The following is a 113,144-nucleotide window of genomic DNA, read 5'->3' on the forward strand; positions in this document are numbered from 1 at the left end:
CTCGGCGGCTACGGCCTGTTCGGCGTCGAATTCTTCGTCGCTGGCGACGAGGTGATCTTTTCCGAACTTTCGCCGCGCCCGCACGACACCGGCATGGTGACGTTGATATCCCAGCATCTTTCCGAGTTCGATCTGCATGCTCGCGCCATCCTTGGCCTGCCGATCCCCGACATCGCGCTGAGCGCCCCGGCGGCGGCCTCTGCCGTGGTACTGGCGGATCGCGATGCGCAGGATTTCTCCATCGGTGGCATCGCGGAAGCGCTGGCGCTGGGCGATGCCGACAATCGGGTCGATGTACGGGTGTTCGGCAAGCCGGTGACGCGGCCCTATCGGCGCATGGCGGTCGCGCTCGCCACGGGGGTGACGGCAGACGAGGCGCGCGCCCGCGCGCGCGCCGCTGCTGGAGCGGTCACAATCGACTATCGCTGAAGACGCGTCCCCGCCAGGGGATGCGGTGACCCGTTACCCGCCGGTGTTGCCAGCGACCGCCTGCGCGAACTGACCAGCGCCACTGGGCGCCGCCAGAATGTCGCGCGTCACCGTGCCCTTGTCGACGACTGCTGTCAGCGGATCGCCCACCGACGAGCGGATGCCATATTCGCCGCGCGCATTGCCGGCGCGGTTGAGCAGCGAGATTTCGGTCTGGCTGCGCGGCGCCGGGCCACCGAACAAGGCCCGCAGCGTCTGCTCCGCCGCCGTTTCCGCCGTCGGTGCAGGCGCACCAGGGGCCGGCGGGGTCAGGCCGAAGTCGGGCGGAATGACCAGCGCCGGCGCACGGCTAACGGCAAATTCGTCCGGCCGGTTGCGGTCGAACAGACCGGTCGATCCGCAGGCCGACAGGGTCAGCGCCGAAGCGGCGGCAGCGATGATGAGGCTCTTGCGCATATCTCTAGTCACTTCCCTTGGGGCCGCGGCCCAAAATTCCTGATCGCCCTTAGCTTTTCTTTTCGCGCACCAGCAGCGCGCGTGCAACCAAAAGCAGCACGCCGATGGTGATACAGGCGTCGGCGATGTTGAACACCAGAAACGGGCGGAATTCGCCGAAGTGAAGATCGGCATAGTCGATGACATAGCCGACCCGCACCCGGTCGATGATATTGCCCAGCGCGCCGCCCAGCACCATCGCCAGCGCGATCACGTCGGTTCGCGCCTTTTCCCGCCACATCCACACCGCGACTCCGCACGCGACGATGGCGGTGAAGGCCACCAGCAGCCAGCGCTGTGCCTCGCTGTCCGCCGTGAACATGCCGAAGCTGACGCCCCTGTTTTCCACCCAGGTGAACTGGAAAAAGGGCACGATCGGAAAGCTGCGCAACGTCTGCAGGCTCATCGGCACCGAGACGATCCATTTGACCAGCTGGTCGGCAACGAGGATCAGCGCGGCGACAATGATGCCGAGGCGGCGGTAGGGATTCTGACTATCGGTCACGCTCATGCTTCGCCCAATACCGTCTCGCACCGCCCGCACAAGCCGCCGTCTTCGGCGACCTCGGGCAGGTGGCGCCAGCAGCGGCCGCATTTGTGGTGGGTGGTGGGGGAGACTGACACGCTTGCACCACCGTAATCAACCGATGCAACGATAGCGATTTCAGTAAGCTCGTCGGCGGTCACACCCGGCACCGCCGCCATGCTGACGGCGGCGGCAAGGCTTGAGCCTACGATCTTGTCGCGACGCAGCGGTTCGATGGCCTCGGTAATTGCGGCTCGCGCAGCACGGATATCGTCGAACCTGTTGTCCTCCTGCCCACGGCCCCAGTCGTCTTTGACGGTTGGCCATTCGAGCAAATGCACGCTCCCGCCCTCGGGATAGCGAGTCCCCCACACTTCCTCTGCCGTAAACACCAGCACCGGCGCGGCATAGCGGATCAATGATTGGAATAGCGTGTCGAGCACGGTGCGATAGGCTCGGCGCTTGGCCGTCCCCAGCGGCTCTGCGGGGCCAATGTCGCAGTACAGACAATCCTTACGGATATCGAAGTAAAAGGCACTCAAGTCTTCGTTGCAGAAGTCAGTCAGCGCCCGGACGTAAGTGTTGAAATCGAAATCATCGACGGCGGCCGTCATGGTCACGTCCAACCGGTGAAGCTGGCTGAGCATGTACTGCTCCAGCTCCGGCATCGCCTCGACGTCGGTGATGCGCTCCTCCTCGCTGAATCCCTCGAGCGCGCCCAGCAGATAGCGGAACGTATTGCGCAGTTTGCGATACTGGTCGGCGACGCCGGCGAGGATTTCCTTGCCGATGCGATGGTCCTCTGTGAAATCGACCGACAGCGCCCATAGTCGCAGGATATCCGCGCCATACTCCTTCATCAGGTCGATGGGGCTGATGGTGTTGCCCAGCGACTTGGACATTTTCATGCCCTTGGCGTCCATGGTGAAGCCGTGGGTCAGCACCGCCTTGTACGGTGCCTGTCCGCGCGTGCCGCAGCTTTCCAGCAACGACGACTGGAACCAGCCGCGATGCTGATCCGTGCCCTCCAGATAGAGGTCGGCGACGTGGCTGGAGCCATCGCGGCGCAGCAGTTGCGGCCATTTGCCGCTTTCCAGCACGAAGGCGTGGGTCGAGCCTGAATCGAACCAAACGTCGAGAATGTCGACGATGCGCTCAAAATCGGCGGCGTCATAACCGTCGCCCAGATACTCCTGCGCCCGCGCGTCATTCCACGCATCGACCCCGCCTTCGCGGATGGCGGCGACGATGCGGGCGTTGACCGCCGGGTCATTGAGATACTGGCCGGTCTTGCGATCGACGAACAGCGTGATCGGCACGCCCCATGCGCGCTGGCGGCTGAGCACCCAGTCGGGGCGGCCCTCCACCATCGAACGGATGCGGTTGCGGCCCTTTTCGGGCACGAAGCGGGTTTCGGCGATGGCGTTCAACGCCGTCTCGCGCAGCGTATGCTCCCTGCAAGGAAGGGGCTTGTCCATCGGCACGAACCACTGCGGGGTGCAGCGATAGATCACCTTGGCCTTCGAGCGCCACGAATGCGGATAGCTGTGCTTGTAATCCGCGCTCGCCGCCAGCAGCGCGCCGGCCTCCCGCAGGTCCGAACAGATCGGACCGTCGGGCGCGTTGAACTTGGGGTTGATCACCGACATCCGCCGCTCGTCCGCCGCACCCAGCCAAGCCCAGTCGTCGCGGTAGCGGCCGTCGGCCATCACCGCGAACTGCGGCTCCAGCCCATTGGCCTTGCACAGGTCGAAGTCATCCTCGCCATGATCGGGCGCCATATGGACAAGGCCGGTGCCGCTGTCGGTGGTAACGAAATCGCCGGGGAGGAAGGGGCGCGGGCGGAGGAAGAATTCGGCCAGCGGGGAGGAAGTGTCGATACCGACACCAACACCGTCACCCCGGACTTGACCCGGGGTCCCGCTTACGCGGTCCGCCTTCAAGCGGGACCCCGGGTCAAGCCCGGGGTGACGGAAAAGGTTTGCCATCGGGTGGCGGGCGATGGTTCCGGCGAGATCGGAGCCTTTGATGATCTCCGAGCCATCGGAGAACTTCATCGTGTCACTCACTCGGACAAGATCGACGGTTTCGAATCGACCCGCGAGGACTGCCTTGGCAGCCTGAAGCACACGCTGCTCGAATTCACCGCGCAGACTGTCCGCGACAAGGAACCACTTCTCGTCCCAGTTGAAGAATTTCTCACGCAGGAATGCCCTGATCTCGTCGCTTTCGACGAAATCGAATTGCAACAGCGAATACTCAACATCCGGCCCATAAGCGATCGCCTGATTGACCGGGATCGTCCACGGCGTCGTCGTCCAGATCACCGCATGGGCACCGACCAGCTCAGGGATAGGCGATTCCACAATCTCGAACGCCACATCGATCTGCGTCGAGACGATATCCTCATATTCGATCTCGGCCTCGGCCAGCGCGGTTTTCTCGACCGGGGACCACATCACCGGCTTGGCTCCGCGATAGAGCTGGCCGCTCTCGGCGAACTTCAGCAGCTCGGAAACGATGGTCGCCTCCGCGGCGAAATCCATGGTCAGATAGGGGTGGTCCCAATCGCCGCCGATGCCCAGCCGCTTCAACTGCTCGCGCTGCACATTGACCCAATTCTGCGCGTAAGCGCGGCATTCGGCGCGGAACTCCTCGACCGGCACCTCGTCCTTGTTCAGCTTTTTCTTGCGATACTGCTCCTCGACCTTCCACTCGATCGGCAGGCCGTGGCAATCCCAGCCAGGCACATAGGGCGCGTCCTTGCCCTTCAGCGTCTGGGTGCGGACGACCATGTCTTTGAGGATATGGTTGAGCGCATGACCGATGTGCATGTCGCCATTGGCGTAGGGCGGGCCGTCATGCAGGATGAACTGTTCCCGCCCGGCGCGGCTTTCGCGGATCTGCTTTTCCAGATCGCCCTCGATCCACTTCGCCAGAATCGCCGGTTCCTTCTGCGGCAGGCCGGCCTTCATCGGAAAGTCGGTGTTGGGCAGGAACACGGTATCGCGATAGTCGCGGGCTTCGGCGGGCGGTGTGTCGGTCATGGTGCGCTGCGGTTAGAGGATGTGGGCGGTTATCGCAATTGCGGCGCGCCCATGCATTTTCTCGCAGAGACGCAGAGGAAGCAGAGCCCGCAGAGATAATCCGCGAAGCGGCGCAACATTTCGGCGTCGTCTGTGACGAAGGCAGATTTCTTGAAGCGGCTGCGCCGCAGGCGCAAATTCCTCTGCGGTCTCTGCTTCCTCTGCGTCTCTGCGAGAAACGCTATAGCAAAGCCGCCCTTGCCGCCTCGCAATCCCGCTCAATTTGCACGATCAGCGCGTCGAGGCTTTCGAACTTCGCCTCCCCGCGCAAAAACGCGTGGAACGCCACCTCGACCGTCTGGCCGTACAGGTCTCCGGAAAAATCGAAGAAATGCGGCTCGAGCAACTCCTTGGGCGGATCGAACTGCGGGCGGATGCCGATGTTGGCGGCACCCTTCAGCACGCGGCCGTCGGCAAGCCGGCCCGTCACCGCATAGACGCCGTAACGCGGGCGCAGATAGGGGCCGAGGTCGATGTTGGCGGTCGGATAGCCCAGCGTCCGCCCGACCTTGTCGCCATGTTGCACCTGTCCTTCGACCGCGAACGGCCGTGTCAGCAGGCGAGTGGCAGTGGCTGTATCCCCTGCCCTCAGCGCCTCGCGGATGCGGCTGGAGGATACCGGCGCGCCATCGTCCATCACGGCGGGCACGCGGGCATAGCTGAAGCCATGGGCGTCCGCCTCGGCGGCTAGCACATCGCCGTTGCCGCCGCGCCCCTTGCCGAAGACGAAATCTTCGCCGGTGACGATCCCGCCGACGCCGAGTTGCGTCACCAGCAGATCGGTTATGAACTGCTCCGCGGTCATTCCCGCCATCGCGGAACCGAATTCCAGCACCAGCATCGCATCCGCCCCCGCCGCGCCGAACAGGCGCTGGCGCTGGTCGAGCGTGGTCAGGCGGAAAGGGTCGGCGTCGGGCTTGAAATGGCGCACCGGATGCGGATCGAATGTGGCGACGATGGCGGGAACGCCACGCACCCTCGCCGCGTCCACCGCCGCGCCGACCACCGCCTGATGGCCAAGGTGGAAGCCATCGAAATTGCCCAGCGCGACAATCGCGCCGCGCAGGGCATCGGGGGTCGGCTGGCTGGAGAGGAGGCGCTGCATGCTGAGGGGCTGTTACCGGTCAGCCCTGCCATCGGCAACACTAAAGCCCTTCCCTCCCAGGGAAGGGGTTGGGGTGGGTGCTGTCCTCCTCCCGCTTGCGGGAGGGGTTAGGGGTTGGAGCGGAATCGAACCTAATCTTTGCTGGACAGGCCCACCCCCAGCCCCTCCCGCAAGCGGGAGGGGAGCTATTCCGGCAGCACCTCACCCAGCACTCGCAGCACATTGCCGCCCATCGCCTTGGCAATCTCCTCGTCGGTAAAGCCCTCGTCGATCAGCGCCTGCGTGATCAGGGCGATGCGGGAGACATCGTAGCCTGTCGTCACCGCGCCATCGAAATCGGTGCCAAGCCCGACATGGTCGATGCCGACCAGATCGCGGACATGCCGCATCGCCCGCGCCGTGTCGCGCGGTTCGGTGCCGCACACCGCTGCATCCCACACGCCGATGCCGATTACCCCGCCGGTACGCGCGACGCCGCGAATTTCCTCGTCGGAGAGGTTGCGGTTTTCGCCGCAGGTCGCCTGCACCCCGCCGTGACTCGAGATTACCGGGCGGGTCGCCATCGCCAGCACATCGGCAACGCAGGCGTGGCTGCAATGGGCGATGTCGACCACCATCCCGCGCCGCTCCATCTCCCGCACCACGCGTCGCCCGAGCGGGGTCAGCCCGCCCTTGCGCACGCCGTGCATCGATCCGGCGATGGCATTGTCGAAGAAATGGGTGAGGCCCGCCATGCGCACCCCGGCGCGATACAGCCGGTCCAGGTTGGCGAAATCGCCCTCCAGATTCTGCAAGCCCTCGACCGAAAAGAGCGCGCCGGTGGGAGCAATCTGGCGCGGGGTGTAGCCACCGCGATCCACTCGCCAGCTCGACCGGTCGGCGCGGCGCGCGAGCAGGCGGGCAAGATCGGCGCGGGTGCGGATCGGGATCAGATCGCCTTGGCTCGCGGCGACCGCCCGGTCGAGCTTGACGCCATGATAGAGCGTGCGCCCCAGCGGCGAGAACCAGCTCGACGGCGGTTGCTGCTGGCCGATGGTCAGCTGCCACAGGATGTCCGTATCGTCGTTGCGATCGTAATTCTGCCCGGCCGGCGTCTGGCTGACCGAAGAGAAGACCTGCAGCGCGACATTGCCATCCTGCAGCCGCGGCAGATCAATATGCCCGCGGCTCCCGCGCTCCAGCAGGTCGCGCTGCCACAACAGCGTGTCGCCATGCAGATCGGCGATGGTGAGCGTGCGGTGCAGCGCCTGGGCGCGCGCGCTGACAGTCGCTTCGGTGCCGACCACCTTGTTCATCGAGCGCTCGGCGATCCCAGGCGCAAACAGGAGGAAGGCGGCGATGGCGATGGCAACCAGCGCGATGGCGATGCCGGCGATGCGTTTCATAGATGCGGTCCTGACAAAAGCTGGCAATCCCTAAGCCGCAGCCCTGAGCTTGTCGAAGGGCGCTTTGCAATGCCGGCAAACGCCCTTCGACAAGCTCAGGGCTGCGGGCCATATGCCAAGATCAGACCCGCCGCTTCAACGTCACGAAATCGAACGCCGGTCGCCCCTCGGCCGCCGGCCGCGCCTCGCGGGCGACCTCTTCCCATTCCTCAGCCGCCGGTGCCTCGATCACCGCGTCGCCATCCGGCGACGCGTGCACCTCGGTCAGCTCGATCCGGTCCGCCAGCGGCAGCACTTGCCGCCATATTTCGGCGCCGCCGATCACGCAGACATGCGGCGCATTGGCCATCGCCAGCGCCTCGCCAATGCTGCCCGCGCGCTCGGCCCCGTCTGCGGTCCATTCGGGATCGCGGGTTATGACGATGTGCCGCCGCCCGTCGAGCAGGCCGGGCAGCGAATCGAAGGTCTTGCGCCCCATGATCATCGGGCGGCCGGTAGTCAGCTGCTTGAAGTGACGCAGGTCATCGGGCAGCCGCCACGGCAGTTTTCCGTTGACCCCGATCACGCCATTGTCGGCCCGGGCGATGACGAGGATGATTTCCGGATGGTTCATTGGTGGCGCACCCAGGTGGCATGGCCCATCTTGCGCCCCGCCCTGCCATGGCCCTTGCCATAGAGGTGCAGACGGCACAGCGGATCGGCCAGATAATCGGCCCATGCATCGACCTCGGGGCCGATCAGATTGCGCATTTCGACCGCACTGCCGGTCATCGCCGTCGCGCCGAGCGGCAGCCCGCAGACCGCGCGGATGTGGTTCTCGAACTGGCTGGTGACCGCACCTTCGATCGTCCAGTGGCCGCTGTTGTGGACGCGCGGGGCCATTTCATTGAACAGCGGACCATCGGCGGTGGCGAAAAATTCGCAGGCCAGCACCCCGACATGATCGAGCGCTTCGGCGAGCGCGCGCGCTTTGCCAACCGCCACATTGCAATTGTCCGCAAGCGCAGCCCCTGCGGCGGGGACAAGGCTGCGGCTCAGGATGCCATCCTCGTGAATATTCTGCGGGCATGTCCAAACATCGGCGGTGCCATCCAGCCCGCGCACCAGCAGCACCGAAAATTCCTCGGTGAAATCGACCATTGCCTCATAGATGGCGCGGCGGTTGCCGATGCTGTCCCACGCAGCGGAGGCATCAGCGGGCGCCAACACCCGCGCCTGCCCCTTGCCGTCATAGCCCTCGGTCGCGGTCTTGAGGATCGCCGGCGTGCCGATACGCGCCACGGCTGCCGCAAGATCGTCTGCGCTTCTGACCTCGGCGAAGGGCGCCAGCGGCACGCCACGCGATTGCGCAAACGCCTTTTCTTTCAACCGATCCTGAGACAATTCGAGCGACATGGCGCCCGGGCGGACCGGCACATGCTCGGCAAGATGCCTGAGCGTTGCGACCGGTACATTCTCGAACTCGAAGGTAACGACGTCGACAGCGTTGGCGAAGGCGTTAAGCGCCATCTCGTCATCATAGGCAGCGACCGTCCAGGCGCTCGCCACTTCGCGCGCGACGCCATCCGCCTCGGGTGCGAAAATATGGGTTTTGTAGCCGATTTGCGCCGCCGCAAGACCGAGCATCCGCCCAAGCTGCCCGCCGCCCAATATGCCGATGGTCGATCCGGGAGGCAGCGGCGTCATGCGCTGCCTTCGGGTGTTTCGGCCACTGCCGCAGTGCGGTCGGCGCGCCACGCATCCAGTCGCGCGGCCAAGGCCGGATCGTCATTGGCCAGGATCGCTGCGGCCAGCAGCCCGGCATTGGTCGCCCCCGCCTTGCCTATGGCCAGCGTGCCGACCGGAATGCCGGCGGGCATCTGCACGATCGACAGCAGCGAATCCATGCCGTTCAGAGCGGCAGACTGCACCGGCACGCCCAGCACCGGTATTCTCGTCATCGCCGCGATCATGCCGGGAAGATGCGCCGCACCGCCTGCGCCGGCGACGATGACACGATAGCCCTCAGCCACCGCCCCCTGGGCAAAGGAAACCAGACGGTCCGGCGTGCGATGGGCGGAAACAATCCGTACCTGATGCCCCACCCCCAGTTCCGTCAACACGTCGGCAGCGTGCCGCATCGTCTCCCAATCGGATTGGCTCCCCATGACCACGGCGACAACAGCAGGCAGGCTCATCGTGGGTTCCGTTGCTTAAGTCACTGAATGGGTGGCTGTGGCTTTGGATAGCGACATGGCGGCAGCGGAGCAATCATGCGTGATTGCGATATCGACAAGAGGTTGGTCCAGTCCTGAAACGCTGGATACGGGTTGTTAAGCATGGCCGGGCTAGTCGCGTAAATTGTTGTGACGCCCACAGGAACGACGATGCAGCAATCCGCCGCGCCCGCCCCCCATGATGCCGCCGTCGTCGCACTCAACGACGGCGAAATGGCGGGTTTACGTCAGGAGATCGCGCGGCTGACGCGTGAGAACCGGGCGCTGTCCATCGCCCTTGCCGAGATGGAACGGGTCGCCGAGCGGGACATGCTGACCTCGCTGTTCAACCGGCGCTATTTCCTGTCCTCGCTGCATCAGCGCATTGCCCGGGTCGAGCGCTTCAACGAGCGGGTGGTGCTGGTCTATGTCGATGTTGACGGGCTGAAGATGATCAATGACCGGTTCGGCCACGCCGCCGGCGATTATGCCTTGATCGAAATCGCCAACCGGCTGTCAGGTGTAATGCGGGCCAACGATGTGCTGGCGCGAATCGGCGGCGACGAATTCGGGATATTGCTCGATCAGGTCGGCGGCAGCGAGGCGCGCAGCAAGGTCAGGCGCCTCGCGGAGACGGTCGGCGACGAGCCCGTGGTCTATGATGGCAATGCCATCACGCTCAGCGCCACCTTCGGAATGACCGCGATTACGCCGGGCGCTTCGGCGGAAGAGCTGATGGGCCGCGCCGACACCGAAATGTATCGCGCCAAACGCTGTGGCTGAGGTAGCGGCGGGCCGCCCGGCGACCCGCCATCCGCCTGTCAGCGCACGGTAACGGTCACCGCGCGACGGTTCTGTGCCCAGCTCGCTTCGTCAGAGCCCAGCGCCACCGGCCGGTCCTTGCCATAGCTGATCACGCTGATCCGCGCCGGGTTGATGCCCAGGCTGGCCAGGAAGTTGCGCGCTGCGTTGGCACGGCGCTCACCCAGCGCGATATTATATTCGCGGGTGCCCCGCTCGTCGGCATGGCCTTCGATGGTGATGCGGACATCGGGATAACGCGCCAGCCACTGCGCCTGGCTTTGCAGCACGGCGCGATCATTCTCGTCGATGTTGAAGGCATCGGTATCGAAATAGATTTTGTCATTGACGACACTGGCCACGAAATCGGCCTGGCTGCCGGGGACAACCGCGTTGCCCACGCCGCCGCCGCTCGATCCGCCGCTGTTGGGATCGGTATAGCCGCCGGGATCCGGCACATCGACGGGTGGCCGGTTCTTGGCGCAGCCGGCGAGCGCGATCATCATGGCGCTACCGATCACCAGCATGGTCCGGGTCTGCATCGTCATTTCTCCTTATCGTGGTTCAGTTTCAGAGGATGATCGTTACGTAACTGGTTGTCGGTGCAACGCGCCAACGCGTCAATCTTTCCGTATCATGGCAGGACAGGTCCCCAGCTCGGGTCGGAGCCATCCACCGGGGTCGGCACCCGCCGCAAATTAACACCGGTCAGATCGACCTGATACAGTTGGCTGGTGCCGTTGCGTCCCTGGCTGGTGCGGAAGAACTGGATGACCCGGCCGTTGGGCGCCCAGGTCGGCGCTTCGTCCTGCCAGCTGTCGGTCAGCAATCGCACCCCGGTGCCCGACGGGGTCATCACACCGATGCGGAAATTGCCGGCGATCTGGGTAAAGGCGATCAGGTCGCCGCGCGGGCTCCACTCCGGCGTGGCATAGCGCCCGCCGCCGAAGCTGATGCGCCGCTGGTCGGACCCGTCGGCATTCATCACATAGATTTGCTGCGCCCCCGAACGATCGCTTTCGAAGACGATGCGGGTACCGTCAGGGGAGAAGCTGCCGCCGACATCGATGCCGGGATTGTCGGTCAGCCGGCGCGGCGTACCGCCTTCCACCGGAATGCGGTAGATGTCGGTGTTGCCGCCGACCGCCATCGAGAACAGCAGGTGGCGCCCGTCAGGCGACCAGCGCGGCGCGAAGGTGGTGTTCGCGCTTTCATAGACCACGCGCTGCGATCCGGCTCCGACATCGTAGATGTACACACGCACGCGGTTACCGAGATAGCTGACATAGGCGATCTGGCGATAGTCCGGCGAATAGCGCGGCGTCACCGCGATCGACTGGCCATTGGTGATGAACCGGTGGTTGGCGCCATCCGAATCCATGATCGCCAGCCGCTTGACCCGGTTATCCTTGGGGCCGGTCTCGGCGATGTAGGCTATGCGGCTGTCGAAGAAGGGCGATTCACCCGACAGGCGCGAGTAGATGGCATCGGCGCATTTGTGGGCGGCGCGCCGCCAGTCGCGTGGCTGGACGACAAAGCCCTGCCGCGCCAGCTCGGTGCCGAGCGCCATGTCATAGAGATAGCAACCCACGGTCAGATTGCCCGCGCTGTCCGCACGGACGAAGCCATGCACCAGATTTTCGGCACCGGTTCCCCGCCAGCCGTCAAATTGCGGCGCGGTCACTTCGCTCATGGCAATGGCGCGCAGGCCCGCCGGACCGCGCGGCGCATAAAGGCCGGACCGTTCGAGATCGGCGGCGATCACGGCGGCAATCTGGGTGCCCAACGATGCGGTGGTTCCGGCCGGGGTCGAGACGCTTTCCGGCGTGGCCAGCGCGGTAACAAGAACGCTGGTGCGCTCTCCGCTGACAATGGCCACCACCTCGGGGGATTCCTGCGGCTGCCAGACCGGCGCCGTATTGTCGGTGGCGGTGGACGGCGGGGCAGTTCCTCCGGTCTGGGCCATGGCGGTTCCCGCCAGCAGCGCGGCCAGGGTGATGCCGGTCAGCAGAAATCGTCTCACGTTCAATTCCCCAATCTTGCACGGAATGGCTGTCTGACGACACGCCACTGATCATAATATTCCGCAGGCAGGTCGAAAGGAGCCGCCTGCCGCACGGAACGGATCGCCTGCTCTACAAACCGCGCCTGCTGCGGCTGGTTGCTGGGCGTGCGCCCGGACATTTCGCCAAGCTGGCGGACATTCTGCACCGTTCCATCGCGGTTCAGTGTGATTTCCAGCACCAGTCGCAATTCGTCAACGTCGATGCCCGATGGCGCGTTACGCTGCCAGAAGGGGGCGATCTCCCGGTCGACCGCGACGGTAATGCTTTGCCGGACCTCAGCCGCCGTCTGCGCCGCAGGCGGATTGGGTCCGCGCGCATTGGGTGTGCTGTTGCGGGCAACCGAATTGGCAATGTCGCCCAGCGGATCGCCTGCCTGCCGCGTGTCGCGCTGCGGCTGTCGTTGGGGTTGCCGCTGCGCTTGCGCGGGCGGAGTCCGGCTGGGGCTGGTCTGCCGGTCGGGACGCTGGCGCGGCGTGGCTTCACGCGGCGGGGTCGGCGGCGGACGGCGTTCGGCGCGGGCGTTGGGCCGCGGCGTCGGTGCCGGTTCGACGCGCTTGGGCGTCGGTGGCGGCGGGGTCGGTCGCGGTGCAACGCGCGGTTCCGGCGGCGGCGGTTCGGGCTCGCGCACGCTGCTGTCCACGTCCCCGCGCCGTGCAGCCGGCGGCTCGACCGCCGGTTCAGGTGCGGTGCTGACCGGCGCGATCTCGGCGACCAGATCGACCGCCATCGGCGGATTCTCGAAACTATGGTCCGGTCCGCGGCTCCAGCTCAGCGACAGCAGCGCGAACAGGGCAAGATGCGCGGCGATAGCCGCGCCCAATCCCGTTCGTTCTGCCTCCGTCATCGCCATGTATCGGGCCTATGGCTCGCCATCTGAACCTGTGGTGACCAGCGACACGCGGTTGAGCCCAGCCCGGTTGAGTTCGCCCATCACGCGCGTCACCGCGCCATAGTCGAGGGTGCGATCGGCGCGCAGATAAATGGTTTGCGGATTGTCCCCCTGCCCCTCGGCAATCGCTTCCAGCCGCGCCGGCAGGTCGCCTTCGGCCACCAGATCCTCATCGACGAACAATTCGCCCGCCGCCGTCAGGCTGATCTGCACCGGCGGGCGCTGCTCCTGGTCGAGCGGCTTGGCCCGGCTATCGGGCAGATCGACGGGCACGCCGGTTGCCAGGAGCGGCGCGGTTACCATGAAGATGATCAGCAAAACCAGCATCACGTCGACGAACGGCGTGACGTTGATCTCGGCCATCGGGGCGCGACGCGCGGTTGCGCCCCGCCGGCTGCGCCCCGCGCCGGGGGTGTGCAGACCCATCGCCATCAGCCGTCCTTCTCCAGCTCACGGCTGAGCATCGCGTGAAAGGCATCGGTGAACCGCCCGAGCCGCGATTCGATGCGCCCCAGCGTGTGCAGCATGCGGTTATAGGCGATCACCGCCGGGATGGCGGCGAAGAGGCCGATCGCGGTGGCGAACAGCGCCTCGGCGATGCCCGGTGCCACGACGGCGAGGCTGCTGTTCTGCTCGGCAGCGATGTTCGAAAAGCTGCGCATGATGCCCCAGACCGTGCCGAACAGGCCGACGAAGGGCGCGACCGACCCCACGGTCGCCAAAAGGTTGAGCCGTTCCCCCAGCTTGTCGATCTCGCTGGCGGCAGAACTGTCCAGCGCCATCGCCAGCCGCTCGCGAACGCCGGCACGATCGACGACCGGGCGCGAGGTGGAGCGGCGCCATTCGGCGAGCCCGGCCGCCAGCACGCGCCCTGCCGGCAGATCGCGGGTCACCGCATCCTGGCTGAAGCTGTCGACGTCCCCGGCCTTCCAGAAATCCCGCTCGAACTGCTCGGTCTCGCGGCGTACCCGCGCGAGCTGGCGGCCGGTACCGATGATGATCGCCCACACCCAGATCGAAGCCAGCAGCAGCCCGATCATCACCGATTTGACGATCCAGTCGGCCTGGATGAACAGAGCCAGCGGCGAAAAACTACCGGCGTTGAGGGAGAAATCGGGGATCATGCAGCAGTTTCCGTTTGTGAATGACCGGCGGTCATGATGGCGCGGAAGCGATCCGCCCAGCCGGCCGGCTGGCGGCGCGCGCGCCCTTCTGGCGAGACGAAGGCCGCGGTCACGCGCCCTTCGGTGAGGATGGCATCGCCGCAGCGGATGGTCTGGGCGATGTCGACACTGGCCCCGCGCACAGCAGTTACCACGCTTTCGACCAGCAGCTCGTCGTCGAGCCGCGCCGGCAGGCGATAGCGGATGGCCAGATCGGTCACCGCCCAGGCGCCCTCCCCGGCTTCATTGGCCGCGCGCTGATCGATGCCGGCCAGCCGCAGCATGTCCGACCGGGCGCGCTCCATGTAGCGCAGATAGTTGGCGTGATAAACGACGCCCGAGAGGTCGGTGTCCTCGAAATAAATGCGCACAGGAAAAAGATGGCGCGGGCCATCGAACACACCCGACGGCGGCGCTGGGGGAGGCGGCGGTGACGTCACGACTACGTCCCTAGACGAGCGACGAGTCGAGTGCAAAGGCCGGATGCGGGAATTGCGCGATGAAGTGATGCATATCCGGGGGCAAGCGGAACCTGGAGCAGTGCTTCCCTGAGAAGGCAGGGGAACACGACTACGGACGGAAGGATCACTTGCCTTCGAACAGCCCCTCCTGTGTGCCGACGGGCGGCGTTAGCCCCAGATGCTTCCAGCCAGGCCCGTTGAGCAGTCGACCGCGCGCGGTGCGCGCAATCAGCCCCAGTTGCAGCAGATAGGGTTCGACCACATCTTCCAGTGTGTCGCGCGGTTCGGAGAGGCCCGCGGCGAGTGCCTCGACCCCCACCGGGCCGCCGCGATAGATGTCGGCGATCATCGTCAGATAGCGCCGGTCCATCGCGTCGAGACCGAGGGCATCCACCTCCAGCCGGTTGAGCGCGCGATCGGCGGCAGCGGCATCGACCACCTCCGCCCCCGCCGCATGCGCAAAGTCCCGCACCCGCCGCAGCAACCGCCCGGCGATACGCGGGGTGCCCCGCGCGCGGCGGGCGATTTCGCGCGCGCCATCGTCGGCAATGGCGAGACCGAGCAGCCCGGCGGCGCGCCGGATGACCTGCTCAAGCTCGGCATGCGTATAGTAGTTGAGCCGCACCGGGATGCCGAAGCGGTCGCGTAGCGGCGTGGTCAGCAGCCCCTGCCGCGTCGTTGCACCGACCAGCGTGAAGGCGGGCAGATCGATCCGCACCGAGCGCGCCGACGGCCCCTCGCCGATCATGATGTCGAGCGCGCGGTCCTCCATCGCCGGGTACAGGATTTCCTCGACCGCCGGATTGAGCCGGTGGATCTCGTCGATGAACAGCACATCGCCATCTTCGAGATTGGTCAGCAGCGCTGCCAGATCGCCGGATTTGGCGATGACCGGGCCGGATGTCGCGCGAAACCCGACACCCATCTCCCGCGCCATGATCTGCGCCAGCGTGGTCTTGCCGAGACCGGGCGGGCCGAAGAACAGCACATGGTCCAGCGCCTCCCCCCGCGCCTTGGCGGCAGAGATGAACACGCGCAGATTGTCCCGCGCCGCAGCCTGCCCGACGAACTCGTCGAGCGTCTTCGGGCGCAGCGCGGCATCGACATCCTCGGGGGTGCGCGTGGGGGTGAGGTGGGGGTTGGTGGTCACTTCGCCGCCTTCCGCAACGCCAGACGCACCAGCGCATCCAGCGTCGCGCCCGGCCCCAGCTCAGCGTCTGCCGCGCCGACAGCGGCGCTCGCCTCGCCCGGCTTGAAGCCGAGCGACGCCAGCGCTGCCAGTGCGTCGGCCACCGTGCCGCCGGCAGGTTCGGCCATGTTCACGCCGCCAATGCCCAGCGCGCCGGTGGCGACGCTGCCCACCTTGTCCTTCAGTTCGTTACAGATGCGCTGCGCCAATTTCGGGCCGACGCCATTGGCCCGTGCGATCATCGCATGGTCGCCGCCTGCAATCGCGCGTTGCACTTCAGCCGGCTCCAGCGCGCTCAGGATCGCCAGTGCCACCTTGCTGCCGACCCCTTGCACGCCGGTGAGCAGCCGGAACCAGTCGCGCTCCTCGGCGCTGGCAAAGCCGATCAGCCGGAGGAAATCCTCCCCCACCAGCAGCTCGGTATGCACCGTCACATGGTCCCCGACGATGCCGATGGCGGACAGGGTCCGCGCCGACGCCTCGACCAGATAGCCGACGCCCGCCACATCGATAACGGCATGGCCCGCGCCCCAGCTGTCGAGCTTCCCGGTGAGTTTGGCGATCATGCCCGCAGGTGTAGCGGCTGCGGAATGAAAAGGGAACAGCTACCCGTGATGCGCATGCGTGACCGCCACTGCCAGCGCGTCCGCGGCATCCGGGCCGGACAGTTTCAGGCCCGGCATAAGCGTGCGCAGCATCGCCTGCACCTGCTCCTTGGCTGCGCCGCCGGTGCCGACCACGCTCTTCTTGACCAGCCGCGCGGCATATTCGGTGATCGGCACGCCCGCCGCAGCCGCCGCGACCAGCGCCGCCCCGCGCGCCTGGCCGAGCTTCAATGTCGACTGGGCGTTCTTGTTGACGAACACTTCTTCGATCGCAACGGCCTGCGGCTTCACCTCTTCCAGCACACGGCGCAGCGAGTCCGCGATGATCAGCAGGCGATTGGCCAACGGCTCGGCCGGATCGGTGTCGATCTCGCCATTGTCGATATGACTGAGCCGGTTGCCTTCGCGCACGATGACGCCCCAGCCAGTGGTGCCAAGGCCGGGATCGAGGCCAAGAATGACCAGCGGCGCGCGGCGCGCCAGCATTGCCGCCTCGCGCTCGGCGCGCGATGGGCCACCGGCGCCGAACAGTTTGGCGAGTTTCACCCCAGCTTTTCCATCACCGCGTCGGGGATCTCGTAATTGCCCCACACGGTCTGGACATCGTCGTCATCGTCCAGGGCATCGATCAGCTTGAACAGGGTCTGCGCCGTCGCCTCGTCGGTCACTTCGCTCTTGAGCGTCGGCCGCCAGGCGAGCTTGACGCCTTCCGCATCGCCGAGCTTGGCTTCGAGCGCCTTGGCGACGGGGTGCAGATTTTCGACGCTGGTCCAGATTTCGTGGCCGTCCTCGCTCGATTCGACATCGTCAGCACCGGCATCGAGCGCGGCTTCGAACACTGCATCGGCATCGCCCGCCTTGGCGGCATAGCTGATCAGCCCCAGGCGGTCGAAACCATGGGCGACGCTGCCGGATGTGCCGAGGTTGCCGCCATTCTTGGCGAATGCGGTGCGGACATTGGTGGCGGTGCGGTTGCGATTGTCGGTCAGTGCCTCGACGATGATCGAGACGCCGCCGGGGCCATAGCCCTCATAGCGGATTTCCTCGTAATTCTCGCCATCGGTGCCAGACGCCTTCTCGATCGCGCGCTGGATATTGTCCTTGGGCATCGATGCCGCGCGCGCGGCGAGCACTGCGGCGCGCAGGCGGGCGTTGGCGTCCGGATCGGGCAGGCCCATCTTTGCCGCAACGGTGATTTCGCGGCTGAGCTTGGAGAAGGCCGCCGAACGCTTTTTGTCCTGCGCACCCTTGCGATGCATGATGTTCTTGAATTTGGAATGGCCTGCCATGGGTCCGCCGTGTTCTCGAAAAGAAAGCGCCGCCTTTAGCGGAGGCGCGCAAATGGGTCAAAAAATTGGGCGCCTCACCCCAGCCCCAGCGCCGCCTTGTAGGTATCGAGCAGCGCTTCCATTTCCGCCCGGTCATGCGGCGGCAGCTTCCTCAGGCGGACGATCTGGCGCATGATCTTGGCGTCATAACCCTGCGCCTTGGCCTCGGCATAGGTGTCGCGGATGTCGTCGGCGATGCCCTTTTTCTCTTCTTCCAGCCGCTCGATGCGCTCGATGAACAGCTTGAGCTGGTTGTCGGTCGCTTCGGCATCAATGTTGGTGGCGACGCTTGCCATCGAATCATTCCTTCGGGTCAATGTGGAGGCGGCTCCCTAGCCGCGACCTGCGTTCTTCGCCAAGCTCTGTTCCATCCGCGCCAGCTGCTCCTGTGTCGCGGGCGGCTGGCTGGCCTTCCACGCAGCGGCGCTCATGCCGTGCACCGCCTCGCGCGCAACATCCTTGGTGAGCGCCGGGTCCGCCTCCATCAGCCAGTCGGCGAGGCAATTGCGGCAAAATCCGGCGAGGCCCATCAGGTCGATATTGGCCGCATCGCTGCGATGCTGCAGGTGCCGCACCAACGTGCGGAAAGCGGCGGCGGCGGTGCGGTCGTCGATATCGTCGATGGTCATGGTGTTGCCCCGATAAACTGCATTCCTATGCAGCCTTGCCATGATTCGCTGCATTCGTCATGCGGTTGACACGGTCGGCTGCGACCAGCGGCGCAACTAGCAGAGAGGATCCATCTTGGTTCAGCCCGTCCAGCACCGGCATCGCGGCGTTGCCCCACGGCTGCGCAAGGTCCGCATTCTCGCCACGCTCGGCCCGGCATCGAGCGGGGTGGAGATGATCCGCAAGCTGTTCATTGCCGGTGCCGATGCCTTCCGCATCAACATGAGCCATGGCGATCACGCCATGCATGCCGCCAACATCGCGGCCATCCGCAGCCTGGAAAAGGAACTGGGCCGCCCGACCACCATTCTCGCCGATCTGCAAGGACCCAAGCTGCGCGTCGGCACGTTTGCCGCACCCGCGATGCTGGAGCCTGGTGCACACTTCCTGCTCGACAGCTCGCCCGAGCCGGGCGATGCGCGCCGCGTGCAGCTGCCCCACCCCGAGATCCTCGCCGCGCTAGAGCCCGGCGCCCGGCTGCTGATCGATGACGGCAAGCTGGTGCTGCGCGCCACCGCCTGCCACGGCGATCGTGTCGAGACGATCGTCGAAGTCGGAGGCAAGATTTCCGACCGCAAGGGGCTCAACCTGCCCGATATCGTCGTGCCGCTGGCCGCGCTGACCGACAAGGACCGTCGCGACCTCACCTTCGCGCTCGAGAGCCACGTCGACTGGATCGCCCTGTCGTTCGTGCAGCGGCCCGAGGATGTTGCCGAGGCGCGCTCGCTGATCAAGGGCAAGGCCGGCGTCCTCGTCAAGTTCGAGAAGCCGCAAGCCTTGGCGCGGCTGGAGGAAATACTCGAGCTCGCCGACGCCTGCATGGTCGCCCGCGGCGACCTGGGCGTCGAGCTGCCGCCCGAGGCGGTACCTCCCGCACAGAAGCGGATCGTCGCCACTGCGCGTGCGATGGGCAAGCCGGTGGTGGTGGCCACCCAGATGCTCGAATCGATGATCACCGCGCCGACGCCGACCCGCGCCGAAGTCTCCGACGTCGCGACCGCAGTCTATGACGGCGCGGACGCGGTGATGCTCTCGGCCGAAACCGCCGCCGGTGCCTGGCCGGTCGAAGCGGTGACGATGATGGATCGTATTGCCCAGTCGGTCGAAGCCGATCCGGGGTATCGCGATCGCGTGCAGTTCACCGAGACCAAGGCCGACCCGACCACCGCCGATGCGCTGTCCGAAGCCGCTGGCAATGTCGCGCAGATCATCGGCGCGGACGCGATCCTGTGTTTCACTTTCTCCGGATCGACCGCGCGGCGCATCTGCCGGGAACGTCCTGCCGCACCGGTGCTAGTGCTGACCCCCAAGGCAGAAGCGGCAAGGCGCATGGGCCTGTTGTGGGGCAGCCACGCGGTGCACACCCGCGACATCGGCAGTTTCGAAGAGATGATCGCCAAGGGCAAGCGCATGGCGCTGCGCCACGGCGTGGGCAAGGCGGGCTCCAAGCTGGTGATGATGGCTGGCGTTCCCTTCGGCACCCCCGGCTCGACCAACGTGCTGCACGTGGCGACGCTGACCGGTGACGAACTGAAGAGCTATCGCGGCAAGGTCAGCTGAGCGAGCCACCATGGCAGAGCCGCGCCCCTTCACCCTGCCCTTCGTCGCCCGGCCCGAGCATATCGACGAGCTTGGGCACGTGAACAATGCCGTCTGGGTGCAGTGGATCCAGCATCTTTCGACCAGCCACTGGGCGGCGCGCGCAAGCGCCGAGGAGCAGGCCGTCTATATCTGGGTGATCGTGCGGCACGAGATCGACTATCACCGGCCCTTGCTTGAAGGCGAGCAGGTCACCGGCGAGACATGGGTGGCGGAAAAGCCGTCCGGCGCGAAGTTCGATCGGCACATCCGCTTCGTCGGCGTTGATGGCCGCAAGCATGTATCTGCAGTGACGACGTGGGCGCTGCTCGACCGGGCCAGCGGCCGCCCGCTCAGGGTACCGCAATCGCTGGTCGATCGCTTCGCTCAGCCGGCGGAGTGACGCTCCGCATCGAGGACGCAGTCGATCACCGCGTCAACGGCTTCTGCACAATAGGCAAAGCCCAGATGCCCGCAACCCAGTTCGACCGCGCGGTCGCGTTCATAGCCGGTTCCGCGGGCACATTGCGGCGCGATGACGCCGTCAGAGGCCGACCATAAGGCGTAGGTCGGCACGGCCGGCTTTGGATCGGGGTGAAAGGGAATCGGCGGCGCTTCGACGCTGTGCTTGGCGACCAGTTCATACAGGCGCCAGGCGTGGTTGGCGCGGCGTGACCCGGAAAAGGGCGACCCCATGGTGATGACACTGGCGACAAGGTCCGGATGGCGCTTGGCATATTCGCGGGCATACAGGCCGCCCAAGCTCCAGCCGAGCAGATGTACCTTGCGCCCCTCGCGGTCGGCCGTGTGCTGCACGCGCGCGTGCAGGCGCTCGATCAGATCGGCCCGCGCACCCATGTTGGCGCCCTGCTTCCAGCGTTTGGCCTTGAACCCCGCCCGGTTGAGGTTGTGCCGCATCTGCGCCATCGACATGTCGCCGGCCAGAAAGCCCGGCAAGGTAAGGATCGGCTGACCCTCACCGAGCGGCTCACGCTCGTCGATGCGCGGGCGCAGCCGGGCAGTCGCCCAGTCGCGCGCGATGCGCAGTTCACCCAGCAGCAAACCCAGCGACGGCGGGGCATCCTGTGACGGGCCGGCAGGTTGGAAACGAGGGAAAGCGAACATTGCAGGTATATGACACATCCGTCATGGATTTGTCATTAACGAACGCCGACACGCCTGCCGCGGTTCCCTAGCCGATGCTGCTCTAGAGCTGGTGCCCGGTCCGGTCGCGCTTTGTCGCCAGATAGCGCTCGTTATGGACGTTGGTGGGCAATGCCAGCGGCAGCCGCTCGACGACGCGTATGCCCTCCCGCTCGAGCCGCGCAACCTTCTCGGGATTGTTGGTCATCAGCCGCACGGCATCGACCCCGAGCAGCGACAGCATCCGCGCCGCGATGCCGAAATCGCGCGCTTCCACTGGGAAGCCGAGCCGGGTGTTGGCGTCGACAGTGTCGAAGCCCTGGTCCTGCAGCTGGTAGGCCCGCAGCTTGTTGACGAGGCCGATCCCGCGACCTTCCTGCCTGAGATAGAGCAAAATGCCCCAGGGCGCGCCGGCGATGGCATGCAAGGCTGCGTGCAGCTGTGGTCCGCAGTCGCATTTCAGACTGCCGAGCACGTCACCGGTCAGGCACTCGCTGTGGAGGCGCACCACCGGCACACTGTCATCGGGCTGTCCCAGGATCAGCGCGACATGCTCCTGCGGGTCTTCCGGACTGCGATACGCGACCAGCTCCCCCGCCTCGCTTTCCGCCACCGGCAGGCGCGCGCGGGCGGCGATGGCCAGGCGCTGCGGATCGGCGAAGGCCGTGACGGCCGCCGCGCTGGTTTCGGCGAGGACAGGCCCGCTGGCGGCAACATACCAGGCCGGCAGGATACCCGCATGGCGTGCGAGATCGACGGCCGCGCGCGCCGCGTCGTCCGCTTGGAGCGGCAGCGTCCGGAACGGGCCCTTCATCGGATAGGCAAGGTCCAGCGACGGGTCCGCGACGGTGAGCCCGCGTGCGGGCGTTGCTCCTGGCTCCAGCGCCATCTGGACCGGCCCCGGCGATGCTGCCGCCAACTGATTGGTCAGCTTCAGCGTCGCGGCGCGCTCTCCCGAGATCAGCAGCGCGGTAGCGCCAAACGCGGCCAGCGCTTCCTCTGTCGCGCTTTCGACCGCCAGCAAGGTCAGACCTGCGTCACGACCGGCCACATGGATCGGCCAGCCCCGGCGTGCGGCATCGATGGCGCGGGCAGCGCTGACCGGCTCGTCGCGCATCAGAACCGGAAATCCGTCACAATCGGCACATGGTCCGACGGCTTGTCCCAACTGCGGCAGGGTTCGTGCACCTGATGCGCGACTGCGGCGGTCGCGACGTCCGGCGTCGCCCACATATGATCGAGCCGCCGCCCGCGATCCGACGCGGCCCAGTCCTTGGCGCGATAGCTCCACCAGGTGTAGAGCCGTTCCGGTGCCTTGATGAAATGTCGCCCGAGGTCGACCCACTGGCCGGCAGCCTGCAACCGGCCAAGCGTCTCACGCTCGATCGGCGTGTGGCTGACGACGTCACGCAGCGCCTTGCTGCTCCAGACGTCGCATTCGAGCGGAGCGACATTGAAATCCCCGGTGACGATGCTGGGCACCTCCAGCGCAGCCGACCAGTCGATCATCCTGCCCAGAAAATCGAGTTTCTGGCCGAATTTGGGATTCTGCTCGCGGTCCGGAATATCGCCGCCTGCGGGCACATAGACATTTTCCAGCCGTACCCCGTTGGGCAGTGCCACGCCCAGATGCCGCGCCTCGCCATTCGCCTGCCAGTCGAAGCGATTGTCGGCGACGATGGGCACACGGCTGACGATCGCCACGCCATGGTGCATGCGCTGGCCGTTGATGATGACATGGTCGTAGCCACGGGCCGTGAACAGCTCGCGCGGGAAGATGCTGTCTTCGACCTTGGTCTCCTGAAGGCAGAGGATGTCGGGCGACTGTTCCTCCAGAAAGCGCGCGACGATGTCTGCCCGGGCGCGCACGCTGTTGATGTTCCATGATGCGATGCGGATGGGGGAGGTCATGGCGAGGCTGTTAGCGCGCCGCGCCCGATGTGCAAACCGCCGCGTTCGCTTGCGAGCGGGAAAGGCAATCCGCCGCAAGCAGAAAAAGCACACAAAAAACCCCTGCTCCAGGGGCGGCGGAGCAGGGGTTCAAAATTGCGTTCGTCACGCGTTTTGAAGCGAGACAGACAACCCGGACCGATCAACAGGGGGGAACATCGACCCGGGCAGGTTTTGCTGCCTCGCCATCCGCTCTAACGACCAATCCTGTCGCGCAGATGAACAAAGCGGGCATCAAAGCGACGAAGCGTTTACATCTGTCGTTGATGCGATGCCGCAATCAACGGTTGCGCGGCCCCTGCACTCTGGGATCGCGCCAGCGGAACATCGAATCGGCGACCGGCACATTGTAACGCTGGCCTGTCAGGCGAATCGACGTGCGGTTGCGCTGGGCGTCGAGCGCTACCCAGCCATAGAGGCTGAGCCCGCCGGGTGCGCGCGCATCGCGAGTGAACACCATGGTGATCATGCCATATTCGGGGCGATTGGGGTCCCGCACCTCGACGCTCACCGTTTCGCGGCTGCCGGTCTCGACCAGCCGGCCGTAGCGCACCAGATTGGCGCCCGGATCGATCAGCACTGCCAAAGGCGAATTGCGCACCGGCCAGCGCTGCACCTGGCGCACTTCATAGTCGATCAGCGTCAGCGATCGGCCATCGGCCACGATCAGCAGCGGGATACCGGGCGAATATTGGAAACGGATGCGCCCTGGCTGTTTCAGCGTCAGTCGCCCGGTTTGCACCTGCCCCTGTCGATCGGTCTGCGCGAAATCCGCCGTCAGCGTCGTCATTGCCTGCAGATGCTGCTGCACCCGCAACAGATCGCCGGTCAGCGCAGGTGCAGGTGTAGCCCGTCCGCGCTGCTGTGCGGCCGCGGGAATGGGCGTCAGGCTGGTCGCAGCACCGGCGGCAAGGGCAATCACGGCACAGGCAGCTGCGGCCGATTTGAAAAATTTGGTCATCATGACGTCCGTCGAATGGCGGGCGGCGCAGGTCTGAGCGCCTCACTATGCCGGGATATGGCGGTGGAGCTTTGAACCCGCGCTGAACCTCCCAGCTTTGCCCGAGGTTCCCTCGCAACAGGCGGGACGGGGTGCTGAAGGTTCACGCCGGATGGCGCTGGCATGCCCGCGCCGATGCATGACGGGACGCCTCACAGATCGTCATCGTCGCTCTGGCCATTGCGCTTCTTGGGCTTTCCGTTGCGATCGCGCAGCACATCACGACGGCCCAAGTGGTTTGGGGGCGAGATGATCCCATCCTGCTCCATCCGGTCGATATGGCGCGCCGCCGTGTTGTAGCCGATGCGCAGCGCCCGCTGGACGGAGGAGATCGACGCCCGCTGGCTGTCGATGACCACCTGGCAGGCCTGCGCATATTGCCGGTCCTCGGCGGTATCGGCGATGCTCTCGCCTTCGAACACATAATCGCCGCCGACTTCCGGTTCTTCGGTGACAGCCTCGACATAGCTCGGCTGGCCCTGCGCGCGCCAATGATCGGCGACAGCGCGCACCTCGTCGTCCGAGACAAACGGCCCGTGGACGCGGATCGGGGCCTTGCCGCCGGCCATCCACAGCATGTCGCCTTTGCCCAGCAACTGCTCGGCCCCCATTTCACCCAGGATCGTGCGGCTGTCGATCTTGCTGGTGACGTGGAAGCTGATGCGCGTCGGCAGATTGGCCTTGATCACGCCGGTGATGACATCGACCGAGGGACGCTGCGTGGCGAGGATGAGGTGGATGCCGGCCGCACGCGCCTTTTGCGCGAGCCGCTGGATCAGCACTTCCACTTCCTTGCCGGCGGTGATCATCAGATCGGCCAGTTCGTCGACAACCACGACGATCTGCGGCATCGGCTCGCAGTCGAGCTGCTCCTCCTCATAGATCGGGCGGCCGGTATCGGGGTCGAACCCGGTCTGCACCTGCCGTCGCAGCGCCTTGCCCGCAGCCTTGGCGGCGCGGACCTTGTCGTTGAAGCTGGCAAGGTTGCGGACGGACAGATCGGCCATCTTGCGATAGCGGTCTTCCATCTGCTCCACCGCCCATTTCAGTGCGCGGATCGCCTTTGCCGGCTCGGTCACCACCGGCGAGAGCAAATGCGGAATGCCGTCATAGACGCTGAGCTCCAGCATCTTGGGATCGATCAGGATCAGGCGGCACTGATCCGGGGTCAACCGGTAGAGCAACGACACGATCATCGCGTTGAGCCCGACCGACTTGCCCGAACCGGTGGTGCCGGCGATCAGCAGGTGCGGCATCGGCGCAAGATCGGCGATGATCGGATCGCCTGCGATATTCTTGCCCAGCACGATCGGCAATTGCCCGGTCTGCGACTGGAACACATCGCTGGCGATGAGCTGGTGCAGCACGACCGGCTCGGTGCGCGTGTTGGGCAGTTCGATGCCGATCACGGTACGACCGGGGATGGGCGCGATGCGCGCCGAGAGCGCCGACATGTTGCGCGCAATATCGTCGGCGAGATTGGAGACACGGCTGGCCTTGGTGCCGGGTGCCGGCTCCAGCTCGTACATGGTCACCACCGGCCCCTGACGAACCGCCTTGACCACGCCCTTGACTGAGAAATCTTCGAGCACCGATTCCAGCAGCCGTGCATTCTTCTCCAGCGCGGCCTTGTCGACCGTCAGCCCGCCCTTGTCGCTGGCCGGGGTCAGCAGCGTCAGCGGCGGCAGGCTGGAATCGGCGAACATGTCCGCCTGTTGCGGGGCGGGGCGCTTTGCCCCGGCTTGCGGCGCAGGCGCCGGGTCGCTGATCTCCGGCGCGTCGCGCGCCTCGATCGGCCGCACCGGCCGCCGCGGCTCGACCGACACCAGGTCCTTGGGCCGCTTGGTGCCGGTTTCGATGGAGGCGCCATCATCGCTGCGGCGGCGCAGCAGGCCCGACAGCGCCGACCAGTCGATTCCGCTCAGCGTCAGCGAGCGCAGCCGCAGTTGCAGGCTGCGCCACCACAGCAGGCCGCCGCCAGCGCAGAGCAGCAAAGTCGCCGCGCCACGCACCGCCAGCGCGCCATTGGCATCGAGCCCCGCCAGCAGCGGATCGAGCCCGCGTTCGACCAGCATGCCGACCAGCCCGCCCATCCCCGCGGTCAGATCGCGCGAGGGCACATTTTCCCAGATGGCAAAGCCGATCGCGACCAGCACGATGCCGATCAGACCGACGCTCAGCCGCCGTTGCGGCCCGGCCCGCTCCGCACCGACCAGCAGCCGCCAGGCCATCCGTCCGCAGGTCGGCACCAGCATCAGCGCCGGCCAGCCGACCAGAAGCAGCAGCACGCTCGCCATCCACGCGCCGGGCAGGCCTACCCAGTTGCCCGGCGGCCCTTCGGCTGCGGTGGTGAGGCTGGGGTCGGTGGATGTATAAGTCGCCAGTGCGAGCAGCAGCAGCAGGGTCAGCAGTGCCAGCACGCCTCCGGCCACCATGCCTGTCGATCTCTGGAAACTGGACAGGAACAGGCCGTCCCAGTCGTGCGGGGGAAGCGTGGGGCTGCGGCTGGCCATGGTGCGACTTTCGGTCAGGTCAGGCGGGCATGGCACGGCGCCATCCCCTCTCGATTAACCACTATGCCGCTGCCCGCGACTCGCCGTCAAGCGCGGGTGTCGCACCGGTCTCAGGGACGAGGCACGGGCTTTGGCCGGTAGGGTCTTTTACCCGTCCGGAGAGCGTCCTAAGGTGCTGTCCATGGCAGACTCACTCCCCCGCAACGCGACCGCCGACATCCTCATTTCCGGTGGTGGCCTGATCGGCCAGACGCTCGCCGTGGCGCTGGCGGCACATGGCCTGACCAGCATCATCGTCGATCCTGCCGATCCGGTTACGGTGCTCGCGCCCGATTTCGACGGGCGCGCCTCGGCCATCGCTTCGGCAAGCTGGCAGATGATGCAGGCGATCGGACTCGCCGAGCGGCTGGAGGGCCATGGCTGCCCGATCCATCGCATCTGGGTGTCAGACGGTCTCAAGCCGGGGGAACTCGATTTCACCCCGCCGCCCGAAGACGGCTTCCTCGGCCTGATGTTCGAGAACCGCCGGCTGCGGTTGGCGCTGGCCGAAGCCGTCGCCGCCTCCCCGCTGATCGACGTCCGCGCGCCCGCGACGACCGCGCACATCGAGCGCGGCGAGCACCGCGCCACCATCACGCTGGCCGACGGCAGCCTCCTCTCCGCGCCGCTGCTGGCGGTGTGCGAAGGGCGGCGCTCCGCCACGCGCGACGCGGCGGGGATCAAGCTGGCGCAGTGGGACTATCATCATGGCGCGATGATCGGCGCTTTCAGCCATGAGGCGAGCCACGAGAATGTCGCCTACGAAATTTTCTATCCCGACGGCCCATTCGCCATCCTGCCATTGAACGACCTGGAGGACGCTGATGATGATCGGCTGCGCAGCAGCCGTTGGCGCCACCGCAGCGCCTTCGTCTGGTCGACCCATGCCAAGGATGCGCCGGCGCTGCTCAAGCTGGGCAAGCGCGGCTACAAGGCGGAGCTGCTCAGGAAGATGGGCGGCATCCTCGGCGATATCGAGGAGATCGCCCCGCGCGGCCTCTATCCGCTCGGCTTCCAGCACACCGCCAAGCTGGTCGACACGCGCATGGCGCTGGTGGGCGATGCGGCGCACGGCATCCACCCGATCGCCGGACAGGGCTTCAACCTGGGCCTGCGCGACGTGGCGACGCTGGTCGAGGTGCTGGTCGACGGCGCGCGGCTGGGGCTGGACCTGGGCGACGCGCAGAACCTCGAACGCTACGAGCGCTGGCGCGGCCTCGACAATCTGTCGGTCGCGATGGCCACCGACACCCTGACCCGCCTGTTCGGCATCCCCGGCAAGACCGCCAGCGCTGTGCGGCGACTGGGCCTGGGCGCAGTGCAGCGGGCGGGGCTGCTCAAGAGCTTCTTCATGAACGAGGCGCGGGGCGAGAGCGGGGACCGGCCGAAGTTGCTGACGGGGGTTACCGTCTGAAGGTTCTGCCCGACGCGCCTTCTTTGGGTGAGCAAACTGAAGGGGTGTACGTACAGACGTTTGTGCGCGGCCGTTTCTGCGTTCGTTTGCTCAGCGGGCGGCACGGCTGGGAGTCTGCTCGGTTCAACTTGAACAGGGCAGCCTGTGGTGGGGCCGGATTGACGTTGGCAAAGAGCGAAAAATTAAGAACATAACAGGATCAACGGCTGCAAAAAAGCGGATTTAGTGCGGGCGCAGGGGGGCTGCTCACGCGGCGGCGCAGGGACGATGGGGGTGGCTCGGAAGGGTTCGCGCCAACAGCCAAGGGGCCAAGGGGGCGGGGTTTTGGGCGAGGTCGAGGTTATCAGCGACAGCCTGTAGAGTTTCGTATAATGTCCCCGGAATTTCGTTGCCGGAGTTATCGAGGTGCTAGCGTCGTTCGAGCGGCGCCTGGACAGGTCATAGGAGCGGCGGTTGACGAAGCCCGCGAGAGGTGAGTGACTAATGTCATCGAATGATTGCCATCATCCTTCGTCAACCGCGATTCATCTTAAAGGAAGAATACCAGCTCCATTTTTGATCTTTTCAGTCGTCGGCCTGTCGCCCTTACCTTATACCTTAATTGGTGGTCTTTATGTCGGTCGTTACGACCTCGTATTAGGGATGTCTTTTTTCTTGGCGTATGGATAATTTTGTATACGATGAACAGTGGATCGAGTATTGCATGGGATAATCAAAGAATATATGAGCGCCCGTCGGGTTTTTATTTTTCAAGACAGTTCCCTTGGGTTCGAAGGGCGCGATGGCGGAGCTTGCGTTTCGATGAAGTTGCCCGCATAGATAAAGTTACTGTTAATGACCCAGCGGCTCGATCAAAATTGTTACCATTTCAGCTTCTTCAGTTTAGTCCAGTGTCTGGCAATAAAGATGATTGCATTTGGATTTATTCTCTCGCAATTAGAGACGAGGAGCTGGCCCCGTTGCTTCACCACATAAAGAGCATGTATCCTGGTAAATTGCCAAAGATAGTTGAACGACAACTTGATAGATGGTATCCCGAGACTATTTAACATATTCTAAACGACAATTAATATTTTGAAGCGCATAGTGTATAATCTGCGTCGCTGAAGGTAAGACATATATCACGCGCTTGATGTCTATATACATTCCGCATCAGGGACTGTCCCCAATTAGCGGCGGACGCCTTGCAATTTGGTAGCCGCGCGCTGGCTAATTGGGGACAGTCCCTGATTACCCCTTCCCCTCATGCTTCCTGTCCACCACCCCCGTCACCATCCCTGGTGAGACGAAGCCGATCGGGTGCATCGACGCGGCGTTCTGCTTTATCTCTCCCGCGATCTTCTCATACTCGCGTTCCATCTCCGGTGTCACCGTGGCGCGGGTGTCCTTCAGTGCGGCTTCGAAGTCGGCCATCGTCACCTCGCCCGCATCCAGGCTGCGGCGCAGTGCGGTCATGCCGGCGCGGCGGGTGAGGTCTTCGAGGTCGGCGCCGGTGAAGCGTTCCGCGCGGCGTGCGATGGCGTCGAGATCGACGTCGCTGGCGAGCGGCATCTTGGCCGTGTGGATGTCGAGGATGCGGCGGCGGCCCGCGGCGTCGGGCACGGTGACATAGACCAGCTCGTCGAGGCGGCCGGGGCGCAACAGCGCGGGGTCGATCAGATTGGGGCGGTTGGTCGCGCCGATGACGACCACCGACTGCATCTCCTCTATCCCGTCCATTTCCGCGAGCAGCGTGTTGACGACGCGTTCCGTCGCCTGCGGCTCACCCACGCCGCCGCCGCGCGCCGGAACCAGCGCGTCGAGTTCGTCGATGAAGATGATGCAGGGCGCGACCTGGCGGGCGCGGGCGAACAGGCGGGCGATCTGCTGCTCGCTCTCCCCATACCATTTGGAGAGAAGGTCGGCGGATTTGGTGGCGATGAAATTGGCCTCCGCCTCGCGCGCGACCGCTTTCGCCAGCAGCGTCTTGCCGGTGCCGGGCGGGCCATAGAGCAGGAAGCCCTTGGCCGGGCGGATGCCCATCCGGCGGAAGGCGTCCGGGTCCTTCATGGGGAGTTCGACGCCCTCCTTGAGCCGCGTTGCGGCCGCATCGAGCCCGCCGATGTCGCTCCAGCGGACATTGGGCGCCTGCACCATCACCTCGCGCATTGCGCTGGGGTGGACGCGCTTCAGCGCGCCGACGAAATCCTCGCGCGTGACGCGCAGATCGTCGAGCACATCGGGCGGGATGGTGGAGGTGGAGAGATCGAGCCGCGGCATGATGCGGCGCACCGCCTCGATCGCTGCCTCACGCGCCAGCGCGGCGATGTCGGCGCCGACGAAGCCATAGGTGGTGCGGGCGAGTTCCGCCACGTCGACGCCCTCGTCGAGCGGCATGCCGCGGGTGTGGATGGCAAGGATCTCGCGCCGGCCGCGCTCGTCGGGCACGCCGACCACGATCTCGCGGTCGAAGCGGCCGGGGCGGCGCAGCGCCTCATCGATCGCATCGGGTCGGTTGGTGGCGGCGATGACGACGAGGTTGGCGCGCGGCTCCAGCCCGTCCATCAGCGTCAGCAATTGCGCGACGAGGCGCTTTTCCGCCTCGCCGGAGACTTGCCCGCGCTTGGGCGCGATGCTGTCGATCTCGTCGATGAAAATGATCGCAGGCGCGGCCTTAGCGGCCGCCTCGAACACGTCGCGCAGCCGCTTTTCGGACTCGCCATAGGCGCTGCCCATGATCTCCGGACCGTTGATCAGGAAGAATTCGGCCTCGCTTTCATTGGCCACCGCACGGGCCAGCCGGGTCTTGCCGGTGCCCGGCGGGCCGTAGAGCAGCACGCCCTTGGGCGGATCGACGCCGAGCCGCTGGAACAGCTCGGGGTAGCGCAGCGGCAGCTCGACCATCTCGCGCAGCTGGTCGATGGTCTCCCCCATGCCGCCGATATCGTCATAGGTCACGTCGGCGCGTCGCGCCTCCTTGGGCTCGGCATATTCGGGCAGCAGCTCGATTTCCGTGCTCTCGTCGATATGGACGATGCCCTTGGGGCTGGTGCTGACCACGGTCAGGCGGATTTCCTGCAGCGCATAGGCGGGCGCCGCCAGCATCTGGCGCAACTGCGGCGGCATGTTGTCCGGCGCGACGCGCTGCTGCCCGGCGGTGGCGACGACATCGCCGGCGACCATCGGGCGACGGAAGAAGTTGCGCTTGAGCGCCTGACCCGAGCCCTGCAAGCGTAGATTCTGCTGCGCCGGGGCGAGCGTGACCTTCTGCGCGGGCTTCGATTCCGCCTTGCGCAGCGTCACCATGTCACCGGTGCCGACCCCGGCATTGGCGCGCTGGAACCCGTCGAGACGGACCACCTCGATACCCTCATCCTCGGCATAAGGGCCGACGGCGATGCTGGCGGTGCTGCGCTTGCCGACGATCTCGACGATATCGCCCTCGGCCAGACCGAGCTGGGCGAGCAGCGCACGCGGCATGCGGGCGATGCCGCGGCCGGCTTCTTCGGGACGGATGTTGGCGACCTGGACTTTGATCGGCTGGGCTTCGCTGTCGGCCAAGATGGGACTCCCCCTCGCGCATTGGTGGAGCGCAGACATAGGAAGGCCGGCAGCGGGTTGCGAGGGCTAATCGGCAGGCGGGTCCGCGACAGCGGCGCGCCATGCCTGCAATCGCACAAAAAATGGGCCGCCTCCACGACAGGAGGCGGCCCGGAAAGTTGGTTTGGGAGAGAGTGCCTGAAAGGCACCGGCGATGTGGGCGGTCACCCGTCATTGTGCAAGTGCGAACAGTGCGCGCGAGGTTGCGAAATCTGCATCTTTTGATCTGGCCATGATGCCGCTTTTGCGTCATGTTGCGGCGCAACTATCCTGTTCAGGCCAGCGCGCCATCCCTGTGCGCTGCACCATGATCGGGCAAGGACCGGGAGAATGAGATGCGCAGGCTGCCCTCGCTGAGCGGGCTGGAAGCCTTTATCGCTGTGGCGAGGCTCGGCTCGGTCAAGGGCGCCGCTGCCGAGCTGGCGCTATCGACGCCCGCGCTTTCCCGCCGCATCCAGACGCTGGAGCGTCACATCGGCGAGCCCTTGTTCGACCGTGACCATCACATGATGCGATTGAACGCGACCGGGGAGCGGCTGCTGAGCGCGCTGGGCCCGGCCATGGATGCGGTGCGCGACGCGGTAGCAGGCGCAGTGAGCAGCGAGAGCGAACTGAGGCTGAAGCTCAACGTGCTGCCGCTGTTCGCGCAGCAGCGCCTGTTCCCGCGCCTGCCCGAGCTGCGCGCGCGCCACCCGCACCTGCATATCGACATCGAAACCAGCGGCCATGGCGAGACGCGGGTCGGCGACGGGGTGGACGCTGCCATTGCGCTCGCGCGCGAGATCGACCCGTCGCTGCACGCGGTGCGGCTGGATCGGGACAAGGTGTTCCCCATCGCTGCAAAACGCTTCGGCGAAGGTCCGGAGCGGATCAGCGTGCCCGAGCATCTGCAGCGGATGACGGTGCTGATCCACCGGGAGATGCCCGAGACGTTCAGCGAATGGCGTATCGCCATCGGCATGCCCTGGCTCGAACCGGCAGGCATCGACATGTTCGATTCCGGGCCGCTGATGCTGGAGGCGGCCGCGCAGGGCGTCGGCGTCGCCTTCATGCATGGCCACCATTTCGAGGACGCGCACGACCCGCGGCTGGTGCGGCTGTTCGATTTCGATATCGACAGCCCCTACAGCTACTGGTTCGTCTGCCGTCCCCGCGCGCTGCAGCGCACCGCGGTCAAGCAATTCCACGACTGGATCGTTGCCGCGGGGATTTGACTCCCCGGTCCCCGACGGGTCGATCCGACGCCGGAGCGTGCGCCCATGGTGGGGCAAGCAGTTCGGCTATTGCGGCTGCTCGTCCTCCCTGTCGACCTGATTGGCGCGGGCGCGTTCGGCGGCGCGGGCCTGGGCGGCCTCGGCAGCGGCCTGGGCAGCGGCTTCAGCCTCTGCCTGCGCACGCGCCTGCGCTTCGGCCTGGGCGCGGGCTCGCGCTTCGGCGCGGGCCTCGGCTTCTTCCTGCGCGCGGGCCTGCGCCTCGGCGCGGGCCTGGGCTTCTTCCTGCGCGCGGGCCTGCGCCTCGGCGCGGGCCTGGGCTTCTTCCTGTGCACGCGCTTGGGCGTCGGCCTCGGCGCGCCGCTGCGCCTCGGCTTGCGCCCGCGCTTCGGCCTCGGCCCGGGCTTGGGCGCGGGCCTCGGCTTCGGCTTGAGCACGGGCGGCAGCGTCGGCCTCGGCACGCGCTTGCGCCTCGGCTTGGGCGCGCGCCTGCGCTTCGGCCTGGGCCTGAGCGCGCGCTTCGGCCTCAGCTCGGGCGGACGCCGCTGCCTGCGCGGCGGATTCGGCCTGGGCTCGTGCCGCAGCCTCGGCGTCGGCGCGGGCGCGAGCGGCGGCGGCATTGTCGCGCTGCCGCTGGGCATCGGCCGCGGCTTCGGCGGCTTCTGCGGCGCCATTGTCCGGCACGGTCAATGGCTCGCCCGGCTCGCTGGGTGCGCCAGCCGGCGCATCGATGCGATCGGGGCGCCGGACCGGTGGGATGCGGGTGCGCGGACGCGTACCGGGCGGCGACGTGCCGGTGCCTGGCGCTGACGGATCGACGGTGACCGGCGGCGGGACCGGCGGATCGACCGTGACCGGCGGCGGGGCGGGCTGGCCCGGTCCGCCGGTGCGGGGTTCTCCGGGGCGCGGATCCCGGGGGCGCGGTTCATCCGGGCGCGGCCTGTCGGGACGCGGTTCACCGGTGCCGCGCGGCGGGCGCGGCGCGGGGTCCGGGGTCGGCTGCGGCACCGGGGTGGAGACACCGCCGGGCAGGTCCGCACCCGGCAGATCGGGGGTGACGCGGGGCGGGGCGCCACGCCGGCCGCCGCGCCGCCAGCCGTCGAAGCGCTGCGCCGCATCGGCGCGGCGACGGCGCTCCTCTTCGAGCCGGCGGTCTTCGTCGCGGCGCCCGGCACGCTCGGCCCGGCGGCGGCGCACCTCGCGCCATTCCTCGCGGTCGCGCCACGTGGGGCGCCAGCCGCCGCTCCAGCCGCTGCCGAACGAATCAAAGCTGAAGCCGAAAAAGCTCTGGCTGGAATAGCTGCTTGCTACCTCGCCATCCCAGCGGCGCTGCAAAGAGGCGGAGAGGATGGAGCGGCCGCGCGCCTGCAGCCGGTCCGCTGCCTCCTGCACGCGCCACGATGGCGTGTCGCTGAGCAGCCGCCCTTCCTGGTCGTAATAGGCCACGAAATCGGGACCGTCATAGGCATAGCTGCGGTAAACATCGCGCACCAGATAGGGCGCGGCCGCGCGCGGGGCATAGAAATACTGGATGACGCCGTCGACGCCCGGTTCGACGATCATCGCCTCGCCAGCGCTCGACACCCAGGCATAGGCATCGCGCCCGTCGAAGCGGAAGGCATAGTCGGGCGGCGCGCTGCCGATGGCGCGGGCGAGACCATCGGCGGTGTCGATCCAGTAATAGGCCTCGATCGGGGCGGGCGCCGGCGGCAGGATGACCGGTGGCGGCGCGGGCGGACGCGCGACCTTGGGGTCGACGGGGCGCGGCGGCAGTGGCGGGCGCTCGACCGGTTCGGGGCGATAGCTCTCCGGCGCCGGCAAGGGCGCATCGGGCGGGGGCACCATGCAGCCCGCCAGCAAAGCCGCCGGCGCAGCGGCGGCTGCCCATCTTAGAGGATTGAATTGCCGAGCCATTATGCCCCTCCCCGCTGCGGTTCAGGCAGGAAAGGTGCCACGGTTATTGTGGCTGGGCAATGAATGACCCTGCCGCGCGACGTTCAGTCGCGGCGCGTGCGGGCGGCAGAATCAGACTGCCACCCGCCCATCATCGTCAAAGCAGGAAATCGGCGCCGGTCAGCGTGTGCAGGCCGTCGATGCGGATGATGAAGTCGGCAACGCCATTGCCGTCGGTATCGCCCTGCACATAGGTGACGCCGCTGATCTGCTCGTAGCGCAACTGGCCCGCGACATTGCCGAAAGCGGCATTGCCGATGAAGCTGAAGCTATTGTCCGCACCACCCGCGATGGCGTCGATCGCGCTGAGGTCGATCTGGTCGCCCTGCGCTTGCGCAAAATCGCCGATGCGGTCGGCAGTCGCGATGGTCGCCCCGCTGTCGCCGCCTGCGAAGACAAAGCGGTCCGCACCGGTACCCCCGTTGAGGAAATCGACGCCGGCGCCGCCGTTGACCACGTCGGTGCCTTCGTGCCCGTAGAGCGTGTCGTTACCGGCACCACCCAGCAGCGTGTCATTATCCAGACCGCCTTCGAGATGGTCGAAGCCATCGCCGCCATCGAGCGTATCGTTGCCGATGTCGCCGAACAGATAGTCATTGCCTTCCTGTCCGTTGAGCTGGTCGTTGCCGGCGCGGCCGTAGAGCGAATCCTGCCCTGCCCCGGCGTTGACGATGTCGATGCCGACGCTGCCGCTGTAATTGTTCCCCAGCGCGTTGAGGGTGATGGTGAGATCGCCGCCCGACTGGTTGCCGATGAACTCGATATCGCCGGCGATGACATAGGTGAGGCCAGCAGTGACCACTTCGACCGTGTCGATCCCGTCGCCGCCATTGGCGATATCGCCGACATTGTCGACCTCCAGCCGGTCATTGCCGCCATCGCCATTCATGGTGTCGGCACCAACATTGCCGAACAGCCGGTCGGAGCCATCGCCGCCGTTCAATATGTCATTGCCGGCACCGCCATTGAGCGTGTCATCTCCCGCACGGCCATCGAGCGTGTCGTCACCCAACTTGCCCGCCAGATTGTTGACGGCGCTGTTGCCGATAACGACGTCGTTGCCCGATCCGGCAACGGCATTCTCGATCACCGAGCCGCGCGCGATGGTGACATTGCCGACCCGGCCGCCGACGTTCGAGAAGGCTTCCTGATTGAGATCGATGCGCTGGTTTTGCGTGAAACGCGAATAGTTCAGCGTATCGGTGCCGCCGTGATCGACCACGGTGTAGGTCACCGAGGGGAATTGCGTGGCGTCATAGATGGCGCGACCCGAGGTATTGCCGAAGCCATAGGTGGTGTTGCCGGTGCGGGTCGTCGTCGGCGTGCCGTAGGCCAGATTGACGGCCAGCACATCGGCGATGATCGGCGACACCACGAACTGGCGGCTGAAGCCCTGCGCAGCGAAATAGGTGTTCTCGGTCTGGTCGAAATAGGACATCACCGTCGTCGCCCAGGCGTCGTTCTGGTAGCTGTTGTCCTGCCCGTAGGTGGCGTTGCCATTATAGGGGCCACCGTGGCCGAGGCCGATGGCATGGCCGATTTCGTGGATATAGGTCTGGAAGGAATAGGTGTTGAGGCCGGTGCCATAGGTCGCCAGCCACTGGGTGCTGACGTTGACTGTGGAGCTGGTGATGATGTTGCCAACCCGCGTCGAGTTGGCAAAGGCACCCGACTGATTGTCGTCCAGCGTGATGTTGGCGGCGCCTGCGATTTCCTGGAAGGTGATGCCGGTCGCGTCCGACCACAGGTTGAACGCCTCCCGCGCCAGATTCTGCCCTTCGGGCGTCAGCGCGGTGACGTTGAAGGTGATGGTGCCGCCGGGCGCAACGTTGAAGTGGCGGGCATTCTGCGTGCCGCCCCAATAGCCATTGAGCAGCTGGTCGGCGATCTGGTCATTGGTGAAAACCGGCAGCGGCGGGGCGACGGTCGCAGCAACACGATAATTGCCGGATTCGCCATCGTTGAACCCGCCGACATCGAGATAGTAGGTGCCGGTTGTGGTCGCGGTGAAACGGATCTGCGAATAAGTGCCACCGCCGCCATCGTCGTTTTCGGCAAGCTGGGTGGAACCGTTGGTACCGAACAGGCGGATGAAAGTATCGGGATCATTGGCACCGCCAGTGGCGCTGGTGCGGAACAGATAGCTCTGCCCGGCGACGAGATCGACACGGTACCAGTCATGGTCCCCCGCTGCATCGAGCACGCCGGCGACGACCGGGCCGTCGACTGTCAGGCTGGCGGTCGTCGCAGAACTGCCGGGGATGGCATCGGCGAGGTCCGACGCCGCGGTCAGGCGGAAATTGCCGGTCTCGAGATCGTTGTAGGCAGCGACATTGACGAAATAGGTGCCGCTGGTGGTCGCCGTGAAGACGATGCGCGAATAGGTGTTGCCGGGGAATGCGATGTCGTCATTCTCGGCAAGCAGCGTGCCGGCGCTGTTGTGCAGGCGCAGATAGCTGTCCTGGATATCGCCCGCGCCGGTCGCACCGACCGTGAAGGTGTAGGTCTGCCCGGCGGTGAGCGTAACGCGGTACCAGTCGCGGTCCCCCAGCGTGTCGATGACACCGTTCACAGACGAACCGATCGCCAGCGTGACGGTGCTGCTGGTGTCGCCGGGCACGGTATCGACGAAGACGAGGTCGGTCGGCGGTGCGCCATCGATGGTGTCGAGGCCCAGCGAGACGACGGTCGCGCGCGATCCGCCCACGCTGGTGAGCGTTACGGTCGATTCCCGGACGTCGAAGCTGCCGGTCAGGCCGGCCGTGCCGGTGGCCACTCCGCCGGAGAGGAGCCCGCTGCTGCCGCGGCCATCGCTGTCGACGGGCGAGCGCTTGCTGTCATAGGCGCAACAGTCCGCGCAAGAGCAGCCTTCCTGATGTGCGATCAGACCGTCCGCCAGTGCAAAGTCGTCGTTCGGGATGAACAGCTTCATGAAAAGTCCCCTCGCTCATGGTCCCGTCGGTTTTAGCGGTGCTGCGCCAGTTCCTGCGTGACTTGTCTCACAATTTCTTCGCCCAGTCGCGTCAAATCCGCCCGCTCCAATTGCCTGTCGACCACGTCTACCGCAATTTCGAGAAAGTCGTGGGCGGCACTGCCCTGCCGGTAGCTGACCCGCGCCAGCGCCGTCCCCGGGCGGGACAGATCGAGCGCGATCGCGACATCGAGCCCTTCTGCTGCACGGTCGGCCGCGCCGAGCCCGGCTGCGACCTGCCGGCGCAGCAGGGTGCAGGCATTCTCGGCGGGTACAGCCGGATTGGCCTTGTCGGCAAATCGCCGGGCGGAATCGCCGGACAGAACGCATTGCACGGCCGGCGCGCGCGAAGGAGGCTGGTTGGACATGGCGCAGGCCGTCTCCATCAGGGCAAGACATACCACCAAAAGGCGCATCGGCAGCGGCATAGCGATGGTTTAGGGAAGTCATCTGCGCAAGTCGACCGCGATTCGCTGTCATCGCCCGACGGCGCTGTCGCCGCTTGCCTCTCCCGAACAAATATGGAACAGCGCCACGCATGTCTTTGACTCATATTTCCGTCCGCGGCGCGCGCGAGCATAATCTCAAAGGGATCGACGTCGATCTGCCGCGCGACAAGTTGATCGTCATCACCGGCCTTTCCGGCTCGGGCAAATCCTCGCTCGCCTTCGACACTATCTATGCCGAAGGGCAGCGGCGCTATGTCGAGTCGCTGTCGGCCTATGCCCGGCAGTTTCTGGAGATGATGCAGAAGCCCGATGTCGAGCATATCGACGGGCTGTCTCCAGCGATCAGCATCGAGCAGAAGACGACCAGCCGCAATCCGCGCTCGACCGTCGCCACCGTCACCGAAATCTACGATTATATGCGCCTGCTGTGGGCGCGGGTCGGCATTCCCTATTCGCCTGCGACCGGTCTGCCCATCGCCGCGCAGACCGTCAGCCAGATGGTCGACCGGGTGATGGCGCTGCCCGAGGGCACGCGCGCCTATCTGCTCGCGCCGGTCGTGCGCGGCCGCAAAGGCGAGTATCGCAAGGAACTGGCGCAGTGGCAGAAGGACGGCTTCACCCGCGTACGCATCGACGGCGCTTTCTACGAGATCGACGAGGCTCCGGCGCTCGACAAGAAATACAAGCATGACATCGAGGTGGTGGTCGACCGCATCGCCGTGCGCGAGGGCATCGAGGGCCGGCTGGCCGACAGTTTCGAGACCGCGCTGAAACTGGCCGAGGGGCTGGTGTATCTCGATCTGGCCGATGGGACGGTGGACTCCCTCTCCCCTTCAGGGGAGAGGGCCGGGGAGAGGGGGAGTCAAACCAGCCTTGGCGCGACTGCCCCTCTCCCAACCCTCTCCCCTAAAGGGGAGAGGACTTCAGGCATGAAAAACACCGGACTGCCCGCCAACCGCATCGTCTTCTCCGAAAAATTCGCCTGCCCCGTCTCCGGCTTCACCATCGCAGAAATCGAACCACGCCTGTTCAGCTTCAACGCGCCGCAAGGGGCCTGCCCGGCCTGCGATGGCCTGGGCGAAAAGCTGCTGTTCGACGAGGACCTGGTCGTCCCCAATCATGCGCTGTCGATCAAGCAGGGCGCAGTGGTGCCATGGGCCAAGTCCAACCCGCCCTCCCCCTATTACATGCAGGTACTGGCCAGCCTCGCCAAGGCCTATGGCTTCTCGCTCGACACGCCGTGGCGCGACCTGCCGGGCGAGGTGCAACTGATCATCCTGCACGGCACCGGCGGCAAGCCCGTCACCCTCACCTTCATGGACGGGCGCAAGAGCTACAGCGTCAACAAGCCGTTCGAGGGTGTGATCGGCAACCTCAACCGGCGGATGCTGCAGACCGAGAGCGCATGGATGCGGGAGGAGCTGTCCAAGTTCCAGCAACCGCACCCGTGCGAGACCTGCGGCGGCGCGCGGCTGAAGCCCGAGGCGCTGGCGGTGAAGATCGCGGGCGAAGACATCAGCCTCTCCGCCCGGCGCAGCGTGCATGATGCGCTCGACTGGTTCTCTACCCTCGCGCCGAAGCTGACCGCGCAGCAGCAGCAGATCGCGACGCCGATCCTCAAGGAAATTGTCGAGCGGCTGGGCTTCCTCGACAATGTCGGGCTCGACTATCTCAATCTCGACCGCACCAGCGGCACCCTTTCCGGCGGGGAGAGCCAGCGCATCCGGCTGGCCTCGCAGATCGGCTCGGGCCTGTCCGGCGTGCTCTATGTCCTCGACGAGCCGAGCATCGGCCTGCACCAGCGCGACAATGACCGGCTGCTGGTGACGCTGCGGCGGCTGCGCGACCTCGGCAACACCGTCATCGTCGTCGAGCATGACGAGGATGCGATCCGCGCTGCCGACTGGATCGTCGATATGGGCCCGGGCGCGGGCGTGCATGGCGGAGAGATTGTCGCGCAGGGCACACTCAAGGAAGTGCTCAAAGCGAAGAACAGCCTGACCGCCGACTATCTGACCGGACGGCGCGAAATTGCCGTGCCCAAGGAGCGCCGCATCGCTGCCAAGGGCGATGGCACGCAGATCCGCACCCGCGCCAAGCCAGAGGCCAAGCCGACCAAGAAGCAGCTCAAGCTCCTCGAAACACAGGGCAAGTTCATCGAACTGGTCAATGCCCGTGCCAACAATCTGCTCGGGGTTACCGCGCGCATCCCGGTCGGCACCTTCACCTGCGTCACCGGCGTGTCGGGATCGGGCAAATCCTCGCTGATCATCGACACGCTGCAGGCGGCGGCCAGCCGGGCGCTGAACGGCGCGCGGGTGATCGCCGGGCCACACGACGCGCTGACAGGGCTCGAATTTTTCGACAAGGTGATCGACATCGACCAGTCGCCGATCGGTCGCACCCCGCGCTCCAATCCGGCGACCTACACCGGTGCCTTCACCACCATCCGCGACTGGTTCGCCGGGCTGCCCGAAAGCCTCGCGCGCGGTTACAAGCCCGGGCGCTTCAGTTTCAACGTCAAGGGCGGGCGCTGCGAGGCGTGCCAGGGCGACGGCCTGATCAAGATCGAGATGCACTTCCTGCCCGACGTCTATGTGACCTGCGAGGTGTGCCACGGCCAGCGCTACAACCGCGAGACGCTGGAGGTGAAGTTCAAGGGCAAGAGCATCGCCGACGTGCTCGACATGACGGTCGAGGATGCGACCGACTTCTTCAAGGCGGTGCCGGCAATCCGCGACAAGATGGCGATGCTGGAGGAGGTCGGCCTCGGCTATCTCAAGGTCGGGCAGCAGGCGACGACGCTGTCGGGCGGAGAAGCGCAGCGGGTGAAACTGTCCAAGGAACTCAGTCGCCGCGCTACCGGCAACACGCTCTACATCCTCGACGAACCGACCACCGGCCTCCATTTCGAGGATGTCCGCAAACTCCTGGAAGTGCTGCACGCGCTGGTCGAACAGGGCAACACCGTGGTGGTGATCGAGCACAACCTCGACGTCATCAAGACCGCCGACTGGATATTGGACCTGGGGCCCGATGGCGGCGTGAAGGGCGGCGAGATCGTCGCCGAAGGGACACCGGAAGATGTCGCGGCCAACCCGCGCAGTTACACGGGGCAGTATCTGAAGCCATTGCTGGGCGGCTAGGGCAGCCGTTCGCGGCCAACGCAGACCAAGCGCGATGGGCTGTATGAAGAACATGTACTCCGCACACCCTCCGTCGCCCCGTGCTCGACACGGGGTTTGGCTGTCCTTCTCGCCTGCCGGAGCGAAGTGAAGCCGAGCCCCGGATCAAGTCCGGGGCGACGCTGGTGTGCGCCGTCCGGCGTCGGGCCGTGAGCACACGGACGACCAGCGCCGCGCCATAGCGTGTCTCAAGCTGTTGTTATAACTGATTAAAAACTGTTGCCTCCGCATTAAGCATGGCCATTTACCATTCTTGAAATGCCCTTCCCCTATCTTCTGGCCCCGTCTGGCGTCTTGCCACGCATCAGACAGACGTTTCGGGTAAAAGGGACCAGCTTTCATGCGCACATTCCATCATCGCGTCGCAGCCGGCGTGGTGCTGGCGACCGCCGCCTTCTCCGCAGCGACGGTGCACGCCGCGCCGGTTACCACGCAAGCCACCGTCAAGGTCCGTGTTCTCAAGCAGATCACCGTCACCAAGACCGCAGATCTCGACTTCGGCACCATCGTTGCCGGCGCCGCGGCATCGACCGTCGGCGTTTCGACGGCATCGAGCCGTACCTGCGGTGCGGGCCTGACCTGCACGGGCACCGCGAGTGCTGCCAACTTCAACATATCGGGCACCAACAACGCGGTCGTCACCGTTACCGGAGACAATAGCGTGACGCTCGCCAACGGTACTGGCGGCACGATGACCGCCGCGCTGACGCGCAGCGCGTCGACGATCACGCTCGCCAACTCGAGCGCGGTCGGTGGCTCGTTCCAGGTCGGCGGCACCCTCAACATCGCCGCAAACCAGGCCGACGGAAACTATACCGGTACGTTCAACGTCACCGTCGACTATCAATAAGAAGCCCCTCCCGCCGGCATAGTGCCGGCGGGAGCAGTATCCGGCTGCCGGAGCCGACGGGCCAACCCGATGAAAGGGTGCGCCGTCGCTTGCCGCCACGCCCGACTTGCGGCGCACGCCCATCGCGGGCACAGCAGGGCCATGCCTGCCACACCCGCCTGGCCGCCGCGTTCTGCGCCACGCCTGTTCATCGACGGCGAATTGGCCACCGGCCAATCGCGGGTGCTCGATGGCAATGCGGCCCATTATCTGGGCAGCGTGATGCGGGTGGCGCCCGGCGATGCTGTGATCCTGCTCGACGACATCAGCGGCGAATGGGCGGCGCGTGTCGAGGCGGTGGTCAAGCGCGCGGTGACGGTGACGCTGGTCGAGCGCCTGCGCCCGCGCGAGTGCGTGCCCGACCTGTGGCTGTGCATCGCGCCGGTCAAGAAACCGCATTTCGATCTGGTGGTGGAAAAGGCTACCGAGCTGGGTGTCGGCAGGCTGGTACCGGTGCTGATGCGACGCAGCGTGGTCGACAAGGTCAATGGCGAGCGCGTGCGCAGCATCATGACCGAGGCGGCCGAGCAATGCGCGCGCACCGCTCTGCCAGAGCTTGCGCCGCTGGTGCCGCTGACAGGACTGCTGGCAGACTGGCCCGGCGAGCGCGCCCTCTATTTTGCCGACGAGACCGGCGGCGCGCCGGCGCTGGCGGCCTTTGCGGGCCATGACGGGCCGGCGGCAATCCTGATCGGGCCGGAAGGCGGGTTCGATCCGGCCGAGCGCGCCGCGATCCGCGCGCTGCCCCAGGCCAGGCCCGTCTCGCTCGGCCCGCGCATCCTGCGCGCCGAGACAGCCGCCATCGCCGCCGCAGCGCTGTGGATGGCGGCCGCCGGCGACTGGCGGAGCTGAGCGATCCTGTCGGCCACGCCGCTACTCAAGCCAACCTTAACCATTCTGCCCTAGGGCGGAAAGGATGTGGACCGGACCAGCCGCACCATCCCCCGCCAGCCGCGGTCGCGCCCCTTCGCGCGCGCGCCGCGCCGTGCTCGCATGGGCGCTGGCGCTGCTGATCGCCCCGTCCTCGCCGGTCCATGCGCAGGTCGCGCGGTCGATGACCAACGGCGGGTTCGAATCCAACGACCCGCAGGGCGCAGGCACACCGAACTTCCAGATTTTCGCCTCGTCTGCGGTGCCGGGCTGGGAGGCGTCGACCAGCGAAATCGAGCTGTGGGACACCAATTTCAACGGCATCCCCGCGCATAGCGGCAATGTGTTCGCGGAAATGAACGCCAACGCGCCGGGCACGCTCTACCAGAATATCTGCCTGACCAATGGCGAGACCCTGCGCTGGTCTTTCGCCCATCGCGCACGCACGGGCGGGCCGGCGACGCAGACTGCCGTGTTCCAGATCGCCAACAGCGCCGGCACGGTGCTGCAGACACTGGCCACCCAGGCATCGACGACGGCGCAGGGCTGGAACGTCAACGCCAATACGGCCGGCGTCACTTACACCGGCGCCAGCGGGCTTCAGCGCGTGCAGTTCGTCACCACCGATGCCGGATCGTTCGGCAATTTCCTCGATACCATCACACTCGATCTGGTGCCGTTCCTCGAATATTCGGTGGCGACCGCGAGCGGGAACGAGAATGTCCCCACCGCCAACCTGCCGACCTTGCTGGTGTCCGGCAATGTCCCGACCGCCTTCACCGTGCCGGTCACCGTCACCGGCGGCACCGCGACGCTGGGCGTCGATTATACCACGCCGGGCAATGCGACGACGTTCAACGTCACCATCCCGGCGGGAAACTACAGCCTGCAAGCGGTGGCGCTGGGCATCAGCATCACCAACGACAGCGAGCGCGAGTTCGACGAGACGATTGCGCTTTCGGTCGGCACCGGCAGCAACCACATCATCTCCAGCACCGGAACCTGCGGCAGCGCAGGCCGATCGACCACCACCTACACCATCGTCAACGACGATACCGCACGCGTCGCGGGCACGCCGCCGACTTTGGTCTGCCCGGTGGGGACAACGGTGTTCGACTGGGACACGCGGACATGGACGGCGGGATCGCTGACCAACAGCTATGCGGTCACCAACATCGGGTCGGTGCTGTTCGGCATCACCAACCCCAATGGCGTGTTCCTCAACAACGCGACCTATGGGGGACTGTCCCCGGCGCGCCAGAATGCGATGACCGGCGGCTTTTCTCCCGCGCAATTCTCCCTGGCGCAACTGGTCAACCTGACGTCCCAGACCGCCGTGGTGACGACGACGATCACCCTGCCGACAGCGGTGCCCGGGCTGCAGTTCCGGATCTTCGACGTCGATTTCAATGCAGCACAATTCGCGGACAGGGTGACCGTGACCGGCACATTCGGCGGCACCACCGTCACGCCGGTGCTGACCAATGGCGTGTCCAACATCGTCACCGGCAACAGCGCCATCGGCGATGCGACCTCGGCTGACGCAAGCGCGGACGGCAATGTGGTGGTGACCTTCTCCTCGCCGGTCGACACCATCGTCATCACTTATGGCAACCACACCACCGCGCCGGCCGACCCGGGGCAGCAGGCGATCACGCTGCACGACATCACCTTCTGCAACCCGCAGGCAGCGGTTACCATCGACAAGACCAGCAGCATCCTGAGCGATCCGGTCAATGGCACGACCAATCCCAAGTTCATTCCTGGCGCGACCGTGCAATACTGCATCCTGGCGAGCAATGCCGGCAGCGCGACGACGACGGCGATTGCGATAACCGACAGCCTGCCGGCGACCGTGACCTATGTGCCCGGCAGCATGACCAGCGCGACCAGTTGCGCCGGCGCGGGAACGTCCGAGGATGACAATGCCAGCGGCGCGGACGAGAGCGATCCGTTCGGCATGCAGATCAGCGGCACGACCATCGGCGGCACGGCGGCCAGTCTGGGACCGGCGACCAGCTTTGCGATGCGCTTCAACGCGACGGTGAACTGAGCGCGCTACTCGACCGAAACGATCTCGATCGCGCCGGGCCTGCCGCTGAAGTCCAGCACATCGCCCGCCTCCCCCTCCATCAGTGCGCGGCTGAGCGGCGCGTGAAAGGACAAGAGGTCACTTGCCGGATCTGCCTCGTCATCGCCGACGATGGTGATGGTCCGCCGTTGTCCCGACAGCATGAACTCGACGCGTGAGCCGATACCGACCCGCCCCGGCGGCGGCGTGGGAGCGAGTTCGACCGTCGCCATCCGCGTGCGCCAATAGCGCAGGTCGCGCTGCACCGGATCTGGCTCGGCAGGCGTATCGACGCCGCGAGGCAATGCCTCCAGTGCCGCGACCTTCGCTTCGATCAGCGCCAGTCCGCGCCGAGTGACCCAATTGGGCCCGGGCGGGATGGGCAGTTCGAAACGCGGTTCCTTGTGATCGTCATCGCCTTCCCGGCGGAATGCCACGCTCATCTGCTGTTTCCTTTCGAGCCTATATGGGGGCGGTCGGCAGCAACCCCAAATCCCCCTAGCGCTCCCTATCGCCGCACAGTAATGCGCCGGCATGAGCACGAGACAGGTTTCAGATCAGAGCGATCCGTTCATCGAAAGCAAGGCCGATCTGATCGCGCCGATGGCGAAAGGCGAAAAGCCGAAGGAGCGCTGGCGCATCGGCACCGAACATGAAAAGTTCGTCTATCGCCGCACCGATTTTGCCGCGCCGTCCTATGACGAGCCGGGCGGCATCCTGGATCTGCTCAACGGCCTGATGCGCTACGGCTGGGAACCGGTCGTCGAAGGCGGCAAGGTGATCGCGCTTGCCGGGGAAGATGGCAACATCAGCCTCGAACCTGCCGGGCAGCTCGAGCTCTCCGGCGCGCCGCTGGTCAACCTGCACCAGACCTGCGCCGAAACCGGCCGGCATCTCAAGCAGGTCAAGGAAGTCGGCGAAGAGCTGGGCCTCGGCTTCCTCGGTCTCGGCATGTGGCCGGACAAGACGCGTGAGGCGCTGCCGATCATGCCCAAGGGCCGCTATGCCATCATGCTGCGGCACATGCCGCGCGTCGGCAGCATGGGGCTGGACATGATGCTGCGCACCTGCACCATCCAGACCAACCTCGATTATGCCAGCGAAGCGGACATGGTGCAGAAGTTCCGCGTTTCGCTGGCGCTGCAGCCGCTGGCGACCGCGCTCTTCGCCAATTCGCCCTTCACCGAGGGCAAGCCCAACGGCTTCCTGTCGTACCGCAGCCACATCTGGACCGATACCGATCCGGCGCGCACCGGCATGCTGCCGTTCGTGTTCGAGGATGGCTTCGGCTTTGAACGCTATGTCGACTATATGCTCGACGTGCCGATGTATTTCGTGTTCCGCGATGGCAAATACATCGACGCGGCGGGGCTGAGCTTCCGCGATTTTCTGCGCGGCGAGCTGTCCGTTCTGCCCGGCGAAAAACCGACGCGCAGCGACTGGATCGACCACCTCTCCACCGCCTTCCCCGAAGTCCGGCTGAAAAGCTTCCTCGAGATGCGCGGGGCCGATGGCGGGCCGTGGAACCGCATCTGCGCGCTGCCAGCGCTGTGGGTGGGCCTGCTCTACGACCAGGGCGCGCTCGATGCGGCGTGGGACGTGGTCAAGGACTGGAGCATCGCCGGGCAGCAGCGACTGCGCGACGAGGTGCCGCGGCTCGGCCTCGAGGCGACTGCGCCCGATGGCCGCCGCCTGCTCGATGTCGCCAGAGAGGTGCTGGAGATTGCCAGCGCCGGGCTGGCGGCGCGCGGCGAGGTCAATTCGATGGGCGACAGCGAGGTCGGCTTCCTGCGCCCGCTGCTCGACATCGTGGCCGAGGGCAAGACGCCGGCGGACCGGTTGCTCGAGCGCTATCATGGCGAATGGGGCGGCGACATTGCGCGCGTCTACGGTGAAAAGAGTTTCTGAGACGGCGCCCGGCGACTGTCACAAACCGTCTTGTTTCTGCAACAGTGCTTGAGAATCGTCACGCGGTTCGCCGCGTCACGTTGATTCTGCGGCGCAGCAATCTATTCGGCTCGGGCATCCGGCGCATCATTGTTGCGCCGTACCGATTCTGCTTCCTGCCCCACTGCAAGGATTGACCGATGCGCGCTAACTCTCCCCGCCTGTTGTTCGCTGCCGTGCTTGCCAGCACCGCCCTCACCTCGCCTGTCTTTGCCCAGGACAGCACCACGACGGCTGATGACGACGGCCTCGAAGACATTGTCGTCACCGCCCAGCGGCGCGAGGAAAATCTGCAGGACGTGCCGATTTCGGTCACTGCGCTCGGTGGCGACCGGCTCGACGCCATCACCGCAGGCGGCGTCGACATCCGCGCGCTCTCGGCACGTGCCCCCAGCCTGATCGTCGAAAGCTCGTTCGGCCGCACCTTCCCCCGCTTCTACATCCGCGGTCTCGGCAACACCGATTTCGATTTCAACGCCTCGCAGCCGGTCAGCCTGGTCTATGACGAGGTGGTTCTGGAAAACCCGATCCTCAAGGGCTTCCCGATCTTCGACCTCGATCGCGTGGAAGTGCTGCGCGGGCCCCAGGGCACGCTGTTCGGCCGCAACACCCCGGCCGGCATCGTCAAGTTCGATTCGGTCCGCCCCGGCGAGGCGACCAACGGCTATGGCCGCATCTCCTACGGCCGCTACAATGCCATCAATGCCGAAGGTGCGTTTGGCACCCGCCTGTCCGATGCCGCATCGTTCCGCCTGTCTGCGCTCTATCAGCGTCAGGACGATTATGTCGACAATGTGCTGCCGTCGGGCACCACGCGCGACGCGTTCGAAGGCTATGAGGAATTTGCCGCGCGTGCCCAATTGCTGCTCGAGCCGACCGATCAGCTCGACATCTTGCTCGGCGGTCAGATCCGCACGCTCGACGGCACCGCGCGCCTGTTCCGCGCCAATGTCTTCACGCGCGGCCAGCGCGGCCTCAATGCGAATTTCCGTCGCAACCGGGTTTCGGTGGACGGGCAGAACGAACAAGAGGTCGATACCTGGAACTTGTCGGCGCGCATCAGCTACGATGCCGGTCCGGTCGATATCATTTCGGTCACCAGCTATTGGGATGGCGACGCCACCTCTGTCGGCGATGTCGACGGCGGTTTTGGCGCCAACTTCCTGCCGCCGAACCTGACCGGGCCGGGGCAGATCCCCTTCACAGCCGAAACGCGTGACAGCGTGCCGAGCCTGAGCCAGTTCACCCAGGAGCTGCGGATCGCCAGCAACGGGGACGGTCCGCTGTCCTACCAAGCTGGATTCTTCTACTTCAACGAAGACCTGACCATCGTCAGCGAAAATTATTCGACGTTGGGTGACCCGAACAACGCAACGGGCGGCGTCAACATCCTCGTCAGGCAAGATCAGGAAAGCGAGGCGTTCGGCCTGTTCGGTTCGCTGAGCTACCAGATCACCGATGCGCTGACCCTGACCGGCGGCATCCGCTACAATGACGACAGCCGCGACTTTGTGGTGGTGCGCAGCCGCGATACGCAGTTCCCCAATTTCCTGCAGAACCCGCTGGGCACGGTGACGCGGTCGGTGGATGACGACACCATCACCTGGGATGTCAGCGCCACCTATGCCGCGTCCGAAGACCTCAACCTCTATGCCCGTGTTGCCCGCGGCTATCGCGCGCCGTCGATCCAGGGCCGCGTGCTGTTCCCGCCGGCGACCGCGACCCCGCTGGAATCGGGCGTCACCATCGGCGATTCGGAAACCATCCTGTCGTGGGAAGCCGGGCTTAAGTCGACCTTCCTCGACGGACGCGGCCGCTTCAACCTCGCCGGGTTCCTGTACAATCTGAATAATGCACAGCTCACCGCAGTGGGCGGCGGCGTCAACGCCAACCGCCTGATCAATGCCGACAACGTCCGTGGCTACGGCTTCGAGGCCGATCTCGAACTGCGTCCGGTGCCCGAACTGACGCTGACCGCTGGTCTTTCCTACAACCACACCGAGATCGACAGCCCCGGCCTGACCACCGCGGCCTGCGGCGCGGTGCGCACCGACACCATCACCAATGTCTCGCTGTGCACCATCCTCGACCCGATTGTGGTACCGGCGGCACCCTTCTCTGCGGCGATCGTCAACATCGACGGCAACAGCCTGCCGCAGAGCCCGCGCTGGATCGCCAACTGGACGGCCCGCTACGCCATCCCGGTCGGCGATGGCGAGGTCTATGCCTATACCGACTGGGCCTATCGGTCGAAGATCAACTTCTTCCTCTACAACTCGGTCGAGTTCCAGGATCGCAGCCTGCTCGAAGGCGGTCTGCGCATCGGCTACAAGACCGACAGCTATGACGTATCGGCTTTCGTCCGCAACATCACTGCCGACACCTCGGCGGTGGGCGGCATCGACTTCAACAACCTGACCGGCTTCGTCAACGAACCCCGCATCTGGGGCATCGAATTCGGCTACAACTTCTGATCGGATCGCAGGAGGGGCGCTGGCATGGCCGGCGCCCCTTTTCCTTGCGCAACCGGCAGTGCACTAGCGTATTGCATCACCAATACACTTCTGCTATCCCTCGCCGTCACGGCTTGTGGGGACAAGTGAGAGGGGTTTGGGAACGATGTACAGCGAGACAGATCTGACCGCAGCGGTCGCGGCAGGGGCCATCAGCCCCGAGGCGGCACAGGCCCTGCGCGACCATGCGGCCGCCGCCCGATCGGGGCCTGCGGTCGATGAGGAGCATTTCCGGCTGATCACCGGCTTCAACGATATTTTCGTGACCATCGCAGCGGTGATCCTGCTGGTGGCGATGGCCTGGATCGGCGAAGCGGCGCACGATGCGCTGGCAGGCATGCTGGTGGCCGCCTCCGCCTGGGGCCTCGCTGAATTCTTCACCCGCAAACGCCGCATGGCCCTGCCGTCGATCGTGCTGCTGCTGGCCTTCGTGGGTGGCGTGGCAGCCACCTTCATCGGCCTGCTGACCGAGCATGGCGAACGCTGGTTCGGTACCAACCCCGACGAGCAGCTGGTGGCATTCATCGGCGCCGGCATCGCGCTCGCCACGGCGGGCGCTGCCCTGCTGCACTGGCGGCGGTTCATGGTGCCGATCACCGTGGCAGCCGGAACGGCTGCATTGGTCGGGACGGTCGTCGCGCTGATCGTCGCCGCGATCGGCCCGGACAATTTCAGCAAGAATGCGGTGCTGTCGATGGTATTGGTCGGCGGTATCGGCGTGTTCGCGCTGGCGATGAACTGGGACCGCAGCGACCGCAGCCGCGTCACCCGCCGCAGCGACGTGGCCTTCTGGCTGCACCTGCTGGCGGCACCGATGATCGCCCATCCGTTGTTCAGCCTGCTCGGCGTGTCCGACGACGGGGTGATCGGGATCGGCGGCGCCATCGGGGTGATCGCCCTGTACCTGACCTTCGGCCTCATCGCGCTGACCATCGACCGGCGGGCGCTGCTGGTCTCGGCGCTTGCCTATGTGCTGTTCGCCATGACCCAGCTGTTCCGCTCGGCAGGCGCTGTCGAACTCAATGTCGCACTCACCGCACTGGTGATTGGCTCCGCCCTGCTGCTGCTCTCCGCCTTCTGGCACAGCGCACGCGGTGCGATTGTCGGACTGCTGCCGGACGGCGTGCGGGCGCTGGTGCCCGCGGCTGGCGCTGTCTCGCAGAGCGCCTGATTGGAGGGGCCGTCGCTCCGGCGAACGCTGGAGCGATGGCCTATTCCACCAGTTTCAGTAATCGCCGCTCCAGGGGCGCAAGCACGCCGGCCAGATCGTGGCCGCGCTTGAGCGTAGCCCCGCCCTCTCCCACCAATGTCCACAGGCCCTGCTTGAGACGGAGCGCCGGGCGCTTCTCGATGCGTATCTCCGGCCGCTCGGCAGCACGGCGAAAGGCGCTGAACACCGCGGCATCGCGGGAAAAATCCATCGCATAATCGCGCCACTGGCCGGCTGAGACCATGCGGCCGTAGAGGTCGAGGATGCGCGTCAGTTCGATCCGGTCGAACCCGACCTGGCCGGGAACCTGCTGCGGAAACGGTGTGACGATCCCCAAGCGTCAGGCCCGGTCGCGCTTGTCGGCGACTGCGGCGTCGCGCTCTTCCATCAGCGTGGCGATGCGCTTCTGCAGCTCGGTGAGCTGGCAGGCGAGCAGTTCCAGCTTCTGTGTCTGCGGGTCGAGCTGATCGCAGCACGTGCCATAGGGCACGAAATCGCGGGCATATTCGCGTGCATCGACCAGCGTCGGCTTGGCCGGGATGCCCACCATCACTGCGCCGGGCAGGACATCCTTGGTCACCACCGCATTGGCGCCGACGCGGGCGCGCTCGCCCACGGTGATCGGGCCGAGGATCTGTGCGCCGGAACCGACGATGACGCCGTCCTTGAGCGTCGGGTGGCGCTTGCCGGCGATGCCGTTGGCCGGATCGGTCCCACCCAGGGTAACGCATTGGTAGATGGTGACATTGTCACCGATTTCCGCCGTCTCGCCGATCACGGTAAAGCCATGGTCGATAAACAGATGCTTGCCGATCTTGGCGCCAGGGTGGATGTCGATCGCGGTCAGCGCCCGGCTGATGTGGTTGACCAGGCGGGCGAGGAAATAGAGCTCGGCCTCGAACAGCCAGTGCGCCACCCGGTGCATGCCGACCGCCCACAGGCCAGGGTACAGCAATATTTCCCAGTGCGACCGGGGAGCGGGATCGCGCGCCTTGATCGAGGCGAGATAGTCGATGAGCGACGTCAGCATGGGTTGTCCTCCCCCTAGGTGCACATTGGCAGCCCCGCACCACTTGACAATGGGCAACTTAGAGACAATTTCGATTATTGGGAAGCGCGTGATAGAGAGAGCCTGATGCAAGCCTATCTCCCCACGCTCAAGCAGCTGCAATATCTTGTCGCGCTCAAGGCGCACGGACACTTCGGTCGTGCCGCCGATGCCTGCTTCGTCACCCAGTCGACCCTGTCCGCCGGCATCCGTGAGCTGGAATCGCTGCTCGGCATCATGCTGGTGGAGCGGACACGGCGCGTGGTGCGCTTCACACCACTGGGCGACCGCATCGTCGAGCGCGCCCACCGTGTGCTGCGCGAGGCCGAGGAGCTGGCGGAGCTGGCGGCTGCCGCCGGCACACCGCTGGCGGGGGATTTGAGGATGAGCGTCATCCCGACCATCGCCCCGTTCCTGCTGCCGCGGCTGTTGCCGCAACTGCGCGCCGAGCGCCCGGAACTGAAGCTGTTCCTGCGCGAGGAAACCAGCCACGCCGCCTGCGAATCCCTGCATCATGGCCAGGTCGACTGCGTGCTGCTGGCGCTGCCCTATCATTGCGGCGACGTCGAATATGAGCAGCTGTTCGAGGACCGGCTGCTGCTCGCTGTGCCGGGTAACGGGCCCGACCTTCCGGCCAAGATCAATCCCGCCTCCATCGATCCCGACAGCTTCCTGCTGCTCGAAGACGGCCATTGCCTGAAGGATCATGCGCTGGCGGCGTGCAACCGGCCCGATCTCAGGACCGGTGCCCGCATGATGGGCACTTCGCTGCACACGCTGGTGCAGATGGTCGACAACGGTCTGGGGGTGACGATGCTGCCAGAACTGGCAGTCGACGCCGGCCTGCTCGACCAGACCCAGGTGGTCACCCGGCCGCTCGATTCCCAGCATGACACGCGCACGGTGGCGCTGGTCTGGCGCAAGAACAGCCCCCGCCAGAAGGAGTTTCATCTTCTTGCTGAAATCATGCGCAAGCATTGGGGCCAGGGACTGAAAACGCTGCTCGCGGCCTGACGCTGCACCGCTGCGACTGACGCGCTACCCCCAACCGGCGGCGCGATCGGCATCCGTGGCGCGCGGTTCCACCCAGCGCGGCGGGCCGCTTGCCAAAATTTCCTTCTTCCACAAGGGCACGTCCGTCTTCAGACGGTCGATGAGGAAGGCGGTGGCGGCAAGCGCCGCCTCCCGGTGCGCGCTGGCAGCGGCGACCAGCACGATCCGCTCTCCGGCGGCCAGTGCGCCGACGCGGTGGATGAGGGTGACGGCCGCGAGCGGCCAGCGGTGCATCGCCTCGCCCGCCAGCCGCTCGAGCGCCTGCACGGTCATCTGCGGGTGGTGGTCGAGGAACAGGGTGGCGACACCGTCATCACTGCGGACATGGCCGATGAAGCTCGCCACCGCACCATGCGGGCCGAGCCGTGCCAACTCCGCGCCGCAGTCGAAATCGTCCGTGCCGATACGGACCGTCATCATCCGCCGGTCACCGGCGGAAACAGCGCGATCTCCGTGGCGGTGCCGATGGCCGCATCGAGCGGGACCATCGCCCCGTCGAGGGCAGCGCGGATCCGTGCCGGGTCCGCAAACACTGCGGCGCCGGCCGGATCGCGCCCGGCCAACCAGCCGACCAGATCGGCAATGGTCTCCAGATGCGGCGGCAGTGCCAGCGCCTCGGCATCGCGCCCCATGCCTTCGCGCACCCAGGCAAAATAGCTGAGCGTCACCATCACCCTCAATCCATATGCTTGAGGCCGACCCTGAGATAGTCCCAGCCGGTGACGATGGTCAGCACGCCCGCCGCCCACAGGCTGGCGAGGCTGGCAAATTTGACGAACAGATGCGCCGGCAGCTCTGTGGCCAGCATCCAGCCGTCGGGCACCGCGCCGGCCAGGATCAACCCGCCCAGCGCGACCATCTGGAAGGTCGTCTTCCACTTGGCGAGGCGGCTGACCGGCACCGATACGCTGAGTCCGGCCAGAAACTCCCGCAAGCCCGACACCGCGATTTCCCTGAGCAGGATGATCAGCGCGGGGATGATGTGGATGTCCTGGATCGCCGCCTTGTCATGCCGCGTACCGACCAGCAGCAGGATGACTGCCGCGACCAGTATCTTGTCGGCGATGGGATCGAGGAAGGTGCCCAGCTTCGACACCGTGCCCTGTGCGCGGGCGAGATAGCCGTCGAAATAATCGGTGATGCCGATCAGGCAGTAGAGCATCCAGCCCATCAGCCAGCCGGCTTCCCAATCGGTTTTCCACAGCAGCGCGACGAGCAGCGGCACGGCGAAGATGCGCGACAGCGTCAATATGTTGGGCAGGTTGAGCACGCTTGCGATATATCCCCGAAGTCGGACGGTCTTAGCCGCAATGCGGGCCGCACGAAAAGCCTTTTGACCACCCCGCCGCCAGCGCATATGGCGGCGACATAAAGGCGGCCCCTCCCGGCCGGCCAGGATTGGGACCGCACCGCTTCATGCAAAGCTCGATGCGTCTGCTCGGCAAGCGCCGTTTCCTGCCGCTGTTCGTGACCCAGCTGCTCGGCGCGTTCAACGACAATCTCTACAAGAATGCCATGGTCTTCCTGATCGTCTATGACGTACTCAGCGACCCGGCAGCGGAAGGCTGGTTCAGCGCGATTGCCACCGCGGTGTTCATCATCCCCTTCTTCCTGCTCTCTGCCGCGTCAGGCCAGCTTGCCGACGCGCGGGACAAGGCGGCGATTATCCGCATCGTCAAGGCTGCCGAAATCGCCATCATGATCGTCGGCGCCATCGGCCTGTTCCTTGCCTGGCAGGGCATGCTGATCAACGCCGTCGCCATCCCCCTGATGATGCTGGCGCTGTTTGCCATGGGCATCCATTCGACCTTCTTCGGCCCGATCAAATACGCCATCCTGCCTCAGCATCTGAAGGAAGACGAGGTGCTGGGCGGTACCGGGCTGGTCGAAGCGGGAACCTATATCGCCATTCTGGTCGGCACCATCGTCGCAGGGCTGATCCCGGTCGAAATCGCTGCGATCGCCGTCATCCTGACCGCGATGATCGGCTATGCGACGGGCCGGCAAGTCCCGCCCGCACCGCCGGTCGAGAGCGATGTCCGCATCGACTGGAATGTCTGGCGCTCCTCGGTCAATCTCGTCTCCGCCACGATGCATATTCCGCGGCTGTTCCTCGCCATCTGCTCGATCAGCTTCTTCTGGACGATCGGCGCGGTGCTGTTCATCCAGTTCCCGCCGCTGGCCAAGAATGTGCTGATGGCCGACAAGGCCGTGGCCAGCCTGTTCCTGGCAATCTTCTCCATCGGCATCGCCATCGGCTCGGTAGCGATCAACCGGCTGCTCAAGGGCACCGTGTCCGCCAGATATGCGCCTGCATCGGTCATCGTCATGGGCCTGTTCGTGATCGCCTTCCACATCGTCTGCCGTTACTGGTCGCAAGAGGCGGGCGACCTGCTCAGTCTCGGCGACTTCGTGATGCATGATCTGGCCTGGGTGCTGCTGGCGAGCCTGCTCGGCATCGCCGTGGCCGGCGGCATGTTCGTGGTGCCGCTCTACGCCTTTCTCACCACCACGGTGGCCAAGGATCAGGCGGCGCGCACCGTTGCCGCCAACAATATTGTCAATTCCGGCGCGATGGTGGTCGGATCCGTGATCGCAATGGGTCTGAGCGTCGCTGGGGTTCGCATCATAGACCAGCTGCTGCTGGGGGCCGCGATGTGCCTGATTTCGGCCTGGCTGGCGCAGAAGCTGCACAGGGCGTGCGACTGAGGCGCTCGCGCCAATCGGCTTGAGTGGTCAAATCGGCCTCGGGCCCTGCGCAAGCAGTAGGTTCCAAATGGCGTCGAGGCGGCCCGTATCTTCCTCGGTCATGTCGAACATAGCTGCTAGTGAAGCTTCCAACGCCTCCACCAATTCGCGGCCGGTCCCATTGCCAACAAGACGCCCCTCGCTCTCAAACACGAATTTCCAACCAGCATTCTTGATAGATTCGGTTGCGCTTACCCATGTCCAGCGATCATCGCGTGCAATGACAACGAGGCGTTGATTTCGACGACTTTCTATTACGATTTCTACGTGTTCAAACGTTTCGCCATCACGAATCTCGACAATGCGTCTGACGTTGGGTGTAGCATTTCGACGCTTCAGTGACTTAGAACGACGACGAATTGCCTCGAGCACCGCATCAAGAAACGGGTTGTCGGCAGGCAGTGGGGCAGTCTTAGCCATGACGCAATATAGCCATTGTTGGCGCTATGGCCATGGTAACGTCTGAGGTGGTTGCCATCCCCGCCCCGCTCTCCCTACAAGCAGCGCAAAGGGGAGACAAAAATGTCCAATGGCCTGTTTCGTCGCAAGATCATCCAGCCTGAGGGCACCACCCATGCCGCGCTGCCGCGCACGCTGAGCTGGCCGCATCTGATCGCGCTGGGGGTCGGCGCGATAGTCGGCACCGGCATCTTGACGCTGATCGGGGTGGGTGCGGACAAGGCGGGGCCGGCCGTGATCCTGTCCTTTGCCATCGCCGGGCTGATCTGCGCGTGCGCCGCGCTGGCCTATGCGGAAATGGCGACGATGATCCCGGCATCGGGCAGCGCCTATACCTACAGCTATGTAGTGATCGGCGAGCTGCTTGCCTGGGTGGTGGGATGGAGCCTGATCCTGGAATATAGCCTGGTGGTCAGCGCGGTCGCGGTCGGCTGGTCGGGCTATGCCGCACCGCTGCTGCAAGCCTATGCCGGGGTGCCGATGGCGCTGATGCAGGGGCCGGAACTGGGCGGCATCGTCAACCTCCCCGCCATCCTGATCATCGGCGTAGTCGCCGCGATGCTGCTGGCGGGCACGCGGGAGAGCGCGACGATCAATGCCCTGCTGGTGCTGGTCAAGATCGCCGCTCTCATCGTATTCGTCGCCGTGGCCCTGCCGGCGCTCGACCCTGCCAATTTCGATCCGTTCAGCCCGTTCGGCTTCGGCAAGCATGTCGACGGCGCCGGGGTGGAACGCGGGGTGATGGCGGCGGCGGCGATCATCTTTTTCGCCTTTTACGGCTTCGATGCCATCGCGACTGCGGCCGAGGAAACCAAGAACCCTTCGCGGGACCTGACCATCGGCATCGTCGGATCGATGATCGCCTGTGTCGCCATCTATATCGCCGTGGCCGTGGCGGCGGTGGGATCGACCCCGTTCGGCCTGTTCGCCAACAGCGCGGAGCCGCTGGCGCTGATCCTGCGCCAGCTCGACCACCCGTTCGCCGCGCAATATCTGGCGGCATCGGCGGTGATCGCGCTGCCGACCGTCATCCTGGCCTTCTTCTACGGGCAGAGCCGCATTTTCCTGACGATGGCGCGCGACGGCATGTTGCCCGCCGGCCTTGCCAAGCTTTCGTCGCGCGGATCGCCGGTGCGGATCACCCTGTTCACTGCCGTCATCGTCGCGGTACTCGCGGGCTTCATCCCGCTGGGCGAGCTGGCCGCGCTGGCCAATGCGGGCACACTGGCCGCCTTTGCCGCGGTCGCCGTGTGCATGCTGGTGATGCGGGTGCGCGCGCCCGACGCACCGCGCACTTTCCGCACGCCGCTGCCCTGGGTGGTAGGCGCGATCGCGGTGCTGGGCTGCCTCTATCTGTTCATCAGCCTGCCGGCGAAGACGCAGATATGGTTCTTCGTGTGGAATCTCGGCGGACTGCTTGTCTATTTCCTCTACGCGCGGGGACGCGCGGCGGCGGGTCAGGCAATCTGACCGAGCGTCAGAGCAGGAACAGCATCGCCCCGGTGAAGGTCAGTGTAAAGGTCATCAGCGCGTCGAGCAGATCGCGCTGGCTGATCCACGGACGCGGCGCGACGGCCCGCTTGCCGAGCCGGGCGGCGACATCGCTGTCGAGTATCGCCGGATCGATCTCTGCCATCGGCATGTTCGCGATGCGCGCTGGCCGGATGGCCGGCCGGCGACGGATGAGTCGGGTGAGGTCTTGCGCCATGCCGGCAGGGTTAAGCCCCTCTTAACCGTTCGGAAAGGCGCAAAGGGGGTTAACGCCGAGCCGTGCCAAGCGGGGACATGCAGGGGTTTCGTAGTTAATCGTGCTTACATCACGCAACCCGTCATTGCGAGCGCAGCGAAGCAATCCAGGGAGGCTTGCCACGACTCTGGATTGCTTCGCTGCGCTCGCAATGACGGAGAGAATGGTCAGGCTGCGATGTGATCCAGCCCGATATCCGCCGCCGGCGCGCTCTGGGTCAGGCGGCCGACCGAGACATAGGTGACCCCGGTTTCGGCAATCGCACGGATGGTATCGAGCCGGACGCCACCCGACGCCTCGGTCGGCACCCGGCCGGCGACCTGTGCCACGGCCGCACGCAAGGTCGGCACATCCATATTGTCGAGCAGCAGATGCGTCGCCCCCGCCGCGATGCCCGGTTCGATCTGGGCGAGGCTGTCGACCTCGAGGATGATCCGCTCGATCCCCGCTGCCACCGCGCGCCGCACCGCCTCGGCAACACCGCCGGCCACCGCGACATGATTGTCCTTGATCATCGCCGCATCGTCGAGCCGCATGCGGTGATTGGTCGCGCCGCCCATGCGGGTCGCATATTTCTCCAGCAGCCTGAGGCCGGGAATGGTCTTGCGGGTATCGAGCAGCACCGCACCGGTTCCGGCGATGGCATCGACATAGCGGCGCGTCATGGTTGCTATGCCCGAGAGATGCTGCACGGTGTTGAGCGCCGAGCGCTCGGCGGTCAGCATGGCGCGGGCGTTGCCGGTGAGCCGCATCAGGTCGGTGCCTGCGGGGACGGCGGCGCCATCCTCCACCAACCGCTCGATGGCGACGTCGGGATCGAGCGCGCGGAAGAAGGCCTCCGCCAGCGGCAGCCCCGCCACCGTGATCGCATCGCGGCTGTCCATCACGCTGGTGAAGCGCGCCTCGGCAGGGATCACCGCAGCGGAGGTGATGTCGCCACCCTGCCCCATATCTTCGGCCAGCGTGGCGGTAACGAAGGCGGCGGTGTCGAATCCGGGCAGGGTAAATGTCATGCCGCTGCGCTATCGGCCGGATGCGCGGTTGCCAAGCCTTGGCGCGCGCGTAGAGTGGACCGGCACGCACGCAAGGGAGGCATGGCGATGACAGGAATCGATGGCGACACCGAACTGCCGCCGATGCCGACCCTGGAGGAGTTTCAGCACTGGACCCAGACCATCGGTCGCGCCCAGCAGTTGCTGCTGGAATTCGCGCTGTCGCAGGAGGGGCAGGAGCAGGTCCAGGCGATGCTCGCCAAGCTCGGCGATCCCGGCGCCTTCACCGCGATGATGCAGCCGCCCGCTGCTGCAGAGCTTGGCAATCCCAGTGCGGCGACATCGTGGCTCGGCGCGGCGACCGGTTTCTGGCAGGACAGCATCAACCTGTGGCAATCGATGATGGTGGGCCAACTGCCCCAGCCCGAAACCAGGGACCGCCGCTTTGCCGCGCCCGAATGGAATGCGCATCCGCTGTTCGCCTTTGTCCGGCAAAGCTATGCGATGATCGCCGAACGGATGCTGGCCGCCGCCGATGCCGTCGACGGGCTCGACCCCAAGCAGAAGGCGCAACTGCGTTTCCAGACCCAGAATTTCATCGACGCGATGGCGCCGTCCAATTTCGCGTTGACCAACCCGCTGGTGCTGAAGCGCACCATGGAAACGCGCGGCGAAAATCTGGTCAAGGGGCTGGAGCATATGCTCGCCGACCTGAAGAAGGGTCAGCTGACGCATGTCGACACCTCCCGCTTCGAGCTGGGCGTCAATATCGCCACCACGCCCGGCAAGGTGGTGCATGAAACGCCGCTCTACCAGCTGATCCAATATGCGCCGACCACCGAGAGCGTTTACGAAGTGCCGCTGGTCATCTTCCCGCCGTGGATCAACCGCTTCTACATCCTCGACCTCAACCCGGAAAAAAGCTTCATCCGCTGGGCGGTCGAGCAGGGCATCACCGTGTTCATCGTCTCCTGGAAATCGGCGGACGAGAGCATGAAGGACGTGGTGTGGGACGATTATATCGCCGCCCAGATCGACGCCATCGCCACCATCAAAACGGGGCTGGGCGTCGAGAGCGTCCACACCATCGGCTATTGCGTGGCCGGGACCACGCTGGCCGCGACGCTGGCGCTGCTGGCGGCGCGCGATGCCGCGGACAGCGTGGCCAGCGCGACCTTCTTCACCGCGCAGGTCGATTTCAGCGAGGCGGGCGACCTGTTGCTGATGGTCGATGAGGCACATCTCAAGATGATCGAGACGCTGTCGGCACCGGGCTATCTCGACGGGCGCTATATGGCGGCGACATTCAACAGCCTGCGCGGGCGCGACCTGATCTGGAATTATGTGGTCAACAATTATCTGCTGGGGGAGGATTATCCCCCGTTCGACCTGCTCTACTGGAACGGCGACACCACCAATCTGCCGGCGCGCTGGCACAAAAGCTATCTGACCGACCTCTATCGCGACAACCGGCTGGTGGTGCCGGGCGCGATGATGGCGGACGGCACGCCGATCGACCTCGGCCAGATCAAGACGCCAACCTACATCCAGGCGGGCCGCGAGGATCATATTGCACCTGCGAACAGCGTCTGGAAACTGATGCACCATCTCGCTGGCCCGAAACGCTTCGTGCTGGCCGGGTCCGGGCATATCGCCGGGGTGGTCAACCCGCCTGCTGCCAACAAATACCAGCATTGGGTCAATGAGGGCAAGGCGGCGACGCTCGACGAATTCGTCGCCGGAGCTACCGAAATCAAGGGAAGCTGGTGGCCCGACTGGCTGCGCTGGCTCGACGCGCTGGCCCCCGCCCAGGTCAAGGCCAAAGGCGCGCGCATCCCCGGCGATGGCAGGCTGAAGGCCATCGAGGACGCGCCCGGCCGCTACGTCAGGCAGCGCTGATCGTGGCTTTGCTGCACTGCACAATTTCCTCTTGACGTTAGGCAGCAGGATGCTTATTGTGCAGTGCAACAAGACTGCAATGGAGCGCCACCATGGCCACGCGCAACGAAGATACCTCTGCTGAACAGGCTTATGCCGCCGCCAGTGCCGCTGTGCCGGCTGCACCCAAGGCTGTAGCCCCCGCCAAGCCGGTTGCTGCTGCTGCACCGAAGGCCGACGCGCCTGCAGTCGTCGCCGCCCCGAAGGCTGACGCACCGGTGGCCAAGGCTGCTGTCGCCGCCCCGGCCGCCAAGAAGGCTGCGCCGAAGCCTGCTGCCAAGCCGGTCGCTGCCAAGGTTGCGGCCAAGACCAAGGCCAAGGTTGCCCCGAAGAAGATTGCTGCTGCTCCCAAGGCGTCGCCGGTCAAGGCCGCTGCCAAGGTTGTCGCTGCCAAGACCAAGACCATCCCCGCCACTGTGAAAGCCGCCGCCGCTCCTGCCGCGACGCTGATGAGCAAAGGACAGACCATGATCACCGAAACCACCAGCAAGATCACCGAAGAAGCCACCAAGGTTGCCACCGAAGCCAAGGCCCGCGCCGAAGCGTTCGCCGGTGAATTCCAGACCCGCGCCAAGGCTGCTGCCGAAAAGGGCCAGGAGTTCGCCAAGGACGCCGTCGAGTTCAACAAGGGCAATGTCGAAGCGATCGTCGAATCGCTGAAGATCACCGCCAAGGGCGTGCAGACCATGGGCGAAGAGTTCGTCGCGGTTGCCAAGCAGTCGATGGCCGACACCACCGAAGCCGCCAAGCGCTATGCTGCGGTGAAGAGCCCGACCGAATTCTTCCAGCTCCAGTCGGAACTGTCGAAGACCGCGCTCGACCAGGCCGTCAAGAATGGCGCCAAGGCGACCGAAATGACCGTCAAGCTCGCCAACGACGCGTTCCAGCCGATCAGCAGCCGCATCTCGGTTGCCATGTCGAAGCTGAAGACCGCCGCCTGAGCGTGACGCGGGAAGCAGGGGCGGCTGAACCCGGCCCCCCTGGTTTCCCGAGCGACAAGGCCGCAGCGGCGCTCGCCGCAGGCCGATGACGATGATGTGCAAAAGGCAGGAGAGGCTTGATTGCCCTCTCCTGCCTTTGTCGTGTGTGCCGCTGACAGGCGAGGCATGACGCGGCGCAGACGCTAAAAGGGCGGTGGCGCCGTTTGGCACCACCGCCCTGTTCATCTCAACACAGAAACAGGCCTATCACTCACCGCACCGGGGCCGTTGGCGCCGCCCGCCTGGTCCGGCGGCGTTGCTCCATGCCCTTGCCCGGCGGTGCGCTGATTACAGCTTGGCCGACGCGTAACGGAGCGGAACAGATGTCCCGCCGACCGTGCCGCTGCGGGCGCCCAGTGCCTCACACCGGCCGGTCGAGCCAGCCGCGATAGTGAATGACGTCGCCGATCAACGGCAGAGCGATGGCGACATCGAAGCGGAAGCGGTTGCCATCCACCGCCTCCGATGCCCGGATACGCGGGCCGAGCCACAGCGGCATGGCAATGCCCGCTGCGGTCCAGCCACGCAGCAGCATGACCAGCCCGTCGCCATCCACCGCGAGGTCGAAGTGGAAGCGCATCGGACCGAATTGCTCGACCAGGCGCCCTTTGGCCATCGACAGGCGGCTGTGGAACCGCTGCCCGCCGAAATCGCGGGTCCATGTCTCATGCCCGTCCCCGGTTTCGAAGAGGACATGCAGAGCATGCTCGCCGGCGCGGGGAAAGCGCATGATCGTTGCGACGAGCCGGGCCAGCGGGTTGGTGCCGCGCGTCACCCTGCCCCGACCGGCGGCGCCGGCGATGCCTATGACCGAATGCATGGCCTGCACCTCAGCGGGCAGGCGGTCGAACGCGGCACCGAGCACGCGGCGGTACAGCGGCGGGGCCAGTGCGCGTTCCCGCTCCGCCCTGAGCGCGCCGATGCCATCGAACGCGGGCGCAAATTCCTCCAGCGTCAGAGCCTCCCCCGCATCCCGCGCGCCGGGGGCGATGCGTCGGCCCAGCATCGCGTCGACGAGCAAGGCTGCGGCCAGGGTGGGCACCTCCGGCCCCAAGCCATCGTCGACCACCAGGCTCCACTCGCGCTCGATGGCGGTGCCGCCCGACAGGCCGACGACGCGGACCTGCATCCCGGACTTGCGGCTCGCCGCCAGCCCGGTCAGCCGCTGCAAGGGTGCGAGCAGACCGGCCAGCACCGCCCCCGATTTGAGCAGACCCAGCCGCACCAGCAGCGCGATCATTGCCAGGCCGAACACCTGCACGGCGCGATCGGTCCCGGCGCGGAAGCGAACCGATGGGCGCCCCGGCAGCCGGGCGGGGAGCAGGGCGAGATCCGGCACATCGGCATCGGCCAGCCAGCGGCGGCCCAGCGACGGCCCGCCAGCGATGCCGATGGTGCGCCTGGCCAGCCCCAGCCATCCGGTCAGCCGGTCCACCCGGCCGCCGCGCCACACCGCAAAGCGCTGCCCGGCATAGCTTAGCATCGCCCGGGCAACCGACGCCCCGGCACCGCCGCGGTTGGAGGCGGAAATGGCGATATCGACTTCCGCCACCCGCTCCATGCCTGCAGCGAGACGGCGCACCACGGCGCCGGACAGCGCGGGCACGCTGGATGCCCCGGACAGGATGGTCACGCCGCGCTGCTTGGCCTCTGCGTCGAGCGCAGCGATGCCGCAAACAAAATCCCGCGCGTCGGCCAGATCGCAATAGGCGATGCCCGCCGCCAGCGCCGCACGCGCGACCAGCGGCTCAGCCTGCTGAAACGGGCCGGCGGCATCGACCACCACCGCAGCATCGCTGGCGACAAGCCGCGCCGCCAGATCGGGTGCGCGGGTATCGAGCATCAGCGCTTCGGCCCGATCAAGCGTGGCGGCGAAGGCGCGGGCGCGGGCGAGCGAGCGGCCGGCAACGATCACCCTGACCCCTTGGGCGGCGAGCCTGCGACTGAGCCGGCTGCCGAATCCGCCATAGCCACCGACGATCAGCACAATCGGATCCGGCGCCGCCATGCTCACAACAGCCGGTCGGCAAAGCGTGGCTCCGGCAGCCAGCAGGTCTCACGCCGGCCGAACAGGCGATACCGGTTGCGGGCTACCCAGCGATACACCGGATCGCGCAGCGCGCGCGGGATCAGGCGAGCCAGTCCCGCCAGCCGCCATGGCCAGCCAAGGCCGCTGTAGATGGCCAGCACGGCATCCGAATCTCGCCACACATGGGGCCCGTCGATGACGAGTATCGTGTCCGGATTGGCCGGATCGATGCCGTTGCTGCGGAACAGCGCCGCCCCCGCCGCGCCCTGCATCGCCGCGAGACGAAACCGCGCTGCGCGATCATGCTTCAATATGAACCGGGCATTGGCGCTGCACAGCACGCATTGCGCATCGAACAGGACGATAGGGCCATCGACATCGGTCATCGGCGACGATCCTTATCGCCCCGGTGGCGAATGTGCCACTGCCACAAGCCTTGCAAGCAGGGGGGCAGTGCCATTATCTTGGCGCGACCATGCCCGACCTCACCAACCTCGACGACTTGCTGCTCGCTGCCGCTCCGATGATGAGCGGGGAGGATGAGGGCGACGGCACCGGCGACGGCAATGATGCCGGCACCGGGGTCGCGACCCGGACCCGCACGGCGACCAAGAAGCCGTCGCTGTACAAGGTGCTGATGCTCAACGACGACTATACGCCGATGGAATTCGTGGTGATGGTGCTGCAGCGCTTTTTCCGCATGGACATCGAGCAGGCAACGCGGGTGATGCTGCATGTGCATCAGCGCGGGGTGGGCGTGTGCGGCATTTACACGCTCGAGGTGGCCGAGACGAAGGTGACGCAGGTGATGGATTGCGCGCGTGAGCACCAGCACCCGTTGCAATGCGCACTGGAAAAAGCATGAGCGATTCTTCCGCCGCTCCGCAGGATGCCGGGCGGCTAGCAGGTCTCGAACGGCTCACACCGCTCGAGATCAGCACCTTGCGCCATGTCCATGATCATCTGACCGCCAAGGAAATCGCGCGGATCGAAGGTGTGTCCGAAGACGCCATCGTCAACCGCATCAACCGCGCTCGCGCCAAACTGGGCGGCGTCAGCCGGGTCCAGGCAGCCAAGCTGGTTGCCCAGGCCGCGCCGTTGCCCGCAGCCCCCGCGCAGCCAACCCCATCTGTCTCGGCGGCACCGGCGGAGCCGGTCGGGACTGCCGTCCCCGCACCCGCTTCCGTCGCCGGCGCCGCCACATCCCATCAAATGGGATACCAGCCGATGGGAGATGACCCGGCAGCGCTCCTGCCCCACCAAGCGACGACACCGATGCCAACCGCCGACAGAGCCGGCGCATCGGGGTTCGGGTGGCCCTTCCCGACGAAGAGCCGCCCGGTCAATGACGATCGGTTGTTCGCCCGGATAGCCTGGCCCATCGGCCTCGCCTTTCTGACGATACTGGCGCTCGTCATGCTCAACACGGTGCTGCAGAGTTTGGGCAACCTCCGGCTCTGACACCATCATCCCGTCTCGGGGATGGATCAGGGAAGGATGGTACGCATGCTGAAAGAACGTCTTGCCGCTGCCCGCCGCATCGCCGCGCATCTCAGAAACGCCGAAGAAGCCGTCGATGACGCCATCATCAATCTTTCCACGCTGATGGCCGCGCTCCCGCACGAGCGCCGCGCCGTCAACCTGCGCCCCTCGCTGGGTCACGAGGCACTGGCCAAGACGGCAGAGGCGATTGCCCTGTCTGGCGAGCTGCGCTGCGCCATCATCGACGCTCACAAGGCGTTGTTCACCGTACAGGCCGAGGTCGGGCTCAAAGCCTATGCCATCGGCCCAACAGCCGACCAGCCGAACGGCATGCTCGAACCCGAGACCGGGCATCGTCGTGCGGCTCTTCGGGTCGCGTAGGCGGGGAGGTCCGCTTTGGACATCCTCGCCTATTCGGCGTGTCTCGGGCTGGTCTTCCTGCTGGGGGGCCAGCCCGAGCGCGTCGGGGCGCTGATATTGATCGTCGGATCGCTGGCCACCGGGGTTGTCGCGGCGGGCGTGCTGGGCAGCTCGACCTGGGACTATCTGGAAACGGGCATATTCATCATCGATGTGATCGTGCTGTTCGCACTATGGGGCATCGCGCTAAGCAGCGATCGCTTCTGGCCCTATTGGGTCACGGCCTGGCAGCTGATCGCGGTGCTGGTCCACCTGCAGATGGTCATCTTTGCCAACATCATGCCGCAGGCCTATGCCTATGCCACCAAATATATGGCCTTCCCGATAGTGCTGCTGATGCTGTTCGCCAGTGTCAATCGGCGGCTGCGCCGGAGGGATTTTGCGGGGTAGGGACTAGGATTTTTTCGCATAGCGGTTTTGGCAGCGACCGGACTGTTCGAGGCTGCGGATCGATGCCTAAATATCCGCCCCTGGGCATCCTGTAACCAACAAACACAGTGACGTTGCAACTTGCTTGCAGCTGCGCAACCGACTTCAGCACCATACCGATGGTGGCGTCCGGCCGGATATCCATCATCGCCGTCCAACGATTACCGCCATGCGGCCCGTATCCGCCTTCGTCGTATATGATCGATGCGGGATCCTCTAGCGGTTGACCGGAATACATGAGACCACCCGTCCCAAGATAGGCGACAGGACGATCGGGGTAAGCCGCAGTCAGGCCATTTACACCGCGATCATCCGTCAGAATGACCGTCGTGCGAACGGTGGTCAGCCAGAAAATCTCTGTCGTTTCGGTCGGCGCGCGGCATGCATATACGACATCAGCGCCAAGAGCGCACGCGGCGAGTGCAATTAACTGACCTCGTTTCATCGTGCCAAGCCATATACGATGGATCAGGTTAACGTGGCCGCTTCTTTCACGAAGCGAAAACTCCCGCTAAGACCCCTTCATGGATCAGATCGTCATTCGCGGTGGCCAGCGTCTCAACGGCCGTATTCCCATCTCCGGTGCCAAGAACAGCGCGCTGACGCTGCTGCCCTGCGCACTGCTAACCGACGAGCCGCTGACGCTGCGCAATCTGCCGCGCCTCGCCGATATCGACGGATTCGGGCATCTGCTCAACCAGCTCGGCTGTTCGACCACCATCGAAGGATCGCGCCCCGAGGATTTTGGGCGGGTGATGACCGCGCGGGCGACCACGGTCACCTCGACCATGGCGCCCTATGACATCGTCCGCAAAATGCGTGCGTCGATCCTTGTGCTGGGGCCGCTGCTCGCGCGGATGGGCGAGGCGACGGTGTCGTTGCCCGGCGGCTGCGCGATCGGCAATCGCCCCATCGACCTGCATCTGAAGGCGCTCGAAGCCTTCGGCGCGGAAATGGAAATGGCGTCCGGCTATGTGAAGGCGAAGGCACCGGGCGGGCGGCTGCCCGGCGGCAAGATCCACTTCCCGGTCGTCTCGGTGGGTGCGACCGAAAATGCGCTGATGGCGGCGAGCCGCGCCAAGGGCACCTGCATCATCGGCAATGCCGCACGTGAGCCGGAAATCATCGACCTGTGCAATTGCCTGGTCGCGATGGGCGTCAGGATCGACGGCATCGGCAGCGAGACGCTGACCATCGAAGGCGTCGACCGTCTGCATGGCGCCACCTATCGCGTCATGAGCGATCGCATCGAGGCGGGCAGCTATGCCTGCGCGGTGATGGCGACCGGCGGCGAAGTCGATCTGGTCGGCGCCAATGCGGCCGAGATGGTGGCGACCATCGATGCGCTGGAGGAAGCCGGCGCGAAAGTGGAGGCCTATGCCGGCGGGATCAAGGTGGCGCATGACGGCCGGCCCAAGGGCATCACCCTGTCCACAGCGCCCTACCCCGGCTTTGCCACCGACATGCAGGCGCAGTTCATGGCGATGCTGTGCCTTGCCGAGGGCACCAGCGTGCTGACTGAGACCATCTTCGAAAACCGCTACATGCACGTGCCCGAGCTCGCCCGCATGGGGGCCGACATCACCGTCAAGGGTCGCAGCGCGGTAGTGCGCGGGGTGCCGGCCCTCAGCGGCGCATCGGTGATGGCCACCGATCTGCGTGCATCGATGAGCCTGATCATCGCCGGACTGGCGGCCAGCGGCGAGACCAACGTCAGCCGTATCTACCATCTCGACCGCGGGTATGAGCGGCTGGAGGAGAAGCTGGCGGCCGTAGGCGCGGACATCGAACGGGTCAGCGCCGGCTGATGCAGGTCGACACGCTGATCGTTGGCGGCGGCCATGCCGGTGCGCAGGCGGCAATAGCCCTGCGCCAAGGCGGTTATGAGGGCAGCATCGCCATCCTCGGCCGTGAAACCGAGCTGCCATACCAGCGGCCGCCACTGTCGAAGGACTATCTGTCCGGCGACATGGCATGGGAGCGGATGCTGATCCGCCCGCCGGCCTTCTGGCAGGATCGCAATATAGCGCTGATCGGCGGCCGAATGGCGGTGGCCGTCGATGCCGAGGCGCGCACCCTGACGTGCGATGACGGGTCGGCCCATGGCTACGCCAACCTGATTTGGGCCACCGGCGGGGAACCGCGGCGGCTGATGTGCGAGGGCGCCGACTTCGAGCGGGTGTTTGCCGTGCGCAGCCGCGCCGATGCCGATGCGATGATGGCGGTCCTGCCCGATGTCGCACAGGTCGTGGTTATCGGTGGCGGCTATATCGGACTCGAGGCGGCAGCGGTGCTGACCAAGCTCGGCAAGGCGGTGACGCTGATCGAGGCGCTGCCCCGCGTGCTGGCGCGGGTGGCGGGGGAGGAGCTGTCGCGCTTCTTCGAGGCCGAGCATCGCGCGCATGGCGTCACGCTGCTGACCGAGACGGGCGTCGATGGCATCGAAGGCAGCGACGGGCGCGTCAGCGGCGTGCGCCTGACCGACGGACGCGTGCTGCCAGCGGACATGGTGATCGTCGGCATCGGGATCATCCCTGCGGTCGAGCCGCTGGTCGCCGCCGGGGCCGACGGTGCACTGGGCGGCGTGCTGGTCGACGCAACCTGCCGCACCAGCCTGCCGCACATCTGGGCCATCGGCGACGGCGCGGCACAGGCCACGCCCTTCATGCCGGATGGTGCGGTGGCGCGGATCGAATCCGTCCAGAACGCCAACGATCAGGCGAACACGGCGGCCAGAGACATCCTCGGCGATTCGCGCCCGCATGCCGCGACGCCATGGTTCTGGTCGAACCAATATGATCTCAAGCTGCAGACCGTCGGCCTCTCCTCCGGCCACGACCGCACCGTGCTGCGCGGAGACCCGGCGACGCGCAGTTTTTCCGTGGTCTATCTGCGCCAGGGGCGGGTGATCGCACTCGATTGCGTCAACATGGTCAAGGATTATGTGCAGGGCCGCAAGCTGGTCGAGGATGGTGCAATGCCCGACCTCGCCCGGCTGGCGGACGCTGCCCTGCCGCTCAAGGAAGTGATGGCCGCCACCTGATTTCCCTCTCGCGCAACGCCGGGCGGGATGATAGATCGATAGATATGAAGCGTCGTTCCGCCCTCCTGCTTTGCGCCGTGGCGCTCGCCCTGGTCAGCATCAGCGGACCGACCGGGCGCATCACCATCCAGACCCACGACCTTGCCGACCCGTCGCCGCATCGGGTCGAGGCGACGCTTGCGCTCGGCAAGGCGGCGCTGGTGTTGCTGGTGACGTGGAGCCAGCGGCTGCGCTGAGCGTTCCCGCATTTGCCGCGTGACGCGCGGCCACGTTCACACTATGTTCTGGATCGACTCACGGCAGAAGGGAAGCTGCGCCATGTCCGATCCGATCCTGTTCTACACCAATCCCATGTCCCGCGGGCAGATCGTCCGCTGGGCGCTGCACGAGGCTGGCGCGCGCTATGAAGCGCAGCTGCTCGACTATGGCACCACCATGAAGGACGCCGCCTATCGCGCGATCAATCCGATGGGGAAGGTCCCGGCTATCGTGCACGATGGCCATGTCGTCACCGAATGCGCCGCCATTTGCGCCTATCTGGCCGACGCTTTCCCCGATGCCGGGCTGACCCCGGAGCCACAGGCCCGCGCCGATTATTATCGCTGGCTGTTCTTCGGCGCCGGACCGCTGGAGGCGGCCATCACCAACAATTTTCTGAAATGGGTACCGACCGAAGAGCAGCAGCGCATGGTCGGCTATGGCTCGTTCGAGGCTGTGCTCGATGCGCTGGAATCGGCGGTGGCCGGCAAGGCCTTCATCGCGGGCAACCGCTTCACCGCCGCGGACATCTACGTCGGGGCGCAGATCGACTGGGGGCTGCAGTTCAACTCCATCCCCACGCGCCCCGCCTTCGAGGACTATATCGGCCCGATCCGCGACCGGCCCGCCTACAAGGAAGCCAAGGCCATCGACGCAGCCCTGATTGCCGCGATGGACAAGTAGCGCCCTCGTCCGCTCAGGCAGGAGCGCAAAGCAGAAGGCCCGGCGGATCGCTCCGCCGGGCCTTCCCGTTCACGTCCCTGTCGCGCGCTTATTCGCGGCTGCCGAAGATGCTCAGCAGGAACTGGAACATGTTGACGAAGTCCAGGTAGAGGTTGAGCGCGCCCATGATCACGGCCTTGCCCATCATGTCGGTGCCCCGCACATGATAGTAGGTCTGCTTGATCATCTGCGTGTCATAGGCGGTGAGGCCAGCGAAGATCAGCACGCCAAGGATGCTGATGACCAGCGCCATCGCACTCGACTGGAAGATGAAGGCATTGAGCAGCATCGCGACGATGATGCCGACCAGACCCATGATCAGGAAGGTGCCGAACGCCGACAGGTTGCGCTTGGTGGTATAGCCGAACAGGCTGAGGCCCACGAACGCGGCAGTGGTGGCGAAGAAGGCCATGGCCACCGATTCACCGGTGAAGCGCAGCAGCGCCATCGACAGCGACAGGCCCATGATCGTGGCAAAGGCCCAGTACAGGCCCTGCAGCGCCGCAGTCGACAGGCGGTTGATGCCAAAGCTCATCACCATGATGAAGGCGAGCGGTGCCAGGATGATTACCCATGCGAGCGGACCGCCCTGACCCGCGGCCATGGCGCGGGCGAATTCGGTCTGCGCGAACAGCATGGCGACGATGCCGCTGAGCAGCACGCCCGATGCCATGGTGTTGTAAACCTTCAGCATATAGGACCGCAGGCCCGCATCGGTCGCGCTGTCAACGCTGCCGGCATAGCCGTACGCCGTGGCCTGGCCCTGGGGGTCTGACCAATTTGCCATGATGACTGTTCTCCATCCTCAAGCCGTCCGGAATAGGACGGTGCTGCCGCGAATATTGTGTTTTTGCGCTGCAGTTTCAAGTGAAACCGGACACGGCTTGGCGCGCGGCCAGCCGGACTTTACATGGGGCGGTGATGCCGCGCCTGTTCGTCGCCCTCCGTCCGCCCGCGCCGATGCGCCAGCACCTGATCGGCATGATGCACGGCGTTGCCGGCGCCCGCTGGCAGAGCGACGCGCAGCTGCATGTGACGCTGGCGTTCATCGGGGAAGTCGACGGTGCCCAGGCGGAGCGCATCGATTCGGCGCTCGCTACTGTCGACGCGCAGGCATTGGCGCTGGGGGTCGCGGGGGTCGGCAGCTTTAGCGATGGTCATGGCGGCAGCCTGTGGGCCGCCGCCACGCCGGCCGACGCATTGACCAGGCTGGCCCACAAGGTCGAACGCGCCCTCGCCCGCGCCAGAGGCCCCTCGAAACAGCGTAGCTACGTGCCGCATGTAACGCTGGCGCGCATGAACCGCTCGACCGGTGCCTTCGATGACTGGCTGAGCGCGCACGCCACCACCGTCATTGCGCCATCCACTGTCGACCGCTTCGGCCTGTACGAAAGCCGGCTGGGCCATGGCGGATCGGCTTATCATCTGCTGGCGGACTATCCGCTGCGCTGACCCGCGCAGCCGGCCGAAACACGAACTTGAATCACCATTCAGGTTGCGGCAATGCCCCGCCCTGCTAAGCCTGTAGCAACAAGGCGGCAACAGCCACGGGTGGGAGACGAGCGTGACCGAAGCGACCGGGGAAACAGCGACAGCCAGCGCCGCGCCGGATGAGCCCAAAGCAACCGGCTACAGCTGGTATGTGCTGATCGTTCTGGTGGTGGTCTACATCCTCAATTTCGTCGATCGGCAGATCATGTCGATCCTGGCGGTCGACATCAAGGCCGATCTCGGGCTGACCGATGCCGACATGGGTTTCCTGGGCGGCGCGGCCTTTGCGGTCTTCTACGCGCTGTTCGGCATTCCGTTGGGCCGCCTTGCAGACAATTGGAGCCGCACCCGGCTGCTCGCCATCGGCCTCGCCTTGTGGTCGACGATGACCGCACTGTCCGGCTTCGCGCGCGATCAGGCGACGCTGACGCTGGCGCGGATGGGTGTGGGCGTAGGGGAAGCGACCGCCAGCCCGACTGCTTACTCGCTGATTTCCGATTATTTTCCCAAGCGTCAGCGCGCCACCGCGCTCGCCATCTATTCGTCGGGGCTGTACATCGGCGGCGGTATCTCGCTGTTTATCGGCGCGCTGATCGTGCAGGCGTGGAACAACGCCTATCCCGGCGGCGGGCCGATGGGCCTGGTCGGCTGGCAGGCGGCATTCCTCGCTGTCGGCGTACCCGGGCTGATCGTGGCGCTGTGGGTGCTGAGCCTGCGCGAGCCGGCACGCGGCGCGATGGACGGGGTGCCGACGGCGATGCACCCGGCCCCGTTCCGCAACTTCCTGGCCGACCTCTCCACAATCGTGCCGCCCTTCACCCTTATCGGGGCCTGGCAACGCGGTCCGGCGGCGCTGGCGATCAACATCGGCTTTGCTGCGGCAATCTCGGCCTTCGCCTGGTGGATGATCCGGTTGACCGGCAATCTGCCGCAATGGTCGGCGGTCGGCCTCGGCTATTATGCCGTGTTCAGCTGGGCATCGACATTGCGCGCCAAGGACCCCGCGACCTTCCGGCTGATCTGGGGCACGCCTGCCTTCATCTGCACCACGCTGGGCTATGGGCTGGTCAGCCTTGCCGCCTATGCGCTCGCCTTCTGGTCGGCACCCTATGCGGAGATAGTGCTGGGTCTGCCCAAGCAGCAGCTCGCCCTTATCCTTGGCGCCAATGGCGCGCTGAGCGGCTTTCTGGGTGTAATTCTGGGCGGGGCACTTGCCGACCGGTTGCGGGCCAAGAATCCGGCCGGGCGCATCCTGATGATCATCTTCGGCGTCGTCGGGCCGATCGTGCCGATCTGGATCGGCTATACCACCGACAATGCGGTGCTGTTCTACGCAATGAATTTCGTCGCCGGCATGTTCGGTGCAACAGCGCTGGGCGCGGCGGCGGCGACGACGCAGGATCTGGTGCTGCCACGGATGCGCGGCACCGCCACTGCTGCCTTCTTCCTGGGCACAACCTTGGTCGGCCTGTCGTTCGGGCCCTATATGGTCGGCCAGATTTCGGATCTGGCGGGCACGATGGTCGACGGCAAGCTGGTGGGCGATCTGCGGACCGGCATCCTGTCGCTGATCGGCGTCGCCCCTATCGCGCTGGGGCTGCTGATCTATGCCTATCGCGCCGTTCCTGCTGCCGAAGCGACCATCGCGGCGCGCGCCGGCGAGTAGGCGATCCGTGACCGCGCCTGGCGGTGCCGGGCGTCAGGAAAGGATCAGGCGCCTGTCCGCGTCAGCACCGCGCAGGCGATGCGATCGCCGCTGTTGCCGCTGGGGTCGGTGCGTTCGTCGTCGGGACGCGCGTGGACCACGACAGCCGCGCCATCGGCATCCATCAGACCGCCTTCGCCATCGAACATGCCGGGCAGCGCGGCGGTGATGCGGCCGCGGCCATCGGGCGCGACGACCAGATTGGGCAGATCGCCATGGTGGCTACCCTGCGGGTTGAGGCGGCCGTGCTGCCGTGCGGTCGGGTTCCAATGCCCGCCAGCGCTGGTGAAGCGCGGCGCCTCGCAACTGCCGACCATGTGGACATGCGCGCCATAGGTGCCTGCCGAAAGTCCGGTTGTGGCCAACGTCAGCGTCATGGATCCGTCCGGCAGCCGGTCGATGGTCGCGACACCGACATCGGTGCCCTGCGCATTGAGCAACGCGCCCTGCGCCGCAAGATAGTTGCGGCCGCCATCCATCGGCGCGCAGGCCGTGAGCGTCGCGGTGGCAGCGAGTAGGGCGAGCATCGAGCGCATGGGTCAGACTCCGCAGGTGGGCGAAACGATGGCACTACAATGCACCAGACCGGCTTCAGGTCCAAGGCCTCTGCCATATGCCGATGCCGCCGCGGCAAGAAGCGTGAAAGCTCAGCTGTCGGGATGACCGACGCTGAAGTGGGTGAAGCCGGCGCGAACGACTTCGTCACGACGGTAAATGTTGCGCAGGTCGACCAGCACCTTGCCCCGCACCAGCCCGGCGAGCCGGCTGAGATCGAGCGCGCGGAATGCGTCCCATTCGGTGACGATGACGACGGCATCGGCGCCCTCTGCGGCGGCATAGGCGCTATCGACCATCTCGACGCCGGGCAGCATCGGTGCCGCAGCCTCCATCGCCTCGGGATCGGTCGCCACCACCTGCGCCCCGGCATCCTGCAGCGCCTGGACGATGGCGAGGCTGGGGGCATCGCGCATGTCGTCGGTATTGGGCTTGAAGGCGAGGCCGAGGATCGCGACCCGCTTGCCGCGCGCATCGCCGCCCAGCGCATTGATGACCTTGCGGCCCATCGCCCGCTTGCGGGTGTCGTTGACGGTCACCACCGCCTCGACAATGCGCTGCGGCACGCCATTGTCCTGCGCGGTCTTGAGCAGCGCCAGCGTGTCCTTGGGGAAGCAGCTGCCGCCATAGCCGGGGCCGGCATTGAGGAACTTGCCGCCGATGCGGTTGTCGAGGCCGATACCGCGCGCGACATCCTGCACATTGGCACCCACCACCTCGCACAGATCGGCGATTTCATTGATGAAGGTGATCTTGGTGGCGAGGAAGGCGTTGGCCGCATATTTGATCAGTTCGGACGTACGGCGCGCGACGAACAGCAACGGCGCTTCGTTGAGGAACAGCGGCCGGTAGATTTCGCGCATCACCGCCTTGGCACGCTCATCCTCGCTGCCGATGACAATGCGGTCGGGCCGCTTGAAATCGCCGATGGCCGCGCCTTCGCGCAGGAATTCGGGGTTGGACACGACCGGGACATGCTTGCCCCCCGACACTTCGGCGATGATCCGCTCGACTTCGTCGCCGGTCCCGACCGGCACGGTCGATTTGGTGACGACCACGCAGTCGCCCCGCAGCGTCTCGCCGATCTCCTTTGCGGCGGCATAGACATAGGACAGGTCGGCATGGCCGTCGCCGCGGCGCGACGGGGTGCCGACGGCGATGAACACCGCATCGGCGCCGGCAATGCCTTCGGCGATGTCGGTGGTGAAGCTCAGTCGCCCGGCGGCGACATTGGCGGCAACCAGCGAATCGAGGCCGGGTTCGTAAATCGGCATGCGGCCCGCCAGCAGCGCGTCGATCTTGCCCTGGTCCTTGTCGACGCAGACCACACTATGACCGAAATCGGCAAAGCAGGTTCCCGATACCAGCCCGACATAGCCGGTGCCGATCATTGCAATCTTCATGGGTCGCTTCCCTCGTGTAGCGCGTCGACGGGTAGGCGGCCCCAATGCAAAGCGGGGCCGCAAAAATGTGCGGCCCCGCCTAGTCGTTTGCCCTGCCGCAATCAAGCAAGGCCGTTGGTCGCTCGCGGTGCAGGCCGGATGGGAGCGATCCGCCCCCGAACGCAGCCGTCCGGTCAGAAATCGCGCGCGTAATTTTCGTTGCCGACGAAACCGATGCCTTCGACGCCGCTGCGCTTGATCACCGCCAGCGTCTGATCGACCAGCGCATAGCGTGCCTGCGGCTCAGGCTGGAAACGCAGTTCGGGCTGCGGCGACATCAGGCGGGTGCGCTCGAGCTGGCTCGACAGCGCGGCCAGACTGGTCGGTTGCCCGTTCCACAGCACGGCGCCCTGCGCGGTGACGACGATGCTGTTCTTGTCGCGCTCCGGCGTCACCAGAAGCGACTCTGTCGGGACATCGATCTTCACGGCATGGGTCTGCACCGGCAGGGTGATGATGAACATGATCAGGAGAACCAGCATCACGTCGATCAACGGCGTGGTGTTCATCTCGCCCATGGGCGACTCGGATTGCGATGCAGTAAGGCTGATGGCCATGGCACTCTCCTTCTCTCGTGAAGCCCAATCCTTTGTTATGTTATCACATATGGTATCACGACAGCCGGCCGGCACAAAGCGGTTTTGCAAGCCAAGCGCCAGTCACCGCCGCAGACGCGAAAAGGGCCGCGATTGCTCGCGGCCCTTCAAGTAGTTCGTTGTCGCAGCGCGCGGTCAGAAGTCGCGGGCGTACCGTTCGTTACCGACGAAGCCGAGACCGCCGACACCGCTGCGCTTGATGGTCGCCAGCACCGAGTCGACGATGACATAAGGCGCCTGCGGGTGCGGTTCGAGCTGCAGCTCAGGCGTGGGAGAGATCAGCTTGGTCTCTTCCAGATACTGCGCCAGCTGCACGAACGATGTCGGGTTGCCGTTCCACAGGATCGCGCCGCCATCGGTGATGAACACCTTGTTCTTCTGCGGCTCGACCGGGCTGGGGTTGGGGTTCGGGGTCGGCAGGTCGATCATCACCGCGTGGGTCTGCACCGGCAGGGTGATGATGAACATGATGAGCAAGACGAGCATGACGTCGATCAACGGCGTCGTGTTCATTTCGCCCATGGGTGCGTCGGCACCGCCGCCGCCCATTGAGATCGCCATAGTTCAATCCTTCCTTGTCACTCGGCCGACCGGATCAGCGCGTCACTGCCGCGCCCGGGCCGGGCTCGGAGATGAAGCCGATCTTCTGGAAGCCGGCGAACTGCAGCGTGTAGATCGGGCCGCCGATGCAGCGGTAGGGGGTCGCCACGTCACCGCGGATGTGCACCTGCGGCAATGTTTCTTCAGTGAAGTTGGCGTAACCGCCGACCTTTTCGGCTTCCTGTTCAAGCCGTTCCTGGCCCAGACGCAGCAAATCGACCGAGTTTACTGGAGTATTGCCCCAGTAGACTTCGCACGCGCCGGTCGGGCCGGGACGGATCCACAGCTGCACATTTTCAGGCTTGGTGGTGGTCGGCTCGAAAACGATGTCGGGCAAGGTCAGCTCGACGGTTTCGATCGCCACGGGAACCGTGATGAGGAAGATGATGAGCAGAACCAGCATCACGTCGACGAGCGGCGTGGTGTTGATGTCCGACATCGCTTCAGGGGCGGCTCCATCGCCGGAGCCCATGCTAATCGCCATTATCCAGCATCCTGTCTGTCAAACTCGCCACAAGTCCCGGGCAGGACCTGCGGCAGTGGCAGGGTGCGGGCTGAGCAGGACAGGTAACGCCTGCTCAGCCGCATTCCCTTAGCCTCAGGCCTTTGCGGGCGCCGGAGCGGCAGGCTTGGCAGCCGGAGCAGCAGCCGACACGGCCGGACGGACCTGGCCGTTCGACATCATGTTGCCGAGCACGTCGTTGGCGAAGGTCGAGAGATCGCGGCCGATCTGCTTGTTGCGGGCCTGCAGCCAGTTGTAGGCCATAACCGCAGGCACGGCGACGACGAGACCGATGGCGGTCATGATCAGCGCTTCACCGACGGGGCCGGCAACCTTCGAGATCGACGGGTCACCGGTCTGTGCGATCTTGATGAGCGCGTTCAGAATGCCCCACACGGTGCCGAACAGACCGACGAACGGTGCGGTCGAACCGACGGTGGCGAGGAAGGACAGGCCGCCCGAGAGAACCGAGATGATGTGGTTCTGCGAACGCTCCATGGTGCCGTGCATCCAGTCATGCGCTTCGACCGGGTCAGCAAGCTTGCTGTGGTCGTTCTGGGCGCGCAGCGCGTCTTCGACGATCTGGCGATAGGCGCTGTTCTTTTCGAGCTTGGCAGCGCCCTCGGCGAGGGTCGGCGCACGCCAGAAGCTGGCCTGCATGTCGCGGCCCTGCTTCATCACCTTGTTCTGCTCGAACAGCTTGGTGAACAGGATGTAGAGCGAACCGACGAACATGACGATCATGATGAAGAGCGTTGCCCAGGTAACCGGGCCGCCTTCCTCGATGGCCTTCATGAAGCCGAACTGTTCTGCAGCGGCAGCGCCGGAGGCGGCAGCGGCGAAGAGATTGATGGTCATAACTTGCTTCCCTCTCGAATTCGAATGGGGCCGGCCCTTAAACGGTCACCGGCCCCGGTTTGGATGATCAGTTTTCCGGAATCTGCCACACGACACGACGTGTGAAGGTGCCCGTGGTCGGCTGCCCGTTGCGGTCGAAGGCCGGATTGAACCTGGCGCGACGCTGGATGTTGCGGCAGGCGGCCTGGTCGAGCGCGCTGTTGCCGCTCGAGCCGGTCACTTCGCACGATGCGGCACGACCGTCAGGCCCCACGGTGACGCGCACCGAGGTTGTGCCTTCAGCTTCGTCACGCAGCGCCGACGGCGGATAGTCGTCCGTCGTGACCCACGAGCTTGGGTTGCCGCGCGGCGTTGCCGGGCGCGACATGTCAGGCGTGGCCGGCGGCGCGGGAGGCGCAGGCGGCGTGATGATCGGCGTCGGCGGCTGCGGCGGCGGAGGCGTCGGCACCGTCTGGATCGTGTTGTTCGTGTTGGTCGGCGGAATGATCGACGGCGGCGCAACCACAGGCGGCGGCGGCGGCAACTTGTTATCCGGCGGCGGAGGTGGCGGCGGCTCCTCCGGCGGTGGCGGCTCGTCCACCGCGACCACATCGAGCTTTTCAATTACCTGTTTCACTGCATTGATCGCGAGACCGCTGATCAGCAGCCACCCAAGCAGGAACAGAATCACACCGGTCAGGACGACCGAGATCACCCTGCTGGTGGGATCGACTGTATCACCGTAAGCCATCCAGAACCCTTGCTCCTCTAGTCAGGCTAGTCGCCGACGACACCTCACGGCGCGCCGGCCCATCGAAACATCCGGTCGGTTCGCTTGTTGACCGGACCCGTCTCCCGCGCATTTTTGCGGTGGTCAGGGTCCTTGGAGCGCCCGAGCTCTCTTGCTCTTCCTTCGAATCGGGTAACTATCGCGCAGCGCCGCCGTGCGCAAACCATTTATCGACGGTAAATCTCAGCCTTGTTACATGCGGGCCGCTGCGGCATGCCTGCCTGCCAACGGAGTTTCCCTGATGTTCTCCCGCCCTCTCCTTCGCCGGTCCGCGCTCGTTCTGGCCTTGATCGCTCCTGCGACTGCCACCCCGGCCACAGCGCAACCCCAGGCGCCAGCCGCCATTGCACCGCCGAGCAGCTATGCGTCGATCGCCGATGTCGCCATTGGTGCCGAGACGATCGTCGATGCCCGCATCCGCCGCGCGCGTCCGATCCCCGCCGAACAGGCGGTCGGCATTCCGCCGCATCTCGTGCGCCTTTACGTCGAGGCGGATGTGAATACCGTCATCTATGGCAATGCGCCGCTGGCACGGCGGGTCGGCTTCCTGGTCGATCAGCCGCGCCGCACCGATGGGCGGCCGCCACGGCTCGATCGGACGCGCGTGCTGCTGTTCGCGCGCCCGGTCGCGATATCCAACCGGCTGCAGCTGGTGAACCCCCAAGCGATGCGTATGTGGGATGCCGCGCGCGATGCGACCGTGCGTAGCATCGTGGCCGAACGCGCCGCCGCCCCGGTTCCGCCCGAGATCACCGGCATCAGCCAGGCCTTCCACGTGCGCGGCACCGTGGCAGGTGAGAGCGAGACGCAGATTTTCCTGACCACCGCCAGCGGCGATCCGGTGTCGCTGACCATCCTGCGCCGACCGGGCGAAGCGGCGCGCTGGGCCGTGGCCTTCGGCGAGATCGTCGATGAATCCGCGACCATACCGCAACCGCGCACATTGGGCTGGTACCGGCTGACCTGCGGATTGCCGCGCACCCTGCCCCCCGCTGCGCTGGCCAGCCTCGACAGCAATGGCACGCGCGCAGCTGCGCAGGATTATGCGCTGGTGCTGCGCAGCCTCGGCACGTGCGACCGCGATCCCCCGCCCGCTCCGCCGGCGCAACCCGCACCGCGGGGATAACTTGGCCGCACCGCGGGGGTGACCTGACCGCAGCGCGGGGGTGACTTGGCGGGCCGGGGACAGTAGGGGCGCGGGCTGACCTTCACGAGGACCAGCCCGATGCCGCATGCCCCCGCCCCGCACCGCCCGCCGTTCCGCATCGCCGTCGCCGGATTGGGGACGGTCGGCACCGGCGTGCTGCGCCTGCTCGACGAGAATGCGTCGCTGATCGCCCGCCGCGCCGGTCGCGCGATCGAGGTGGTCGCCGTCTCCGCCCGCAGTCGCCACAAGGATCGCGGCATCGACCTCTCCCGCTATCGCTGGGAAGACGATATGGACGATCTGGCCGCGCTCGACGATGTCGATGCGGTGGTCGAGCTGGTCGGCGGATCGGACGGCCCTGCCCTCACCCTCGCCCGCAACACGCTGGCGCGCGGCAAGGCGCTGATCACGGCCAACAAGGCGATGATTGCGCACCATGGCATGGAGCTGGCGCGCATCGCCGGCGGCCGTGATATTCCGCTGAAGTTCGAGGCAGCTGTCGCTGGCGGCATTCCGGTGATCAAGGCGCTGCGCGAAGGTGCCTCGGCGAACCGCATCGCCCGAGTATATGGCATCCTCAACGGCACCTGCAATTTCATCCTGACCAAGATGGAATCGGAAGGCCGCGACTTTGCCGACGTGCTTGGCGAGGCGCAAGCCAAGGGATTTGCCGAGGCCGATCCCAGCTTCGACATCGACGGCATCGATGCCGCGCACAAGCTGTCGATCCTCGCCGCAATGTGCTTTGGCACGCAGCTCGATTTCGATGCAGTGTCGACCAGCGGCATCCGCAACGTGCTGGCGGCGGACATTCGCGAGGCGCAGGCACTGGGCTATCGGGTACGGCTAATCGGCATGGCCGAACAGCGTGACGACGGTCTTGCCCAGAGCGTACAGCCCTGCCTGGTGCATGAGGACCATCCGCTGGGCTATGTTCCCGGATCGCTCAACGCCGTTGTCGCCGAGGGCAATTTCGTCGGGCGGCTGTTCTTCGAAGGCGCGGGCGCGGGCGACGGGCCGACCGCCAGCGCGGTGGTGGCGGACATCATCGATGTCGCACGTGACGAATATGGTCCGGCCTTCGCCATGCCGGTCGACCAGCTCGAGCCGAGCGCCATCGCGGACGGCGGCGCGCGCATCGGCAAATCCTATGTCCGCCTGATCGTCGAGGACCGCACCGGCGTGCTGGCGCAGATCGCCATCGCCATGCGCGATGCCGGTGTTTCGGTCGAAAGCTTCATCCAGCGCGGCAGCAGCGACGGGCAGGCACTGATCGCGCTGGTGACGCACGCCGGTGAAGCCCGTGCCGTCGATGCCGCGATCGCTGCGCTAGCCGCCTCCCCGCACATCATCGGCGCGCCGATGCGGATGCCGATCCTGGATCTGTAAAGCCGCAATCCGGCACCGGCCCCGCTTGCCATCGGTTCGGCAGGACGGTTAGGTGGTGCGCGTCGACCAAGGGGGCCGCATGACATCCGCATTCAAGCTTTCCGATGCGCTCAGCATCGGCTTCGGTACGCTGACCGCCAATCCGCGCATCGTGCTGCCCTATCTGGCGCTGGCCGCGATCCTGCCATTCATGGTCTTCGGCTTTTTCCCGCAAGCGAGCATGCGCAATTTTCTCGCGCTGACGGTCAATCCCGGCACCTATCTGGCCGACGGATCACCGCTGACCATCGTTTCGATCTTTCTGGTCGCCGGTTTCACCATTGCCGCCGTGCTGTTTGCGGCATGGCAGGCGCTGCTTTCCGAATCGCGGGACGGCATGGTCGGCGAGCTGATGTACGGCTTCGTCGCCGCTTTGCTGTCGATGCTGGTGGCGGTGGTGATCTATATATTGTGGTCGGTGCTGTTCACCATTGCGTTCGGAGCAGTTGGGGCTTTCATGGGCATCAGCCTGGCGTTGACCGACCCCGGCAATGCGGCTCAACTGGGCGCGGTGACGATCATGGTCACGCTGGCGCTGATGTTGCCCCTGCTGTGGCTCAATGCCCGCCTGTGCCTCGCCGGCCCGGCGATGGCGGCGAGCGGCAGCATCAATCCCTTTGCGGGTCTTGCGCAGTCGTGGCGGATGACCGGCCCGGCACAGTGGCGCATCCTGTTCTACCTGCTGGCTTTCCAGATTCTGGGCTTCGCGCTGGTGATCGGCGTGTTCGCCGGCACCACCGCGCTGATCGTCGCCAGCGACGGGACGAGCTGGCACGACCGGGCGGTGACGGGCGCGTGGCTGCTGACAACCCTTGCCCTGGTCGCGCTGTTCATCACCGTGCCGCTGGGCCTCTATCGCGCGCTGCGATCGGACGTCGACGTCACCGTGTTCGATTAACAGCGGGGCTGCGATCAGCGGTTCGCTCCGCGGAACCGCTCTGGGATGGGCGCGCCCTCACCCAGATTAGCGTCAGGATCGAGCAGCAACCCGACCAGCTTGATCGCGCCGCCAACGGTGCCGATGACATCCACGCCGCCCCGGCACTGGTTGGAGATGGAAGCCCCGCACGGCACGCCGGACGGGTCCACGGCCGCGCCGTCGGTCGAACCGGGCACCGGCCCGTACAGCTCAGGCACCGGCAGCGCCTGATCCTGCACCGGCGCGCAGACGACGATGTCGCCGCTGGCCGCACGCGCGATACAATCGGCGCGGGACGACCGGCGGAAATGGGCTTGCGCGACCAGCGCCGCCGCGTCCGGTCGCTCGGCTTGCGGCGGCAGATCGACCGGCACGGCTTGGCCGCCGACCGGGACGGCAACGCACAGGCTGGCCATCGCCGCTATGGAGGCAAGCTGTCTCGACATCGTCACCCCGCTGCCCTAGTGGCCCGGCACGCCCATCGCAGACAAAGGTATTCCCCGTCATGACCGTTCAGGCAAGCAAGAACCTCGATCGCGTGCTTGTGCTGGAGATGGTCCGCGTGACCGAGGCGGCGGCCATCGCCGCATCGAGGCTGATCGGCCGCGGCGACGAGAAGGCCGCCGACGCCGCTGCGGTGGAGGCAATGCGCGCCGCGCTCAATTCGCTGTACATGGACGGCACCGTCGTCATCGGCGAAGGCGAGCGCGACGAGGCCCCGATGCTCTATATCGGCGAAAAGGTGGGCACCGCACCGGGCAAGGGCCCCAAGATCGACATCGCGCTCGATCCGCTGGAAGGCACCACCATCACCGCCAAGGCAGGCCCCAACGCGCTGGCGGTGCTGGCCATTGCCGAAGAGGGCGGCCTGCTCAATGCGCCTGACACCTATATGGACAAGATTGCGGTCGGCCCCGGCTACCCCGAAGGCGTCATCGACCTCGGCAAGAGCGTGACCGACAATGTCTGCGCGGTCGCCGCTGCGAAGGGCGTGCGGCCGGACGAGATCATCGTCTGCGTGCTGGACCGCCCGCGCCACGAAGCGATCATTGCCGAGCTGCGCGGGCTTGGCTGCGGCATCATGCTGATCCCCGACGGCGACGTGGCCGGCGTCATCGCGACCAGCGATCCCGACACGACCGTGGATATCTATATGGGCCAAGGCGGCGCGCCCGAGGGCGTGCTGGCCGCTGCGGCACTGCGCTGCGTCGGCGGGCAGTTCCAGGGCCGGCTGGTATTCCGCAACGAGGATGAGCGGGCGCGGGCGCGCAAATGGGGCGTGACCGATCTCGACAAGATCTACAGCCTGGAGGAACTCGCCAAGGGCGATGTCATCTTCGCCGCGACCGGCGTGACCGACGGATCGCTGCTGGAGGGGGTCAAGCGCAAGCGCGGCGGCATCACCACCACCGAAAGCATCGTCATGCGCTCGTCGAGCCGCACGGTGCGCCGGGTGAAGAGCGAACATCGCGAGAAGCTGGAAGTATAACGCCGCGCAGCGACCGCCCGATGCAGTCGGCGCGCAGTTGCGCCAAAATCCGGAACGGCACGAATCCCCCTTTGCACTTGCGTGCCATCGGCTAAGACTGGGCCCAAAGCCGGATGCAACCGGCGGCAAAGGGGGCAGCATGCGGACGATCGCGTCGAAGTTTCTGGTGGGAGTCGCAGGTGCCAGCCTGCTGCTGACGTCGAGCGTGTCCAGTGCGCAATCGCGCAACGATGGCCCATCGGATTATCTCAAGTGCGATGGTCAGCCCAACAACATGACCGCCGGCGAATCGCTCGGGCGGCTGGTCGGTGCGCTGACGCTGCTCAGCATCTTTGCGCCGCCGCCCGAAGGAGCCAATCCAGCGGCCCGGCTGATCGGTCATGACGGCATCACCGCCTGCTCTCGACTGATCGACGGGGTGGGCGGGGACCCGGAATCGAACCCGCAACGCCGGGTGCCGCTGATCATCGCGCGCGCCATCCACCATATCGAGGCGGCCGATTACACCGCCGCGCTTGCCGATGTAGCCAAGGCGCGTGAGGAAGCCGCCGCCGCCGGTCTGGCAGGCAATCCGCTGTACGAGCGCAGCACCGGCCGCGGCGTGGCGATGATCGAGGCGCATGCGCGGCTCAGACTCGGCGAGATCGAGGAAGCGCGCCGTGTCGCTCTTTCCGGCATTGCCGGGCAGCGCCATTCGCTGTTCGGCCTCTACGGCTATTATGCCTTCAACGAGTTTTCGGACGTGCGCACGCCGGACGAAGACCTCTACTATCAGAGCTTCAGCCGGCTGCTGCCGCCGGTCACCTACATCTATGCCGCCCGGCTGGAAGAGACCGGTGACTTCGCCCAGGCCGCGCTGCTGCGCGAGGACATGATCGGCCTGCTCGACGTTCTGGAGAGCAAGGAGCGCTCCTCCTCCAGCTACGCTACTGCAGCGCTGGCGCAGGGGCTGGCAGGGAATTGGGAGCGATCCAACCACCTCGCCGAGCTTGCCCGCACCAACATGGAAACCCGCATCCGCGAGGGCAATCCAGAGAATAACAGCAGCGTCGCGGTCGAAATCCTTGACCTGCAGACCGTGCTGCGCGCGCATGCCGAGGGTCGCACCGCCGAGGCGCGGCGGCTGTTCTCCGGTCGCTCGGCCTGGCCCGGCGTCAGCTTCGGCGCGCTGGTCGAGACCACGCGCCGCCTGCGCGAAGGCGCGAGTGAGGCAGAACTGATCGGCCCGTTGGCAATGACGCCCGAGGCGCTGTGGACCCGCCGCCGCGAATCCGAGCTCGCCTCGATGATCGAGAAGGACAAGGATAACCGCACCCTGTGGCGGCACCTGCGCGATGCACCCAACGTCGCCAGTTATCGGGCCATTTCCCGCGAGGTATGGCGCATGGACCGGTCCCGCTTGCTCGGGCGGCCCAACCTCGAAGGCTGGCAGGACCTGCGCATGCCCTATCAGGGCGGCGTGCTCGCCGGGCTCGACGGGATGATCCTGCACGCAGCCCTGCAGGCGCGCCACCAGGGCAAGCCGGGTTTCGTGCTCCTGACATCCCCGACCAACCCGACCTTCGCGCTCGTGCGCTTCGGCGCGCCGGGCGATCGCGGCATCAGCGAGGGTCGGTTCATCGATGCCGCAGCGGCCATTGCCGAGCTGGAACCGCTGATCCCGAGCCCGGAGGCAGTGCGCGCCCAGCAGCAGGAAGAGCGCCGGCGGCGGCGGTAAGCATGGTCCTCCTCCCCGAAGGGGGAAGACGCTATTCCGCCAGCGCCTTCTTGTAGATGCTGCGCTGCGGCTTTTCGAACAGCTTCATTACCATCGGCTCGAAGAATTCGAGCGGCGCGCTGTCATAGGCCGGGTCGAACGCGGTCTGGTCATATTTGGCGCAGAAGTCCGCACAAGCTTCGAAATGCGGGTGGCCGCGGAACTGTTCGCGCATGTCCTTGTCGAGGCCGAGATAGTCGAAGAAATAATAGCCTTGGAAGATGCCATGGTTCTCGCAGATCCAATGCTCCTCTTCCGAGACAAAGGGCTTGATGATCGCGGCGGCAATGTCCGGATGGTTATAGGCGCCCAGCGTGTCGCCGATGTCGTGCAGCAGCGCCATCACCACATAGGATTCGCTGCGGCCATCGCGGTGGGCACGGGTGGCGGTCTGCAGGCAATGGGTCAGCCGGTCGACCGGGAAACCGCCATAATCGTTGGCCAACAGCTTGAGATGATCGAGCACCCGCCGGCCGCCCTGCGGCGAATGTTCGCGCGCGCAGGCTCCGATGATCTGCCAGTCTTCCAGCGTGCCATGTTCCATGGCGGTGAAGGTGGCGCGCGGCGCGGTGGCCGGATGTTCCAGGGTCGTGCTCGTCATCGTTGCTCTCCCGTCGGCTAATGACAGGGAGCGTGCCATAATTTCCGATTATGGCAAAGCCGCATCACATTGGGGCAGCACATGTCGCCCGTTGTCGTAATGTCGCGCGAAAAGCGCAGCTTGACGCAGACATGCCAAATCTTGGGCTGGGCCGTCTTGTCAATTTAAATACTAGAGAATAGCTCTCCCCCGAGAGGAGGCACCATGACAGAGAACAGCAAGCACCGCGACAGCGACGGCAACGCCGCCGCCGCGCTCAAACTAGTGACAGAGGCGCTGCAACGGATACGTTACGGTGCGATCCAGCTGACGGTCCACGAGGGACGGCTGGTGCAGGTCGATGTGACCGAGCGCAGCCGCTTTCCCGCCTGACGCCACGACGCAGCAAGCAACCACAGAACGACAAGGGCTCTCCCGCCCACATTCCAGACCAGACACACCCCCCTCAGGGCAGACCGGACCACCGGATGCGCTGCTTCTTACTCCCCCACACGGGGCCACAAGGAACAGGCATCATGAACCATAGTCTCCCGCTTGCGGCGCTGACGAGCATCGCCGCGCTCGCCACCGCATTTCCCGCTGCAGCGCAAGACGCGCCGCCCGTCGATAGCGAGGCGCAAGCCGACAACAGCGTCGACACCGGCGAAGACCTGATAGTCACCGCACGCCGCCGCAACGAAGGCCTGCAGGACGTGCCGATCGCGGTGACCGTGGTCAGCAGCGAGCAGATCGACAACACCGGCAGCTTCAATGTCGGGCGGCTGACCAGCTCACGCCGACGCTGCAATTCTATTCGTCCAATCCCCGCAACACATCGGTCAACATCCGCGGGCTCGGCTCGCCGTTCGGGCTGACCAATGACGGGATCGAGCAGGGTGTCGGCATCTATGTCGACGACGTCTATTATTCGCGAGTCGCATCCGCGACCTTCGACTTCCTCGACGTCGCACGGATCGAAACGCTGCGCGGTCCGCAGGGGACGCTCTATGGCAAGAATACCACTGCCGGTGCCATCAACATCACCACCCGCCAGCCGACCTTCGATTTCGAGGCGCGCGCCGAGCTGACCATCGGCAACCTCGAGTTCAGGCAGGCCAAGGCGGCCATCTCCGGCCCGCTGTCCGAGACGCTCGCCGCCCGGCTGGCGGTGTCAGCGACGACGCGCCGCGGCACCATCTTCAACGTGACATCCGATCGCTACATCAACGAGCAGGACAATATCGGCGCGCGCTTCCAGCTGCTGTTCCAGCCGTCGGACCGGTTCAATGTCACATTCGCCGCCGACTGGAATCGCCAGCGGCCCGAATGCTGCGCGCAGATTTACGTGCGGACCGGCGCCACCCAGCGTCCGCTCAACCGCCAATATGCCGCGCTGGCAGCGGCGCAGGGTTATGCCGTGCCGAGCACCGATCCGTTCGACCGGCTGACCGACGTCGACGCCAGCCTCAACGCCGGCAACGAGATCGGCGGGCTCGCGCTGCGTGCGAACTGGGACGTCGGCCCGGGGACGCTGACCAGCGTCACGGCCTGGCGCTACTGGGACTGGCTGCCCGAGAATGACCGCGATTTCACCGGCCTGCCCATTACCACCGAATCCAACAACCCCAGCCAGCAGAACCAGTATACGCAGGAGCTGCGCTATTCGGTCGACGGCGAGCGCTTCGACTATGTGGTCGGTGCCTTCCTCTATCGCCAGACCATTCGCACGCAGGGCTTGCAGGTACAGGGCCCGGCGGCGAGCCGCTGGCTGCTCAACCCGTCGAGCGCGCTCGCCAACGACCCGTCCGTACTCAATGGCCTGACCGCCAACAACGACATCAGGCTCGACAATGACAGCGCAGCGCTGTTCGGCCAGTTGACCTGGCATGTCACCGATAGCTTCAGCGTCCAGCCGGGCATCCGCATCAACTATGGCAGCAAGGACGGGCTGTACGACAGCGTCGTCACCAACGGCGCCGGCCAGTTGGTCACCTTTGCCAGCACCGATCCGCGCATCGTCGCGCAGCGCGGGGTGCTCGCGCCGCAGCGGATCGAGCCGAGCTTCTCCGACTGGAATCTGAGCTACGATTTGACCGTCAACTACGAGCTGACCGACGATATCCTGGCCTACGCCACCTATGCGCGCAGCTTCAAATCGGGCGGGATCAATCTGAACGGCGTGCCCGCCAACGCGGCGGGCGAGCCGATCGTCGCGGCGGCGACCGTGCGGCCGGAAACCACCGACCATTTCGAGGTCGGCCTCAAGATGCAGTTTGCCGATCGCCGCGTGACCGTGAACCTGACCGGATTCTGGACCGATGTCTCCGATTATCAGGCGGTGGTGACCAACGGCCAGCTCGGCGTGCTGCGCGGCTATCTCGCCAATGCCGATGCGGTGCGGGTGCGCGGTTTCGAGCTGGATTCGTCCTGGCGGGTGAGCGACCGGTTCAACCTCTATCTGCGCGGTGCATACACCGATGGCGAATACAAGCGCTTCGTCGATGCGCCCTGCCCGCCGGAGCTGAGCGGCGGAACGACGGTCGGTGCGGGCCAGACCCCCGGCGCTCCGGGTGTCCCGGGCGCCCTGTCCCCGGCCAATTGCAACATCAGCGGCCAGGATCTGCCGGGTGTTTCCAAATGGTCGGGATCATGGGGGGCGGAGTATAACTATCCGCTGTCGCTGCTCGGCGGCGACGGGTTCGTCTATGCAGGCTATGACGGCAGTTACCGCTCGTCCTTCTCGTCCAACCCCACCCCGTCGATCTACACCAACGTGGATGGCTACAGCCTGCACAACTTCCGCATCGGTTTCCGCGCGGATGCCGGCTGGGATGTCTACGCCTTCGCCCGCAACGCGTTCGACGAGGAGTATTTCGAGCAGCTAGCGGTGCCATCGGGCAACACCGGCCTGATCGTCGGGCAGCCGGGCGATCCGGCGACTTATGGGATCACGCTGAAGTTCGAGCTTTGATGGGATGGTGACGGCGCAGCAGGGCGCGGTTCAGCCGACAGGCGAAAGGCTTGGCCCTTCCTGCGCCGCCACATCGAGCAGATGGCCGGTCTTGATCCACAGCAGGCATCCATCCTTGCTGCCGAATGTCCCTGACCAGCCGGGCGGATGGCGCAGCCAGCTCCCCGCCGGGTAGCGGCCTTCGCCATCCTCCAGGCTGCCTTGCACGACATAGATTTCGCTGCCCGCCGGGCAATCGTGGCGCACGCCGTCTATGCCCGGCTGCCAGCGCTGCAGCGCGACGGCCTCGCCGCCGTGGCGATGCAGTGGGCGAACGGATACACCGCCGACCGGGCTGGCCACGAATGCGGCATCGTCGGGCGCGAGGCTGAAATGCGCGCGGTCATCGGCGGCGAACTGATGCAGCTTGACGAGGATGGTACAGCCTTCCGCACTGTGAGGCGAATGGGCGGTGCCGATGGGATTGCGGACGTAGGTACCCGCCGGATAATCGCCATGTTCGTCGCTGAACACGCCGTCGAGCACCAGAAACTCCTCGCCGCCGCCATGCACATGGCGGGCAAAGCGGCTCTGCGGCGCATAGCGGACGATGCTGGTCGCACGCGCGACTTCCGCGCCGATCCTGTCGAGCATGCGGCGCTCGACGCCGGGCATCGGCGATGGCTGCCAGGCGATATCGCCGGGCCGAATCACCACCCGCTGGTCGAAATCGGCGTTGATCCTCACCCTGCTCTCCCGCGATGCCACAACAGGCGCAATCTATGCATCGCCCGGCCCAGTTTCCAGCGCAGCGGGATGCGCGGCTCAGCCGCGTCGCAATGACGGCGCGAACAGGCGGCGCTCATCGCTTCCCCATACCAGTCGATCACGGCGCTACAGCCCGAGGTCGGAGAGCGACGGGTGCGCATCGGGCCGACGGTCGCCCACGCCGTCGCGCGGCCAGCGCATCAGCCGGTCCGCCTCGGCAATCGCCAGATCGTTGATGCTGGCAATGCGCCGCGCCATGTGGCCGCTGTCGGCAAACTCCCAATTCTCATTGCCATAGCTGCGCCACCACTGGCCGGCGCTGTCATGCCATTCATAGGCAAAGCGCACTGCGATGCGATTGCCGTCATGCGCCCACAGCTCCTTGATCAGCCGATAATCCTGCTCGCGCTGCCATTTGGCGGCAAGAAAGGCTTCGATCGCGGTGCGCCCGGTCAGGAAGACATCGCGGTTCCGCCAGCGGCTGTCAGCGGTATAGGCCAGCGCGACCCGGGCCGGATCGCGGCTGTTCCAGGCATCCTCCGCCGCACGCACTTTGAGCACGGCAGAGTCGCGGGTGAAGGGCGGCAGCGGCGGGCGCGGTGCCTCGGCTCGATCGCGCGTCATGCGAAGGGCGTCGCAAATTCGACGCGAATGCCGCCTGGAATGGTGCAGATGAAATGCCGCACCACCGATCCTTCGCGCATCGGGCAGGGATCGAACTCGATCGCCGCGCCAGGCCAGCCGCGCACCTTTTCCGCCACGATATCCAGCGCGGCTGAATCCGCGACCTTCAGTGCCAGATGATGCAGCCCGGCGTTGCGCTTGCGGTCGAAACGGTTGGCAGAGGCCGGATCGGTGAGCTGCCACAGGGTAAGCAAGGTCGTGCCATCGGAGACGAAATGCGCCGGATAGTCGGGCACGCTGCCGACCGTGGTGAAGCCGAGGCCATCGCAGAAGAAATCGCGGGTCGCCTCGATATCCGGCACGGCGAGGCCGATATGATGCGCGCCGCTGGTCAGTGCAGTCATGGGTTTTCTCCTCGGTTCAGGGTGGATTTCAGATGCTCGAGCTCGGCACGCAGCCGGTCGCGCTCGGCAACCAGCGGTGCAACCGCCGCAGATATCTCGGCTTCGGTGAAGCGCGGGGTGATGTGCTGCGGGCAGTTCCAGTCGAACCCGATCACGTCGATGATGCACGCCCGTTCCGGCATCGCGCGGTAGCCCGCGGGCATCAGCGATGCGACCAGCGCAGGATCGGCAGCGGCGGCAATCATACGCGCATGGCCCAGCAGCTTCAGCCGGCGGCGGTTGGGGTAATCCATCAGGAACAGCGAGACGCGGTCATCGTCGATCAGATTGGCGGTGCTGACATGCTGGCGATTGCCACGATAATCGGCAAAGCCGAGCCGGTTGCCGGGCAACAGCCGCAGAAAGCCGCGCGGCCCGCCGCGATGCTGGACATAGGGCCAGCCTTCGCTGGTCGTGCTGGCCAGATAGAAACTGTCGCATTCGCCGATGAAGGCCTCTTCCTTTTCGCCCAGCAGATCGGGCGAGCCGTCGGCGCCTTCCTCCATCCGCGCATAGCCCGGCCGCGATCCGTCCTGTTCCTGCAATGCGCGGGTGCGGTCGGTGAACAGCGTATGGATATAGTTGCGGGCCATCGGGGTCGTCCTGTGTGACGGGTGCACGGCGCGCTTGGCGGGAGATATCGGCGGACCGTGCCGCTGCGGTATCGGCGCTTTCGCATTCCGTGATAATGCGCTAAAACGACATGACTTTATTCCGCACCAGGCAATAATCATCGACCGACTGACTGCCCTTGAGCTGTTCGTTGCCGTGGCCGATCAAGGCAGCTTTGTCGGCGCCGCGCGCAAGCTGCGGGTGTCCGCACCGGCAGCGACGCGCGCGATCGCCGAGCTGGAGGCGCGCCATGGCACGGCCCTGTTCCATCGATCGACACGCGCGGTAACGCTGACCGACGCAGGCGCGCAGTTCCTGCCGGTCGCACGCCGCGTGCTGGCCGATCTGGCCGAGGGCGAGCGCGCCCTGGCCGGGATTGCCGCGGAGCCACAGGGGCAGTTGCTCGTCACCGCGCCTGTGCTGTTCGGGCGGCTGCACGTCCTGCCGGTCATAAATGAGCTGATCGACCGCCACCCGGCGCTAGCGATCGAATTGATGCTGGTCGATCGCAACATCCGCATCGTCGAGGAAGGTGTCGATGTCGCGGTGCGGATCGGGCCGCTCGCCGACAGCGCCCTGCAGGCGGTACGCATCGGGCGGGTGCGGCAGATGATTGTCGCAAGCCCCGCCTATCTGGCGCGGTTCGGCGTGCCGCAATCGGGTGAGGAGCTGCGCCATCATCGGCTGATAGCCAGCCGTGGCCCGCGGGCGGTGGGCGAGTGGCGGATCGGTACGCAAAGCTACCGCATCCAGCCCCGGCTGCGCGTCAACAGCGTTGCATCGATGGTCGCTGCGGCAGAGGCCGGCACCGGCATCGCCAATCTGCTGAGCTATCAGGTGGCCGATGCGGTCGCTGCCGGACGGCTGATCGAGCTGCTGGCTGCGGACGCGCCGGAATGGCTGCCGGTATCGCTGTTGTTCGAAGGGTCACGCCGACGCAGTGCCGCGCTGCAGGCGTTCATCACGGCGATGCGCGAGCGTCGCCTGCCTTAGCGGGCACGGGTGCGGGGCGGTAATCGCCGCCCCGCACTGCGCGGAAATCAGAAGCGGAAACCGACGCCGGCCATGATCTGGTGCCGGGTCAGATCGGTGTTGAATTCGATGTCGGTATCCTCGTAGCGACCACCATTATAGTTGGTGTAGACATATTCGCCCTTGAGATAGAGGTTCCGCCCCAGGCCGAATTCGACACCCGCGCCGAGGTGGAAGCCGTCGACTTCGTCACCGTCGTTGAAATCCTCGATCGCGTCTTCGACATCGTCATAGCTGACGTTGATGCGGCCGTTGGAATAGCCGCCCTTGGCGTAGATCAGCGTGTTGGTGCCGAGCGGCACACCGGCGCGGACGCCGAGCGTGATGTTGCGACCCTGATCGATGCAGGCGACATCGGTGCCGAACACTTCGCTGCAATATTCGGCATCGGAGAAGTCGAGACCGGCATAGGCGCCGACCACCAGGCTTTCGCCAACGGGGAAATCGAAGCCGACTTCGGCACCATAGCCGAGGTCGCTCTGGCTGTCGCTACCCTCGAACGTATCGACGCCATCGTCGTAATCGGCCGAGACCTCGTTGATGTCGAGGCCGACGCGGCCTTCGATACGCAGGCCCGACGCGGCTTCCGCAGGCGATTCCTGGGCAGCCACCGGCGCGGCACAAGCCAGCGCAACAGCAGATGCTGAAAATAGATACTTCATCGAAACAATTCCTTTTGCGACCTTCGCCGTGATTCGGCTAGAGCCTTCCCTAGATTTTGAGCTAATCGAATCAATGATTATATTTTCTTCTATATTTCGTTTTATGAGGAACAAAACATAAGACGAAGTGTTGACGACAATATTTCATATCCGAAACATTGAATCGTTTAATTTCTGCCTGTTTCATCCGAACCAGACAAGAAACCACAGTCCGGGCCAGCGCTGTGCATCGCGGGCAACGCGTGCTAACGGCGCGCGCATGCTCTCCCTCGATTCCGTCACCGTGCGCCTTGGCGGACGCACCATTCTCGACGGCGCCTCGGCGTCGCTGCCGCCCAGGTCACGTGTCGGGCTGATCGGTCGCAACGGTGCGGGCAAATCGACGCTGATGAAGACGATCATCGGCGCGATCGACCCCGACGGCGGCAGCGTCTCGATGCCGCGCGGCACGCGGATGGGTTACATCGCGCAGGATGCGCCGAGCGGCACCGCCACCCCGTTCGATACGGTGCTCGCTGCCGATACAGAACGGGCAGCGCTGCTGGCCGAAGCCGAAACCAGCACCGATCCCGACCGGCTGGGCGATGTGCATGAGCGGCTGATCGCCATCGACGCCTATACCGCCCCGGCCCGCGCCGGGCGTATCCTGGCGGGACTCGGCTTCGATGACGAAATGCAGCAGCAGCCGCTGGACAGTTTTTCAGGCGGCTGGAAGATGCGCGTTGCGCTCGGCGCGCTGCTGTTTTCCGAGCCCGACCTGCTGCTGCTCGACGAGCCATCGAACCACCTCGATCTCGAAGCGACGCTGTGGCTGGAAAACTTCCTCAAGGACTATCGCGCCACGGTGCTGGTGATCAGCCATGAGCGCGATCTCCTCAACAATGTCGTCGATCACATCCTCCACCTCGAACGCGGCAAGGTAACGCTCTACCCCGGCGGCTATAACGCGTTCGAGACGCAGCGGGCCGAGCGGCTGGCGCAGCTGGCGGCGGCCCGGGAAAAGCAGGCCGCCGAGCGCGCCAAGCTGGCCGATTATGTCGCCCGCAACTCCGCGCGCGCCAGCACCGCCAAGCAGGCGCAGAGCCGCGCCAAGGCGCTCGCCCGCATGCAGCCGATTGCAGCGGCGATGGAGGATCCCAGCCTCGCCTTCGCCTTCCCCGACCCCAGCGCCCTGCGCCCGCCGCTGATCACGCTCGATTTCGCCGCCGTCGGCTACAGCGAAACACCGATCCTCAGCCGCCTCAACCTGCGCATCGACCCGGACGACCGCATCGCACTGCTCGGCAAGAACGGTAACGGCAAGACCACGCTGGCCCGGCTGCTCGCGGCCCAACTGACGCCGATGGCGGGGGACATGACCGCGTCGGCCAAGATGACGGTCGGCTATTTCACCCAGTATCAGGTCGAGGAGCTCGATGGCGACGACACGCCGGTCGAGCATATGACCCGCGCCATGGCCGGCGCGACCCAGGGAGCGGTGCGCGCCCAGCTCGGGCGGTTCGGCTTTTCGGGGCCGCTCGCGACGCAGAAGGTGGGCAAGCTCTCCGGCGGCGAGCGCGCGCGGCTGGCGCTCGCCCTGATCACCCGCAACGCCCCGCACCTCCTCATCCTCGACGAGCCGACCAACCACCTCGACGTCGACAGCCGCGAGGCGCTGGTACAAGCGCTCAACGATTATTCGGGCGCAGTGGTGCTGGTCAGCCACGATCGCCACATGGTCGAGCTGGTCGCCGACCGGCTGGTGCTGGTCGATGGTGGCGCCGCCAGGGATTATGCCGGCAGCCTTGAGGATTACACCGACTTCGTGCTGGGCCGTGGCAGCACGGGCAGCGCCGAAGACAAATCCGCGCCGCTGTCGAAAGCCGACCGCAAGGCCGACAAGCGCGCCGCTGCCGAAGCGCGGGAACGGCTACGCACGCTGCAGGCGGATGTGGCGCGGACCGAAAAGGCGCTGGCCGAACTTACCGCCCGGCGCAGCCGCATCGACCGCGCGATGTTCGACCCGGCGAGCGCCGGCCCGGACGAGCGCGATTGCACGATGAGCGAACTCAGCCGCCGCCGCGCCGATGTCGAGAAGCGCATCGAAGCGGCGGAGGCGGCGTGGATGGAAGCGGTGGAAGCGATGGATGCGCTCGGCGAAGCGGCGTAATTTTCAGTAGTTGCCAGAGTATGGCCTTGCCTGCAGGGCGATCTTGCAACAAATTAACCCGTCTATACTTGCGTAGATCGTAGTTCCGACGCGGGAACTACAGGGGGATGTGATCGATGTGCGACCTGCGTTCGCTGATGCTGCCGTTGGCAATGCTGGCAATGGCGTCGAGTGCTGACGCGCAGCAGGCCGATGCAACGGCGCCACCACCTGCAGACGCGCTGGAAGCTGAGCTGAAGACCATCGCGCTCGCTGATCTGCAAGCCATCGTCACCGCGCAAGGACACCGCATCACTGAATCCTCGACCGATCCAGACGATCTGTGGGTCAATGCCGAAACCGACGGCAATCTGCGCTACATAGTATCGGCGACGGACTGTGCGCATCGTGAAGAGCGTGGCTGCTTTGCGATGCTGATCAGCATCTATTTCGACAATCCGGACAACAATGTGCTGCTCGATCGGATCAACAAGGCCAATCTGGCGGTGCCATCAGTCCAAGTCTGGCTGGATCGTGCCAATGACAATCGCATCGGCTTTTCACGTCTGGCAACATTACATGGCGGCCGCACCCGCCGCTCGTTGGCGCTGGAACTGGATCTGGTACTGGTTGAGTTCTGGGCAGCCTATGATCAGGTCTGGCCAGACCGGCGAGCATCGGAAGGCAAGGCCAACTGAGGCGAGTGCGTCTGCCCAGGCCAGTTTGCAGACGATCACCGGCCGGACAAGCAGGCTTATGTGTCAAGGCCAACACTTGAGGACGCCATGCCCCGCGCTGCTGCCAAGGGATGGTTTCCTGAGATAGTACCCAGGACAATTTCTGTGCGGGGGAATGGTGGAGCCTAGCTCCACTAAATGGTGATCCGACGCGGTAAGATGTTAGCCATAGATCGTCGCTTTTCTGGCATTGTTAGCGGGATTTGGTCTCATATTGTCCATTGACGTCCAAGCCCAGTTCCCACATTGGTGTGGGAACGAATGAGGGAACGCGGACATGGGCAAGCTGACGGCAGTGGCAGTGAAAGCAGCAACGGCACCGGGGCGCTATCAGGACGGCAACAGCCTGCAACTGCTGGTCAAGCCAAGTGGAGCACAATCGTGGGTGTTGCGGATACAGGTCGATGGCAAGCGTAGGGACATCGGGCTGGGGTCGACCGCAACGGTTACCCTGAAAGAGGCCCGTGAAAAGTCCGACGAGCTTCGCAGGATGTATCAGCGCGGTGCCGACCCGCTTGCCGAGCGCCGAGCGGCCAAGCTCGCTGCCACCGTCATTCCAACATTCCGCGATGCAGCGATCGCTGCCCATGGCGAGCACAAGGACGGCTGGCGCAACGTGAAGCATCGTGCCGATTGGCTATCGAGTCTGGAACGCTACGCCTTCCCGGCACTGGGTGGCATCCGAGTGGACTTGATCGACGCACCTGCCGTGCGCGACGCCTTGCTCCCGATTTGGCTCGACCGACCAGAGACGGCACGACGCGTCCGTCAACGGATCAAGCTTGTGGTCGATTGGGCAGCCGCCAAGGGTTATCGTCCGACATTGGACCTGAGCGGCATAGCCAAGGCCCTGCCCCGCCAGCCCAAGAGCGAGAGCCACTTCGCCGCCATGCCTTATGAGCAGGTGCCCGCGTTCGTCGCATCCCTCAAGGCATCTAACGAGACTATATCGAAGTTGGCCCTGCAGTTCCTGATACTCACCGCGGCCCGGTCGGGTGAAGTGCGCGGTGCCACGTGGCCGGAGATCGATCTTGAGGCGCAGACATGGACCATCCCCGGCAGCCGGATGAAAGCCGGCAAGGCGCATGTCGTGCCGCTTAGCGACGCTGCACTCACCATACTGGCCCGGGTCCGGCAAATCCGCACTCGAGGGGATGCTGTCGTCTTCCCTGGCACAAAAGGGCAACCGCTCAGCGACATGACCATGCTCAAGATCATGCGCGACCGCTCGTTGCCGTTTTCTGTGCATGGTTTTCGTTCAGCGTTCAAAACTTGGGCTGTGGAAGCAACAAGCTTTCCAGACGCGGTGAGCGAGGCAGCTCTGGCTCATATCGACGCGAACAAAGTGCGCGCCGCTTACTCCCGAACCGACTTTCGCCAACAGCGCACTGAATTGATGGCAACGTGGGCAAACTTTATAGGGGATGGTGGGACGAACGCCCGAGTGGTTCAGTCGCATTCCCCTTGATTAAGACAGTCGCACTTTCTCGGTAACCGACGCCTATCTGGTGTCGCGCCGCCAGCGGAAGAAGGTCAAAATACTGTTCCACCACCTTAAACGCATCCTCAAACTTGATCGCCTGCGCCTGCGAGGTCCGACTGGCGCAAAGGACGAGTTCCATCCCGCAGCGCCGCCAAGAATCTCCGGAAGCTGGCCAAGATGACCCTCATGCCCGGACGGACTCTCGCCTAATCGGCAAGGCCGTCCCGATCAAACACGATCAGCGTCTATGCCTAAACGTCGCCAAGGCAGACTTTTCAGCAGAACAGACCTTATTGCGGACATTCAGCGCCCCCAATGGAACTGCCGGAAGGTGCCGTTAGATCGGAGGAGTTTTGCAGCTACGCTAGGCTCGGTTTGATGAGCTGAACGGTCCGCAGTCACGGTCCGGCTGTTGCTGGTCCCGTGGAACCGCGATAGCACTGCTTCCAATGAGGATTCCTGTTGAAGAGCTAGTCAAAGTTGTGCTCGCCCGGCGCGTGTCTGAGGCAGCCGATGCCGTTGATGAGCGTCCATTGGTCGTGATGGCTGCGGACAGGGACAAGTGGAACGACTTCAGCAAGAACTTCCACGCGGACCTGCACGTCCTCACCGACGTTGCGGAGTTTGATCTGCGAGCGTTCCTCGTCTTTGCCGATGCGAGCCGCTCGCGCGGGAAGATCGAGGAGCTTCTAGGCGATCAGCCTGTGTTGCCCTTCGACGAGATCGATCATCCGTTTTGCTCTATCCTTGTCGATGACAAGACGTATCGAACCTTCGTTGAGCGGTTGGGATTGCCCCGTGCTGTCTCGGCGCTAAGGCAGATGCACGACATCGTGCTCAGCAACGCTGAGGGGGGTGATGACAATTTCTTGGAGCTCACACGAACGCAGGACTTCCACGAGGCGGCATTGCGCCAGGAACGAACATGGGTGGCGCTGCGTCGGGGCGCGCGGCATCTCAGGTTGGAGCCACTAGCGGAAGTGCCGGATGCGGCGCAGGCCTTCAGCCTCACGGCTGACCTTCCGGGGTTGCCCGGACCATACCAATTAGCGGTTGAGTTTGAGCACCATCCAGTTCTCCGTGGGCGCATCTTCGTGCTAGTAGGCAAGAATGGGACGGGGAAAACCCGACTGATCCGCTCGCTGATTGATGGTCTTCGAGACGATGCCCCGTGGCCCGAACTCCGCGGCGAGGGGCCAGCAGCAATGCTTGAGCCGCGGCCCCGATTATCCAAGCTGGTTGTGCTTTCATCGGTGGCAACCGATCCTTACCCCCGGAGCATCCCCCCATGGGCGGGCCTAGACTACCGTTACCATTCGATGATCGGCCGGAGGGAGGACACCGAGGATGATCTCACGATGGCCCTCGTCGACTGCCTGCGCGAGGACGTGGAGGAAGGCACATTTGAAGTAGGTGGCCGAATGGCGCTGCTGCGGGAGATGATCGCGCCCCTTGGGATCAACGAGGACCTGTTCGTAAAACTGCGGGAGGTCGATCCTCCTGACAACTTAGGCGGGCACGTCATCGAACACGGTGGCGAACTCTTCGCTCGGCTCTTCAAAGTCCAAGGTGAGCACCGCCGCCTCCGGATGGTCGCGCGCATCGTAGAGGGTACCTCGCCGGCCGTCATCGTGGACGGGCAGCGTCGACAGCTCAGCAGCGGTGAGCTGGCGATTCTGCGATTTGCCGCGCAGGCGACTGCGTCGGCTGAACGGGGAACCCTTTTCCTCTTCGATGAGCCAGAGACTCACCTCCATCCCAACTTCATCTCCCGCTTTATGTCCACATTGGGACGGCTCCTCGACCTCACGGGTTCAGCGGCGATGATCGCGACACATTCGGCGTATATCGTCCGGGAAGTGGCCAGCAGGCGCGTCCGGATCCTCTCCTTCGGTGAGGATGGGGCCATCGCAGATGAGCCGAGAATCCAGACCTTCGGGTCGGGAGTGGACACGATCTCCCAGTTCGTGTTCGGCGACACGGCACCTGACCATATGTACCTGAAGACCCTCCGGGATTGGCTGGCGACGCAGCCCGACGAACTGACCGTCGACCAGCTGGTGCAGCAGTTCGCAGACGAGCTCAACCCCGAGACACTGTCCTACATCGCGAGACTCATCCGGGCGAAGCATTAGAATGAAGTACCTGCCGCCTCCTGCCGGCACCGGCGATGCGCCATTCGAGGGCGTTTGGGCGCAGCCACAGTGGCAAGCCCACCAGGCTAGGTGGCAGCAAGCGAATGAGGAGTACCGCTTGAGCGGCGGCAATCCTTGGGCGGTCGAACCCGCCGATTTCGGTGTCGATATAGCCGCTGACCAGCGGCTGCTATGGGAGGGGCGGCGGCGCAGCCGACCCATCCGAGCGATCCGGAGCGCAAAGCTCAATTGCTGTCCGGTTTGCGGCTCGCAGACCACCGGATCCGTGGACCATTACCTACCGCGGGATTTCTACCCCGAGTTCTCAATCCTTTTCGAGAATCTCATACCGGCGTGTGCCCACTGCAACTCGGCAGGGAAGGGAAATACATACAAGGGAGAGGCAGAGCCAACGCGCTTCATCCACCCATATTTTGATGCTTGGGCGAGCGACGTGTTGTGGCAGGTCAGGCCGGTGCCTCCATTTGAAGCTGCTACCTTCGTAGCACTTCCCGAGGATGGCCTACCGGACGATCGTGCTACTATTGTGGCCTTCCACCTTGGTCACGTGCTCGGCGAACAGTGGAACCTGTTCAACGAGCGTTACTGGGGTCAGCTGCACCAGCTCCTCCTCGGTCCAGAACCTCGCGCTGAGGAATTTGCGGGGCTGGAGCTGCCCTTGGCGCGCCGGCTTTGGGACGCGGAATGCCTCAACGGACGGAACAGCTGGGAATCGGCCCTTCTGCGCGGCATCGCCCGGAACGAGCTCGCCAAGGAACATCTGCTTGGAAGGATCGAGGCCTTGCTAGGGTGACAGTGGCGTAGGACTAACAAACGTAGCGCGGCCGGGGCGTCGTGGCATCGCTTCAAGGGAGCGGGTAGTGTCTCAGTTTGAATTTAGCCCATCGGCCCAGCCGACGAGACCGCCTTGCCCCAATCTGCACGTTTAGGGGGTTTCGGCGGCCTGCTCTTTGGTCGATCATCCGGGTGGACCCAATCGGCAGGGGGGTCGTAGGCGGGTGGTCGCACAATCAGACCTTTTTTCCCCTGCACCGTCGCACCCATTACGCAACGCTCAAGCATTGGCAGGGACACATTGCGACGATCTACTCCAAGGCCTTTGTAGTCCGGCGGATATGTTTGGCCCGGCGGGATCGCAGCCAGCAGCCGCTTCCCATTCGGTTCTAGCAGACGTTTGAAAAACTTGCCGGTCGCCACCTGATCGGAGTCGGCGGAAAGCAGAAACGCTGTGTCATACACATCTGCCAGTCCGTCGCAGATTACAGATAGAGCAACATTTATATCCGACTGCTTCTCTTGGAATGTTCCATCGGCTGGCACGTGGTGGCCGCGCAAAATCTCCACTCCGCGCGCCACTTGCGCGTTGTTAAAGGTCTGGTGGCGCTCAAACGAACCTGGTTTGTGCGCGGGCACTGCGGTGCAGAAAACGACTTTGACGAGCGCGAGCCCCTCTTGCTTGCAGAGCATTTCTCCCAATCGCCAGAGGCAAGCCCACTTTAGGTGGTTCAACCCAGTTTCGTGAATGGGGTGGTAAAGGTTAAACCCATCGATGTAGAGCGCTCCGCGCTTCGCATTTTGAGGTTGACTTTCGGTCTCTATCACACTAGATGCCCCAACATCGATGCCAATCTGTTCTCAGGTTGGTGGAAGCCCCGGCAATGCCGGGGCTTTTTCGTTTCAAGCTCGTTTTTTGTATAGTCCACGCTTCTTAGGTGCCGGTGCCAACTCATCGATCTTAGCAATCACATCGTCCAAAGACCAGAGACGGTCGGTGATGCCCGCTGCCATCGCTGGCGACATGCGCAGTGTCTTGTGAATGCGGGTGAAGTTGTAGAACACGAAATACAGCGCCAGCGCGTGAATGTGATTGTCCAGCTTCTTGCTGAATGCAAGAGCTTGGATTAAAAATCAGAAACCTAGAAAGTGATCAAGAACTTCAAGATAGCATTCTTTCTATTCATCACGCTTTCATTATCTCGCTAGCTAATAGCGGCATTACTAAAATTGTTGAAAATCATAAGGGTGTGTCGCACGTCAAGACTGTGGTCCCCACCGGGTTTTAGCCGCAGCCTTAGCAATTTCAGACCGCCGCTCCGGCGTCATGTTAGCAGCCCGCTTCTTGCCCCCAAGGCTCCCAAGCTGCGCAGCCGCATTTGACGCGCCTTCGCGCTCGTCCTCAATCTCGCCAGTCGCAATCTTGCCGATCATGACAGCAAGGCCGATGGCATCGGCTGGACGCTTTTCGCCGTTTGGGGCCTTAGGCATCCCCCGCCCCCTTTTTCACTTTGGTATTGTTGCCCTCAACCCAGCCTAGCATCCAAGCAACCTTTACCTGTCCTCGCTTAAAGGGGTTATCCTCCATTGGCTTTCCGGCAGTCCCGGCTGCATGGCCCATACTCCATGCCCTATCTGATGTGGCTCGCATATCGCCTCCATGCTTTGCGCTAAGCATATGGGCAACGGCGGCTGGAAGCGATAGGCTGGCGCGTCAAAATTCAAACTGAGACACTACCAGGGAGCGCTAATGGCAGGAGCGGACAATCTGGGAGCTGGCGTCTTTGGTCCAGCGGTGCCTGTGGAGACGGTGACCGATCGCATCCGCTGGACGGATCAAGTCTATGGGCGCGGCTCCCGCGAAAATCCGATCCTTTCGTTCTCCAAGCCAGACTCGAGGAAACGTAGCTACACCAGCACCGTCCTCAGAATGGTCGACTGGCAGGCTGATTTCATCGCGCAGATCGTACCGGCCTCAACGCCAAAGCCGGTTCAGCCGGAACTCGTTGGCCGAGTGGTGGCGCTGGTCACAATCTGGCCCAAGGAGGGTGCGACCCGCGATTTCATCGCGCCGGGGCAGGAGACGGAGTGGGATGCGGATCGATGGCGCGATGCGATCCTGCTTCGTGAGGTCTGGTGGCTTGTGAACCCTCCCCTCCTGCGGGATATTTATCCGGCAGATCATCTCCGTCATATAACGTCCGGCGCACGTGCAAAACTTGGAAGGCCCCTCCCGGCCCTCTTCGAAGCCCTTCGGCACCAGGAGGTGGTGCAGGTGCTTGATCTTCACCGTACCCCTAAGGCGGCCAATTGGATTGCGCAGCAGGACCTACCTGGCGGCACAACCGAAGTTCTGTCAAAGCGCCGCAACGGGAAAGGCGGCTACGTTTATGCTCTCTCGCTACGAGAATACCCGGGCCTCCTGAAGGTCGGTTCCGCATTCGAAGTCGAGGCAAGGATGCGGTGCCTGAGTACGGGCGTGCCGACCGATTTCGAAATCGCCGCGAGCGTCCCGTTCTCGGATTGCAGGGCGGCCGAACTGAAAATCCACTCCCGTCTGTCTCGGCTCCGGCCGGACCGAGAATGGTTCAAGGCGAGCGTGAACGAATTCCTAAAAGCGGCAGCAGACGTTCAAGCCGGCTGGCACTGAATATGCCTGCTGCACGTTCGGCCTCGAACACGGCACCGACCCGCAACTCGGTCGGGTCGGTGCCATCAGCGAGCAGCTGACGAAAACCCGCCTTGGCAAAACCAAGCCCATCAGGGCCGCTGTTCTTCGGCGCCTGCGGCAACCCCAACCGCACCAATGGTAGATAGGCTCGAACCCAGTAGAGAGCGACTAGACCGAGCGGGATCTCGATTGCATCAGCCTCGTTCGCGGCGGCCCAAGCAGCTCCGGGCGATTGCTTGGCAACGCGCGCCACCGCCCGCAGCAGCCCCAGCTTGTAGGTCGATGACTTATCATCGGCGAGGACAATGCCCCTGATCAATGGCAGTGCGCCGGTACCATCGTCCGGCATACGGAGCACGACGCTGGTCCAGGTCACGCCATCGCGCTGCTGCAGATCATCCGACGGCTGGACCTTCAACACCTCCATTCCATGGGAGCGCGCCAATCCCTCGATTTCCGTAGGCGACGTCGGGTGCATCGGCCGGTCCGCCGGCGACGGGCCTGCGCGAAGGGTCATGGCCAGCACGCCGCCCGGCCGAAGCAGGGTCACCATTTTGCGAAAGGCACGCGCCCGGTCGGTGGGGATCACGTGCTGCCACACGGCCGACAGAGTAATCAGATCAAATGAGAGAGCCAGCCGATGCACGCGATCCAGCGTTGGCAGCCGATCGTCGAGCCAACGGACATCATCGCCGCAGATCGCTTGTCCATGGCTTCGCAATCCCTCTGCCGGCTCAACTGCGACAACATCGAACCCGAGCGATTGTAGCCATCGCGCGTCTCGACCGGATCATGCTCCTATATCCAGCGCCAAGCCCGCGGCCGGGAACAGCGAACGCAGTTCGCCAAATGCGGCCCCCGGCGGCAGCGCGTCGTAGCGCGCGGCCAGTTCCTGAGCAGCACCATCATAGGTGGCGATAGCCTCGTCGTAACCGGTTCGCCCTTCCATCTCAGCGACCCCGCCGACATTCGCCACCACGGCGCATGATCATGCGCTCGGCGTCATCGCACGATTGCCCGCCGATATCCGGCCGCCTGCGCCTGTGCTTCGGTGCAGAACCACTCTTCCGGCCGGGTCTGCTCATAATAGGGCATGCCAGGCATATGGTAGATCCACTCGCCTCGCCGATTGCGATTGCCCTTTATGAGGCAGCCGCTCGGAGATGCTGACGCCTGTCGCGACTGCTGAGGTGGACGCGTCGATCGGGGCTGCTCTGGCGCAACCGGGCGCTGAGCTGCGCGCCACTGAGCCGGTGTCTCGAACTCCGATGACCAGATACCCCACAGGCGAGTACGAGCGCGGGCCTCATCGCCGACATAGGCATCGCTGAACTGGGGTAAGGCGATCGCCCAGCCAGCTTCTGCCATCGCGCCTGCGAGATCGAGCGTGCCTGCAAAGCAGGTCGCGACCGTGCGACCATAGTCGTCAGTATCACGAGGCTGGCACCGCACGCTCCGGCCGCCGATGAACGCTGACAGCCGTCTCGCCGCTTCTTGCCCGCAAGCCCACTCAGCGCCGACGCGTCGGCATGTCTGGCGGCCCTCGGGTGCGTCGATGCCGTGCAGGCGAATGGAGACGCCTCCAACCGTTAGGGAGTCCCCGTCGGTCACCTCAGCGGACCCGGCGATCTGCTGGGACAATGCGGGCATGGCAAAGATCAGTGCGATTGCAGCGAGGATCAGTTTCATGAGGTCAGTGTCCGTCGCTCCGTCGTTCTGTGCAAGAGCCGAGATGGCCATGCCGGGACACAGCCGCCTTGCACGAAAACCGCTTTCCTACAGGAACAGAAATAGAACATATAATGGCGGAGGAGATTCGTCATGACGCTTTCGATGGAAGGAACGGCCCTGCTCGGGCTGGCAGCGATCATCACCAGCCTGTCGACCCTGATCTGGTCGATCCGCAGGAAGCGGTGATCATTGCTGCGGGTCGCCAAGGTCCATCTCGGACATTTCCATGAACTGGCGGGCGAGGTCACGCTCTGAGCGGACCTCGAACGTGTCATCAATGTCAGGGGCTTGGCCGAGGGTGAACAGCAAGCACCATAGTGCGAACCGGGAGCCTGCGTCGCTGGCGAGGCCCAAGTCGACTTGCATGCGCTCCACAGCTGCATCCAAAGCGGCGGGATCGATGGCAGCGATATCACGCGTCCCGAAGTAGCGCTCGAGCTGATCGTCGAAGGTCATCCAACATCCCCGGCACGATGGGGCTGACGGATTGTTCGCAAGACAATCCGTCAGCGATCCATCAGCGCTTTCCCACCGGCTTTCCGGCTGGCTTGCGACCACCACCGCGTCCCTTCCTGCCAAGGCCGATCGAGACAGCCAGCGCGCGCCGAGTCTCGGCATAGTTGGGGGCAACCATGGGGTAGTCGGCAGGCAATCCCCACTTGGTTCGATACGCATCGGGCGTCATACCAAAGGCTGTCATCAGGTGGCGCTTGAGCATCTTGAGCTTTTTGCCATCTTCCAGGCAGACGATATAGTCAGGCTTGATCGATGAGCGGATAGATACCGCCGGGACAGGTTTTTCGGGCTCCGCTGCAGCCGGGGCTCCGCCAAGCCCTGCGAGCGACGCATATACGCTGGAAATCAGACCGGGCAGCTCGCCAGTGCTGACGCTGTTGTTGCTGACATGCGCTGAAACAATGTCTGCGGTGAGTGTCGCGATGAATTCTGCTGTGTCTTTGGGATCGACCATTTTCGATACTCCCAAGAGTAAACCATGAGCGGCACAGTCAGCGGTAGTTACATCTCAGTCACAATACAATCTGCCGACCTTTCGATCCGGGAACAGGCCGTGCGCCGCCAAGCCCTCTCTGATACACTTTGACCTCCGTCGGTTCTTACACTTGACCTATGGAGCTGATCATCCAGACTTGTTCGACCTGTCACGGGCCCTTGCCTATTCCGGTACCAACCTGTCCCCATTGCGGTCGTTTGCTAAGTCCGGCCGAGCTGGAACGAGCCCAAGCCGAGAATACCCGATGGTGGATCATCACCGGTGGCCTCGTCGTCAGCAGCCTGTTTCTGGCCGTGACGCTGTGCACCGGCCGATAGGCGGCTTGCCAAGATGTTCCTTTTTTGTTCACTAGCAATCATGGGTGTCGTCCAGCTCAGAGACATGACGGATTTAATCCGCTGGCACGCCGAATTGCGCGTGGTTTGCAACACTTGCGGGCGCGAGGCCCGATTCGATCCTGCCGCCATGCTGAAGTGGTTCCGCAGCCATGGCTGGTCGACTTCGCTCGATGTCGCTGCACACCGGTTCCGGTGCGATGGCCCCGAAGCGGGCCTCGGCTGCGGTAGCAAGGATGTGCGCTTGTCGGCCTTCACGCCGGATCTTGAGCTTCCTGAAGTTCGGCCAAGACCCAAGGGGGGCGATCATGATCCGGTGCCCACGGGGATCGACCCCAAGGCCTGGGCAAGGGCCAGCGCCTATGAACGCAAGCAGATGCTGCGCCGGGCTCGAGGGTGATGGCACTGCAATTCGGCCGAGATACGCCCCGACCAAAGGATCGGTCGGCTTCGGGGCCGAAAGGGGACCAGACGCGGACTCGAAGCTCTCAGTGCGACTACTTGGAAAGCTGCCGGTGCAGATCTGATAGAGGGGGGTCAGGCGACCACTGTGGTTTGCATCACATCCTCTGTCGCGAGCATAATCAACGCGAGATCGATGTTGCTCTAGCAATTTCGCCGTAATTCCACGCTTTGCGCAGTATCTGGAGCTTCGTCGGCGACGGCGGGGCAAGACAGTTCGGGCAAAGCTCGTCGGTTGGGCGATTGACCGACTGGTCTTAGGCTTCAGCCAACTGGATATACTCGCGATGTGCGGGGTGGGCGTGACAAGTGCGCTTCAGTGATCAGTGCTGCAACGCCTCGATCGACTTTCGCGCATCGTCCTCCGGCGCAAGCGGAACCCCTTCGAGCGCTGCGCGCAAGACGATGCCAGTCTTAGCCCATCCGGTGCTCGCATCGTCGATGGCACCCCGCAACGATACAAGCGAGATGCGCGGTGCGGCGAAGAGCGCCGCAATCGTCATCACTGCGCGCCATTGGCGCGTGGCGAGCGTTGCAACAGCTTCGGGCACAAGGTCGCGAAAATAGGGTTGATTAAAATAGTGCACCCATAAAGCATGGCATCGCAACAGCGGCTCGGGCGCGAGACGTTCGAGCAACGACGCCGTAAGCGCCGAAACCAGATGGTGCGACCAATCCCCCGATGTGCAGCGGACGACCGAAGGCCATGGCTCGACGTCGCCGGTCACGAATAGCCCCCCGATGTGATCAACGAGCGCAACAATCCGGCCGGCCTGCGGATGTGCTGCTGCGTCCGTGCGCCACCGTGCGATCGGTAAGCGTTCGAGTTCATCGGCCGCAGCTAGGTCAAATACCGCCGCGACAACCTGTCCGATGACGAATTCTTCGCTTCCCGGAGTCCAACTCCGCGGTATGCCATCATCGAGCTGCAGCACATCGCGAACGTCTGCGGCCAGCTGCTCAGCGAGCACGGCAAGAGCATCAGTCTGCCGAAGTCCGTCGGCGACGACATGTTCGAAGTTGTGCCTGCGCCGCGCAAGCTGGAACAGCGGGGTTGCGGCGATCGCACGAAAGCTGACGTAAGGCGTCGCCCGCACCTTGGGCGCTTCGCGTAGCGAGTGCTCGAGCGTCTCGCCGTATGCCGCGTCGAGGCGGAGAAAATCGATCCGCAGCGTGTCGAGCGGCGGCGCGACTGCGGCTTCCGTAACGAAGGGATCCAAATCGCTGCAGATACCCCGCAGGTTCTTGAGCTCAAGTTCGGGCCGCTTGCAATCAAGCCACCCGGCAATGCCCGAGAGAACACCACCAACGCGCCGTTGCAGCGAGAGCAGCGGCTCGCTTTGCAGATCGGCTTGCATCGGCTCGAGTGTGGCAAGCACGTCACCAAATTCGGCGACGGCGCCGGCGCGTTCGCCTGCCATGAAGCGGGCGAACGCCGCATCCATCGCGAGACCGATGACGAAAATGGGTTTGTCGGTGCGCTTCGCACAAACCTTAGCGGCGTCGAGGAAGGCTGCGGCGTCGGACCAATGGTCATGCGCTCCCGCAGCGATGGCAGCCGAGCGGTAGGCGAATGCGCTCGCAAGGGCGCCATCCTCCCTCGACAAGCGGGGAAGCGCCTCCTTCCAGATTTCGAGCGCTTGTGGAAAGTCGCCGGAATGGCTGAGCACTTTAGCATAAGCGGTGCGCCAGACTGGATCATCTCCGCCCACCGCCATCAGCTCATTCGCTTCGGCCACGGCGGCCTTGGGATCGCCGATATCCTCGTCGATCACCCGTATAAGCACTGCCGCAATCCCGCGCGCCATCTCTGTGACGCCGAGCTCAACGGCGAGGTCAAACCCGGCGCGTAGCTCTGACCGGAAATCGGACCAAGCGTCCCGCTTCGCACCATATTCGTGCAGCCACAGGCGGTCGATCAGCAGCGAGGCCATTCCCTCCGGATCGGCCATCGATCCCAGGATCGCCGCAGCATTGTCACGCTCGAGCGACTTGAGCGCGGATATGACCTCAGCGAAGTCTTCGATTTCTTGAATGTGCGCCATCAGGCGCAGACCGGCGAACTGCGCATAGCCTCCCGGTTTGAGACCCTCGTCGCGCATCATTCCGGCGCGCTCCATGCGCTCTGGCAGCGACTCCTTCATCCCGCGGCCGAGATCGATGAACTCATTCGCGCGCTGTATCGTCAGCGCGAGTGGATAAGTGACTTTGGGCGTGGAAAGGACCTGGCTGAGATAGACCCAGCGGAAAAAGCGTATGAGATCGCCGTCAGACGCAACTGCGAACTCAGCTTCCAGCTTTGAAGCAATCCGTAGCGCGGTCTCAGGCGCAGTTTCGGCGGCGATCCGGTACTGAAACAGCCGGAAAGCGAACTGGTCCGCGGGGCGATTGAACGGCAGCGATGCGCCTTCTTCGAGCGCGAGCGCAGTATAAATCCCGCACGCCTCACCGATCGCCTCCCACACCTCCTCGCTCAGCGAATAGATACCCTGCAGGATTTTGACGAGCGGACCCGCTGTCCCACCAATGTAGCAATGCATGAGGACCGACGAGATGTCCCATGGTGTGATCGTGCGATCCAGCAGGTAGATCCAGGCAAGTTGGCCGTGCATCGCCTTTACCCATTCGGCCCCGCGGGCATGATCGGCAGACCCTCGCGCCAGCGGCGAAACCCGAAATTCACCGCCGCTGGTGAACTCAAGCCAGGGACCGGCGATGATGTCGACTGCCGCGCCAGGCTCAACGACGGGGGGATTGAATCGGGCCACAGCCATCAGTCGCCGCCGGTTCAGCCGCCCGGTAAGGAGACTGGCGCGGTAGAGGAGCTCGCGCGCGCCGTCGGGTAGATCGCTAATGATGCGACGCGCCTCAAAGCGGATGCGATCGATGTCCGGCGGCGTCTGAAACAGGTCTCCCGCCCCCGGCGCAGGAAACTGGCCCGCGCTCAGCGTACCGACCCGCGCGTTCACGAGTTGTGGATGGCCGAATGTCGAGAGCTCGAGAAGTTTGGACCAAGTTTCGGCACGGTCGTCGGGACAGCCCGATTGGCGCAAAAATCGTTCGATCTCGCTCGCGTCGAACGGAGTCATCTGCAATTCGCGCGACGGTTCCAGTTCGATCGCTTGGGAAAGGCGCGCTGGCAACACTCGATCCGAGGTGACGATCAGCATTCCGCCCAACGCCTTCTGGCCATGCCAGAGCGCCGCCAGTGGACCTTCAATCACTCGCGGGTCGGACAGGGTATCGATGTCGTCGACGACGAGAATCCGCGCCCCCCCCTCTGCCCGCAACAGGTCGCGGGCCAGAATGAGCCTCGATTTGACTTCGGCCGGATTGAGGTCTCGCAGCGTCAGCCATTGCGGCGCCAGTGCGGCGAAGGTGCTTGCCGCGGTGAGTGTCTTGCCGCTACCCGTCGAACCGTGGAGTAGGACGGCGCCCCTCCGCACCGCATCGGCAAGTTGCTGTTCGGGCAGGGCCCGCTGGAAATAGTTCGCCGGGAGCGGCGGCGCACTCTCTAGCTCTGCCGCTGGCGCATGCACGGGGCCTTGGCCGTGGACCGGAGCGAGCGCTGCTTGCATCAGCGCCAGCAGCTCCTGCTTGGGCACCTGTATTGCGGTCGCGGCAGCGAAGATGCGGAGGAACTCGGCGCGGGATAGTGGTCGGTCGTCCTTCGCCTTGGCCGCATCGAACGCGGCGGTGTAGAGCGTATCGAGCACCAATTCGGCGTCCGCCGGGGCTACGCCCGAGGCATTGCCGTGGACGACGAGCCGGTCTCTGATCTGCCGAACCAACGCCTCGCCATCCTGCTGACCAGCCAGCCATTCTATCCGAGCAATGAGCTTCGCCACGATTTCTTCGGACGCTGCGGCGGCGAGAAAGTGCTTCACTGGTTCGGAGACCGTATCACTTTGCTGCAGGAAGTCGGCGATCGCGCGGGCCTGTTGCTGCGCGTCCTGCCCGCCGGGATGCGCGCGCAGCGTGTTCCACAGATCGATGCCAGCGCGCCCGACGCCGAAGGGCGCGCCCTGTTCAACACCGATGCCCGATGTCGTCAAATACCGGAAGTGAATCGAAACACTGGGGTTGCGCGTGGCGTGCGCCCAATAGTTGTTGATCGCCTCTGCAACCGACGGCGTACGAAGAGTGACATTGCCGGACCCAGCGGTGTCCTTGACCTGCTCGGTGTGCACGACGGCGCCGTCGATCCGGTCGATATCCTCAGCCCCCTCGAGATACAGTTCCTCGCTGTCACTCAGATCGATCCATATGAGAATACTTCGTAGGATCTGATAGATATAGCCGCGCAGCGCATCTTTGGCCTGCCGCGCCGGATCACCTTCAACTCTGGTCATCGCGAACAAGCCATTTCAGATCGTCTTCCAGGCTCGACGATCAGACGCAACCTGCTCATTGGACGCACGTGAGGATGTCGCGTTCGAGGAGTCCGATGCGGCACGCGATGACACGAGTGGTGAACTCCGTCTGTTCGCCATTTCCCATGCGCGCGAGCTCCATCGACAGTTGCTCTGCCGGGTCGCCATCGAGCTCCCCTCGGACGCGATCGAGCGCTTCCTGGATCAGCAGGCACGCCTCGCAAATATCGTCATCATATTCGGTGTCACGCAGCGTCTCGAGCAATGCCAGCCGAGAACTGACGCTGTTTGCGAGATGTTGCGCATATCCCAACTCCTCCTCATTGAGGTCGCGGTCAGCATTCACGAACACCGCCGAGATTTGAAGGAGCACGTTGAACGCCTCGGCCAGCGCCGCCGCCGCGCGCTCCTCCAAAATCGGAAACGGCAAATGTCCCGACCATTTCGCCGCGAAGCCTGTCATCGGAAAAAATGTCGAATAAAAGACACCGGCTAGAGCCGCGACCACCAGCCCCTCGCGGACCGGCACGATGCTGACGCGATGGGTGTCGGGAAACTCGCTGACAATCGCAGTAAAGTTCTCGGCAAGCGTCATATAGTCGATGAGATGTTCGACCGGCAGCAGGATCGCATAGTCGACGCGCGGCCAATATGGTGCGTCCGGTTCGTCCATCGGCCGCGACACCACGAGCGCCTCGATATCGTTCGCGGCAAGCGCGGCGCGGATTTGCGCAGTCATCGCCTCTGCGGCGTACCGAGCGCGATCTCTCGCGTCGGCTGCGAACCGAATTCGCGCCCGACGACTGCGACTGGTGCGTTCTGCCACCAGCCGCGAGCGCCGGAATGCCTCGGCATGTGCATGGGCATCGCCGAGGATCGCATCGATGTCATGGAGAGTCGAGGACAGGCTCTGCAGTGCATCCACAGGCGGGGCTTCGACCCATCGCCAGCTGCTAGCCGACAGCAGTGCTTCGGCGTCGGCATGCAGCTTCGCGGCATTGACAGACACGAGTATCGGACGCTCGATCGTTCCTCCCAATTCCTGGGCGAGCTGAGTGACAGATACGACAAAGTCGTAAGTCTGGTCAGCTGTCGAATACTCGCCCTGATCGCGGGCAGAGCGCGTGGTCGAACCGACTGAGGGTGGTTGGATGAATGAATTCAGCAATGAGCGAACCGCCAGCAAGGTCGTGAAGCGATGATCCGCCACTATCCCGCGGCAGTACAGGTCGGCGGCGTCGGCGAGCAATGTCGCGAGTTCCGCGATGGCGCCGGCAAGGGCATTCGCGCGGCCGCTTTCAGTGATCGGTCCGGAGCGGCTCTGGATCGCCCGCAAGGCGGCCCTGTTCCAGGCGACGCGCACCGGAGCGGGCAGGTTATCGCGGGGGATGTGCTTGATCGCAAGCGGATGGCCCTGGAATCCGGCTGGGTTACCGTCCCATCCTAGCATTGAGGAAGCGGCGATATCGGCTGTGGGGACGGCCGCGAACAGCCGCGCGCAATGCTCGACCACGGTATCGTTCGCTTTTGGATGGATCGGCTCCCCTTGGAAGCGGACGTTCGAGGTTACCACCTGCGCTCCGTCTTCTCCCTCGATCGTCGGGCGCGTAACCCAGGCGACTTCCTGATGGATCCTCGAAAGCAGATGATCGCTCCCGCCGAAGCGATTTACGAGTTGCTGCGCTGTTGCAACTCCGAATTCGCGTATCGTCGCTGCGACCGCGAGCCCCTGCTCGAGCGGGACATCGGACCAGTCACCCGCGGGCAACACGGTGAAACTGGGAGCCGGCGCCATGGTCACCATCGGCATCAACGCAGCGGCAAGCTCGTGATAATCCTCCAAATCCGCGTCAATTTCAGGGGGCAAACCCACCATGCGATCGAGCAGCGCCGCGCGCAGGTCGCGCTGGCCGATCTCGGGCAGCCGCGCAATCACGGCGTTGACCTTGGCGAATTGGGGAAGGTCCAGCTGCGATCCCGCCAGAGCAAACGAGAAAGCGAGGCTGGCGTGCCGCACCTCGAGCCCTTCCTCTTGGACAATAGCGATCCAGCGCTCGGCGACCCGATCACAAACCGCAAGCCCGAGCCCATGGAATACAGCGGCGAGTTCGGGGACCGATAGTGCTGC

106 protein-coding genes and 4 pseudogenes (2 of these 110 running past the window's edge) are annotated in these 113,144 nt (G+C 65.0%); 44 read left to right on the plus strand and 66 right to left on the minus strand.

Annotated elements, in window-relative coordinates:
- A protein-coding gene (gene purT / locus AC0QC4_RS00550) for a formate-dependent phosphoribosylglycinamide formyltransferase (RefSeq protein ID WP_483657598.1) crosses the window boundary here: on the plus strand, positions 1-429 show its 3' end. Its footprint begins 747 nt before the window's first position; 429 of the gene's 1,176 nt are visible here — the last part of the coding sequence; the start codon falls outside the window, past its left edge; it ends in the stop codon at positions 427-429.
- A 33-nt stretch (positions 430-462) separates the two neighbouring features.
- On the opposite strand, the gene AC0QC4_RS00555 is transcribed toward purT, so the two are convergent.
- From AC0QC4_RS00555 to purE, 8 genes are all read right to left on the minus strand, one after another.
- Positions 463-885 (minus strand): DUF3035 domain-containing protein, encoded by a 423-nt coding sequence (locus AC0QC4_RS00555; protein WP_483657599.1) that lies wholly within the window; start codon positions 883-885, stop codon positions 463-465.
- 49 nt (positions 886-934) lie between these two features.
- Positions 935-1,435 (minus strand): signal peptidase II, encoded by a 501-nt coding sequence (lspA, locus tag AC0QC4_RS00560; protein WP_483657600.1) that lies wholly within the window; start codon positions 1,433-1,435, stop codon positions 935-937.
- Positions 1,432-4,497 (minus strand): isoleucine--tRNA ligase, encoded by a 3,066-nt coding sequence (locus AC0QC4_RS00565; protein ID WP_483657602.1) that lies wholly within the window; start codon positions 4,495-4,497, stop codon positions 1,432-1,434. The genes lspA and AC0QC4_RS00565 overlap by 4 nt, the downstream gene beginning before the upstream one ends.
- A 220-nt stretch (positions 4,498-4,717) precedes the next feature.
- Positions 4,718-5,641, minus strand: a complete 924-nt coding sequence (locus AC0QC4_RS00570; protein ID WP_483657603.1) for a bifunctional riboflavin kinase/FAD synthetase — start codon at positions 5,639-5,641, stop codon at positions 4,718-4,720.
- A gap of 185 nt (positions 5,642-5,826) precedes the next feature.
- A complete protein-coding gene (locus tag AC0QC4_RS00575; protein WP_483657604.1) occupies positions 5,827-7,026 on the minus strand; it encodes a dipeptidase in 1,200 nt (399 codons plus the stop codon).
- Positions 7,027-7,147: 121 nt separating this feature from the next.
- Positions 7,148-7,639, minus strand: coding sequence for a dihydrofolate reductase (locus AC0QC4_RS00580; RefSeq protein ID WP_483657606.1), 492 nt, complete (start codon positions 7,637-7,639; stop codon positions 7,148-7,150).
- Positions 7,636-8,712 carry a 5-(carboxyamino)imidazole ribonucleotide synthase gene (locus AC0QC4_RS00585; protein ID WP_483657608.1) on the minus strand — a complete coding sequence of 359 codons (1,077 nt, stop codon included), beginning with the start codon at positions 8,710-8,712 and terminating at the stop codon, positions 7,636-7,638. Before AC0QC4_RS00585 ends, AC0QC4_RS00580 begins: the two co-directional genes overlap by 4 nt.
- Positions 8,709-9,203, minus strand: coding sequence for a 5-(carboxyamino)imidazole ribonucleotide mutase (gene purE, locus AC0QC4_RS00590; protein ID WP_483657610.1), 495 nt, complete (start codon positions 9,201-9,203; stop codon positions 8,709-8,711). The genes AC0QC4_RS00585 and purE overlap by 4 nt, the downstream gene beginning before the upstream one ends.
- 189 nt (positions 9,204-9,392) lie before the next feature.
- Here purE and AC0QC4_RS00595 point away from each other — a divergent pair, with 189 nt between their 5' ends.
- Positions 9,393-10,004 (plus strand): GGDEF domain-containing protein, encoded by a 612-nt coding sequence (locus AC0QC4_RS00595; RefSeq protein WP_483657612.1) that lies wholly within the window; start codon positions 9,393-9,395, stop codon positions 10,002-10,004.
- A gap of 38 nt (positions 10,005-10,042) precedes the next feature.
- Here the strand turns inward: AC0QC4_RS00595 and pal are convergent, their stop codons facing one another.
- The 12 genes from pal to AC0QC4_RS00655 form a co-directional block, all read right to left on the minus strand.
- A complete protein-coding gene (gene pal / locus AC0QC4_RS00600) occupies positions 10,043-10,564 on the minus strand; it encodes a peptidoglycan-associated lipoprotein Pal (RefSeq protein ID WP_483657613.1) in 522 nt (173 codons plus the stop codon).
- 92 nt (positions 10,565-10,656) lie between these two features.
- Positions 10,657-12,030: a Tol-Pal system beta propeller repeat protein TolB gene (gene tolB, locus AC0QC4_RS00605; RefSeq protein ID WP_483658630.1), complete on the minus strand. Its 1,374-nt coding sequence runs from the start codon at positions 12,028-12,030 to the stop codon at positions 10,657-10,659.
- A gap of 17 nt (positions 12,031-12,047) precedes the next feature.
- Positions 12,048-12,938, minus strand: a complete 891-nt coding sequence (locus AC0QC4_RS00610; protein WP_483657614.1) for a hypothetical protein — start codon at positions 12,936-12,938, stop codon at positions 12,048-12,050.
- 9 nt (positions 12,939-12,947) lie between these two features.
- Positions 12,948-13,409, minus strand: a complete 462-nt coding sequence (gene tolR / locus AC0QC4_RS00615; protein ID WP_483657616.1) for a protein TolR — start codon at positions 13,407-13,409, stop codon at positions 12,948-12,950.
- Positions 13,409-14,101, minus strand: a complete 693-nt coding sequence (gene tolQ / locus AC0QC4_RS00620) for a protein TolQ (RefSeq protein ID WP_483657618.1) — start codon at positions 14,099-14,101, stop codon at positions 13,409-13,411. The genes tolR and tolQ overlap by 1 nt, the downstream gene beginning before the upstream one ends.
- Complete coding sequence (locus tag AC0QC4_RS00625; RefSeq protein WP_483657619.1) at positions 14,098-14,580, minus strand: YbgC/FadM family acyl-CoA thioesterase; 483 nt, start codon at positions 14,578-14,580, stop codon at positions 14,098-14,100. The genes tolQ and AC0QC4_RS00625 overlap by 4 nt, the downstream gene beginning before the upstream one ends.
- Before the next feature lie 145 nt (positions 14,581-14,725).
- Positions 14,726-15,751, minus strand: a complete 1,026-nt coding sequence (gene ruvB / locus AC0QC4_RS00630) for a Holliday junction branch migration DNA helicase RuvB (protein WP_483657621.1) — start codon at positions 15,749-15,751, stop codon at positions 14,726-14,728.
- On the minus strand, positions 15,748-16,356 hold the full coding sequence (gene ruvA / locus AC0QC4_RS00635; RefSeq protein WP_483657622.1) for a Holliday junction branch migration protein RuvA: 609 nt from the start codon (positions 16,354-16,356) through the stop codon (positions 15,748-15,750). The genes ruvB and ruvA overlap by 4 nt, the downstream gene beginning before the upstream one ends.
- A 39-nt stretch (positions 16,357-16,395) precedes the next feature.
- Entirely contained in the window at positions 16,396-16,860 is a 465-nt protein-coding gene (gene ruvC, locus AC0QC4_RS00640; protein WP_483658631.1) for a crossover junction endodeoxyribonuclease RuvC, read from the minus strand.
- A 77-nt stretch (positions 16,861-16,937) separates the two neighbouring features.
- On the minus strand, positions 16,938-17,684 hold the full coding sequence (locus AC0QC4_RS00645; RefSeq protein WP_483657624.1) for a YebC/PmpR family DNA-binding transcriptional regulator: 747 nt from the start codon (positions 17,682-17,684) through the stop codon (positions 16,938-16,940).
- A gap of 74 nt (positions 17,685-17,758) precedes the next feature.
- Positions 17,759-18,019, minus strand: a complete 261-nt coding sequence (locus AC0QC4_RS00650) for a DUF2312 domain-containing protein (RefSeq protein WP_483657626.1) — start codon at positions 18,017-18,019, stop codon at positions 17,759-17,761.
- Positions 18,020-18,055: 36 nt separating this feature from the next.
- Complete coding sequence (locus tag AC0QC4_RS00655; RefSeq protein ID WP_483657628.1) at positions 18,056-18,352, minus strand: DUF1244 domain-containing protein; 297 nt, start codon at positions 18,350-18,352, stop codon at positions 18,056-18,058.
- Positions 18,353-18,467: 115 nt separating this feature from the next.
- Between AC0QC4_RS00655 and pyk the strand changes: the two genes are divergently transcribed.
- Complete coding sequence (pyk, locus tag AC0QC4_RS00660; protein WP_483657629.1) at positions 18,468-19,952, plus strand: pyruvate kinase; 1,485 nt, start codon at positions 18,468-18,470, stop codon at positions 19,950-19,952.
- A gap of 10 nt (positions 19,953-19,962) precedes the next feature.
- Positions 19,963-20,373 carry an acyl-CoA thioesterase gene (locus tag AC0QC4_RS00665; protein ID WP_483657631.1) on the plus strand — a complete coding sequence of 137 codons (411 nt, stop codon included), beginning with the start codon at positions 19,963-19,965 and terminating at the stop codon, positions 20,371-20,373.
- Here the strand turns inward: AC0QC4_RS00665 and AC0QC4_RS00670 are convergent.
- From AC0QC4_RS00670 to AC0QC4_RS00690, 5 genes are all read right to left on the minus strand, one after another.
- Positions 20,358-21,095 carry an alpha/beta fold hydrolase gene (locus AC0QC4_RS00670; RefSeq protein WP_483657633.1) on the minus strand — a complete coding sequence of 246 codons (738 nt, stop codon included), beginning with the start codon at positions 21,093-21,095 and terminating at the stop codon, positions 20,358-20,360. The two genes, AC0QC4_RS00665 and AC0QC4_RS00670, sit on opposite strands and share 16 nt — an antisense overlap.
- Before the next feature lie 82 nt (positions 21,096-21,177).
- A complete protein-coding gene (ribA, locus tag AC0QC4_RS00675) occupies positions 21,178-22,230 on the minus strand; it encodes a GTP cyclohydrolase II (RefSeq protein WP_483657635.1) in 1,053 nt (350 codons plus the stop codon).
- A complete protein-coding gene (gene xth / locus AC0QC4_RS00680; protein WP_483657637.1) occupies positions 22,230-23,024 on the minus strand; it encodes an exodeoxyribonuclease III in 795 nt (264 codons plus the stop codon). The genes ribA and xth overlap by 1 nt, the downstream gene beginning before the upstream one ends.
- Positions 23,025-23,343: 319 nt before the next feature.
- Positions 23,344-24,024 (minus strand): LolA family protein, encoded by a 681-nt coding sequence (locus AC0QC4_RS00685; protein ID WP_483657639.1) that lies wholly within the window; start codon positions 24,022-24,024, stop codon positions 23,344-23,346.
- Between the two features lie 191 nt (positions 24,025-24,215).
- A complete protein-coding gene (locus tag AC0QC4_RS00690; protein WP_483657641.1) occupies positions 24,216-26,576 on the minus strand; it encodes an FtsK/SpoIIIE family DNA translocase in 2,361 nt (786 codons plus the stop codon).
- A 181-nt stretch (positions 26,577-26,757) separates the two neighbouring features.
- On the opposite strand from AC0QC4_RS00690, the gene AC0QC4_RS00695 reads away from it, so the two are divergent.
- On the plus strand, positions 26,758-28,029 hold the full coding sequence (locus tag AC0QC4_RS00695) for an FAD-dependent monooxygenase (protein WP_483657643.1): 1,272 nt from the start codon (positions 26,758-26,760) through the stop codon (positions 28,027-28,029).
- Positions 28,030-29,259: 1,230 nt separating this feature from the next.
- Here AC0QC4_RS00695 and AC0QC4_RS00700 read toward each other — a convergent pair.
- On the minus strand, positions 29,260-31,569 hold the full coding sequence (locus AC0QC4_RS00700) for a CDC48 family AAA ATPase (RefSeq protein ID WP_483657645.1): 2,310 nt from the start codon (positions 31,567-31,569) through the stop codon (positions 29,260-29,262).
- A gap of 374 nt (positions 31,570-31,943) precedes the next feature.
- Between AC0QC4_RS00700 and AC0QC4_RS00705 the strand changes: the two genes are divergently transcribed.
- A complete protein-coding gene (locus AC0QC4_RS00705) occupies positions 31,944-32,822 on the plus strand; it encodes a LysR substrate-binding domain-containing protein (protein WP_483657646.1) in 879 nt (292 codons plus the stop codon).
- 66 nt (positions 32,823-32,888) lie between these two features.
- Here AC0QC4_RS00705 and AC0QC4_RS00710 read toward each other — a convergent pair whose 3' ends face one another.
- From AC0QC4_RS00710 to AC0QC4_RS00720, 3 genes are all read right to left on the minus strand, one after another.
- Positions 32,889-34,733 carry a hypothetical protein gene (locus tag AC0QC4_RS00710; RefSeq protein ID WP_483657648.1) on the minus strand — a complete coding sequence of 615 codons (1,845 nt, stop codon included), beginning with the start codon at positions 34,731-34,733 and terminating at the stop codon, positions 32,889-32,891.
- 136 nt (positions 34,734-34,869) lie between these two features.
- Positions 34,870-37,704 (minus strand): M10 family metallopeptidase C-terminal domain-containing protein, encoded by a 2,835-nt coding sequence (locus AC0QC4_RS00715; protein WP_483657650.1) that lies wholly within the window; start codon positions 37,702-37,704, stop codon positions 34,870-34,872.
- Positions 37,705-37,736: 32 nt separating this feature from the next.
- Positions 37,737-38,111, minus strand: coding sequence for a hypothetical protein (locus tag AC0QC4_RS00720; protein ID WP_483657651.1), 375 nt, complete (start codon positions 38,109-38,111; stop codon positions 37,737-37,739).
- A gap of 170 nt (positions 38,112-38,281) precedes the next feature.
- On the opposite strand from AC0QC4_RS00720, the gene uvrA reads away from it, so the two are divergent.
- The 4 genes from uvrA (at position 38,282) to AC0QC4_RS00740 (ending at position 45,189) form a co-directional block, all read left to right on the plus strand.
- A complete protein-coding gene (gene uvrA / locus AC0QC4_RS00725) occupies positions 38,282-41,338 on the plus strand; it encodes an excinuclease ABC subunit UvrA (protein ID WP_483657652.1) in 3,057 nt (1,018 codons plus the stop codon).
- Between the two features lie 379 nt (positions 41,339-41,717).
- Positions 41,718-42,227 carry a DUF4402 domain-containing protein gene (locus AC0QC4_RS00730; protein WP_483657654.1) on the plus strand — a complete coding sequence of 170 codons (510 nt, stop codon included), beginning with the start codon at positions 41,718-41,720 and terminating at the stop codon, positions 42,225-42,227.
- 141 nt (positions 42,228-42,368) lie between these two features.
- Positions 42,369-43,118 (plus strand): 16S rRNA (uracil(1498)-N(3))-methyltransferase, encoded by a 750-nt coding sequence (locus AC0QC4_RS00735; protein WP_483657656.1) that lies wholly within the window; start codon positions 42,369-42,371, stop codon positions 43,116-43,118.
- A gap of 64 nt (positions 43,119-43,182) precedes the next feature.
- The gene (locus AC0QC4_RS00740) at positions 43,183-45,189 is read left to right on the plus strand and encodes a carbohydrate binding domain-containing protein (protein ID WP_483657657.1); all 2,007 of its coding nucleotides are present in this window, start codon (positions 43,183-43,185) and stop codon (positions 45,187-45,189) included.
- Between the two features lie 5 nt (positions 45,190-45,194).
- Here the strand turns inward: AC0QC4_RS00740 and AC0QC4_RS00745 are convergent, their stop codons facing one another.
- Positions 45,195-45,650, minus strand: a complete 456-nt coding sequence (locus AC0QC4_RS00745) for a GreA/GreB family elongation factor (protein ID WP_483657659.1) — start codon at positions 45,648-45,650, stop codon at positions 45,195-45,197.
- Between the two features lie 91 nt (positions 45,651-45,741).
- On the opposite strand from AC0QC4_RS00745, the gene AC0QC4_RS00750 reads away from it, so the two are divergent.
- The 3 genes from AC0QC4_RS00750 (at position 45,742) to AC0QC4_RS00760 (ending at position 50,838) form a co-directional block, all read left to right on the plus strand.
- Complete coding sequence (locus tag AC0QC4_RS00750; protein WP_483657661.1) at positions 45,742-47,115, plus strand: glutamate--cysteine ligase; 1,374 nt, start codon at positions 45,742-45,744, stop codon at positions 47,113-47,115.
- A gap of 179 nt (positions 47,116-47,294) precedes the next feature.
- Positions 47,295-49,628, plus strand: a complete 2,334-nt coding sequence (locus AC0QC4_RS00755; protein WP_483657663.1) for a TonB-dependent receptor — start codon at positions 47,295-47,297, stop codon at positions 49,626-49,628.
- 145 nt (positions 49,629-49,773) lie between these two features.
- Entirely contained in the window at positions 49,774-50,838 is a 1,065-nt protein-coding gene (locus AC0QC4_RS00760; protein ID WP_483657665.1) for a hypothetical protein, read from the plus strand.
- A gap of 40 nt (positions 50,839-50,878) precedes the next feature.
- Here the strand turns inward: AC0QC4_RS00760 and AC0QC4_RS00765 are convergent, their stop codons facing one another.
- Both AC0QC4_RS00765 and epsC read right to left on the minus strand, forming a co-directional pair.
- Positions 50,879-51,214, minus strand: coding sequence for a DUF2794 domain-containing protein (locus AC0QC4_RS00765; RefSeq protein ID WP_483657666.1), 336 nt, complete (start codon positions 51,212-51,214; stop codon positions 50,879-50,881).
- A gap of 3 nt (positions 51,215-51,217) precedes the next feature.
- Positions 51,218-51,907 (minus strand): serine O-acetyltransferase EpsC, encoded by a 690-nt coding sequence (epsC, locus tag AC0QC4_RS00770; RefSeq protein WP_483657668.1) that lies wholly within the window; start codon positions 51,905-51,907, stop codon positions 51,218-51,220.
- Between the two features lie 105 nt (positions 51,908-52,012).
- Between epsC and AC0QC4_RS00775 the strand changes: the two genes are divergently transcribed.
- Positions 52,013-52,939 (plus strand): hydrogen peroxide-inducible genes activator, encoded by a 927-nt coding sequence (locus AC0QC4_RS00775; RefSeq protein WP_483657671.1) that lies wholly within the window; start codon positions 52,013-52,015, stop codon positions 52,937-52,939.
- A 24-nt stretch (positions 52,940-52,963) separates the two neighbouring features.
- Here AC0QC4_RS00775 and AC0QC4_RS00780 read toward each other — a convergent pair whose 3' ends face one another.
- Genes AC0QC4_RS00780 through pgsA form a run of 3 tightly spaced genes read right to left on the minus strand, consistent with a single transcriptional unit; the run spans position 52,964 to position 54,248 of the window.
- A complete protein-coding gene (locus tag AC0QC4_RS00780; RefSeq protein ID WP_483657673.1) occupies positions 52,964-53,398 on the minus strand; it encodes a molybdenum cofactor biosynthesis protein MoaE in 435 nt (144 codons plus the stop codon).
- The gene (locus tag AC0QC4_RS00785) at positions 53,395-53,649 is read right to left on the minus strand and encodes a MoaD/ThiS family protein (RefSeq protein ID WP_483657675.1); all 255 of its coding nucleotides are present in this window, start codon (positions 53,647-53,649) and stop codon (positions 53,395-53,397) included. Before AC0QC4_RS00785 ends, AC0QC4_RS00780 begins: the two co-directional genes overlap by 4 nt.
- 5 nt (positions 53,650-53,654) lie before the next feature.
- Entirely contained in the window at positions 53,655-54,248 is a 594-nt protein-coding gene (gene pgsA / locus AC0QC4_RS00790; protein WP_483657677.1) for a CDP-diacylglycerol--glycerol-3-phosphate 3-phosphatidyltransferase, read from the minus strand.
- A 146-nt stretch (positions 54,249-54,394) separates the two neighbouring features.
- On the opposite strand from pgsA, the gene AC0QC4_RS00795 reads away from it, so the two are divergent.
- Positions 54,395-55,687: an MFS transporter gene (locus AC0QC4_RS00795; RefSeq protein WP_483657679.1), complete on the plus strand. Its 1,293-nt coding sequence runs from the start codon at positions 54,395-54,397 to the stop codon at positions 55,685-55,687.
- Between the two features lie 27 nt (positions 55,688-55,714).
- Here AC0QC4_RS00795 and AC0QC4_RS00800 read toward each other — a convergent pair whose 3' ends face one another.
- Positions 55,715-56,146 (minus strand): hypothetical protein, encoded by a 432-nt coding sequence (locus AC0QC4_RS00800; RefSeq protein ID WP_483657681.1) that lies wholly within the window; start codon positions 56,144-56,146, stop codon positions 55,715-55,717.
- Between the two features lie 102 nt (positions 56,147-56,248).
- On the opposite strand from AC0QC4_RS00800, the gene AC0QC4_RS00805 reads away from it, so the two are divergent.
- Positions 56,249-57,655: an amino acid permease gene (locus AC0QC4_RS00805; protein ID WP_483657683.1), complete on the plus strand. Its 1,407-nt coding sequence runs from the start codon at positions 56,249-56,251 to the stop codon at positions 57,653-57,655.
- A gap of 7 nt (positions 57,656-57,662) precedes the next feature.
- Here AC0QC4_RS00805 and AC0QC4_RS00810 read toward each other — a convergent pair whose 3' ends face one another.
- On the minus strand, positions 57,663-57,893 hold the full coding sequence (locus AC0QC4_RS00810; RefSeq protein ID WP_483657685.1) for a hypothetical protein: 231 nt from the start codon (positions 57,891-57,893) through the stop codon (positions 57,663-57,665).
- A gap of 206 nt (positions 57,894-58,099) precedes the next feature.
- The gene (gene nadC, locus AC0QC4_RS00815; protein ID WP_483657687.1) at positions 58,100-58,945 is read right to left on the minus strand and encodes a carboxylating nicotinate-nucleotide diphosphorylase; all 846 of its coding nucleotides are present in this window, start codon (positions 58,943-58,945) and stop codon (positions 58,100-58,102) included.
- Positions 58,946-59,032: 87 nt separating this feature from the next.
- Here nadC and AC0QC4_RS00820 point away from each other — a divergent pair, with 87 nt between their 5' ends.
- On the plus strand, positions 59,033-60,823 hold the full coding sequence (locus AC0QC4_RS00820) for a PHA/PHB synthase family protein (protein ID WP_483657689.1): 1,791 nt from the start codon (positions 59,033-59,035) through the stop codon (positions 60,821-60,823).
- A gap of 92 nt (positions 60,824-60,915) precedes the next feature.
- Entirely contained in the window at positions 60,916-61,803 is an 888-nt protein-coding gene (locus AC0QC4_RS00825) for a phasin family protein (RefSeq protein WP_483657691.1), read from the plus strand.
- Between the two features lie 400 nt (positions 61,804-62,203).
- Here AC0QC4_RS00825 and AC0QC4_RS00830 read toward each other — a convergent pair whose 3' ends face one another.
- Positions 62,204-63,850, minus strand: coding sequence for a saccharopine dehydrogenase family protein (locus tag AC0QC4_RS00830; protein ID WP_483657693.1), 1,647 nt, complete (start codon positions 63,848-63,850; stop codon positions 62,204-62,206).
- A 2-nt stretch (positions 63,851-63,852) separates the two neighbouring features.
- On the minus strand, positions 63,853-64,257 hold the full coding sequence (locus AC0QC4_RS00835) for a thiol-disulfide oxidoreductase DCC family protein (RefSeq protein WP_483657695.1): 405 nt from the start codon (positions 64,255-64,257) through the stop codon (positions 63,853-63,855).
- A gap of 89 nt (positions 64,258-64,346) precedes the next feature.
- Between AC0QC4_RS00835 and clpS the strand changes: the two genes are divergently transcribed.
- Genes clpS through AC0QC4_RS00855 form a run of 4 tightly spaced genes read left to right on the plus strand, consistent with a single transcriptional unit; the run spans position 64,347 to position 66,163 of the window.
- On the plus strand, positions 64,347-64,736 hold the full coding sequence (gene clpS / locus AC0QC4_RS00840) for an ATP-dependent Clp protease adapter ClpS (protein WP_483657697.1): 390 nt from the start codon (positions 64,347-64,349) through the stop codon (positions 64,734-64,736).
- Positions 64,733-65,332 carry a helix-turn-helix domain-containing protein gene (locus tag AC0QC4_RS00845; RefSeq protein WP_483657699.1) on the plus strand — a complete coding sequence of 200 codons (600 nt, stop codon included), beginning with the start codon at positions 64,733-64,735 and terminating at the stop codon, positions 65,330-65,332. Before clpS ends, AC0QC4_RS00845 begins: the two co-directional genes overlap by 4 nt.
- A 45-nt stretch (positions 65,333-65,377) precedes the next feature.
- Complete coding sequence (locus AC0QC4_RS00850) at positions 65,378-65,734, plus strand: hypothetical protein (protein ID WP_483657701.1); 357 nt, start codon at positions 65,378-65,380, stop codon at positions 65,732-65,734.
- Positions 65,735-65,749: 15 nt separating this feature from the next.
- Positions 65,750-66,163, plus strand: a complete 414-nt coding sequence (locus AC0QC4_RS00855; RefSeq protein ID WP_483657702.1) for a hypothetical protein — start codon at positions 65,750-65,752, stop codon at positions 66,161-66,163.
- Here the strand turns inward: AC0QC4_RS00855 and AC0QC4_RS00860 are convergent.
- The gene (locus tag AC0QC4_RS00860) at positions 66,126-66,647 is read right to left on the minus strand and encodes a hypothetical protein (protein WP_483657704.1); all 522 of its coding nucleotides are present in this window, start codon (positions 66,645-66,647) and stop codon (positions 66,126-66,128) included. The two genes, AC0QC4_RS00855 and AC0QC4_RS00860, sit on opposite strands and share 38 nt — an antisense overlap.
- A gap of 79 nt (positions 66,648-66,726) precedes the next feature.
- Between AC0QC4_RS00860 and murA the strand changes: the two genes are divergently transcribed.
- From murA to AC0QC4_RS00880, 4 genes are all read left to right on the plus strand, one after another.
- Positions 66,727-68,010, plus strand: a complete 1,284-nt coding sequence (gene murA, locus AC0QC4_RS00865) for a UDP-N-acetylglucosamine 1-carboxyvinyltransferase (RefSeq protein ID WP_483657707.1) — start codon at positions 66,727-66,729, stop codon at positions 68,008-68,010.
- Positions 68,010-69,245, plus strand: a complete 1,236-nt coding sequence (locus AC0QC4_RS00870; protein WP_483657710.1) for an NAD(P)/FAD-dependent oxidoreductase — start codon at positions 68,010-68,012, stop codon at positions 69,243-69,245. Before murA ends, AC0QC4_RS00870 begins: the two co-directional genes overlap by 1 nt.
- A gap of 44 nt (positions 69,246-69,289) precedes the next feature.
- The gene (locus AC0QC4_RS00875) at positions 69,290-69,481 is read left to right on the plus strand and encodes a hypothetical protein (RefSeq protein ID WP_483657712.1); all 192 of its coding nucleotides are present in this window, start codon (positions 69,290-69,292) and stop codon (positions 69,479-69,481) included.
- 82 nt (positions 69,482-69,563) lie between these two features.
- Positions 69,564-70,187 carry a glutathione S-transferase family protein gene (locus AC0QC4_RS00880; RefSeq protein WP_483657714.1) on the plus strand — a complete coding sequence of 208 codons (624 nt, stop codon included), beginning with the start codon at positions 69,564-69,566 and terminating at the stop codon, positions 70,185-70,187.
- 88 nt (positions 70,188-70,275) lie between these two features.
- Here AC0QC4_RS00880 and AC0QC4_RS00885 read toward each other — a convergent pair whose 3' ends face one another.
- On the minus strand, positions 70,276-71,013 hold the full coding sequence (locus tag AC0QC4_RS00885; RefSeq protein ID WP_483657716.1) for a Bax inhibitor-1/YccA family protein: 738 nt from the start codon (positions 71,011-71,013) through the stop codon (positions 70,276-70,278).
- A 134-nt stretch (positions 71,014-71,147) separates the two neighbouring features.
- On the opposite strand from AC0QC4_RS00885, the gene thpR reads away from it, so the two are divergent.
- Both thpR and AC0QC4_RS00895 read left to right on the plus strand, forming a co-directional pair.
- The gene (thpR, locus tag AC0QC4_RS00890) at positions 71,148-71,678 is read left to right on the plus strand and encodes an RNA 2',3'-cyclic phosphodiesterase (protein ID WP_483657718.1); all 531 of its coding nucleotides are present in this window, start codon (positions 71,148-71,150) and stop codon (positions 71,676-71,678) included.
- A 112-nt stretch (positions 71,679-71,790) separates the two neighbouring features.
- Positions 71,791-73,383: a spinster family MFS transporter gene (locus AC0QC4_RS00895; RefSeq protein WP_483657720.1), complete on the plus strand. Its 1,593-nt coding sequence runs from the start codon at positions 71,791-71,793 to the stop codon at positions 73,381-73,383.
- A gap of 44 nt (positions 73,384-73,427) precedes the next feature.
- Here the strand turns inward: AC0QC4_RS00895 and AC0QC4_RS00900 are convergent, their stop codons facing one another.
- The 7 genes from AC0QC4_RS00900 to AC0QC4_RS00930 form a co-directional block, all read right to left on the minus strand.
- Positions 73,428-73,958 (minus strand): superoxide dismutase family protein, encoded by a 531-nt coding sequence (locus AC0QC4_RS00900; RefSeq protein WP_483657722.1) that lies wholly within the window; start codon positions 73,956-73,958, stop codon positions 73,428-73,430.
- Positions 73,959-74,069: 111 nt separating this feature from the next.
- Positions 74,070-75,380, minus strand: coding sequence for a UDP-glucose dehydrogenase family protein (locus tag AC0QC4_RS00905; protein WP_483657724.1), 1,311 nt, complete (start codon positions 75,378-75,380; stop codon positions 74,070-74,072).
- 173 nt (positions 75,381-75,553) lie between these two features.
- Positions 75,554-75,976: an ExbD/TolR family protein gene (locus AC0QC4_RS00910; RefSeq protein ID WP_483657726.1), complete on the minus strand. Its 423-nt coding sequence runs from the start codon at positions 75,974-75,976 to the stop codon at positions 75,554-75,556.
- A gap of 174 nt (positions 75,977-76,150) precedes the next feature.
- Positions 76,151-76,576, minus strand: coding sequence for an ExbD/TolR family protein (locus AC0QC4_RS00915; RefSeq protein ID WP_483657728.1), 426 nt, complete (start codon positions 76,574-76,576; stop codon positions 76,151-76,153).
- A 34-nt stretch (positions 76,577-76,610) separates the two neighbouring features.
- Positions 76,611-77,099 (minus strand): ExbD/TolR family protein, encoded by a 489-nt coding sequence (locus tag AC0QC4_RS00920; RefSeq protein ID WP_483657730.1) that lies wholly within the window; start codon positions 77,097-77,099, stop codon positions 76,611-76,613.
- 114 nt (positions 77,100-77,213) lie between these two features.
- Positions 77,214-77,975 (minus strand): MotA/TolQ/ExbB proton channel family protein, encoded by a 762-nt coding sequence (locus AC0QC4_RS00925; RefSeq protein ID WP_483657732.1) that lies wholly within the window; start codon positions 77,973-77,975, stop codon positions 77,214-77,216.
- 67 nt (positions 77,976-78,042) lie between these two features.
- Complete coding sequence (locus AC0QC4_RS00930) at positions 78,043-78,669, minus strand: energy transducer TonB (protein WP_483657733.1); 627 nt, start codon at positions 78,667-78,669, stop codon at positions 78,043-78,045.
- Between the two features lie 316 nt (positions 78,670-78,985).
- On the opposite strand from AC0QC4_RS00930, the gene AC0QC4_RS00935 reads away from it, so the two are divergent.
- The 3 genes from AC0QC4_RS00935 (at position 78,986) to AC0QC4_RS00945 (ending at position 82,217) form a co-directional block, all read left to right on the plus strand.
- The gene (locus tag AC0QC4_RS00935; protein ID WP_483657735.1) at positions 78,986-79,870 is read left to right on the plus strand and encodes a hypothetical protein; all 885 of its coding nucleotides are present in this window, start codon (positions 78,986-78,988) and stop codon (positions 79,868-79,870) included.
- A gap of 99 nt (positions 79,871-79,969) precedes the next feature.
- Positions 79,970-81,280, plus strand: coding sequence for a homoserine dehydrogenase (locus tag AC0QC4_RS00940; protein WP_483657737.1), 1,311 nt, complete (start codon positions 79,970-79,972; stop codon positions 81,278-81,280).
- Positions 81,281-81,359: 79 nt separating this feature from the next.
- Positions 81,360-82,217 (plus strand): hypothetical protein, encoded by an 858-nt coding sequence (locus tag AC0QC4_RS00945; protein WP_483657739.1) that lies wholly within the window; start codon positions 81,360-81,362, stop codon positions 82,215-82,217.
- A gap of 14 nt (positions 82,218-82,231) precedes the next feature.
- Here the strand turns inward: AC0QC4_RS00945 and AC0QC4_RS00950 are convergent, their stop codons facing one another.
- Positions 82,232-82,684, minus strand: a complete 453-nt coding sequence (locus tag AC0QC4_RS00950) for a hypothetical protein (protein WP_483657741.1) — start codon at positions 82,682-82,684, stop codon at positions 82,232-82,234.
- Between the two features lie 59 nt (positions 82,685-82,743).
- Between AC0QC4_RS00950 and glpX the strand changes: the two genes are divergently transcribed.
- Both glpX and AC0QC4_RS00960 read left to right on the plus strand, forming a co-directional pair.
- On the plus strand, positions 82,744-83,727 hold the full coding sequence (gene glpX / locus AC0QC4_RS00955; RefSeq protein ID WP_483657743.1) for a class II fructose-bisphosphatase: 984 nt from the start codon (positions 82,744-82,746) through the stop codon (positions 83,725-83,727).
- 139 nt (positions 83,728-83,866) lie between these two features.
- On the plus strand, positions 83,867-85,444 hold the full coding sequence (locus AC0QC4_RS00960) for a hypothetical protein (RefSeq protein ID WP_483657745.1): 1,578 nt from the start codon (positions 83,867-83,869) through the stop codon (positions 85,442-85,444).
- A 31-nt stretch (positions 85,445-85,475) separates the two neighbouring features.
- Here the strand turns inward: AC0QC4_RS00960 and AC0QC4_RS00965 are convergent, their stop codons facing one another.
- Positions 85,476-86,084 carry an HD domain-containing protein gene (locus AC0QC4_RS00965; RefSeq protein ID WP_483657747.1) on the minus strand — a complete coding sequence of 203 codons (609 nt, stop codon included), beginning with the start codon at positions 86,082-86,084 and terminating at the stop codon, positions 85,476-85,478.
- A gap of 204 nt (positions 86,085-86,288) precedes the next feature.
- On the opposite strand from AC0QC4_RS00965, the gene AC0QC4_RS00970 reads away from it, so the two are divergent.
- Positions 86,289-86,456 carry a YezD family protein gene (locus tag AC0QC4_RS00970; RefSeq protein WP_483657749.1) on the plus strand — a complete coding sequence of 56 codons (168 nt, stop codon included), beginning with the start codon at positions 86,289-86,291 and terminating at the stop codon, positions 86,454-86,456.
- Positions 86,457-86,599: 143 nt separating this feature from the next.
- Positions 86,600-89,034 (plus strand): annotated as a pseudogene (locus AC0QC4_RS00975) (TonB-dependent receptor).
- A gap of 30 nt (positions 89,035-89,064) precedes the next feature.
- Here the strand turns inward: AC0QC4_RS00975 and AC0QC4_RS00980 are convergent.
- The 4 genes from AC0QC4_RS00980 to AC0QC4_RS00995 all read right to left on the minus strand — a co-directional run bounded on the left by AC0QC4_RS00980 (position 89,065) and on the right by AC0QC4_RS00995 (position 91,441).
- Entirely contained in the window at positions 89,065-89,760 is a 696-nt protein-coding gene (locus tag AC0QC4_RS00980) for a cupin domain-containing protein (RefSeq protein WP_483657751.1), read from the minus strand.
- 147 nt (positions 89,761-89,907) lie between these two features.
- Positions 89,908-90,405, minus strand: coding sequence for a nuclear transport factor 2 family protein (locus AC0QC4_RS00985; protein ID WP_483657754.1), 498 nt, complete (start codon positions 90,403-90,405; stop codon positions 89,908-89,910).
- The gene (locus AC0QC4_RS00990; protein ID WP_483657755.1) at positions 90,402-90,809 is read right to left on the minus strand and encodes a VOC family protein; all 408 of its coding nucleotides are present in this window, start codon (positions 90,807-90,809) and stop codon (positions 90,402-90,404) included. Before AC0QC4_RS00990 ends, AC0QC4_RS00985 begins: the two co-directional genes overlap by 4 nt.
- Positions 90,806-91,441, minus strand: coding sequence for a pyridoxamine 5'-phosphate oxidase family protein (locus AC0QC4_RS00995; protein ID WP_483657758.1), 636 nt, complete (start codon positions 91,439-91,441; stop codon positions 90,806-90,808). The genes AC0QC4_RS00990 and AC0QC4_RS00995 overlap by 4 nt, the downstream gene beginning before the upstream one ends.
- Positions 91,442-91,589: 148 nt before the next feature.
- Between AC0QC4_RS00995 and AC0QC4_RS01000 the strand changes: the two genes are divergently transcribed.
- Positions 91,590-92,453 (plus strand): LysR family transcriptional regulator, encoded by an 864-nt coding sequence (locus tag AC0QC4_RS01000; protein WP_483658632.1) that lies wholly within the window; start codon positions 91,590-91,592, stop codon positions 92,451-92,453.
- A gap of 47 nt (positions 92,454-92,500) precedes the next feature.
- Here AC0QC4_RS01000 and AC0QC4_RS01005 read toward each other — a convergent pair whose 3' ends face one another.
- Complete coding sequence (locus AC0QC4_RS01005; protein WP_483657762.1) at positions 92,501-93,154, minus strand: outer membrane protein; 654 nt, start codon at positions 93,152-93,154, stop codon at positions 92,501-92,503.
- 259 nt (positions 93,155-93,413) lie between these two features.
- On the opposite strand from AC0QC4_RS01005, the gene AC0QC4_RS01010 reads away from it, so the two are divergent.
- The 6 genes and pseudogenes from AC0QC4_RS01010 to AC0QC4_RS01035 all read left to right on the plus strand — a co-directional run bounded on the left by AC0QC4_RS01010 (position 93,414) and on the right by AC0QC4_RS01035 (position 100,451).
- The gene (locus tag AC0QC4_RS01010) at positions 93,414-95,303 is read left to right on the plus strand and encodes an ABC-F family ATP-binding cassette domain-containing protein (RefSeq protein ID WP_483657764.1); all 1,890 of its coding nucleotides are present in this window, start codon (positions 93,414-93,416) and stop codon (positions 95,301-95,303) included.
- 116 nt (positions 95,304-95,419) lie between these two features.
- A complete protein-coding gene (locus tag AC0QC4_RS01015) occupies positions 95,420-95,980 on the plus strand; it encodes a type III secretion system chaperone family protein (protein ID WP_483657765.1) in 561 nt (186 codons plus the stop codon).
- Between the two features lie 316 nt (positions 95,981-96,296).
- The gene (locus tag AC0QC4_RS01020; protein WP_483657767.1) at positions 96,297-97,487 is read left to right on the plus strand and encodes a tyrosine-type recombinase/integrase; all 1,191 of its coding nucleotides are present in this window, start codon (positions 96,297-96,299) and stop codon (positions 97,485-97,487) included.
- Positions 97,488-97,512: 25 nt separating this feature from the next.
- Positions 97,513-97,712: pseudogene (locus AC0QC4_RS01025) on the plus strand (IS5/IS1182 family transposase); the annotation flags it as partial.
- A gap of 239 nt (positions 97,713-97,951) precedes the next feature.
- Positions 97,952-99,637 (plus strand): AAA family ATPase, encoded by a 1,686-nt coding sequence (locus AC0QC4_RS01030; protein WP_483657768.1) that lies wholly within the window; start codon positions 97,952-97,954, stop codon positions 99,635-99,637.
- 1 nt (position 99,638) lies between these two features.
- The gene (locus AC0QC4_RS01035) at positions 99,639-100,451 is read left to right on the plus strand and encodes an HNH endonuclease (protein ID WP_483657770.1); all 813 of its coding nucleotides are present in this window, start codon (positions 99,639-99,641) and stop codon (positions 100,449-100,451) included.
- A gap of 83 nt (positions 100,452-100,534) precedes the next feature.
- On the opposite strand, the gene AC0QC4_RS01040 is transcribed toward AC0QC4_RS01035, so the two are convergent.
- The 3 genes and pseudogenes from AC0QC4_RS01040 to AC0QC4_RS01050 all read right to left on the minus strand — a co-directional run bounded on the left by AC0QC4_RS01040 (position 100,535) and on the right by AC0QC4_RS01050 (position 102,110).
- On the minus strand, positions 100,535-101,260 hold the full coding sequence (locus tag AC0QC4_RS01040) for a PIN domain-containing protein (protein ID WP_483657772.1): 726 nt from the start codon (positions 101,258-101,260) through the stop codon (positions 100,535-100,537).
- Positions 101,261-101,335: 75 nt separating this feature from the next.
- Positions 101,336-101,545: pseudogene (locus AC0QC4_RS01045) on the minus strand (IS1 family transposase); the annotation flags it as partial.
- Positions 101,546-101,915: 370 nt separating this feature from the next.
- Positions 101,916-102,110, minus strand: a complete 195-nt coding sequence (locus AC0QC4_RS01050) for a ribosome modulation factor (protein ID WP_483657774.1) — start codon at positions 102,108-102,110, stop codon at positions 101,916-101,918.
- Positions 102,111-102,242: 132 nt separating this feature from the next.
- Here AC0QC4_RS01050 and AC0QC4_RS01055 point away from each other — a divergent pair, with 132 nt between their 5' ends.
- Positions 102,243-103,082: a GIY-YIG nuclease family protein gene (locus AC0QC4_RS01055; RefSeq protein ID WP_483657775.1), complete on the plus strand. Its 840-nt coding sequence runs from the start codon at positions 102,243-102,245 to the stop codon at positions 103,080-103,082.
- Here AC0QC4_RS01055 and AC0QC4_RS01060 read toward each other — a convergent pair.
- The 5 genes and pseudogenes from AC0QC4_RS01060 to AC0QC4_RS01080 form a co-directional block, all read right to left on the minus strand.
- Positions 103,021-103,833 (minus strand): annotated as a pseudogene (locus AC0QC4_RS01060) (methyltransferase domain-containing protein); the annotation flags it as partial. The gene AC0QC4_RS01055 and the pseudogene AC0QC4_RS01060 overlap by 62 nt on opposite strands.
- A 60-nt stretch (positions 103,834-103,893) precedes the next feature.
- The gene (locus tag AC0QC4_RS01065) at positions 103,894-104,079 is read right to left on the minus strand and encodes a hypothetical protein (protein WP_483657777.1); all 186 of its coding nucleotides are present in this window, start codon (positions 104,077-104,079) and stop codon (positions 103,894-103,896) included.
- A gap of 26 nt (positions 104,080-104,105) precedes the next feature.
- A complete protein-coding gene (locus AC0QC4_RS01070; RefSeq protein ID WP_483657779.1) occupies positions 104,106-104,792 on the minus strand; it encodes a thermonuclease family protein in 687 nt (228 codons plus the stop codon).
- Positions 104,793-105,020: 228 nt separating this feature from the next.
- Positions 105,021-105,290, minus strand: coding sequence for a hypothetical protein (locus AC0QC4_RS01075; RefSeq protein WP_483657781.1), 270 nt, complete (start codon positions 105,288-105,290; stop codon positions 105,021-105,023).
- 61 nt (positions 105,291-105,351) lie between these two features.
- Positions 105,352-105,804 carry a Ros/MucR family transcriptional regulator gene (locus tag AC0QC4_RS01080; RefSeq protein WP_483657783.1) on the minus strand — a complete coding sequence of 151 codons (453 nt, stop codon included), beginning with the start codon at positions 105,802-105,804 and terminating at the stop codon, positions 105,352-105,354.
- Positions 105,805-106,203: 399 nt separating this feature from the next.
- Here AC0QC4_RS01080 and AC0QC4_RS01085 point away from each other — a divergent pair, with 399 nt between their 5' ends.
- A complete protein-coding gene (locus AC0QC4_RS01085; RefSeq protein WP_483657785.1) occupies positions 106,204-106,581 on the plus strand; it encodes a hypothetical protein in 378 nt (125 codons plus the stop codon).
- A 385-nt stretch (positions 106,582-106,966) separates the two neighbouring features.
- Here AC0QC4_RS01085 and AC0QC4_RS01090 read toward each other — a convergent pair whose 3' ends face one another.
- Both AC0QC4_RS01090 and AC0QC4_RS01095 read right to left on the minus strand, forming a co-directional pair.
- Positions 106,967-110,995, minus strand: a complete 4,029-nt coding sequence (locus AC0QC4_RS01090) for a hypothetical protein (protein WP_483657787.1) — start codon at positions 110,993-110,995, stop codon at positions 106,967-106,969.
- A 55-nt stretch (positions 110,996-111,050) separates the two neighbouring features.
- Positions 111,051-113,144, minus strand: the 3' portion of a protein-coding gene (locus AC0QC4_RS01095) for a hypothetical protein (RefSeq protein ID WP_483657789.1). Its footprint extends 1,614 nt past the window's final position; 2,094 of the gene's 3,708 nt are visible here — the last part of the coding sequence; its start codon lies off the right edge, out of view; its stop codon occupies positions 111,051-111,053.

The organism is Sphingomonas sp. jy18 (genome assembly GCF_056931895.1).

Excerpts from the sequence above, each read along its gene's own strand:
- AC0QC4_RS00555 (WP_483657599.1), bottom strand. The coding sequence starts at position 885 with ATGCGCAAGAGCCTCATCATCGCTGCCGCCGCTTCGGCGCTGACCCTG.
- lspA (WP_483657600.1), bottom strand. The coding sequence starts at position 1,435 with ATGAGCGTGACCGATAGTCAGAATCCCTACCGCCGCCTCGGCATCATT.
- AC0QC4_RS00565 (WP_483657602.1), bottom strand. The coding sequence starts at position 4,497 with ATGACCGACACACCGCCCGCCGAAGCCCGCGACTATCGCGATACCGTG.
- AC0QC4_RS00570 (WP_483657603.1), bottom strand. The coding sequence starts at position 5,641 with ATGCAGCGCCTCCTCTCCAGCCAGCCGACCCCCGATGCCCTGCGCGGC.
- AC0QC4_RS00575 (WP_483657604.1), bottom strand. The coding sequence starts at position 7,026 with ATGAAACGCATCGCCGGCATCGCCATCGCGCTGGTTGCCATCGCCATC.
- AC0QC4_RS00580 (WP_483657606.1), bottom strand. The coding sequence starts at position 7,639 with ATGAACCATCCGGAAATCATCCTCGTCATCGCCCGGGCCGACAATGGC.
- AC0QC4_RS00585 (WP_483657608.1), bottom strand. The coding sequence starts at position 8,712 with ATGACGCCGCTGCCTCCCGGATCGACCATCGGCATATTGGGCGGCGGG.
- purE (WP_483657610.1), bottom strand. The coding sequence starts at position 9,203 with ATGAGCCTGCCTGCTGTTGTCGCCGTGGTCATGGGGAGCCAATCCGAT.
- AC0QC4_RS00595 (WP_483657612.1), top strand. The coding sequence starts at position 9,393 with ATGCAGCAATCCGCCGCGCCCGCCCCCCATGATGCCGCCGTCGTCGCA.
- pal (WP_483657613.1), bottom strand. The coding sequence starts at position 10,564 with ATGCAGACCCGGACCATGCTGGTGATCGGTAGCGCCATGATGATCGCG.
- AC0QC4_RS00610 (WP_483657614.1), bottom strand. The coding sequence starts at position 12,938 with ATGGCGATGACGGAGGCAGAACGAACGGGATTGGGCGCGGCTATCGCC.
- tolR (WP_483657616.1), bottom strand. The coding sequence starts at position 13,409 with ATGGCGATGGGTCTGCACACCCCCGGCGCGGGGCGCAGCCGGCGGGGC.
- tolQ (WP_483657618.1), bottom strand. The coding sequence starts at position 14,101 with ATGATCCCCGATTTCTCCCTCAACGCCGGTAGTTTTTCGCCGCTGGCT.
- ruvA (WP_483657622.1), bottom strand. The coding sequence starts at position 16,356 with ATGATCGCCAAACTCACCGGGAAGCTCGACAGCTGGGGCGCGGGCCAT.
- AC0QC4_RS00645 (WP_483657624.1), bottom strand. The coding sequence starts at position 17,684 with ATGGCAGGCCATTCCAAATTCAAGAACATCATGCATCGCAAGGGTGCG.
- AC0QC4_RS00650 (WP_483657626.1), bottom strand. The coding sequence starts at position 18,019 with ATGGCAAGCGTCGCCACCAACATTGATGCCGAAGCGACCGACAACCAG.
- AC0QC4_RS00655 (WP_483657628.1), bottom strand. The coding sequence starts at position 18,352 with ATGACCATCGACGATATCGACGACCGCACCGCCGCCGCCGCTTTCCGC.
- AC0QC4_RS00665 (WP_483657631.1), top strand. The coding sequence starts at position 19,963 with ATGGCAGAGCCGCGCCCCTTCACCCTGCCCTTCGTCGCCCGGCCCGAG.
- AC0QC4_RS00670 (WP_483657633.1), bottom strand. The coding sequence starts at position 21,095 with ATGTTCGCTTTCCCTCGTTTCCAACCTGCCGGCCCGTCACAGGATGCC.
- ribA (WP_483657635.1), bottom strand. The coding sequence starts at position 22,230 with ATGCGCGACGAGCCGGTCAGCGCTGCCCGCGCCATCGATGCCGCACGC.
- xth (WP_483657637.1), bottom strand. The coding sequence starts at position 23,024 with ATGACCTCCCCCATCCGCATCGCATCATGGAACATCAACAGCGTGCGC.
- AC0QC4_RS00685 (WP_483657639.1), bottom strand. The coding sequence starts at position 24,024 with ATGACCAAATTTTTCAAATCGGCCGCAGCTGCCTGTGCCGTGATTGCC.
- AC0QC4_RS00690 (WP_483657641.1), bottom strand. The coding sequence starts at position 26,576 with ATGGCCAGCCGCAGCCCCACGCTTCCCCCGCACGACTGGGACGGCCTG.
- AC0QC4_RS00695 (WP_483657643.1), top strand. The coding sequence starts at position 26,758 with ATGGCAGACTCACTCCCCCGCAACGCGACCGCCGACATCCTCATTTCC.
- AC0QC4_RS00705 (WP_483657646.1), top strand. The coding sequence starts at position 31,944 with ATGCGCAGGCTGCCCTCGCTGAGCGGGCTGGAAGCCTTTATCGCTGTG.
- AC0QC4_RS00710 (WP_483657648.1), bottom strand. The coding sequence starts at position 34,733 with ATGGCTCGGCAATTCAATCCTCTAAGATGGGCAGCCGCCGCTGCGCCG.
- AC0QC4_RS00715 (WP_483657650.1), bottom strand. The coding sequence starts at position 37,704 with ATGAAGCTGTTCATCCCGAACGACGACTTTGCACTGGCGGACGGTCTG.
- AC0QC4_RS00720 (WP_483657651.1), bottom strand. The coding sequence starts at position 38,111 with ATGTCCAACCAGCCTCCTTCGCGCGCGCCGGCCGTGCAATGCGTTCTG.
- uvrA (WP_483657652.1), top strand. The coding sequence starts at position 38,282 with ATGTCTTTGACTCATATTTCCGTCCGCGGCGCGCGCGAGCATAATCTC.
- AC0QC4_RS00730 (WP_483657654.1), top strand. The coding sequence starts at position 41,718 with ATGCGCACATTCCATCATCGCGTCGCAGCCGGCGTGGTGCTGGCGACC.
- AC0QC4_RS00735 (WP_483657656.1), top strand. The coding sequence starts at position 42,369 with ATGCCTGCCACACCCGCCTGGCCGCCGCGTTCTGCGCCACGCCTGTTC.
- AC0QC4_RS00740 (WP_483657657.1), top strand. The coding sequence starts at position 43,183 with ATGTGGACCGGACCAGCCGCACCATCCCCCGCCAGCCGCGGTCGCGCC.
- AC0QC4_RS00745 (WP_483657659.1), bottom strand. The coding sequence starts at position 45,650 with ATGAGCGTGGCATTCCGCCGGGAAGGCGATGACGATCACAAGGAACCG.
- AC0QC4_RS00750 (WP_483657661.1), top strand. The coding sequence starts at position 45,742 with ATGAGCACGAGACAGGTTTCAGATCAGAGCGATCCGTTCATCGAAAGC.
- AC0QC4_RS00755 (WP_483657663.1), top strand. The coding sequence starts at position 47,295 with ATGCGCGCTAACTCTCCCCGCCTGTTGTTCGCTGCCGTGCTTGCCAGC.
- AC0QC4_RS00760 (WP_483657665.1), top strand. The coding sequence starts at position 49,774 with ATGTACAGCGAGACAGATCTGACCGCAGCGGTCGCGGCAGGGGCCATC.
- epsC (WP_483657668.1), bottom strand. The coding sequence starts at position 51,907 with ATGCTGACGTCGCTCATCGACTATCTCGCCTCGATCAAGGCGCGCGAT.
- AC0QC4_RS00775 (WP_483657671.1), top strand. The coding sequence starts at position 52,013 with ATGCAAGCCTATCTCCCCACGCTCAAGCAGCTGCAATATCTTGTCGCG.
- AC0QC4_RS00780 (WP_483657673.1), bottom strand. The coding sequence starts at position 53,398 with ATGATGACGGTCCGTATCGGCACGGACGATTTCGACTGCGGCGCGGAG.
- AC0QC4_RS00785 (WP_483657675.1), bottom strand. The coding sequence starts at position 53,649 with ATGGTGACGCTCAGCTATTTTGCCTGGGTGCGCGAAGGCATGGGGCGC.
- AC0QC4_RS00795 (WP_483657679.1), top strand. The coding sequence starts at position 54,395 with ATGCAAAGCTCGATGCGTCTGCTCGGCAAGCGCCGTTTCCTGCCGCTG.
- AC0QC4_RS00800 (WP_483657681.1), bottom strand. The coding sequence starts at position 56,146 with ATGGCTAAGACTGCCCCACTGCCTGCCGACAACCCGTTTCTTGATGCG.
- AC0QC4_RS00805 (WP_483657683.1), top strand. The coding sequence starts at position 56,249 with ATGTCCAATGGCCTGTTTCGTCGCAAGATCATCCAGCCTGAGGGCACC.
- AC0QC4_RS00810 (WP_483657685.1), bottom strand. The coding sequence starts at position 57,893 with ATGGCGCAAGACCTCACCCGACTCATCCGTCGCCGGCCGGCCATCCGG.
- nadC (WP_483657687.1), bottom strand. The coding sequence starts at position 58,945 with ATGACATTTACCCTGCCCGGATTCGACACCGCCGCCTTCGTTACCGCC.
- AC0QC4_RS00820 (WP_483657689.1), top strand. The coding sequence starts at position 59,033 with ATGACAGGAATCGATGGCGACACCGAACTGCCGCCGATGCCGACCCTG.
- AC0QC4_RS00825 (WP_483657691.1), top strand. The coding sequence starts at position 60,916 with ATGGCCACGCGCAACGAAGATACCTCTGCTGAACAGGCTTATGCCGCC.
- AC0QC4_RS00830 (WP_483657693.1), bottom strand. The coding sequence starts at position 63,850 with ATGGCGGCGCCGGATCCGATTGTGCTGATCGTCGGTGGCTATGGCGGA.
- AC0QC4_RS00835 (WP_483657695.1), bottom strand. The coding sequence starts at position 64,257 with ATGACCGATGTCGATGGCCCTATCGTCCTGTTCGATGCGCAATGCGTG.
- clpS (WP_483657697.1), top strand. The coding sequence starts at position 64,347 with ATGCCCGACCTCACCAACCTCGACGACTTGCTGCTCGCTGCCGCTCCG.
- AC0QC4_RS00845 (WP_483657699.1), top strand. The coding sequence starts at position 64,733 with ATGAGCGATTCTTCCGCCGCTCCGCAGGATGCCGGGCGGCTAGCAGGT.
- AC0QC4_RS00850 (WP_483657701.1), top strand. The coding sequence starts at position 65,378 with ATGCTGAAAGAACGTCTTGCCGCTGCCCGCCGCATCGCCGCGCATCTC.
- AC0QC4_RS00860 (WP_483657704.1), bottom strand. The coding sequence starts at position 66,647 with ATGAAACGAGGTCAGTTAATTGCACTCGCCGCGTGCGCTCTTGGCGCT.
- murA (WP_483657707.1), top strand. The coding sequence starts at position 66,727 with ATGGATCAGATCGTCATTCGCGGTGGCCAGCGTCTCAACGGCCGTATT.
- AC0QC4_RS00870 (WP_483657710.1), top strand. The coding sequence starts at position 68,010 with ATGCAGGTCGACACGCTGATCGTTGGCGGCGGCCATGCCGGTGCGCAG.
- AC0QC4_RS00875 (WP_483657712.1), top strand. The coding sequence starts at position 69,290 with ATGAAGCGTCGTTCCGCCCTCCTGCTTTGCGCCGTGGCGCTCGCCCTG.
- AC0QC4_RS00880 (WP_483657714.1), top strand. The coding sequence starts at position 69,564 with ATGTCCGATCCGATCCTGTTCTACACCAATCCCATGTCCCGCGGGCAG.
- AC0QC4_RS00885 (WP_483657716.1), bottom strand. The coding sequence starts at position 71,013 with ATGGCAAATTGGTCAGACCCCCAGGGCCAGGCCACGGCGTACGGCTAT.
- thpR (WP_483657718.1), top strand. The coding sequence starts at position 71,148 with ATGCCGCGCCTGTTCGTCGCCCTCCGTCCGCCCGCGCCGATGCGCCAG.
- AC0QC4_RS00900 (WP_483657722.1), bottom strand. The coding sequence starts at position 73,958 with ATGCGCTCGATGCTCGCCCTACTCGCTGCCACCGCGACGCTCACGGCC.
- AC0QC4_RS00905 (WP_483657724.1), bottom strand. The coding sequence starts at position 75,380 with ATGAAGATTGCAATGATCGGCACCGGCTATGTCGGGCTGGTATCGGGA.
- AC0QC4_RS00910 (WP_483657726.1), bottom strand. The coding sequence starts at position 75,976 with ATGGCCATCAGCCTTACTGCATCGCAATCCGAGTCGCCCATGGGCGAG.
- AC0QC4_RS00915 (WP_483657728.1), bottom strand. The coding sequence starts at position 76,576 with ATGGCGATCTCAATGGGCGGCGGCGGTGCCGACGCACCCATGGGCGAA.
- AC0QC4_RS00920 (WP_483657730.1), bottom strand. The coding sequence starts at position 77,099 with ATGGCGATTAGCATGGGCTCCGGCGATGGAGCCGCCCCTGAAGCGATG.
- AC0QC4_RS00925 (WP_483657732.1), bottom strand. The coding sequence starts at position 77,975 with ATGACCATCAATCTCTTCGCCGCTGCCGCCTCCGGCGCTGCCGCTGCA.
- AC0QC4_RS00935 (WP_483657735.1), top strand. The coding sequence starts at position 78,986 with ATGTTCTCCCGCCCTCTCCTTCGCCGGTCCGCGCTCGTTCTGGCCTTG.
- AC0QC4_RS00940 (WP_483657737.1), top strand. The coding sequence starts at position 79,970 with ATGCCGCATGCCCCCGCCCCGCACCGCCCGCCGTTCCGCATCGCCGTC.
- AC0QC4_RS00945 (WP_483657739.1), top strand. The coding sequence starts at position 81,360 with ATGACATCCGCATTCAAGCTTTCCGATGCGCTCAGCATCGGCTTCGGT.
- AC0QC4_RS00950 (WP_483657741.1), bottom strand. The coding sequence starts at position 82,684 with ATGTCGAGACAGCTTGCCTCCATAGCGGCGATGGCCAGCCTGTGCGTT.
- glpX (WP_483657743.1), top strand. The coding sequence starts at position 82,744 with ATGACCGTTCAGGCAAGCAAGAACCTCGATCGCGTGCTTGTGCTGGAG.
- AC0QC4_RS00960 (WP_483657745.1), top strand. The coding sequence starts at position 83,867 with ATGCGGACGATCGCGTCGAAGTTTCTGGTGGGAGTCGCAGGTGCCAGC.
- AC0QC4_RS00965 (WP_483657747.1), bottom strand. The coding sequence starts at position 86,084 with ATGACGAGCACGACCCTGGAACATCCGGCCACCGCGCCGCGCGCCACC.
- AC0QC4_RS00970 (WP_483657749.1), top strand. The coding sequence starts at position 86,289 with ATGACAGAGAACAGCAAGCACCGCGACAGCGACGGCAACGCCGCCGCC.
- AC0QC4_RS00985 (WP_483657754.1), bottom strand. The coding sequence starts at position 90,405 with ATGACGCGCGATCGAGCCGAGGCACCGCGCCCGCCGCTGCCGCCCTTC.
- AC0QC4_RS00990 (WP_483657755.1), bottom strand. The coding sequence starts at position 90,809 with ATGACTGCACTGACCAGCGGCGCGCATCATATCGGCCTCGCCGTGCCG.
- AC0QC4_RS00995 (WP_483657758.1), bottom strand. The coding sequence starts at position 91,441 with ATGGCCCGCAACTATATCCATACGCTGTTCACCGACCGCACCCGCGCA.
- AC0QC4_RS01005 (WP_483657762.1), bottom strand. The coding sequence starts at position 93,154 with ATGAAGTATCTATTTTCAGCATCTGCTGTTGCGCTGGCTTGTGCCGCG.
- AC0QC4_RS01010 (WP_483657764.1), top strand. The coding sequence starts at position 93,414 with ATGCTCTCCCTCGATTCCGTCACCGTGCGCCTTGGCGGACGCACCATT.
- AC0QC4_RS01015 (WP_483657765.1), top strand. The coding sequence starts at position 95,420 with ATGTGCGACCTGCGTTCGCTGATGCTGCCGTTGGCAATGCTGGCAATG.
- AC0QC4_RS01020 (WP_483657767.1), top strand. The coding sequence starts at position 96,297 with ATGGGCAAGCTGACGGCAGTGGCAGTGAAAGCAGCAACGGCACCGGGG.
- AC0QC4_RS01030 (WP_483657768.1), top strand. The coding sequence starts at position 97,952 with ATGAGGATTCCTGTTGAAGAGCTAGTCAAAGTTGTGCTCGCCCGGCGC.
- AC0QC4_RS01035 (WP_483657770.1), top strand. The coding sequence starts at position 99,639 with ATGAAGTACCTGCCGCCTCCTGCCGGCACCGGCGATGCGCCATTCGAG.
- AC0QC4_RS01050 (WP_483657774.1), bottom strand. The coding sequence starts at position 102,110 with ATGCTTAGCGCAAAGCATGGAGGCGATATGCGAGCCACATCAGATAGG.
- AC0QC4_RS01070 (WP_483657779.1), bottom strand. The coding sequence starts at position 104,792 with ATGAAACTGATCCTCGCTGCAATCGCACTGATCTTTGCCATGCCCGCA.
- AC0QC4_RS01075 (WP_483657781.1), bottom strand. The coding sequence starts at position 105,290 with ATGACCTTCGACGATCAGCTCGAGCGCTACTTCGGGACGCGTGATATC.
- AC0QC4_RS01080 (WP_483657783.1), bottom strand. The coding sequence starts at position 105,804 with ATGGTCGATCCCAAAGACACAGCAGAATTCATCGCGACACTCACCGCA.
- AC0QC4_RS01085 (WP_483657785.1), top strand. The coding sequence starts at position 106,204 with ATGGGTGTCGTCCAGCTCAGAGACATGACGGATTTAATCCGCTGGCAC.
- AC0QC4_RS01090 (WP_483657787.1), bottom strand. The coding sequence starts at position 110,995 with ATGACCAGAGTTGAAGGTGATCCGGCGCGGCAGGCCAAAGATGCGCTG.